General features: G+C 70.1%; 107 protein-coding genes, 3 pseudogenes and 2 other annotated features (2 of these 112 only partly in view). Of the genes and pseudogenes, 68 read left to right on the top strand and 42 right to left on the bottom strand.

The features are described from left to right. On the bottom strand, window positions 1-267 hold the 5' portion of the coding sequence (locus BKA15_RS02480) for a branched-chain amino acid transport AzlD family protein (protein WP_179747940.1). It extends 48 nt beyond the left edge of the window; 267 of the gene's 315 nt are visible here — the first part of the coding sequence; it begins with the start codon at window positions 265-267; its stop codon lies off the left edge, out of view. Continuing rightward, window positions 264-986, bottom strand: coding sequence for an AzlC family ABC transporter permease (locus tag BKA15_RS02475; RefSeq protein WP_179747939.1), 723 nt, complete (start codon window positions 984-986; stop codon window positions 264-266). The genes BKA15_RS02480 and BKA15_RS02475 overlap by 4 nt, the downstream gene beginning before the upstream one ends. 114 nt (window positions 987-1,100) lie before the next feature. On the opposite strand from BKA15_RS02475, the gene hisD reads away from it, so the two are divergent. From hisD to hisH, 4 genes are read left to right on the top strand one after another with little or no spacing between them, the layout of a single operon-like run. Next, window positions 1,101-2,408 (top strand): histidinol dehydrogenase, encoded by a 1,308-nt coding sequence (gene hisD, locus BKA15_RS02470; protein WP_179758186.1) that lies wholly within the window; start codon window positions 1,101-1,103, stop codon window positions 2,406-2,408. After that, window positions 2,405-3,526, top strand: coding sequence for a histidinol-phosphate transaminase (locus tag BKA15_RS02465; protein WP_179747938.1), 1,122 nt, complete (start codon window positions 2,405-2,407; stop codon window positions 3,524-3,526). Before hisD ends, BKA15_RS02465 begins: the two co-directional genes overlap by 4 nt. Further along, a complete protein-coding gene (gene hisB, locus BKA15_RS02460) occupies window positions 3,523-4,155 on the top strand; it encodes an imidazoleglycerol-phosphate dehydratase HisB (protein WP_179747937.1) in 633 nt (210 codons plus the stop codon). Before BKA15_RS02465 ends, hisB begins: the two co-directional genes overlap by 4 nt. Window positions 4,156-4,158: 3 nt before the next feature. Then, entirely contained in the window at window positions 4,159-4,791 is a 633-nt protein-coding gene (hisH, locus tag BKA15_RS02455) for an imidazole glycerol phosphate synthase subunit HisH (protein WP_179747936.1), read from the top strand. A 102-nt stretch (window positions 4,792-4,893) separates the two neighbouring features. Here the strand turns inward: hisH and BKA15_RS02450 are convergent, their stop codons facing one another. Together BKA15_RS02450 and BKA15_RS02445 are read right to left on the bottom strand one after the other, a co-directional pair. Then, window positions 4,894-5,094 (bottom strand): ferredoxin, encoded by a 201-nt coding sequence (locus BKA15_RS02450; protein ID WP_218871027.1) that lies wholly within the window; start codon window positions 5,092-5,094, stop codon window positions 4,894-4,896. Between the two features lie 2 nt (window positions 5,095-5,096). Continuing rightward, on the bottom strand, window positions 5,097-6,302 hold the full coding sequence (locus tag BKA15_RS02445; RefSeq protein WP_179747935.1) for a cytochrome P450: 1,206 nt from the start codon (window positions 6,300-6,302) through the stop codon (window positions 5,097-5,099). A gap of 121 nt (window positions 6,303-6,423) precedes the next feature. Here BKA15_RS02445 and BKA15_RS02440 point away from each other — a divergent pair, with 121 nt between their 5' ends. The 5 genes from BKA15_RS02440 (at window position 6,424) to BKA15_RS02420 (ending at window position 11,332) form a co-directional block, all read left to right on the top strand. After that, window positions 6,424-7,035, top strand: a complete 612-nt coding sequence (locus BKA15_RS02440; protein WP_179747934.1) for an acyl-CoA-like ligand-binding transcription factor — start codon at window positions 6,424-6,426, stop codon at window positions 7,033-7,035. A 52-nt stretch (window positions 7,036-7,087) separates the two neighbouring features. Then, window positions 7,088-8,032, top strand: coding sequence for an HAD-IA family hydrolase (locus BKA15_RS02435; protein ID WP_179747933.1), 945 nt, complete (start codon window positions 7,088-7,090; stop codon window positions 8,030-8,032). Window positions 8,033-8,190: 158 nt separating this feature from the next. After that, entirely contained in the window at window positions 8,191-9,096 is a 906-nt protein-coding gene (locus tag BKA15_RS02430; protein WP_179747932.1) for a methyltransferase domain-containing protein, read from the top strand. A gap of 125 nt (window positions 9,097-9,221) precedes the next feature. Further along, window positions 9,222-10,508 (top strand): DUF6716 putative glycosyltransferase, encoded by a 1,287-nt coding sequence (locus BKA15_RS02425; protein ID WP_218871026.1) that lies wholly within the window; start codon window positions 9,222-9,224, stop codon window positions 10,506-10,508. Beyond that, window positions 10,505-11,332: a class I SAM-dependent methyltransferase gene (locus tag BKA15_RS02420; RefSeq protein ID WP_179747931.1), complete on the top strand. Its 828-nt coding sequence runs from the start codon at window positions 10,505-10,507 to the stop codon at window positions 11,330-11,332. The genes BKA15_RS02425 and BKA15_RS02420 overlap by 4 nt, the downstream gene beginning before the upstream one ends. Before the next feature lie 679 nt (window positions 11,333-12,011). Here BKA15_RS02420 and BKA15_RS02415 read toward each other — a convergent pair. Both BKA15_RS02415 and BKA15_RS02410 read right to left on the bottom strand, forming a co-directional pair. Continuing rightward, complete coding sequence (locus BKA15_RS02415; protein ID WP_179747930.1) at window positions 12,012-13,427, bottom strand: polysialyltransferase family glycosyltransferase; 1,416 nt, start codon at window positions 13,425-13,427, stop codon at window positions 12,012-12,014. Next, on the bottom strand, window positions 13,424-14,404 hold the full coding sequence (locus BKA15_RS02410) for a glycosyltransferase family 2 protein (RefSeq protein ID WP_179747929.1): 981 nt from the start codon (window positions 14,402-14,404) through the stop codon (window positions 13,424-13,426). The genes BKA15_RS02415 and BKA15_RS02410 overlap by 4 nt, the downstream gene beginning before the upstream one ends. A gap of 335 nt (window positions 14,405-14,739) precedes the next feature. Between BKA15_RS02410 and BKA15_RS02405 the strand changes: the two genes are divergently transcribed. From BKA15_RS02405 to BKA15_RS02355, 11 genes are all read left to right on the top strand, one after another. Further along, a complete protein-coding gene (locus tag BKA15_RS02405; protein ID WP_179747928.1) occupies window positions 14,740-15,678 on the top strand; it encodes an N-acetylneuraminate synthase family protein in 939 nt (312 codons plus the stop codon). Between the two features lie 35 nt (window positions 15,679-15,713). Further along, on the top strand, window positions 15,714-16,724 hold the full coding sequence (locus BKA15_RS02400) for a hypothetical protein (RefSeq protein ID WP_179747927.1): 1,011 nt from the start codon (window positions 15,714-15,716) through the stop codon (window positions 16,722-16,724). Window positions 16,725-16,841: 117 nt separating this feature from the next. Next, window positions 16,842-17,219, top strand: a complete 378-nt coding sequence (locus BKA15_RS02395; protein WP_179747926.1) for a hypothetical protein — start codon at window positions 16,842-16,844, stop codon at window positions 17,217-17,219. A 27-nt stretch (window positions 17,220-17,246) separates the two neighbouring features. Further along, window positions 17,247-17,888, top strand: coding sequence for a vWA domain-containing protein (locus tag BKA15_RS02390; RefSeq protein WP_179747925.1), 642 nt, complete (start codon window positions 17,247-17,249; stop codon window positions 17,886-17,888). Window positions 17,889-18,444: 556 nt separating this feature from the next. Beyond that, the gene (gene priA, locus BKA15_RS02385; protein WP_179747924.1) at window positions 18,445-19,230 is read left to right on the top strand and encodes a bifunctional 1-(5-phosphoribosyl)-5-((5-phosphoribosylamino)methylideneamino)imidazole-4-carboxamide isomerase/phosphoribosylanthranilate isomerase PriA; all 786 of its coding nucleotides are present in this window, start codon (window positions 18,445-18,447) and stop codon (window positions 19,228-19,230) included. Further along, a complete protein-coding gene (locus BKA15_RS02380; protein ID WP_179747923.1) occupies window positions 19,227-21,569 on the top strand; it encodes an HAD-IB family hydrolase in 2,343 nt (780 codons plus the stop codon). Before priA ends, BKA15_RS02380 begins: the two co-directional genes overlap by 4 nt. A 58-nt stretch (window positions 21,570-21,627) precedes the next feature. Continuing rightward, on the top strand, window positions 21,628-23,157 hold the full coding sequence (locus BKA15_RS02375; RefSeq protein ID WP_179747922.1) for a lactate racemase domain-containing protein: 1,530 nt from the start codon (window positions 21,628-21,630) through the stop codon (window positions 23,155-23,157). Next, window positions 23,154-23,807, top strand: coding sequence for a hypothetical protein (locus tag BKA15_RS02370; protein WP_179747921.1), 654 nt, complete (start codon window positions 23,154-23,156; stop codon window positions 23,805-23,807). Before BKA15_RS02375 ends, BKA15_RS02370 begins: the two co-directional genes overlap by 4 nt. 78 nt (window positions 23,808-23,885) lie before the next feature. Then, window positions 23,886-24,932 carry a GNAT family N-acetyltransferase gene (locus tag BKA15_RS36720; RefSeq protein ID WP_179747920.1) on the top strand — a complete coding sequence of 349 codons (1,047 nt, stop codon included), beginning with the start codon at window positions 23,886-23,888 and terminating at the stop codon, window positions 24,930-24,932. 10 nt (window positions 24,933-24,942) lie between these two features. Then, window positions 24,943-25,701: a YebC/PmpR family DNA-binding transcriptional regulator gene (locus BKA15_RS02360; RefSeq protein WP_179747919.1), complete on the top strand. Its 759-nt coding sequence runs from the start codon at window positions 24,943-24,945 to the stop codon at window positions 25,699-25,701. A 99-nt stretch (window positions 25,702-25,800) separates the two neighbouring features. Continuing rightward, the gene (locus BKA15_RS02355) at window positions 25,801-26,808 is read left to right on the top strand and encodes a Gfo/Idh/MocA family protein (RefSeq protein ID WP_179747918.1); all 1,008 of its coding nucleotides are present in this window, start codon (window positions 25,801-25,803) and stop codon (window positions 26,806-26,808) included. A gap of 19 nt (window positions 26,809-26,827) precedes the next feature. Here BKA15_RS02355 and BKA15_RS02350 read toward each other — a convergent pair whose 3' ends face one another. The 3 genes from BKA15_RS02350 to BKA15_RS02340 all read right to left on the bottom strand — a co-directional run bounded on the left by BKA15_RS02350 (window position 26,828) and on the right by BKA15_RS02340 (window position 28,999). Further along, on the bottom strand, window positions 26,828-27,619 hold the full coding sequence (locus BKA15_RS02350) for a nucleotidyltransferase domain-containing protein (RefSeq protein ID WP_179747917.1): 792 nt from the start codon (window positions 27,617-27,619) through the stop codon (window positions 26,828-26,830). A gap of 79 nt (window positions 27,620-27,698) precedes the next feature. After that, complete coding sequence (locus tag BKA15_RS02345; protein WP_179747916.1) at window positions 27,699-28,802, bottom strand: epoxide hydrolase family protein; 1,104 nt, start codon at window positions 28,800-28,802, stop codon at window positions 27,699-27,701. Between the two features lie 29 nt (window positions 28,803-28,831). Next, window positions 28,832-28,999: a hypothetical protein gene (locus BKA15_RS02340; protein ID WP_179747915.1), complete on the bottom strand. Its 168-nt coding sequence runs from the start codon at window positions 28,997-28,999 to the stop codon at window positions 28,832-28,834. A 7-nt stretch (window positions 29,000-29,006) separates the two neighbouring features. On the opposite strand from BKA15_RS02340, the gene BKA15_RS02335 reads away from it, so the two are divergent. After that, window positions 29,007-29,429 (top strand): hypothetical protein, encoded by a 423-nt coding sequence (locus tag BKA15_RS02335; RefSeq protein ID WP_179747914.1) that lies wholly within the window; start codon window positions 29,007-29,009, stop codon window positions 29,427-29,429. Between the two features lie 109 nt (window positions 29,430-29,538). On the opposite strand, the gene BKA15_RS02330 is transcribed toward BKA15_RS02335, so the two are convergent. Next, the gene (locus BKA15_RS02330; protein ID WP_179747913.1) at window positions 29,539-30,486 is read right to left on the bottom strand and encodes a glyoxalase superfamily protein; all 948 of its coding nucleotides are present in this window, start codon (window positions 30,484-30,486) and stop codon (window positions 29,539-29,541) included. Window positions 30,487-30,709: 223 nt separating this feature from the next. Here BKA15_RS02330 and BKA15_RS02325 point away from each other — a divergent pair, with 223 nt between their 5' ends. Beyond that, window positions 30,710-31,147 (top strand): VOC family protein, encoded by a 438-nt coding sequence (locus tag BKA15_RS02325; protein WP_179747912.1) that lies wholly within the window; start codon window positions 30,710-30,712, stop codon window positions 31,145-31,147. A gap of 47 nt (window positions 31,148-31,194) precedes the next feature. On the opposite strand, the gene BKA15_RS02320 is transcribed toward BKA15_RS02325, so the two are convergent. After that, window positions 31,195-33,300 (bottom strand): GxGYxYP domain-containing protein, encoded by a 2,106-nt coding sequence (locus BKA15_RS02320; RefSeq protein WP_179747911.1) that lies wholly within the window; start codon window positions 33,298-33,300, stop codon window positions 31,195-31,197. Between the two features lie 217 nt (window positions 33,301-33,517). Between BKA15_RS02320 and ruvC the strand changes: the two genes are divergently transcribed. Both ruvC and ruvA read left to right on the top strand, forming a co-directional pair. Then, complete coding sequence (gene ruvC / locus BKA15_RS02315; protein ID WP_179758183.1) at window positions 33,518-34,096, top strand: crossover junction endodeoxyribonuclease RuvC; 579 nt, start codon at window positions 33,518-33,520, stop codon at window positions 34,094-34,096. Continuing rightward, on the top strand, window positions 34,093-34,701 hold the full coding sequence (ruvA, locus tag BKA15_RS02310; RefSeq protein WP_179747910.1) for a Holliday junction branch migration protein RuvA: 609 nt from the start codon (window positions 34,093-34,095) through the stop codon (window positions 34,699-34,701). The genes ruvC and ruvA overlap by 4 nt, the downstream gene beginning before the upstream one ends. Before the next feature lie 10 nt (window positions 34,702-34,711). Here the strand turns inward: ruvA and BKA15_RS02305 are convergent, their stop codons facing one another. Beyond that, complete coding sequence (locus tag BKA15_RS02305; RefSeq protein ID WP_179747909.1) at window positions 34,712-36,232, bottom strand: family 43 glycosylhydrolase; 1,521 nt, start codon at window positions 36,230-36,232, stop codon at window positions 34,712-34,714. A gap of 167 nt (window positions 36,233-36,399) precedes the next feature. Between BKA15_RS02305 and ruvB the strand changes: the two genes are divergently transcribed. From ruvB to BKA15_RS02265, 8 genes are all read left to right on the top strand, one after another. After that, complete coding sequence (gene ruvB, locus BKA15_RS02300; RefSeq protein WP_179747908.1) at window positions 36,400-37,443, top strand: Holliday junction branch migration DNA helicase RuvB; 1,044 nt, start codon at window positions 36,400-36,402, stop codon at window positions 37,441-37,443. 12 nt (window positions 37,444-37,455) lie between these two features. After that, window positions 37,456-38,232, top strand: coding sequence for an SDR family NAD(P)-dependent oxidoreductase (locus BKA15_RS02295; protein ID WP_179747907.1), 777 nt, complete (start codon window positions 37,456-37,458; stop codon window positions 38,230-38,232). Between the two features lie 155 nt (window positions 38,233-38,387). Beyond that, window positions 38,388-38,927, top strand: coding sequence for a preprotein translocase subunit YajC (gene yajC, locus BKA15_RS02290; protein WP_179747906.1), 540 nt, complete (start codon window positions 38,388-38,390; stop codon window positions 38,925-38,927). Window positions 38,928-38,982: 55 nt separating this feature from the next. Then, entirely contained in the window at window positions 38,983-40,674 is a 1,692-nt protein-coding gene (gene secD, locus BKA15_RS02285; protein ID WP_312878798.1) for a protein translocase subunit SecD, read from the top strand. Between the two features lies 1 nt (window position 40,675). Further along, on the top strand, window positions 40,676-41,929 hold the full coding sequence (gene secF / locus BKA15_RS02280; RefSeq protein WP_218871025.1) for a protein translocase subunit SecF: 1,254 nt from the start codon (window positions 40,676-40,678) through the stop codon (window positions 41,927-41,929). After that, window positions 41,926-42,483: an adenine phosphoribosyltransferase gene (locus BKA15_RS02275; protein ID WP_312878797.1), complete on the top strand. Its 558-nt coding sequence runs from the start codon at window positions 41,926-41,928 to the stop codon at window positions 42,481-42,483. The genes secF and BKA15_RS02275 overlap by 4 nt, the downstream gene beginning before the upstream one ends. Window positions 42,484-42,529: 46 nt before the next feature. Further along, the gene (locus BKA15_RS02270; RefSeq protein ID WP_179747904.1) at window positions 42,530-43,621 is read left to right on the top strand and encodes a potassium channel family protein; all 1,092 of its coding nucleotides are present in this window, start codon (window positions 42,530-42,532) and stop codon (window positions 43,619-43,621) included. 563 nt (window positions 43,622-44,184) lie between these two features. Further along, window positions 44,185-46,410, top strand: coding sequence for a RelA/SpoT family protein (locus BKA15_RS02265; RefSeq protein ID WP_179758180.1), 2,226 nt, complete (start codon window positions 44,185-44,187; stop codon window positions 46,408-46,410). Between the two features lie 151 nt (window positions 46,411-46,561). On the opposite strand, the gene BKA15_RS02260 is transcribed toward BKA15_RS02265, so the two are convergent. Then, window positions 46,562-47,434, bottom strand: a complete 873-nt coding sequence (locus BKA15_RS02260) for a haloalkane dehalogenase (protein WP_218871024.1) — start codon at window positions 47,432-47,434, stop codon at window positions 46,562-46,564. 82 nt (window positions 47,435-47,516) lie between these two features. Between BKA15_RS02260 and BKA15_RS02255 the strand changes: the two genes are divergently transcribed. Together BKA15_RS02255 and BKA15_RS02250 are read left to right on the top strand one after the other, a co-directional pair. Beyond that, on the top strand, window positions 47,517-47,969 hold the full coding sequence (locus BKA15_RS02255; RefSeq protein ID WP_179747903.1) for a MarR family winged helix-turn-helix transcriptional regulator: 453 nt from the start codon (window positions 47,517-47,519) through the stop codon (window positions 47,967-47,969). Between the two features lie 5 nt (window positions 47,970-47,974). Then, complete coding sequence (locus BKA15_RS02250; protein WP_179747902.1) at window positions 47,975-48,463, top strand: GNAT family N-acetyltransferase; 489 nt, start codon at window positions 47,975-47,977, stop codon at window positions 48,461-48,463. 1,237 nt (window positions 48,464-49,700) lie between these two features. Here the strand turns inward: BKA15_RS02250 and BKA15_RS02245 are convergent. Beyond that, window positions 49,701-50,183 (bottom strand): DUF1990 domain-containing protein, encoded by a 483-nt coding sequence (locus BKA15_RS02245; protein ID WP_312878796.1) that lies wholly within the window; start codon window positions 50,181-50,183, stop codon window positions 49,701-49,703. A gap of 13 nt (window positions 50,184-50,196) precedes the next feature. Beyond that, window positions 50,197-51,509: pseudogene (locus tag BKA15_RS02240) on the bottom strand (DUF349 domain-containing protein). On the opposite strand from BKA15_RS02240, the gene BKA15_RS02235 reads away from it, so the two are divergent. From BKA15_RS02235 to BKA15_RS02220, 4 genes are read left to right on the top strand one after another with little or no spacing between them, the layout of a single operon-like run. Then, the gene (locus BKA15_RS02235; RefSeq protein ID WP_179747899.1) at window positions 51,469-52,182 is read left to right on the top strand and encodes an MBL fold metallo-hydrolase; all 714 of its coding nucleotides are present in this window, start codon (window positions 51,469-51,471) and stop codon (window positions 52,180-52,182) included. The pseudogene BKA15_RS02240 and the gene BKA15_RS02235 sit on opposite strands and share 41 nt — an antisense overlap. Then, complete coding sequence (gene hisS / locus BKA15_RS02230; protein WP_179747898.1) at window positions 52,179-53,510, top strand: histidine--tRNA ligase; 1,332 nt, start codon at window positions 52,179-52,181, stop codon at window positions 53,508-53,510. Before BKA15_RS02235 ends, hisS begins: the two co-directional genes overlap by 4 nt. 18 nt (window positions 53,511-53,528) lie before the next feature. Continuing rightward, complete coding sequence (locus BKA15_RS02225) at window positions 53,529-54,485, top strand: SGNH/GDSL hydrolase family protein (RefSeq protein WP_179747897.1); 957 nt, start codon at window positions 53,529-53,531, stop codon at window positions 54,483-54,485. 38 nt (window positions 54,486-54,523) lie between these two features. Continuing rightward, window positions 54,524-55,963: a DUF2252 domain-containing protein gene (locus BKA15_RS02220; RefSeq protein ID WP_179747896.1), complete on the top strand. Its 1,440-nt coding sequence runs from the start codon at window positions 54,524-54,526 to the stop codon at window positions 55,961-55,963. Window positions 55,964-56,270: 307 nt separating this feature from the next. Here the strand turns inward: BKA15_RS02220 and BKA15_RS02215 are convergent, their stop codons facing one another. Both BKA15_RS02215 and BKA15_RS02210 read right to left on the bottom strand, forming a co-directional pair. Next, the gene (locus tag BKA15_RS02215) at window positions 56,271-58,583 is read right to left on the bottom strand and encodes an exo-alpha-sialidase (protein ID WP_179747895.1); all 2,313 of its coding nucleotides are present in this window, start codon (window positions 58,581-58,583) and stop codon (window positions 56,271-56,273) included. Window positions 58,584-58,706: 123 nt separating this feature from the next. Continuing rightward, window positions 58,707-59,345 (bottom strand): hypothetical protein, encoded by a 639-nt coding sequence (locus BKA15_RS02210; protein WP_179747894.1) that lies wholly within the window; start codon window positions 59,343-59,345, stop codon window positions 58,707-58,709. Window positions 59,346-59,437: 92 nt separating this feature from the next. On the opposite strand from BKA15_RS02210, the gene aspS reads away from it, so the two are divergent. Next, complete coding sequence (gene aspS, locus BKA15_RS02205; protein ID WP_179747893.1) at window positions 59,438-61,222, top strand: aspartate--tRNA ligase; 1,785 nt, start codon at window positions 59,438-59,440, stop codon at window positions 61,220-61,222. Window positions 61,223-61,343: 121 nt separating this feature from the next. On the opposite strand, the gene BKA15_RS02200 is transcribed toward aspS, so the two are convergent. Continuing rightward, the gene (locus tag BKA15_RS02200) at window positions 61,344-62,438 is read right to left on the bottom strand and encodes an IS110 family RNA-guided transposase (RefSeq protein WP_179747892.1); all 1,095 of its coding nucleotides are present in this window, start codon (window positions 62,436-62,438) and stop codon (window positions 61,344-61,346) included. A 417-nt stretch (window positions 62,439-62,855) separates the two neighbouring features. On the opposite strand from BKA15_RS02200, the gene BKA15_RS02195 reads away from it, so the two are divergent. From BKA15_RS02195 to BKA15_RS02175, 5 genes are all read left to right on the top strand, one after another. Next, a complete protein-coding gene (locus BKA15_RS02195) occupies window positions 62,856-63,137 on the top strand; it encodes a YlcI/YnfO family protein (RefSeq protein WP_218871023.1) in 282 nt (93 codons plus the stop codon). Next, window positions 63,134-63,523, top strand: a complete 390-nt coding sequence (locus BKA15_RS02190; RefSeq protein WP_179747891.1) for a type II toxin-antitoxin system death-on-curing family toxin — start codon at window positions 63,134-63,136, stop codon at window positions 63,521-63,523. Before BKA15_RS02195 ends, BKA15_RS02190 begins: the two co-directional genes overlap by 4 nt. A 63-nt stretch (window positions 63,524-63,586) precedes the next feature. Then, on the top strand, window positions 63,587-63,835 hold the full coding sequence (locus BKA15_RS02185; protein WP_179747890.1) for a FitA-like ribbon-helix-helix domain-containing protein: 249 nt from the start codon (window positions 63,587-63,589) through the stop codon (window positions 63,833-63,835). Then, entirely contained in the window at window positions 63,832-64,233 is a 402-nt protein-coding gene (locus BKA15_RS02180; RefSeq protein ID WP_179747889.1) for a type II toxin-antitoxin system VapC family toxin, read from the top strand. Before BKA15_RS02185 ends, BKA15_RS02180 begins: the two co-directional genes overlap by 4 nt. A 50-nt stretch (window positions 64,234-64,283) precedes the next feature. Then, window positions 64,284-65,000, top strand: coding sequence for a lysoplasmalogenase family protein (locus BKA15_RS02175; RefSeq protein ID WP_179747888.1), 717 nt, complete (start codon window positions 64,284-64,286; stop codon window positions 64,998-65,000). Here BKA15_RS02175 and BKA15_RS02170 read toward each other — a convergent pair. Further along, window positions 64,972-65,838 carry an alpha/beta fold hydrolase gene (locus BKA15_RS02170; protein ID WP_179747887.1) on the bottom strand — a complete coding sequence of 289 codons (867 nt, stop codon included), beginning with the start codon at window positions 65,836-65,838 and terminating at the stop codon, window positions 64,972-64,974. The genes BKA15_RS02175 and BKA15_RS02170 overlap by 29 nt on opposite strands. Next, window positions 65,835-66,308: a GbsR/MarR family transcriptional regulator gene (locus tag BKA15_RS02165; RefSeq protein WP_179747886.1), complete on the bottom strand. Its 474-nt coding sequence runs from the start codon at window positions 66,306-66,308 to the stop codon at window positions 65,835-65,837. Before BKA15_RS02165 ends, BKA15_RS02170 begins: the two co-directional genes overlap by 4 nt. A 102-nt stretch (window positions 66,309-66,410) precedes the next feature. Between BKA15_RS02165 and BKA15_RS02160 the strand changes: the two genes are divergently transcribed. Both BKA15_RS02160 and BKA15_RS02155 read left to right on the top strand, forming a co-directional pair. Further along, window positions 66,411-67,790 carry a replication-associated recombination protein A gene (locus BKA15_RS02160; RefSeq protein ID WP_312878795.1) on the top strand — a complete coding sequence of 460 codons (1,380 nt, stop codon included), beginning with the start codon at window positions 66,411-66,413 and terminating at the stop codon, window positions 67,788-67,790. 288 nt (window positions 67,791-68,078) lie between these two features. Next, window positions 68,079-69,383, top strand: coding sequence for an ABC transporter substrate-binding protein (locus BKA15_RS02155; protein ID WP_179747885.1), 1,305 nt, complete (start codon window positions 68,079-68,081; stop codon window positions 69,381-69,383). 15 nt (window positions 69,384-69,398) lie between these two features. Here BKA15_RS02155 and BKA15_RS02150 read toward each other — a convergent pair whose 3' ends face one another. Beyond that, on the bottom strand, window positions 69,399-70,154 hold the full coding sequence (locus BKA15_RS02150) for an SDR family oxidoreductase (RefSeq protein ID WP_179747884.1): 756 nt from the start codon (window positions 70,152-70,154) through the stop codon (window positions 69,399-69,401). Between the two features lie 120 nt (window positions 70,155-70,274). On the opposite strand from BKA15_RS02150, the gene BKA15_RS02145 reads away from it, so the two are divergent. Next, window positions 70,275-71,162, top strand: a complete 888-nt coding sequence (locus tag BKA15_RS02145; protein WP_179747883.1) for a helix-turn-helix transcriptional regulator — start codon at window positions 70,275-70,277, stop codon at window positions 71,160-71,162. On the opposite strand, the gene BKA15_RS02140 is transcribed toward BKA15_RS02145, so the two are convergent. Genes BKA15_RS02140 through BKA15_RS02125 form a run of 4 tightly spaced genes read right to left on the bottom strand, consistent with a single transcriptional unit; the run spans window position 71,152 to window position 74,729 of the window. Next, window positions 71,152-71,931: a helix-turn-helix domain-containing protein gene (locus BKA15_RS02140; RefSeq protein ID WP_246322545.1), complete on the bottom strand. Its 780-nt coding sequence runs from the start codon at window positions 71,929-71,931 to the stop codon at window positions 71,152-71,154. The two genes, BKA15_RS02145 and BKA15_RS02140, sit on opposite strands and share 11 nt — an antisense overlap. 2 nt (window positions 71,932-71,933) lie before the next feature. Further along, window positions 71,934-72,455 carry a flavin reductase family protein gene (locus BKA15_RS02135; protein WP_179747881.1) on the bottom strand — a complete coding sequence of 174 codons (522 nt, stop codon included), beginning with the start codon at window positions 72,453-72,455 and terminating at the stop codon, window positions 71,934-71,936. Beyond that, complete coding sequence (locus BKA15_RS02130) at window positions 72,452-73,138, bottom strand: Rid family hydrolase (protein WP_246322242.1); 687 nt, start codon at window positions 73,136-73,138, stop codon at window positions 72,452-72,454. The genes BKA15_RS02135 and BKA15_RS02130 overlap by 4 nt, the downstream gene beginning before the upstream one ends. Before the next feature lie 19 nt (window positions 73,139-73,157). Further along, entirely contained in the window at window positions 73,158-74,729 is a 1,572-nt protein-coding gene (locus BKA15_RS02125) for a flavin monoamine oxidase family protein (RefSeq protein WP_179747880.1), read from the bottom strand. Between the two features lie 184 nt (window positions 74,730-74,913). Between BKA15_RS02125 and BKA15_RS02120 the strand changes: the two genes are divergently transcribed. From BKA15_RS02120 to BKA15_RS02085, 8 genes are all read left to right on the top strand, one after another. After that, the gene (locus BKA15_RS02120) at window positions 74,914-76,443 is read left to right on the top strand and encodes an APC family permease (RefSeq protein WP_179747879.1); all 1,530 of its coding nucleotides are present in this window, start codon (window positions 74,914-74,916) and stop codon (window positions 76,441-76,443) included. A gap of 10 nt (window positions 76,444-76,453) precedes the next feature. After that, window positions 76,454-77,209 (top strand): IclR family transcriptional regulator, encoded by a 756-nt coding sequence (locus BKA15_RS02115; protein ID WP_218871022.1) that lies wholly within the window; start codon window positions 76,454-76,456, stop codon window positions 77,207-77,209. Window positions 77,210-77,341: 132 nt separating this feature from the next. Beyond that, window positions 77,342-77,785 carry a DUF948 domain-containing protein gene (locus BKA15_RS35200; protein WP_179747877.1) on the top strand — a complete coding sequence of 148 codons (444 nt, stop codon included), beginning with the start codon at window positions 77,342-77,344 and terminating at the stop codon, window positions 77,783-77,785. Next, on the top strand, window positions 77,782-78,015 hold the full coding sequence (locus BKA15_RS35195) for a hypothetical protein (RefSeq protein ID WP_179747876.1): 234 nt from the start codon (window positions 77,782-77,784) through the stop codon (window positions 78,013-78,015). Before BKA15_RS35200 ends, BKA15_RS35195 begins: the two co-directional genes overlap by 4 nt. A 33-nt stretch (window positions 78,016-78,048) precedes the next feature. Beyond that, window positions 78,049-80,715, top strand: a complete 2,667-nt coding sequence (gene alaS, locus BKA15_RS02100) for an alanine--tRNA ligase (RefSeq protein WP_179747875.1) — start codon at window positions 78,049-78,051, stop codon at window positions 80,713-80,715. A gap of 14 nt (window positions 80,716-80,729) precedes the next feature. Beyond that, a complete protein-coding gene (ruvX, locus tag BKA15_RS02095; RefSeq protein WP_312878794.1) occupies window positions 80,730-81,203 on the top strand; it encodes a Holliday junction resolvase RuvX in 474 nt (157 codons plus the stop codon). Between the two features lie 33 nt (window positions 81,204-81,236). Next, on the top strand, window positions 81,237-82,346 hold the full coding sequence (gene mltG, locus BKA15_RS02090) for an endolytic transglycosylase MltG (RefSeq protein ID WP_179747874.1): 1,110 nt from the start codon (window positions 81,237-81,239) through the stop codon (window positions 82,344-82,346). Beyond that, entirely contained in the window at window positions 82,343-83,203 is an 861-nt protein-coding gene (locus BKA15_RS02085; protein ID WP_179747873.1) for a shikimate dehydrogenase, read from the top strand. The genes mltG and BKA15_RS02085 overlap by 4 nt, the downstream gene beginning before the upstream one ends. Window positions 83,204-83,214: 11 nt before the next feature. On the opposite strand, the gene BKA15_RS02080 is transcribed toward BKA15_RS02085, so the two are convergent. From BKA15_RS02080 to BKA15_RS02070, 3 genes and pseudogenes are all read right to left on the bottom strand, one after another. Further along, window positions 83,215-84,429 (bottom strand): MFS transporter, encoded by a 1,215-nt coding sequence (locus BKA15_RS02080; RefSeq protein WP_179747872.1) that lies wholly within the window; start codon window positions 84,427-84,429, stop codon window positions 83,215-83,217. A 6-nt stretch (window positions 84,430-84,435) separates the two neighbouring features. Beyond that, on the bottom strand, window positions 84,436-85,008 hold the full coding sequence (locus tag BKA15_RS02075) for a winged helix-turn-helix domain-containing protein (protein WP_179747871.1): 573 nt from the start codon (window positions 85,006-85,008) through the stop codon (window positions 84,436-84,438). Between the two features lie 1,082 nt (window positions 85,009-86,090). After that, window positions 86,091-87,290, bottom strand: a pseudogene (locus BKA15_RS02070) (IS30 family transposase); the annotation flags it as partial. A gap of 5 nt (window positions 87,291-87,295) precedes the next feature. Here BKA15_RS02070 and BKA15_RS02065 point away from each other — a divergent pair. After that, window positions 87,296-88,539 (top strand): IS3 family transposase gene (locus BKA15_RS02065; protein ID WP_179747869.1). Its coding sequence is split into 2 segments (ribosomal slippage): window positions 87,296-87,584 and window positions 87,584-88,539, totalling 1,245 coding nucleotides; the frame shifts between segments, so codons are not numbered across the junction. After that, window positions 87,583-87,711 (top strand) — a sequence feature (AL1L pseudoknot). Its footprint overlaps the gene before it by 129 nt. Before the next feature lie 365 nt (window positions 88,540-88,904). Here BKA15_RS02065 and BKA15_RS02060 read toward each other — a convergent pair. From BKA15_RS02060 to BKA15_RS02035, 6 genes are all read right to left on the bottom strand, one after another. Further along, window positions 88,905-89,516: a DUF1707 SHOCT-like domain-containing protein gene (locus tag BKA15_RS02060; RefSeq protein WP_179747868.1), complete on the bottom strand. Its 612-nt coding sequence runs from the start codon at window positions 89,514-89,516 to the stop codon at window positions 88,905-88,907. A gap of 34 nt (window positions 89,517-89,550) precedes the next feature. After that, window positions 89,551-90,441: a hypothetical protein gene (locus tag BKA15_RS02055; RefSeq protein ID WP_179747867.1), complete on the bottom strand. Its 891-nt coding sequence runs from the start codon at window positions 90,439-90,441 to the stop codon at window positions 89,551-89,553. A gap of 52 nt (window positions 90,442-90,493) precedes the next feature. Then, complete coding sequence (locus tag BKA15_RS02050; protein ID WP_179747866.1) at window positions 90,494-91,183, bottom strand: helix-turn-helix transcriptional regulator; 690 nt, start codon at window positions 91,181-91,183, stop codon at window positions 90,494-90,496. Window positions 91,184-91,372: 189 nt separating this feature from the next. Next, window positions 91,373-92,062 (bottom strand): helix-turn-helix domain-containing protein, encoded by a 690-nt coding sequence (locus BKA15_RS02045; RefSeq protein WP_179747865.1) that lies wholly within the window; start codon window positions 92,060-92,062, stop codon window positions 91,373-91,375. Window positions 92,063-92,077: 15 nt separating this feature from the next. Beyond that, window positions 92,078-92,434, bottom strand: a complete 357-nt coding sequence (locus BKA15_RS02040; protein ID WP_179747864.1) for a YciI family protein — start codon at window positions 92,432-92,434, stop codon at window positions 92,078-92,080. Between the two features lie 2 nt (window positions 92,435-92,436). Beyond that, window positions 92,437-93,054, bottom strand: coding sequence for a DUF998 domain-containing protein (locus tag BKA15_RS02035; RefSeq protein ID WP_179747863.1), 618 nt, complete (start codon window positions 93,052-93,054; stop codon window positions 92,437-92,439). A 219-nt stretch (window positions 93,055-93,273) separates the two neighbouring features. Here BKA15_RS02035 and BKA15_RS02030 point away from each other — a divergent pair, with 219 nt between their 5' ends. Further along, the gene (locus BKA15_RS02030) at window positions 93,274-95,976 is read left to right on the top strand and encodes an alpha/beta fold hydrolase (RefSeq protein WP_179747862.1); all 2,703 of its coding nucleotides are present in this window, start codon (window positions 93,274-93,276) and stop codon (window positions 95,974-95,976) included. Here BKA15_RS02030 and BKA15_RS02025 read toward each other — a convergent pair. Together BKA15_RS02025 and BKA15_RS02020 are read right to left on the bottom strand one after the other, a co-directional pair. Beyond that, window positions 95,937-96,629, bottom strand: coding sequence for a response regulator (locus BKA15_RS02025; RefSeq protein WP_179747861.1), 693 nt, complete (start codon window positions 96,627-96,629; stop codon window positions 95,937-95,939). The genes BKA15_RS02030 and BKA15_RS02025 overlap by 40 nt on opposite strands. After that, entirely contained in the window at window positions 96,626-97,861 is a 1,236-nt protein-coding gene (locus tag BKA15_RS02020; RefSeq protein ID WP_218871021.1) for a sensor histidine kinase, read from the bottom strand. Before BKA15_RS02020 ends, BKA15_RS02025 begins: the two co-directional genes overlap by 4 nt. Window positions 97,862-98,002: 141 nt before the next feature. Between BKA15_RS02020 and BKA15_RS02015 the strand changes: the two genes are divergently transcribed. From BKA15_RS02015 to BKA15_RS01990, 6 genes and pseudogenes are all read left to right on the top strand, one after another. After that, on the top strand, window positions 98,003-98,905 hold the full coding sequence (locus BKA15_RS02015) for an esterase/lipase family protein (protein ID WP_179747860.1): 903 nt from the start codon (window positions 98,003-98,005) through the stop codon (window positions 98,903-98,905). A gap of 86 nt (window positions 98,906-98,991) precedes the next feature. Next, on the top strand, window positions 98,992-100,188 hold the full coding sequence (gene aroC / locus BKA15_RS02010) for a chorismate synthase (protein ID WP_179747859.1): 1,197 nt from the start codon (window positions 98,992-98,994) through the stop codon (window positions 100,186-100,188). Further along, window positions 100,188-100,733, top strand: coding sequence for a shikimate kinase (locus BKA15_RS02005; RefSeq protein ID WP_179747858.1), 546 nt, complete (start codon window positions 100,188-100,190; stop codon window positions 100,731-100,733). The genes aroC and BKA15_RS02005 overlap by 1 nt, the downstream gene beginning before the upstream one ends. A 13-nt stretch (window positions 100,734-100,746) precedes the next feature. Further along, window positions 100,747-101,835, top strand: coding sequence for a 3-dehydroquinate synthase (gene aroB / locus BKA15_RS02000; RefSeq protein WP_179747857.1), 1,089 nt, complete (start codon window positions 100,747-100,749; stop codon window positions 101,833-101,835). Window positions 101,836-101,844: 9 nt separating this feature from the next. Further along, a complete protein-coding gene (locus BKA15_RS01995; RefSeq protein ID WP_281385186.1) occupies window positions 101,845-102,048 on the top strand; it encodes a nuclear transport factor 2 family protein in 204 nt (67 codons plus the stop codon). Window positions 102,049-102,118: 70 nt separating this feature from the next. Then, a pseudogene (locus BKA15_RS01990) lies at window positions 102,119-102,294 on the top strand (IS5-like element ISMt1 family transposase); the annotation flags it as partial. A gap of 40 nt (window positions 102,295-102,334) precedes the next feature. On the opposite strand, the gene BKA15_RS01985 reads toward BKA15_RS01990, so the two are convergent. Then, window positions 102,335-103,578, bottom strand: a protein-coding gene (locus BKA15_RS01985; protein ID WP_179747855.1) for an IS3 family transposase whose coding sequence is annotated in 2 segments (ribosomal slippage) — window positions 102,335-103,290 and window positions 103,290-103,578 — 1,245 coding nt in all. Because the reading frame shifts where the segments join, the coding sequence is not laid out codon by codon here. Further along, window positions 103,163-103,291: a sequence feature (AL1L pseudoknot), on the bottom strand. Its footprint overlaps the gene before it by 129 nt. Before the next feature lie 292 nt (window positions 103,579-103,870). Between BKA15_RS01985 and BKA15_RS01975 the strand changes: the two genes are divergently transcribed. From BKA15_RS01975 to BKA15_RS01965, 3 genes are all read left to right on the top strand, one after another. Continuing rightward, entirely contained in the window at window positions 103,871-105,331 is a 1,461-nt protein-coding gene (locus BKA15_RS01975; RefSeq protein ID WP_179747854.1) for an HNH endonuclease signature motif containing protein, read from the top strand. Window positions 105,332-105,388: 57 nt separating this feature from the next. Continuing rightward, window positions 105,389-106,135, top strand: coding sequence for a class I SAM-dependent methyltransferase (locus tag BKA15_RS01970; protein WP_179747853.1), 747 nt, complete (start codon window positions 105,389-105,391; stop codon window positions 106,133-106,135). Between the two features lie 65 nt (window positions 106,136-106,200). After that, window positions 106,201-106,884 carry an HAD family hydrolase gene (locus tag BKA15_RS01965; RefSeq protein ID WP_179747852.1) on the top strand — a complete coding sequence of 228 codons (684 nt, stop codon included), beginning with the start codon at window positions 106,201-106,203 and terminating at the stop codon, window positions 106,882-106,884. Between the two features lie 199 nt (window positions 106,885-107,083). Here the strand turns inward: BKA15_RS01965 and BKA15_RS01960 are convergent, their stop codons facing one another. From BKA15_RS01960 to BKA15_RS01945, 4 genes are read right to left on the bottom strand one after another with little or no spacing between them, the layout of a single operon-like run. Continuing rightward, window positions 107,084-108,643: an alpha-amylase family protein gene (locus BKA15_RS01960; protein WP_179747851.1), complete on the bottom strand. Its 1,560-nt coding sequence runs from the start codon at window positions 108,641-108,643 to the stop codon at window positions 107,084-107,086. 28 nt (window positions 108,644-108,671) lie between these two features. Next, on the bottom strand, window positions 108,672-109,286 hold the full coding sequence (locus BKA15_RS01955; protein WP_179747850.1) for a GrpB family protein: 615 nt from the start codon (window positions 109,284-109,286) through the stop codon (window positions 108,672-108,674). Between the two features lie 13 nt (window positions 109,287-109,299). After that, window positions 109,300-110,082, bottom strand: coding sequence for a class I SAM-dependent methyltransferase (locus BKA15_RS01950; RefSeq protein WP_179747849.1), 783 nt, complete (start codon window positions 110,080-110,082; stop codon window positions 109,300-109,302). A 14-nt stretch (window positions 110,083-110,096) separates the two neighbouring features. After that, window positions 110,097-110,657 carry a GNAT family N-acetyltransferase gene (locus tag BKA15_RS01945; protein WP_179758173.1) on the bottom strand — a complete coding sequence of 187 codons (561 nt, stop codon included), beginning with the start codon at window positions 110,655-110,657 and terminating at the stop codon, window positions 110,097-110,099. Window positions 110,658-110,769: 112 nt separating this feature from the next. Between BKA15_RS01945 and efp the strand changes: the two genes are divergently transcribed. Together efp and nusB are read left to right on the top strand one after the other, a co-directional pair. Next, window positions 110,770-111,303: an elongation factor P gene (gene efp, locus BKA15_RS01940; RefSeq protein WP_218871729.1), complete on the top strand. Its 534-nt coding sequence runs from the start codon at window positions 110,770-110,772 to the stop codon at window positions 111,301-111,303. A gap of 8 nt (window positions 111,304-111,311) precedes the next feature. Further along, window positions 111,312-111,725 carry a transcription antitermination factor NusB gene (gene nusB, locus BKA15_RS01935; protein ID WP_179747847.1) on the top strand — a complete coding sequence of 138 codons (414 nt, stop codon included), beginning with the start codon at window positions 111,312-111,314 and terminating at the stop codon, window positions 111,723-111,725. A 10-nt stretch (window positions 111,726-111,735) separates the two neighbouring features. Here the strand turns inward: nusB and BKA15_RS01930 are convergent, their stop codons facing one another. Next, a protein-coding gene (locus tag BKA15_RS01930; RefSeq protein WP_246322241.1) for an MDR family MFS transporter crosses the window boundary here: on the bottom strand, window positions 111,736-112,540 show its 3' end. It continues 1,400 nt past the right edge of the window; 805 of the gene's 2,205 nt are visible here — the last part of the coding sequence; its start codon lies beyond the right edge, outside the window; the stop codon is at window positions 111,736-111,738.

Below are 112,540 nucleotides of genomic sequence, written 5' to 3'. Positions count from 1 at the left end.
GAACACCACCAGCAGGCCGCGCTTCAAGATCAACATCAGTACCCCGGCGGCGAACCCGGCCAGCACCGGCCAGTCCACGGTGAACTGCCGGCCGCCGTCGAACAGCTCGGTGATCACCAGCGCCGACAGCATGGCGATCGGCAGGTAGTGGGCGATCCGCTGCACCCGCGGATGGTTGAGGACGGACTCCGGCAACGAAAGCCCGGCGAGCTTGAGCAGGTACGAACCGACGGCGGCGATGATCACGGCGACCCAGAGCGCGGTCATGCCGGCGCTCCCGGTGCCTCGGACCGATTCCGATCATGGCCAGGCGCGAAGCCGGCGACGACGGCGACGGCGGCGGCCGCGATCACCGGCACCCCGGTCGGCGCCAAGGGGATCAGCAGCAGGGCCAGCGCCGCCGCGCCGACAGCGGTCCAGCGGGCCCGCGGCCGGCGCAACGACGGCCAGAGCAGGGCCAGGAACACGGCAGGCGCGGCGGCATCGAGCCCGAACGTGGCCGGGTCGATCACGCTGCCGAGCAGGGCGCCGACCAGGCTGCCGCACTGCCACAGCGCGAAGAGGATCAGGCCGCTGGACCAGAAGGCGTACCGCTGGGTCGGCCGGTCCGGCTGCCCGGCGGCCATCGCGGTCGTCTCGTCGATGACGAAGTGCGCGGTCCAGAGCCGGGCCGGCCAGCGCGGCGCGAGCATCTCGGCGACCGGCACCCCGTAGAACGCGTTGCGGACGCCGAGCAGCAGGGCGGCCGGGATCGCGGCGAACGGGGTGCCGCCGGCCGCGACCACCCCGGCGAACGCGAACTGCGACGCGCCCGAGAACAACACCAGGCTGAGCACCATCGTCTGCGCCACGGAGAGTCCGGATCCCACCGACACCGCCCCGAACGAGGCGCCGAAGGCCCCCGCATAGAGGCCGATCGCGACGCCGGAGCGGATGATTCGCCCGCGCTGTCCGGGATCGGACGGTTCGGCGGCGGGCTCGGTCACCCAGCGGATTCTGGCAGACGGGTCCGTGCGGCCACGATGGGATATTGGCGAGGCGGATGCGGGCGGGCTCCGTAGAATCGGCCCGTGCCACAGACCTCACTGAACCTGCGCCGGATCGACCTCCGCGGCCGGTCCGCCCATGGCGAGGCGATCGACTACGGGTCGGTCGTGCCGCGCGCCGAGTTCGCCATCGAAGCCGCCGTCGAGGCGGTCCGGCCGATCGTCGAGGACGTCGCCGAGCGCGGCCTGCCCGCCCTGGAGAAGTTCTCCGAGGAATTCGATCATGTGGTGCCGCAACATTTCCGGGTGCCGGCGGCCGAATTGGCCCGGACCGCGTACGAGCTCGACAACGACCTGCGCGGCGCGTTCAACGAGTCGATCCGGCGCCGCCGCGAGGTGTGCGTGGTCGAGCGGGGCGAACCCGAGTCGATGATCGAACTGGCGCCCGGAGCCCGGGTCAGCCAGCGGCTGATCCCGGTCGACCGGGTCGGCCTCTACGTGCCCGGCGGTCGGGCCCCGCTGGCTTCCAGCGTGATCATGAACGTGGTCCCGGCTCAGGTTGCCGGGGTCGGCTCGATCGCGGTCGCGTCGCCGCCGCAGGCGGAGTTCGGTGGCCTGCCGCACCCGTCGATCCTGGCGGTCTGCCATCTGCTCGGCGTGACCGAGGTGTACGCGGTCGGCGGCTCCCAGGCGATCGCGATGTTCGGGTACGGGGTCGACGGCCTGTGCGAGCCGGTGAACGTGATCACCGGCCCGGGCAACAGCTACGTGGTCGCCGCGAAGCGGCTGCTCAAGGGCCGGGTCAGCATCGACGCGGAGGCCGGGCCGACCGAGATCGCCGTGCTCGCCGATCACACCGCGAACCCGCGGTTCGTGGCCGCGGACCTGATCTCCCAGGCCGAGCACGACCCGACGGCGGCATCGGTGTTGATCACTCCCGACGAGGCGCTGGCCGACGCCGTGACCGCGGAGCTGCAGCAGCAATTGCCGGCGACCAAGCACACCGACCGGATCCTCACCGCCCTGAACGGCCAGCAGTCCGGCGTCGTCCTGGTCGATGATCTTGATCAAGGAATCGCGGTGGCGAACGGCTACGCGGCCGAGCACCTGGAGATCCAGACCGAGGACGCGGCGGCGATCGCGAGCCGGATCCGCAACGCGGGCGCGATCTTCCTCGGCCCGTGGGCGCCGGTGTCGCTGGGCGACTACTCGGCCGGCAGCACCCACGTGCTGCCCACCGGCGGCTGCGCCTGCCACTCGGCCGGGCTGACCGTGCGCAGCTTCGTCAAGGCGGTGCACGTGATCGACTACACCGAGTCCGCGCTGGCCGAGATCGCCGGCCAGATCGAGAACTTCGCCAACGCGGAGGACCTGCCGTCGCACGGCGCGGCCGTGACGGTCCGGTTCCAGGACGACCGATGAACGCCCCGGCCCAGCCCGCCGCCACCGCGCCGGCCCGTCTCGATGATCTTCCGCTGCGGCCGGAACTGGTCGGCGAGGAGCCGTATGGTGCGCCGCAGCTGGACGTCCCGTATCGGCTGAACGTCAACGAGAACCCGTACTCACCGAGCGCGGCCGTGATCGCCGACATCGCCGCGGCCGCGGCGACCGCGGCGACCGCGGCGAACCGCTACCCGGACCGGGAGGCCCGGGCGCTTCGTGATGATCTTGCTCGCTATCTCGGCCACGGCCTGACCGCCGACGAGGTCTGGGCGGCGAACGGCAGCAACGAGGTGATGCTGCACGTGCTCGGCGCGTTCGGCGGGCCCGGCCGCAGCGTGCTGTCGTTCGCTCCGACGTACTCGATGTATCCGGAGTACGCCCGCGACACCCACACCACGTGGCTGGCCGCGCCGCGGGCCGACGACTTCACCATCGACCCGGACCAGGCGGTCGCGGCGATCGAGCAGCACCGTCCCGACGTCGTGTTCGTGACCAGCCCGAACAACCCGACCGGCACCGCCGTCGCGCTGTCCACGCTGGAGTTGATCATCGAGGCCGCGCCGGGCGTGGTCGTGGTCGACGAGGCCTACTACGAGTTCGCCCGAGCCGGAACGCCGAGCGCGCTCGAGCTGCTGCCCCGGTATCCGCGGCTGGCGGTGACCCGCACCATGTCCAAGGCGTTCGCGTTCGCGGGCGGGCGGCTGGGCTACCTGGCGGCGAGTCCGGCCTTCGTCGACGCGCTGCGGATCGTCCGGCTGCCGTACCACCTGTCGGCGGTCACCCAGGCCGTCGCCCGGGCGGCGCTGGCCCACGCCGACGAACTGCTGGCGCGGGTGGCCGACCTGCGCGACGCCCGGGACGACCTGGCCGCCTGGCTCGCCGGCCGCGGCTTCGAGGTCGCCGAGTCGGACGCGAACTTCATCCTGTTCGGCAAGTTCGCCGACCGGCACGCGGTGTGGCAGGGTCTGTTGGATCACGGTGTGCTGATCCGCGAGACCGGGCCGAAGGAGTGGCTCCGGGTCAGCGCCGGTACGCCGGAGGAGATGGCCGCATTCAAGGACGCCCTGGACCGGGTGACGAAGGAGCAGGGGACATGACCGACCGGACCGCGCAGATCGAACGGGAGACGTCCGAATCGTCGGTGAAGCTCAGCCTCAACCTGGACGGCACCGGCCGCTCCAACATCCTGACCGGGGTCGGCTTCTACGACCACATGCTGACCGCGTTCTCGAAGCACTCGCTGATCGACCTCGATGTGCACACGGTCGGTGACATCCACATCGACGCGCACCACACCGTCGAGGACACCGCGATCGTGCTCGGCCAGGCGATCCGGACCGCGCTCGGCGACAAGGCCGGGATCCGCCGGTTCGGCGACGCGCTGGTGCCGCTGGACGAGGCGCTGGCCCAGGCCGTCGTGGACGTGTCCGGGCGGCCGTACTGCGTGCACACGGGTGAGCCGGACGGCCAGGAGTACGTACGGATCGGCGGCGGGCCGGCGGGTTCGGCGGGCGGCACGGTCGCGTACACCGGATCGCTGACCCGGCACGTGTTGGAGACGCTCGCCTTCCACGCCCACCTCTGCCTGCACGTACGGGTGCTGGCCGGCCGCGACCCGCACCACATCGTCGAGGCCCAGTTCAAGGCGGTGGCGCGGGCGCTGCGGACCGCGATCGAGCCCGATCCACGGGTCACCGGCGTGCCGAGCACGAAGGGTGCGCTGTAGCTCATGAGCGCACCTCGCGTGGTGATCTTGGACTACGGCTCCGGCAACGTCCGGTCCGCCGTCCGGGCCGTCGCCCGGGCCGGCGCCGAGGTCGAGCTGACCGCCGACCGGGACGCGGCCCTGCGTGCGGACGGGCTGGTGGTGCCGGGCGTCGGCGCGTTCGCCGCCTGCATGGACGGGCTGACCGCGATCGGCGGGGGAGACATCATCGCCGAGCGGGTCGCGGCGGGGCGGCCGGTGCTGGCGATCTGCGTCGGGCACCAGGTGCTCTTCACCGACGGCATCGAGCACGGCGAGCAGGCCAAGGGCTGCGGCGTCTGGCCGGGCACGGTCGAACGGCTGCACGCGGTCCGGCTGCCGCACATGGGCTGGAATGTCGTCCAGCCGCCGCCGGGCAGCGCCGCGTTCGCCGGGGTGGAGCGGCAGCGGTTCTACTTCGTCCACTCGTACGGGGTCCGGGCGGACTCCATCCGTCTGCATCCCGAGCTGGCCGACAAGATCACCTGGGCCGACCACGAGGGGGACCGGTTCGTCGCCGCGGTCGAGGACGGCCCGGTCTGGTCCACCCAGTTTCACCCGGAGAAGTCCGGTGACGCCGGCCGGCAGTTGATCGCCAACTGGTTGGGTCGGCTCTGACCGTCCCCGTCCGGCCGGATCGCGCCGCCACCCGCTTTCCGCCGACCGGTCAATTCCGCAGCGACACGCCGCCCAAACGCCTGCTTTTCTGACCGGTCGGCGTTATTCGTGGAGGGAGAGGGCGGCGGAGGGGCAGTAGGCGACGGCCTCGCGGGCGGCCTCTTCCTGGTCCGGGTCCGGCACGTCCTTGATCACCAGGACGGTGCCATCCTCCTCGCTCTGGTCGAACAGCTCCGGTGCGGTGAACGCGCAGTTGCCGGAGCCGACGCAGACGCTGCGGTCGGCGATGATCTTGATCGACATGATCACCACGCTACCGGGAGCCGGTGCACGCCGTAGATCACCATGTCGTGGCGCAGCGGCACCTGGCTCGGATCGACGGCGAGCCGCAGGCCGGGAAACCGAGTCAGCAGCTTGCCGAGGCCGACCACCAGCTCGGTACGGGCCAGTTGCTGGCCGAGGCACTGGTGGATGCCGTGACCGAAGGCGACGTGCCGGACCCGCTCCCGGGTGACGTCGAGCGTGTCCGGGTCGGCGAACTGGTCCGGGTCGCGGTTGGCCTCCGGCAGGTGCATCGCCACCGTCTCGCCGGCCGGGATCACGTGGCCGCCGAGTTCCACGTCCTCCAGCGCCACCCGTACCGCCACGAACTGGACGATGGTGAGGTAGCGCAGCAGTTCCTCGACGGCGCCGGGGATCAGGTCCGGGTCCCGGCGCAGCCGGTCCAGTTGATCTTGGTGCTGCAGCAGCGCGAACGTGCTCAGCCCGATCATGTTGGCCGTCGTCTCGTGGCCGGCGATCAGCAGCAGCTTGCCGATGTTGGCCAGTTCCTCGTCGGTGAAGGCGGTATCGGAGTCGATCAGCCCGCCCAGGATGTCGTCGGCCGGGTGCCGTCGCTTGTGCCGGACCAGGTTGCGCATGAAGTCGTCCAGGCGCTGCCAGAGTTCGCCGGCCTCCTCGACCGGGGTCTCCAGGCTGAGCAGCTTCGCCGTCCACTCCTGGAACCGTCCGCGGTCGGCGTAGTCGACGCCGAGCAGTTCGCAGATCACCAGCGAGGGCACCGGCATGGCGAACTCCGCGACCAGGTCGGCCGGTGCGCCCAGCGCCTCCATCGCGTCAAGGCGTTCGTCGACGTACTCCTCGATCCGGCCGGCCAGCGCCCGCATCCGCCGTACGGTGAACAAGCCGGTGAGCTGCTTGCGGTAGCGGGTGTGGTCCGGCGGGTCCTGCGAGATGAACATGCCGGGCGGGGTCTCCCGGCGGTCCTCCGGGCGGCGGGCCCGGATCGGGGAGTCGGCCTTGGCCCGGTCGGCCGAGAAGCGCGGATCGGCCAGCACCTGGCGCGCCTCCTCGTAGCCGGTGACCAGCCAGCCGCGGCGATCGCCGGCCATCAGGATCGGCCGCACCGGGCCGAGCCAGGCCGGGTCGCGGAGCGCCGGTGGCGGGTCGAAGGGAGTGCTGCGCTGGGTCGGGAGCGGGGTGAGGGTCTCGGTCGCGTACGGCTGCGTCATGGTGCACGTACTCCTTCGGTGGATTCCGCCAGTGCAACCACGATAGGAGCGAATTTTCGCGATCTGCAAAGTTTCTCGGTGTGAATCCGTACACACAGGGCTGCCTTGCTACCGTGAGCTCATGTCCGTTCCCACTGGTCTGCGGGAGCGTAAGAAGCGTGCGACCAGGGTCGCGCTCAGCCGTGCGGCGTTGCGGCTGACCCTCGAACTGGGCTGGGACAGGGTCACCGTCGAGGGGATCGCGGCCGAGGTGGACGTCTCGGCGCGGACGTTCTTCAACTACTTCTCCACCAAGGAGGAGGCGGTGATGGCGGACACCGAGGACCAGCTCGACCGCTTCGTGGCCGCGCTGACCGAGCGCCCGGCCGAAGAGCCGATCCTCGACGCCATCCATCACGCCCTGATGGACACGATGGAATTCGGCGACGACGACGCGCGGGAATGGGTCGCGCAGTTCCGGCTGGCCCGGCGCGAGCCGAGCCTGCTGCCGTACTTCATGGCGCGGGTGCACGAGATGGAACGCCATCTGGTCTCGGCCATCGCCGCCCGGACCGGCACCGACCCGGAACATGATCTCTATCCGGCGCTCGTCGCCACCGCGGCCGGCGGGGCGATCAAGGCGGCGCTGCGGGTCTGGTCCGATCGGCGCAGCCCGCTGCCGCTGGCCGACCTGGTCGCCGACGCCCTGGACCAACTCGGCCGGGGTCTGCCCGAGCCGCATCGGCAGCGCTGAACGAGCGGGGTGGCGGGCGGTTCGTCGGCGGCCGTCGGATAGGTTGGCGCGCATGTCCGAGCGCAGTTTCTCCACGGTGGTGTTCGATCTTGGAGCGGTGGTGCTGGGCTGGGACCCGGTGCCGGCCTTCGCGACCGTACTGCCGGCGGAGGATGTGCCGGCCTTCCTGGACAAGATCGACTTCCGCACCTGGAACCACACCCAGGACGCCGGCCGCCCCTTCGAGGCCGGCGAGGCGCTGCTGGTCGAGCAGCACGGCGCCGAGCACACCGAGGCGATCCAGGCGTACCGGCTCCACTTCCCCAAGACGCTGACCGGGATGATCCCGGGCACCGGCGCCGTGATCGCCGAACTGCAGCGGGCCGGGGTGCGGCTGCTGGCACTGACCAACTGGTCGCACGAGACGTTCCCGCACGCCCGGCGGCGGTTCGGTCTGCTCAACCGATTCGAGGACATCCTGGTCTCCGGTGCCGAGCGGCTGGCCAAGCCGGACCCGGCGATCTTCCGCCTCCTGATCGAGCGGTACGGGCTCGAGGCCGGCCGGACCGTCTTCGTGGACGACGTCGCCGCCAACATCGCCGGCTCGGAAGAGGTCGGGCTGACCGGGATCCAGTTCACCGACGCCGCGGCGCTGCGGGCGCGGCTGGTCGAGCTCGGGCTGCTCGGCCCGTGGCAGCCGGTGCCGGGCCCGGTCTATCACCTGACCGACGCCGAAACCTGGCAGGCGGCCCGGGCGGCGGGGGAGTTCCCGTGGTCCACCCGCGACGTCCCGTACGACAGCGAGGGGTACGTCCACCTCAGTTTCGCGGGCCAGGTCGAGGGCGTACGGAAGCATCTCTACCCCGAGCACGCCGACGCTGACCTGGTGCTGCTCCGGCTCGACCCGGAGCCCGGCGACCCGATCGTCGCTGAGGACCTGGGTGCCGGCGAGCCGTACCCGCATCTCTATGCCCAGCTGCCGCTGGAGCGGGTCCGCCCGGAACCGCTGTCCGGCTGACTTCAGGCTCCTGGTCAACCTGAGGCTGCGCCCGGGCGAACGCCAGGGGGCGACGGGATGAACAGTGGGTGAGGGCTGATCGGGCCGAGCGTCGTTCGCCGGGCGGCCCCTTCGTACCCGTGACATTCTCGGGCGTGCGGAAAACCACCTTGGCTCTGATGGATCACTATCTCGAGCGGCTGGAACTCGGCGGCGACGTGCTGGAGATCGGCGGGCACAACCTGCGGCAGTGCTCGATGAAGCACTTTCCGGAGCCGCGGTACCGGTATCACGACCTCAACCTGGTCGAATCCGACATCCCGAACACGATCATCGCCGACATCACCGACTGCCGCGACCAGATCCCGGACGACTCGTTCGACTTCATCTTCTCCTCCGACGTTTTCGAGCACATCGACCGGCCGTGGCTCGCCGCCGCCGAGATCGCGCGGATCCTCAAGCCGGGCGGCGTCACGGTGCACCACACGTTGTGGTCGTGGCGCAATCACCCGTGCCCGATCGACTACTGGCGCTATTCGCCGGAGTGCCTGGAGTTCCTGTTCCAGGACCTGACCGTGCTGGAGAAGGGGTACGACCTGAGCCAGCGGCGGATCGACCAGCCTGGCCAGTGGCCCAGCGGCAAGGACTCGGTTCCGGTCGATCAGTTCGGCGGCTGGCGGGAGCACTGGTCGGTCTACGTGGTGGCCCGCAAGGGGCCCGGCGAGGACGTTCCGCGCTTCAAGGACGGTGATCATCCGCTGGCCGTGCACCTGCGGAGGGACACACAGGGCGTGGTGACCAGCCCGAAGCTGCTCGGTCAGGAATCGCCGGTGCCGGCGGCGGCCGTGTCGGCGGAGGCGGGCCAGGTGCACCGGCTGGAGGACCTGGTCGAGCGGCTCACCCGCCAGGTCGCCGAACTCGAGGCGCGGGCGCCGGTCGACGTGCCGGCCGAGGCGGCGGTCGGGGCGTCGGTCGAGGCGGCGGTCGCGGGCTCGGCCCGACCCGGCGACGGGCCCGGTTCGCTGTCGCCGCTGCGGGCGCTCGGCCGCAGCGTCGCCGCGCTGGCCGGCAAGGTCCGTCGCTAGGAGGGTGCTGTCGAACGTTCGGGGTGCGTTCGGGCCGGGCCCGCCGGGGCACGGAACTACGCTCCGTTCCGGACACGTTGCCGTCAGTTCACTCGGTGTTCAGCGTCGATCCCTAGTCTCCGCGGGTGCCGAGAAACGCGTTGTTCATCGCCGCCTTCGACTCGCAGCTGAAATGGTGCGGCCGGATCCGCGACGAGTTCGCCGGCCGCGGCTACGAGTGCCGGGTCGTGGTGCCGGACGTACGGTCCGCGCTGTCGGCCCAGCAGATCGCCGATGCGGGCTTCGACCGGGTCGACTCGATGAACTGGTCCAACCTGCTCGACGTCGCGGTGCACAGCGACGTCGTGGTCTGCGGGCTGTCCGGGCCGATCACCAAGGGTTTCAGCGTCGAGTTGGCCGACCGCCGCCGCGCCGCCGGGGTGGTCGGTCCGGTGTTGATCACCGGCTGGGTGGGCGTGATCATCGAGAAGATCACGGCCGGCTACCTGGACCGCTGCGGCTCCGACATCGTCGCGGTCAACTCGGTCGCCGACTTCGATCACTTCAGCACCGTCGGCGACCGGCTCGGACTGCCGGCGGACAACCTGGTACTGACCGGCCTGCCGTTCCTCAGCCCGCGGCCGCAGCCGCAGCGGACCGGGCCGATCCGACGGGTGCTGTTCGCCGACCAGCCGACGGTGCCCGGCCGTGAGGTGGAGCGGCGGTACGTCTACCAGAAGTTGGTCGACTACGCCTACGAACACCCGGACCGCGAGGTGATCTTGAAACCGCGGCACCGGCCGGGTGAGGACACGTTCCACAAGATGCTCTACCACCCGGAAGCCGTGCTGGCCGGGATCGAACAGCCGGCGAACTTCAAGATCGACTACACGCCGATCGGCGAGGTGCTGGACTCGATCGACCTCATGATCACGATGTCGTCGACCGCCTGCCTGGAGGCGCTGGACCGCGGCTGCCGGGTGGCGCTGGTGCTGGACCTCGGCATCCACGAGCGGTACGGCAACCAGGTGTTCCTGGACAGCGGGCTGCTGCGGACGTTCGACGCGATCGGCGCCGACCAGCTGGGCACGCCGGAGCCATCCTTCCTGGACAGCTACTTCTTCGACCGCGACCGTACCTCCACGGCGATCATCGCCGACCGGGCCGACGAGCTGGTCGCCGCCGGCACCCGGCCCTCGCACACCGCCTGGGAGACCGACTACCTGCGCAGCGCGGCGGCGTTCCACCGGGAGACCTCGGCCGGACCGGGCGGCGGCCGGCCGAACGGCCAGCACAGCCTGGTCGCGCTGCGCCGCCGGATGGTCCGGCACGGCCCCGTCAAGGGCGTGCTCGCCCAGGCCTCGGTGTCCCTGCTGCCGCCGATCCTCAACCGCTCACTCCGGAATCTGATCAGGAACGGAAGGACCCTATGAGCAAGCCCATTCGCGGATACTCCGACATCCCAGGCTGGTTCTGGTGGATCGATCGCCAGCTCTTCGCCACCATCCTGGACGCCCAGGCGGACTCGGCGCCGGGCGTGCTCGTCGAGCTGGGCACCTACAAGGGCAAGAGTGCGGTGATCATCGGCAACCACGTCCGGCCGGGCGAGCGGTTCGTCGTGCTGGACCTGTTCGGCCGCACCGAGCTGCTGACCGACACGGCCGCCGACCGGGCCAATCGGACCGAGGCCGAGCGTTCGTACGCGACGCTGGACCGGCTCACCTTCGAGCAGAACTACCTCGCTCTCCATGATCAACTTCCGGAGATCATCGAGGCGCCCAGCACCGCGATCGTGGAGTCGGTGCAGCCGGACACGGTGCGGTTCCTGCACGTCGACGCCTCGCACCTGTATCCGTACGTCCGCGAGGATGCCCGGAACGCGAAGTCGATGCTGCGGTCCGACGGCGTGGTGGTCTTCGACGACTGGCGCGGGGAGCACACGCCGGGCGTCACCGCCGCGGTCTTCGAGTCGGTGTTCGCCGACGGCCTGATCCCGTTCGCGCTGACGCCGACCAAGTTCTACGGCGTCTTCGGCGACCCGGAACCGTACCTCACGGTGGTCCGGGACTTGATCAAGAACGACGACCGGGTCTGGGGTGAGGAGCAGGAGATCCTCGGCCGCCAGGTCCCGCGGCTGAATCTGATCAAGCAGAAGGAAGCCCCGAAGGGCACCATGTCCGACGCCGACATCGACCGGATCAGCGAGCGGTTGATCACGAAGCTCGGCCCGGCCCTGAACGGCCTCCGCGCCACCTGACCCCTTTCGCCGGGCGCTCAACGCGGAAACCTGCGCCGGGTCTGGTCGACCGAAAGTCCCACCTTCCGGGTGCGCCCGGGTCAGGTCCGGTCCGGGGATCACGGCGCCGGTGCCGGTTGCAGGGTCGCGGCCGGTGTGACCCGGTCCGTGGACGTCGGGCGCGGAGGCTGCCGCCCGAACGCGACCGACCCACCGCGGCGTCGCGTTCGTGATGTCACGCACCCTCGGCTGGTCGCCACCTCGAGAAGCCGCGCGCAGCCCGCGCCGGCGATCCGCACGTCAGGTCATGGTCACCGACGCGCGCCAGGAACCTGCGTTCGCCGGCCCCGATCGGTGTTTCCGTCGCTCGCCACCGCGACGACCCTCCACTCCGATGTCGCGATTTCTCTGCACATCGGAGGGTTCAACGTTGGAATCGGCCGGAGCGCTCCGTCAGCAGTGAAATCGCGACAGCTACCGCAGGCGCAAGAACCGCGACCGGCACCTCCGGCGCCACAGCATTGCGCCGAACCGTGACGGTTCCGACCCCGATCCTCGCTGTCGCGGTCGGAACCGTCACACTCGACGTTCTCGGCTCCGGGCTCGGGCTCCGCAGTCCTGCGCCGACCGGTCACTTCTGCAGCGACACGCCGTCAAAGGCGCTGCTTTGGTGACTGGTCGGCGGAGTTTTGGGGTGGGGTCAGGGGGTTGGGACGGGGCGGGGTGCGGGGCGGAGGGTCCGCAGGATCTTCCGCTTGCCGCGGCCGACCATCCGGCTCAGCTTCGGGCCGAGGATCCGGCGGACCGTGCGCCGCAGGGGCGACTGCTTCTTGCGCTGCCGCTTCTTGACGGGCGCAGACGGAAGGCGGCCGGGCAGGTCGAGGATGGTGAGGCGGCGACGCTTGACGTACCCCCGCACCTCCTCCCAGTGCTCGGCCAGCACCCGTTCGGCCGTCGGCCGGAGGTCGGGGTTGCGGACCGACTGCATGCAGTAGCCCACCGTACGGACCAGGTCGTCGGTGGACACCGCCCCGACGGCGGCCGGGGCGAGGGCCGGGCCGGCGGCGAGCTGGTGCAGATCGGGCAGCGTCGCGTGGACCAGGGTGACCGGGATCCGGTTGCTGTTCTCGTACGGCCGGACCCGCTCCAGCGCCAGCTCGGTCCCGATCCGGGCGGTCGGCAGGCCGTAGCAGCTGGCCGCCGTCAGCAGTGCGGTGGAGAAGCAGCCGGCGACCAGGCCGATGCCCGGCTGATCGAACCAGGCCTCGGCCAGGTCGGGCTCGTCGTGCACGGTGAGGTCGACGCCGAGCCGGTCCGCCTCCTCGACCAGCGCCGTGGTGAGCAGGTCGGGCGCACTGGGGTGCGGCTTGAAGACGAGCGTGCTGAAACCGGCGGCGACCGCGCCGGTGACCAGCTCCCGCAGCAGGTCTTGTTCCTCTTCCACGCTGAGGATGCCGATCGCCGACAGATACTGCCCGAGCAGCACCGCCACCGAGCCGGGCTCGGCCGCGGTGATCACCTTCGGCACCTCGATGCCCAGGCTGCCGACGACGGTACGGAACGACGCGGAGTCGATCAGCGCCGGCTTCGCGCCCCACTCGCGGAGCAGCAGCGGCGTCACGCCGGGCACCAGGTCGAGATGGTGCACCCGGTCCACCCGGGAACCGATCTGGGTGTACAGCCCGACCCGGGTCGGGCTGTACGACATCAGGCCGTCGGCGTAGACGTCGATCTGGGCGTCCGGGAACAGCCGGGCGATGGTCAGCGCCGGCGCCGCCTGGATGCTCTCGACAATCAGCCGAAGATCATGATCGACCGCACCCCACTCGTGCGCGACCAGGCGCTGCAACAGCGGCAGCTCGGTGTCCGGCGGACGCCACTCGGACGGATGCAGGGGCGAGATCAGTTCGTTGTAGTCGTACGTCCGGTCGAACAGGCCGGTCAGCTGCTCCATGCCCGCCGAGCCGAGCAGGCCGGGACTGGCCTCCGGGGCGATGCTGTTGTTGGTCGTGACCAGGATCCGCTGGTCGGCGGCGGGCCAGGCCCCGTCGGCCAGGGCGGCGGCGAGCGTGGTCAGCCCGAACGGGGTCGAGGCGACGAAGATCTGGGTGGTCATGCCGCCATCACCTCGGAGATCACCTTCTGGCGACGGGGATCCAGCCCGGCGACCACCTCGGTGAGCTGACGCCGGGGGAGCCGGGCCAGGGCCGCGGCACAGAGCGCGTACAACTCCTCACCGAGCGGCTCCTCGTACGTGTTCAGCCGGCCCAGGTGATGGCAGATCATGCTGCAGTAGCTGCGGATCGCCTTCGGCAGCAGCAACTCCGCATCCTGGTCGGCGGTGACGTCGGCGATGATCTGGTCGAACGCCGTCATGAAGTCGAACTGCCGCCGGTCCGAGATCTTGGTCAGCGAGGTCGACACGTCGCGCCGGTAGAAGACGCCGAGCAGCCCGACCACGGCGAACGACTCGCCCTTCAGGTGCAGCCGCCAGTTCCAGGGCCGGTCCTCGCAGGTCTTCAGCTTCTCGTTGAACCGCAGCAGTCCGCTGTCGGCGAGCCGGCGGTGGAAGATCCCGGCCCAGGCGTTCGGCGCATCGACCGACGTGGTCCGGTCCACCGGCAGGATCGCCTGCCGCGGGTTGGCGACCGCGTTGCGGTGCGGGTGGTTGATCCGGTGCACGGTCCGCTTCCGCCCGACGACGCGTACGTGATCGGTCCGGAGGAAGTCGCAGCCGAGCCGCTCGATCGCGGCGAGCAGCTCGGGGTAGTAGCCGGGACGGACGAAGTCGTCACCGTCCAGGAACGTCAGGTACGTCGCGTCACCGGCATGATCAATTCCCACGTTGCGGGCCGCCGCCAGGCCTACGTTGTCCGGACACTTGATCAACTCCGCGCCGGCGACACGATCAAGTTGTCGCTCGATGATCGACGCGGTCGCGTCGGTCGAGGCGTCGTCAATCAGCAGGAATCTGATCCCTGGGCCGGAATTCCGACGTAAGCTCTGCAGCATCGGCCCGACGTAGGCCTCGATGTTGTGACACGGAATGATCACGCAGAGTCGCGTCGGCTGGCCGCCGTCGGCGCGATGCATCGTCCTCCTCGTTGTCGCAGACTGGTCGGCTGCTGCGGCCGGGGCCACGGCATCGGTCCGTCATCATTCGGGAGCCAGGTGAACACTCGACGGACCACGGGTGAACGGCGGTTGCTGTCATCCGACCGTAACCCCACGCCCCGGCTCCCAGTGAAGCATCGGGCGGCGCACAAGCTCGCGTCGCGCCCACCGGGCCGGCGTCAGTGAGTGTTCGAAGGCGGTTCACCGCCCGTTCACGGTGGTCCCATCGAGTGACACCAGATGTCGTGGTTTGTTCGTTGGACGTTCAATTCGGCGGTGCGATCTCGCCACGTACGGTTCCTAGCTTCACTGTCATGACAGCCAACGTTTCGTTCACCTCGCCGACCCGTTCGATCGGTGATCACGAGGTCGGAATCGATCACCCGGTCTACGTCACCGGGGAGATCGGCATCAACCACAACGGTGATCTCGACAACGCCAAGGCCTTGATCGACATCGCGGCCGACGCCGGCTGCGACGCGGTCAAGTTCCAGAAGCGGACGCCCGAGGTCTGCACCCCGCGGGATCAGTGGGACATCGAGCGGGACACCCCCTGGGGCCGGATGAAGTACATCGACTACCGGCACCGGGTCGAGTTCGGTGTCGAGGAGTACCAGGAGATCGACGCCCACGCCAAGGCGCGCGGGATCCACTGGTTCGCCTCGCCGTGGGACGTCGAGTCGGTCGATTTCCTTGATCAGTTCGACGTGCCAGCACACAAGGTCGCCTCGGCCTCGCTGACCGACGACGAGCTGCTGCGGCGGCTGCGGGCCAGCGGCAAGACGATCATCCTCTCCACCGGCATGTCCACCCCGAAGCAGATCCGGCACGCCGTCGAGGTGCTGGGCAGTGAGAACATCGTGCTGCTGCACGCGACGAGCACGTACCCGGCGAAGGCCGAGGAACTCAACCTGCGGATGATCCACACCCTGCAGTCCGAATTCCCGAACGTCCCGATCGGCTACTCCGGCCACGAGACCGGCCTGCAGACCACGCTGGCCGCCGTCGCGCTGGGCGCCGTCTTCGTGGAGCGGCACATCACGCTCGATCGTGCGATGTGGGGCTCCGACCAGGCCGCGTCCGTCGAGCCGCAGGGCCTGCAGCGGCTGGTCCGCGACATCCGGATCATCTCCGAGTCGCTCGGCGACGGGGTGAAGAAGGTGTACGAGGGCGAACTCGCCGCGATGAAGAAGCTGCGCCGGGTCCCCGGCGTGCTGGCCGAGCAGGAGTCGCCGCAGCTGGTCGGTGCCTGACCGACCGGTCGTTGCTGCGGGGTGAGGAAGGCGGGATGAAGACGCTCGCTCTGGTGGAGAGCCCGGCCCAGTTGCTCAACGTCCTGGAATGGGCCCACCGGCACGACGTACAGCGAGACGACCTGACCACGGTCGTGCTGGCGCCGCGCCCGGAACAGTCGCGGCTGCAACTGCGGCGGATGACGGAGATCGCCCGTAACCTGCGGCACGTCGTCCGGTGGCACGAGCCGCGGCTGGGCGCGGCGTCGACCGCGCGGACCGTGCGGGCGATGGCCGGTGAGCTGATCGGGATCGACCGGCTGGTGATCGGCGACCCGTTCTCGGGCGTGATCCAGGTGGTGCTCGGGGTGACCCGGGTGCCCGAGGTGGTGATCGTCGACGACGGTACGGCCACGATGGAGTTCGCCCGGCTCTGGGCGGCGGGCGAGGAGCTGGTCCGCTGGCACACGACCAAGACCGCGCCGCACCGAAGGCAGATCGCCTCGCTGGCCCGGCGCCGGATGACCGCCGCGACCGGCAGCAAGATCAGCTTGTTCAGCTGCCTGCCGCTGGAGGTCGAGCTGCCGGTGATCAAGAACGACTTCGGCTGGACCCGCAGTCAATACGGGCAGCCGACGGTCAAGATCACCGGCGACCTGGTCGGCACCTCCCTCGTCGAGACCGGGGTGGTGGACGAGGAGGCCTATCTGGCCGGTGTCGCCAGCCTGGCGAAGCGCTACAAGGTGGACCGCTATTTCGCGCACCGCAAGGAAGAGCCGGCGAAGCTGGACCGGATCACTGCGCTCGGCATCCAGGTGGTCCGGCCGGAGCTGCCGATCGAGCTGACCGCGCGGATGGGCCCGATCGGCCGGCACGTGATCAGCTTCCCGTCGACGGTCGTGCACACGCTGCCGGTGGTGCTGGCCGACACCGCGGCGGACCTGGTCGTCTGCGACATCAACCAGGACTGGTACACGACGAAGACCAGTGCGGCCTCGAGCACGTTCCTCAACCACGTGGCGTCGAGCGCACGCCTGACCCACGGGCTGACCGCCGCGGCCTGCTGAAGCCTGGACCCTACGAAGCGCCCCGCGAGCGACCGGCTCGCGGGGCGCTTCGCCGTACCGCAGAAATCTCTGATCCGAACTTCTTGCGTGTCCGCAGATTGTGCGTATGCTCGGAGCATGTCCGAAGACACCACCGTCGACGACGTACGACGAGCCCTCGACGCGGCGGACGGCGCGCCCCCGGAGGAGGCGCTGCCGCACCTGCGCGAGGCCGCCGACCGGCTCACCGAGCTGATCGACGACACACTCGCCGCCGCCGTGCTGAGCGGTCGGTCGAGCCTCCGCGCGGCCGGGGCTAAGGCCGGCCTGTCCGAGAACGCGGTCGGCCCCCGGCTGGCCCGGACCCGGCAGTTGGGGGCGTACGCCGACGAGCGGGGGCGGGTGACCGCCGCCGGGGTGGAACGGGCGAGGTACGACGAGGAGTCGGGCACACCACGCACGACCCCGGAGCGGGCCGCGCCGCTGCGGTTCAAGCCGCGCCGGCCGACCGGCTGAGGAAACGAGGAGAGGGGAATTCAGGAGATGACCGACCACACGCTCACCCAGATCTACGTACTGCTGGACCGCAGCGGCTCGATGCAGTCGATCAAGAACGACGTCGAGGGCGGGTTCGCCGCGTTCATCGAGGAGCAGCGCGCCGGCGAGGGGACCTGTCGGGTCAGCCTGGCCCAGTTCGACGACCGTTACGAAGAGGTCTACACCGACCGCCCCGTCGCCGACGTGCCGCCGCTGGACCTGCAGCCGCGCGGCTCGACCGCCCTGCTGGACGCGATGGGCCGGCTGATCACCGAGGCCGGCGCCCGGCTGGCCGCGCTGCCCGAGGACCAGCGCCCCGGCACCGTCGTCGTCGCGATCATGACCGACGGGATGGAGAACGCCAGCCGCGAGTGGACCCACCCGGCGATCAAGTCACTGGTGGAGCAGCAGACCAAGAGCTACCACTGGCAGTTCCTCTACATGGGGGCCGACCAGGACGCCATCGAGGTCGGCGCCTCGATCGGGATCCAGCGCGACTATGCCGTGACCTACGGCCGCGGCCGGAGCGCGGCGGCGATGGCGACCAACAGCGCCAAGATCGCCGCCATGCGCTCCGCCCGGCTGACCGACCCCGGCGCCGCGATGCCCGCCTTCACCGACGAGGAACGGGCCAACCTGGCCGACTGACGTGTCGCAGCTGGGAGGGGCGGTCGTCGCCATCGTCGTGGCCGTCGCCGGGGCAGTCGTGACGGTGTTCCGGCGACGGGCGGCGCAGTAGGAGTGCTCCCGGGCCTCTGTGGTGTCGAGGTTGGCACCGGGAGTCGTACGACGGGTGAGTTCGGGTCGGTCGCTGTCGCTATTCCTCCACGGACGGAGCACTCCGGGCGATTGCCACGCGGCAGTGCTCGACCTGAGGAGGAATCGCGACACGATCGGTAGTGGTGGTGGGCCGAGGTCACCCCCGGCACCGGCGTGCGCCCCGGCCGCGAGCTCCGCACGATCCGCAGTGGTGGGCAGGCCGAAGTCGCACCCCCGGTACCGGCGTGCGCCCCGGCTACGACTTCCCCGGCGCTCCGCGCACGTGGGATTGCGTCCCTTGCGTCCGCCCCGAGCGCATCGACCGGTCACTTGTGCAGCGACACGCCGCCAGAACGGCTTCTTTTGTGACCGGTCGGCGGATACTGGGTCGGTTCAGGGTGGACGGATTGCTGATCAGGGTGAGCGGGAAGATAGGGTCTGGCGCGTGGATTCTTTGGTGCTGCTACCGGCGGTCGACGTGGCCGGAGGACAGGCCGTGCAACTCGTGCAGGGCAAGGCGGGCACGGAGAAGCGGTTCGGGGAGCCGAAGGCGGCGGCGCGGCGGTGGGCCGAGGCGGGGGCCGAGTGGATCCACCTGGTCGATCTTGACGCGGCGTTCGGCCGCGGCGACAACGCGGCGCTGATCGCCGACGTGATCGCCGGCCTCGCCGATGATCATCCGAACCTGAAGGTCGAGCTGTCCGGCGGGATCCGGGACGACGCGAGCCTGACCCGTGCCCTCTCCACCGGCTGCGCCCGGGTCAACATCGGCACCGCGGCGCTGGAGCGGCCGGACTGGTGCACCGAGATCATCGCCGACCACGGCGAGCAGATCGCGATCGGCCTGGACGTCCGCGGCACCCGGCTGGCCGCGCGCGGCTGGACCGAGGAGGGCGGCGAGCTGTACGAGACGCTGGACCGGCTGAACGCCGCCGGCTGCGCCCGTTACGTGGTCACCGACGTCGCCTCCGACGGCATGCTGGCCGGGCCCAACCTCGACCTGTTGCGGGACGTCTGCTCCCGTACCGAAGCGGCGGTGATCGCCAGCGGCGGCATCTCCAGCCTGGACGACATCACCGCGCTGACCGGACTGGTGTCCGAGGGTGTCGAGGGCGCGATCATCGGCACCGCCCTGTACGTGGGCAACTTCACGCTGCCCGAGGCCCTTCGACAGGCTCAGGGCGCGGAGGGTGCGGCTCAGGGCGCGAGGGCGAGCGGACCGGTTTCATGACCCAGCTCACCGAGACCGCCGCGGGCCCGTCCCCGCTCGGCGGGCTACGGCTGCGGGAGCGGCTGGCCGGCATGACGGTGCTGGTCACCGGCGTCACCGGCTTCATCGGCGAGCACCTGCTCTGGAAGATCCTCACCGAGCTGCCGGACACGAAGGCGGCCGTGCTGGTCCGGCGGAAGCGGTCGGCCAGCGGCCGGGACCGGATCCTGACGCTGCTCAAGAAGAAGATCTTCAGCGACCTGCGCGATGCGGCCGGCGGTGCCGAGGAGTTGCTGGACGCCCGGGTGATCGTCGTCGAGGGCGACCTGCCGAACGTGCCGGAACTGCCGGCCGGCATCGATGTGGTGATCCACTCCGCCGGCGACGTGTCGTTCGACCCTCCGATCGACCAGGCCTTCACGACCAACGTGCTCGGCACGACGGCGCTGATCGACCGGCTGATCGAGGCCAACACCGGTCCCGACGGCACGCTGACCAAACTGCCGCACTACGTGCACATCTCCACCGCCTACACGGCCGGCCGGCGGCGTGGCGTGATCCCGGAGGCGCAGCACGCGCACGACATCGACTACCGGGCCGAGACCGAGGCCGGGCTGGCGATGCGGGATCTGATCGAGGCCGAGTCGCGGACCTCGGACCGGCTGGCCAAGCTGCGCAAGGAGGCCGAGCGGGAGCACCGCGCGGCGGGCTTCCTGACCACCGCGGAGGACACCGAGCGGCGCCGCAAGGAATGGGTCACCGCCGAACTGGTCAAGGCCGGTACGGAGCGGGCCCGTTCGCTGGGCTGGACCGACGTCTACACGTTCACCAAGGCGCTGGGGGAGCGGGCCGTCGCCGATCACGCGGCCGGCATCCGGGTCTCCGTGGTCCGCCCGTCGATCGTCGAGTCGAGTTGGCTGCACCCGTACCCGGGCTGGATCGAGGGCTTCAAGATGGCGGAGCCGCTGATCCTCGCGTACGGCCGCGGCGAGCTGCCCGAGTTCCCGGCCTCACCGGACTCCGTCGTCGACATCGTGCCCTGCGATCACGTGGTCAACGCGATCATCGCGGTCGCCGCGACCGAGCCCGAGGTCGGCGAGCCGGAGTTCTACCACGTCTCGTCCGGCGCCCGGAACGCGCTCACCTTCAAGGACCTGTACGGCCACGTCCGGGCCTACTTCACCGCGCACCCGTTCGTCGGCGGCGCCCGCGGCGCGGCCCACCTGCCGCAGTGGAAGTTCCCGGGCGCGGCGTCGGTGGAGCGGCTGCTGTCCACCTCCGAACGCGCGCACAAGGTCGCCGACCGGGTGCTGTCGCTCGCCCCGCGGTCGAACCGGACCCGGACCATGGCCAAGGGCCTGGACCGGACCCGCGGCCGGCTCGACTTCCTGCGCAAGTACCTGTCGCTCTACAACGAGTACGCCCAGTCCGAGTTGCACTTCGTCGACGACAACACGCTCTCCCTGCACGGTGCGCTGCACGCCGACGACCTGGACTCGTTCGCCTTCGACACGTCGGTGTTCGACTGGACCACGTACCTGGAAGAGGTGCACTGCCCGTCGATCACGGCCCCGGTGCGCCGGATGGACGCGCTGCGCCGCAAGCGCGGCAACCGGGCGACGACGATGCGCGACCTGTCCAAGGACACCGCGGGCTCGTCGGCGCTGGCCGTGTTCGACCTGGACGGCACGATCATGTCGACGAACGTGATCGAGCAGTATCTGTGGACCCGGTTGCCGGAGTTGTCTCGGTCGGCCCAGCTGGCCGAGGTCGGTCGGGTGCTGCGCCGGCTGCCGGCCTACCTGCGTACCGAGCGCCGGGACCGCGGCAGCTTCCTCCGCGCCGTGTACCGCCGCTACGCCGGCGCCGACCTGGCCGCGCTCGAGGAGCACATCGACCACGACCTGGCCCCGCACATCCTGAGCCGGCTCTCGCCCGAGGCGGTACGGCGGGTCCGGGCACACCGGGCCGCCGGGCACACGACGATCCTGATCACCGGCGTGGTGGCGCCGCTGACCCGGCCGCTGCGGCCGCTGTTCGACGAGATCGTCGCCGCCGAGCTGGCCACCGACGCCGACGGCCGCTGCACCGGCTTCCTGACCGGCCCGCCGCTGGTCGGCGAGTCCCGGCCGGCCTGGCTGCGGCACTACGCCGACACGCACGGGATCGACCTGGCCAAGAGCTACGCCTACGCCGACTCCCACTCCGACCTGCCGATGCTGACCGCGGTCGGCAACGCGGTCGCGGTGACACCCGACATCGCGTTGATGCGCGCTGCTGCCGCGAACCAGTGGTCGGTGGTGGAATGGAGGATCAGGCCCGAGAACTCGCGCTGGACGCTGCCCGGGCCACAGCAGTGACGGCTCGCGTACCGCAACCGATCATGGAACAGACGAACTACAGGGGAGAACGTTAGAGATGGCCCGTCCCGGCTTCGTGCTCGAGGTCGACGAACGCACGCCGCCGCTCGTCGTCCACTCCGGCGACACTGTGGTGCGTCAGTTGTTCCCCCTCGGCGCCAAGGTGGTCTACCCACCCGATCCGCTGCCCACCCTGGCCGACGTCCGGGGCGAGGTCGGCCGGACGCTGGACCAGCCGCTCGGCGGTGATCCGCTGGCGGCCCGGCTCCGGCCGGACAGCAGGCTCACCGTCGTCGTCGAGGACCTCAGCGTCCCGGTGCCGTCGATGCCGGATCCCGATGTCCGCGGCGTGATCGTCGAGGAGGTGCTCAGCCGGGCGGCCGACGCCGGCGTCGACGACGTCGAGGTGATCGTCGGCACCGGCCTGCGGCGCCGGCTGACCGGCGCCGAACTGCGCCGCCTGGTCGGCGAGCGGGTGTACCGCTCCTTCGTCGGCGACGGGCTGTTGCGCAACCACGACGCCGAGGACGAGAACCGGCTGACCGCCATCGGATCGGTGTCCGACACGCTGACGGTACGGATCGACCGGCGGGTCGTCGAGTCCGACCTGGTGGTCGTGGTCCGGGTCGCCGGGCAGCCGGCGCCGGCGTTCGACATCCCGGAGGGCAGCCTCGGTCACTGGCTGGCCGCCAGCCTCGGCTCGACCGCGACGATCACCGGCCTGACCGGCCCGGACGGCGAGTCGGTCGCCCGGCTGGTCGGCGGCGCGGTGACCGCGTTCGCCGTCGACGCGGTCCTGGACAACCGCACGTTCGGCGCACCGGTGGAATTTCTCGGCAAGCGCGAGTGGGAATGGAGCCTGCGCGAACAGGCCCGCGCGTACGGGCTCCGGCAGGGACTCTCCCTGGTCCCGGCCAAGCTCCGCCGCAGCCTGGCCGGCAACCTGCCCGGCGGGTACGGCGTGGTGAGCGTGGCCGCCGGCGACCCGGCCCTGGTGGCGGACGCGGCGGCCGAGACCGTACGGGCACAGCAGTTGGTCGAGGTCGGCGGCCAGGCGGACGTCGCCGTGGTCGGCGTGCCCCAGGCCGGACCGGGCAGCCTCGGCTCGGTGACCAACCCGATCCTGGCCGCCTGGTCCGGGCTGGTCGGCACGCTCGGCGCGGCGACCGGCAAGCCGGTGGTCCGCGACGGCGGCGCGGTGATCCTCTACCACCCGGCGCGGAGCGAGTTCTCGCCGCTGCACCACCCGTCCTACGTCGACTTCTTCGACGAGGTGCTGCCGACCGGCGTGACCCCGGAGGCGTTCGGCCGGTTCGCCACCGACGAGTGGTACCGGCACCTGTACCGGACCAGCCACGCGTTCCACGGCGTCCATCCGTTCCTGACCTGGGCCGAGGTGACCGCGGCGACCGCCCGGCTGTCCGACGTGGTCTGGGTCGGCGGCGACCGGAGCACGGTGGCCCGGATGGGCTTCCGGGCCGCATCCAGCCTGGCCGACGCGCTGGAGATGACCGCCGCGTCGGTCGGTTCGGACCCGACGATCAGCTACCTGCACAGTCCGCCGCGGCTTCTCGCGGAGGTCACGTGAACAGCGTCGCCGGGGCCGTCGAGGTCGCCTACCAGACGCTGCTCCGGCCGGCCTTGCGGGCCGGCCTCGCCCTCGAGACGTACGGGTCCGCCGAACTGCGCGACCGGACCGGCCCGCTGGTGTTCCTGGTCGGCGACGGATCCCGGGCGGATCGCCAGCTCGCGGTGGCCGGGCTGCCGCGGTCGCTGCGCCGCCGCACCGTGCCGGTGGCCGACGCCGGCCAGGCGCCCGGGCTGCTGGACCGCGACTGGAACGTCGTCGCGACCGCCGACCAGGCGATCGCCGCGATCGCGGCACGGTTCCGGGTGCCGATCATCCCGGTCGGCGTGCGGGGCAGTGTCGCGGCGATCGAGCCGGGCCGGATCCGTCCGGTCCCGGGCCGGCCCCGCGTCGTCCTCCGGTACGGGACGCCGCTGGAACCGCGGGTCGGCGAGGCGCCCTTGGCGCTGGCCGCTCGGACGGTGGAGGCGATCGACGCCCTGGTCGCCGAGGACGCCGCCACCTGGTGGACCGTACGGCGACGGCAAGCCGACGGGCTTCCCGCCGCCGCCGAGGCACCGGCCGTCCGCGGCTGGCGCCGGACCTGGCAGCAGACCGAGCCGCCGCTGCTCGGCGGTCCGCGCCCGGGCGGGCGGATCTGGCAACGCTGAGCAGAGACCCGGCACGGCCACTCGCCGAAGAGTGCAGCTTCCCGCGTGCCGCCCATCCCCGAGCAGGTAAGGAGCACAGTGGTAGACCAGCCGGCCATCGACGGCCTGACCTGGCAACCCATCACCCCGGCCGACCTGGATGATCTGGGCGCGCTGCTGACCGCGATCGAGCATCTCGACGAGCCGAGCGAGCGGCACAGCATGGACGCCCTCGCGGACGCGTTCGTCGGCGCCGAGACCAGCCCGAGCGCCGACACCCTGCTCGGCCGGGACGGCGGCGACATGGCGGTCGCGTACGCCTGGAATCATCCGGTGGCCACCGACGTCGACCCGCGCCGGGTCTACCTGACCGGCGGCGTGCATCCCGGCTGGCGGAGCCAGACGATCGGCCGGCAGGTGCTCGCCTGGCAACTGGACCGGGCCCGCGAGTGGTACGACGAGACCTACGCGCCGCCGATGGGACCACTGCAGCTGACCGCGTACGTCGACGAGAAGCTGGAGGTGCACCAGCGCCTCTACCGGGCGGCCGGGCTGGAACCGGTGCGCTGGTTCGCCGACATGGGCCTGACGTTCGAGAAGGGACCCGACGGTCGGCCGGTGCCGCCGCCGGCCGGCCCCGCTCCGGACGGGATCCGGCTGGTCCCGTACAGCAAGAAGCTTTCCGAGGCGGTCCGGCTCGCCCACAACGACGCGTTCGCCGACCACTGGGGTTCGCAGCCGGTGGCGCGCGGGCCGTGGGAGGACCAGCTGAGCCGGTCGGTGGCCCGGCCGAGCTGGTCCTGGGTGGCGCTGGACGCGGCGACCAGCGAGGTGGCCGGCTACGCCATCAACTCCGCCTACGAGCAGGACTGGGAGGAGCAGGGCTTCTCGGAGGGCTGGACCGAACGGCTCGGGGTACGGCACGCGTTCCGCGGCCGTGGCATCGCCCGGGCCCTGCTGACCGCCTCGATGACGTCGTTCGCGGAGGCCGGCCTGGACGGCGCCGGGATCGGCGTCGACTCCGACAGCCCGACCGGCAGCATCAACCTGTACCCGGAGCTCGGCTACACGGCGTCCAGCACGATCGTCATGTACGCGAAGCTGGAGCAGCGCGGCCCCGAGCAGCCGACCGCGGATTCGGATTAGGATCGGCTGCATGTCGGGTCATTCCAAGTGGGCAACCACCAAGCACAAGAAGGCCGTGATCGATGCACGGCGGGGCAAGCTGTTCGCCAAGCTGATCAAGAACATCGAGGTGGCGGCCCGGGTCGGCGGCGGTGACCCGGCCGGCAACCCGACGTTGTACGACGCGATCCAGAAGGCCAAGAAGTCGTCGGTGCCGAACGACAACATCGACCGCGCCGTCAAGCGCGGCTCGGGCGCCGAGGGTGGCGGCACGGACTACGAGACGCTGATGTACGAGGCGTACGGTCCGGCCGGCGTGGCGCTGCTGATCGAGTGCCTGACCGACAACCGGAACCGGTCCGCCTCCGACGTCCGGGTCGCGGTCACCCGCAACGGCGGCACCATGGCCGACGTCGGCTCGACCGCCCGGATGTTCAACCGCAAGGGCGTGGTCATCGTCGGCAAGGAGCAGGAGGGCAAGACGCTCTCCGAGGACGACCTGCTGGAGGCGACCCTCGAGGCCGGGCCGGAGGAGGTCAACGACCTCGGCGAGAACTTCGAGATCATCACCGACCCGAACGACCTGGTCCAGGTCCGGACCGCGGTCCAGGAGGCCGGGCTCGACTACGAGTCGGCCGAGGTGTCGTTCGTGCCGTCGTTCACCCAGGAGATCGACGTGCCGACGGCGGAGAAGGTGTTCAAGATCATCGAGGCGCTGGAGGATTCCGACGACGTGCAGAACGTCTACGCGAACTTCGACGCCCCCGACGAAGCCCTCGTCGACGCCTGAACCCCCACCACCTACCGCTGACCGGTCACAAAAGCAGGCGTTCTGACGGCGTGTCGCTGCAGAAGTGACTACTCGGCAGCATCGGAAGGACTTCCCGCGGTGCCGGTGAATTCGAAGCGGATCGGCGTGATCGGCTGCGGCGCGGTCGCCCAGTACGGCCACTTGCCGGCCATTCTGAGGACGCACGACCTCGAGCTCGCGGCCGTCTGCGAGGTCGACCGCGACCGGCTGGCCGAGGTCTCGGACGCGACCGGCGCCCGCCCGTGCACGTCGCTCGGCGAGCTGGTGGATGCCGACCTGGACGCGCTCGTGATCACCTCGCCGGCGCCACTGCACGAGGAACACCTCGCCTGGGCCGCGGAACACCGGCTGCCGGTGCTCTGCGAGAAGCCCCTCACGCTGGACGAGGCGGGCTCGGTGCGGACGATCGAGCTGATGGAACAGGCCGGGCAACCGCTCTACGTCGGCTTCACGTACCGGTTCGCACCGGCGGCGCTGGAGATCCGCCGGCTGCTCGGCGAGGGCGCCGTGGGCAAGCCGCGGGCGCTGCGGCTGATCTACCTCTGGGATCTGCACGGCGCCTTCGCCGACCGGGAGCACTTCACCGGCATCAACGAGCGCCGCGAGGGCCGGATCGCCGAGGGCGGCCCGATGATCGACTGCGGCGTGCACCAGATCGACCTCGCCCGCTGGTGGCTCGGCGGCGAGCCGGTGCCGACGTCGGTGATCGGCATCCGGGTCGAGGGCCGGGAGACGCCGGACCACCTGGTCGCCCACCTCGACGTCGACGGCTGCCAGGTCATGATCGAGATCAGCATCGCGTACGGGCACACGGCGCCGGCCACCCGGCCGACCTTCAGCTACGAGGTGATCGGCAGCGAGGGCGTGCTGCGCTACCGCCGCGAGGAACGCGAGTTCGTCGCGATCGGCCGGGACGGGATCCGCGACCTGCACTGGTCACCCGAGAAGTCCTTCGACGGCATGTACGCCGCGTTCGCCGACGCCCTGGCCACGGGAGCGAGCGACCTGCTGCCGACCGGCTGGGACGGGCTGGCCGCGACCAGGATCGCCACCGACCTCAGCCTCCGGGCCGCCGCCTCCGGATGATCGGACCCCCGGGAGTTCTTCAGGAGCTGCCGAGGTCGTCGGCCCAGAACCCGATCCGGTCGGCGAATACCGTCTCGACCGCGGCGACGACGCCGTCCGGCGCCAGGGCGTCGCGCAGGCCGGCCGGATCGGGGACGACGGTCGACTCGCCCCACGCGAACAGGGTGCGCAGCGGCCCGGCCCAGCCCGGCTCGAGTTCGGCCCAGCGGTGCGCGGCCGCCTCCCGGTCGGTGGTCCAGGTCCGGTCGTGGATACTGACCAACCCGGCGACCGCGAGCAGAGTCTTCCGGCCCACCCGCCGGGCCAGCGCGGCCGGGTCAGCCATCGGGTCGTTGCGCCAGCCGGCGGCGTGCCGGCCGAGGTCGCCGTTGAAGGCCCGGGCGGCGCGCCGGTCCGCGGGATAGGGCGGCTCGACCTCGCGGTCGGTGCGAGTCAGCGGTACGCAGTAGTGCCGCCGGAACACCCGATTCCCGTACGGGATGTCGCCGTCGCCGTCGTACTCGTCCCAGCGGACCGCACCGACGTCGACCGAGCGGCAGAGCCCGGCGAACCGGGCCGAGAGGTCGCGCTCCAGGGCGTCGGCGGTGTCGGCCGGCAGCCCGATCGCCAACAGGTCCACGTCGGAACGCCCGATCACGGCCCGCCCGGTGGCCACCGAGCCGTACAGGTGCAGTTCCGCGTCCGGGGCGGCGTCGGCCACGCCGATCAGGGCGGCTTCGAGGACCGGTTCGTACGCCAGCGGCACCCGGGCTCTGGCCGCGCCCGTGACGATGCACCCCCGATCGTCGACGTCTTCCCACGGATCTCGCACGTGCCCTCCTTCGCCCGGCCCGACCGTATCCGACGGCAAACCCGCACCAGCACGGCGGGCGGCGAGGTCGCGCCGCTACTCAGCGCAGCCCGGCGAAGAACTGGCGCACGTCGTCGATCAACAGGTCCGGCGCATCGTAGGCGCCGTAGTGGCTGCCCCGGTCCGCCTCGGTCCAGGACACCAGATTGTGCTGCCGCTCGACGAAGGCCCGGACCGACGGCAGGTCATGCGGGAACTGGATCACGCCGAGCGGCACGTCGGCCGCGACCGGCAGCTGCTCCCGGTCGGCCTCGGCGTAGATCCGGATCGCCGAGCCGGCCGTGTTGGTCAGCCAGTGCACCGAGGCGTGGGTCAGGATCGCCTCGACCTCCTGATCGTCCATGCACTGGACGTTCCAGCCGACCAACCCGGCCGGTGAATCGGTGATCGCGTGGGCCAGGCTCTGCGGCTGCTCGCTGTGCACCATGGCGTACGCGGCCGTGGTGGAGAACTGCTGCCAGGCCTCCATCGCGCCCCGGTCCCGCTCCGATAGGCCGGCGATCAACTCCGGGTCGTCCGGTGCGTCGAACCACGCCTCGGTGACGTGCGCGCCGATCACCGCGTCGGGCGCCAGTCGTCCCAGCTCGGGGGCGATCCCGCAACCCCAGTCGTTGCCGACCGTCCCGTACCGGGAGTAGCCGAGCCGCCGCATCAGCTCGACGAACGCCGCCGCGATCCTGCCGACGCCCCAACCCGTGTCCGGGGTCGGTCCGGAGAAGCCGAAGCCGGGCAGCGACGGCAGCACGAGGTCGAACGCCACGTTCGGATCCAGGCCGTGGGCGGCCGGGTCGCTGAGCGGGCCGATCACGTTGACGTACTCGAAGACCGAGCCCGGCCAGCCGTGGCACAGGATCAGCGGGATCGCGTCCGGCTCGGGCGACTTGATCCAGCCGAAGTGCACCCGGGTGCCGTCGATCTCGGTCTCGTAGTGCGGGTATGCGTTGAGCCTGGCCTCCCAGGCGCGCCAGTCGTAGCGGTCCTTCCAGTACGTGACGAGCTCCCGGACCCGGGCGTTCGAGGTGCCGTAGTCGACGTCGCCGCCGGCCGGCTCGGGCGCCCAGCAGGTCCTGGCCAGCCGGTCCTTGAGGTCGTCGAGCTCGGCGTCGGGTACGTGGATCGGTGCCGGCTGGATCTGATCGTTCATGGCGGTGCTCCTTGTCTCGGTTCGGTCCTTCACCCCCGAGGTCGGAGCCGATCAGCCGCCGTCGACATCGGGTTACGCTCGAACTGCCAATCGAGGATGTCGATGATGACGACCGCCAGCGATTCCGACACCACCAGCCAGGCCGCCGGGCCGATGAGCTGGGTGCTCGCGTCCCTGCTCGCCTTCATCGCGATCATGCCTCTCATGACGCTGGGTTTGGCGGTGCCTCCGCAGCTGATCGTCCCGGTGGCCGTGCTGGCCGGCGCCCTGCTCGCCGCACTCGCCGCGACCTGGGTCCGCAACATCTTCACGGCCGGCACGAGCAGCCGCGTCCTGGTCGTCGTCGGGACGACAGCGGCGCTGTCGGTCCTGGTCGCCGCCATCGTGTTTCTCGGCATCATGCTCGTGCCGGTGCCGATCCTCGTCCACCTCCCGATCGCGGCCCTGTTCCTCGGCGGCATCGCGACCTGGGCCGCGTGGCGCTTCCGCAGCGCCGGCCGCCACCTGGTCCGCGACCTCCTGCTCTCGCTCGGACTGCTGGCGGCCGGAGCCGCGGTGATCATGAGTGCGCTCTACGGCGGGTGCATGATCATCACCTGCAGCGCCTATTCGGGGCCGATCGAATGAGGGTCTGCTCCTCGATGTCGTTATTTCTCCACGGGCGAGCGCCCAAAACGCGATGGCCACGTGGAAATGCCTCGTCCGTGGAGGAATTCCGACACGCCGGATCCGGGGCTCAGGTCAGGTCGGTGTAGCCCGCGAGGATGACCGGCCATTCGGCGAAATGGCCGCGGCGGCCGGCGTTGGTCGCGTTCCAGCCGCCGTGCTCGAACCGGACCAGGGTGCCGTCGCCGTCCGCGGTGAAGGTGACGGTCAGGCTGGACGGGAAGTCCGGATCCTGCGCCAGCGTGAAGGTCTGGGCGTAGCGACGGCCGGGTTGCCAGTCGGTGATCGTGCCGATCGAGAACGCGCCGTCGGGGTTCTTGAAGATCACCTCGCCGTTCTCGATCACCACGCGGCCACCCTCCTTGATCCCGTAGTTGCGCCACCAGGAGAACGACGTGAACCGGTCGAAGGCGGCACCCGGGTCAAGATCAACTCGGAGTTCGTGAACGATCGGCGAGAGCTCGTCCGGCACTCGGTCGGCGCCCGCTGTCCGCACCTCCAGGTAGGTGATCCGGTTGCCGCAGGGGTCGTGCAACGTCACGGTGCGCCCGTGTTCCGAGTCCTCCAGAGTCGGCTGCGCGTATCCGAAATTCCGGCCGAGCAGTTCGGCGTGCAGGGCGGCGACCTCCGAGATCTCGATCAAGATCGCGGTGCCGGGCGTGCCGTCGCCGGGGTGTTCGGAAAGATCGATCCGGACGCCGTCGGGGCCACGCAGTCGCAGGTAGCGCGGGGCGTGGCCCTCGAACTGCTGATGGCTGATGACAGTCCAGCCGAGGAACTCACGATAGAACGCCTGCGTCGCGTCCCAGTCGAAGATCCGCAGGATGGGGACCACGGCTCCGGCCGGTGCTTCGGCGGGTGCCAGTCCGGACAAGGTGTTCCAATCCCGGACGCCGTGCGTCGCGGCGATCAACTCCAGGGCTCGGGCATGACTCAACTCGACGCCCTGGGCGGCCAGCGCGCGGCGCAGTCGTTTGGCCTGTGCCTTGGCCTCGGGCGGGGTGGGCAGGATGATCATGAGATGTCCTCTCCGCGGAGTGAACACATGGGGTGCCTGCGTTGCCCAGTCGATCCGCGGTGGTGTCATCGTCGATGATCAACTCTGCGGACGTACGGCATTCGCCATCCCGTCACCGGGGCAGGCAGCCGGCTGCCGTGGCCGTACCGTTGCATCATGCCACGGTCGCCGAGCCGGACGGAACGGCCGACCGAGAATTCCCCATCCTGACAGGAGGCGTGAAATGGCCAAGGAATTTCAGGTGACGTACGACTGCGCCGATCCGGGCGCCCTGGCCGGCTTCTGGGCCGAGGCGCTCGGGTACGAGTTCGACGCACCGCCGCCAGGCTTCGACACCTGGGATGCGGCGCTCGACGCGTGGGGGGTGCCGGCGGACCAGCGCAACGGCGCGTCGGCGATCCACGACCCCGAAGGAACCATGCCGCGGCTCTACTTCCAGCGGGTGCCGGAGGGCAAGACGATCAAGAACCGGGTCCACCTCGATGTTCGGACCGCTCCGGGCCTGGAGGGGGAGGAGCGGATGGCCGCGCTGGGCGCGGAGTCCGAGCGGCTGCAGGCGCTCGGGGCCAGGCAACTCAAGCGGAACGATCCGGAACCGCCGATGAGCCAGGGCTTCATCATCATGGCCGACCCGGAGGGCAACGAGTTCTGCCTCGACTGACCGCCCGAGCCCCGGCCCGTCAGGACCGGGAGCTCGGACGCGTCAGGTCAGCGCGGCGTGATCCGCGGCTCCGGCGTCGCCGTTCCGGCCCGCCGCCGGGCGGTCGCAGTCCGCGGGGGCGGCGGCGGTCCCGGGTTCGGCGTCCGGCGGAGCAGGTCGAAGAACGTGTCGCCGAGCAGCACCTGGTAGCGGTCGTCGGCCGCCAGCAGCTCGTTCAGCTGTGCGATGTCGGTCGGGTTCCAGCCCCAGGCGAAGATCCCGGCCGAGATGAAGAACGGCGAGTTCCCATCCCAGTCGGCGATGTAGGCGTCCAGGCCGGCCTTGAACTCGACCGCCTGCCCGGGGACGCCGAAGTGACCGATCACCGGCAGCTTGCCGTCGGCGATGATCCCGCCGCCGTCCCAGGACTGCATGATCCCGCGCAGCGGCGTGTTCTTCCGGTACGAGTCGATCACCCAGTCCGGCATCGGGATCCAGCCGTTCTCGTCCCGGTTGTTGTAGGCGTACACAAGATCAAGACCGGTCAGCCGCAGATAGCGTCCGGTCACCTCGGTGTAGGCGTCGAAGTCCGCCCGCGGCCAGGACCCGCCGTAGGTGTAGCCGGCGCCGGACGGCCCGCAGACCAGCAGGTCGTTCTCGGTCGCCGTCTCCTGGTAGTAGCGGTAGAGCGCGGGAGCCGTGTCGGCCAGCACCGGGCTGATGGTCCAGTTGGTCGGCGCCTTGCCGCGGTCCGGGTTGTCCCAGAGGTGGCGCATGTGCCGCTGGCAGTACTGGATGTTGTCGCCCTCGCCGACGGTCATTGTCACGTACGCCTTGTTCTCGATCCCGGTCCGGCGGATCCTGCGGACCCGGGACGAGATGTCGGCCGGCACACCGCCGTGCACGGTGCCGTTGGTGAAGAAGTCGGCCGCGAACACCTCGACGCTCTGCGTCGCGGCAAGATCAACTCCGCCCCACTCGCCGGCGACGTCGTTGGAGAACCAGCCCAGGTACGGCGTCGTCGTCTCGGTCGCGCCGAAGATCGTCCGGAGCAGCTCGCCGGGCTCCCCGTTCGGGTCCAGCCAGACCACCATCGCCCTGGTCGCGACCACGTAGTCGCGGAAGTGTGGGAACGGCTCGATCCGGGTCGGCGCGGTGTCGGTCGCGGAGACCAGGTACTGGTTCCACAGATCGACGGTGACCTCGAGCTTGGTGGTGCCCGCGGGCGGCGCGAACCGGTAGACGAAGAAGTTGCCGCCGTCGGCGAACCGGTTGGCGTCGCCGCCGATCGAGGAGTTGCCGCCCTCGACCAGGAACTCGGCCTCCTCGGGAGTGTCGGGCAGGAAGTTCGCGATCTCGGTGCCGTCGGCGAGGACCTTCACCGAGGCCACCGACGCGCCCCAGCCGTCGGAGCCGAACGCGTCGCCGAACTTCACATAGACGGCCTCGCCGCCGAGCTCGGCCGACACGTCGAATGTGTAGAAGTCGCGGTTGGACGAGTCCCGGATCTGTTCGGTCTCGCGGGCCACCTCGCGCCAGGTGACGCCGTCGACGTCGACCACCCGGGTCGGCGGCAGCCCGGTCAGCAGCCGCTGCTCGCACTGCGGCCACAGGTGGTCCAGCTGCCACTGGTAGATCTCGGTCTTGGACTGCCCGTCGAACCGGCCGCGGAGGTCCTCGATGATCTTGAGCTGGTACGTCTCCGCCTGCTCGGCCGTGGCCACCACGGCACCCTTCAGACCGGCCAGCGTGGTGGCGATGTTGACCGTGTCCCGCACCGCGGGGTCGTACACGATCGCGCCCTTGACCCGGCCCGCATACTTCGCGACCAGGTCCAGTGGTTGATCATGAACGGTCTTCGGTACGTCGATGCCGGCCAGCCACTTGTCGTCGACACCCGAGTCGTCGTAGGCGAAGTAGAGCTCCGGCCGATTCCGGTTGACCGCGCCCTGCAACGTGGTCAGCAGAAGTTGATCTTCGCCGTGCAGGGTGTGGATGTCGGCGACGTCGAGATGCTTGGGCCGGGCGAACGACGGCAGCAGCCTGCCGTCGGTCCAGGTCACGCCCGTTCCGGCCGCGGCCGCACCGGTGGCCGTCGAGCCGAGCCACCCGGCGGTCAGCCCTGCCGTCGCGAGTGCGGTGTTGATCTTGAGAAAACTGCGTCGGGAAACCATGGCGCCACTCCTTTGTGTGGTGATCCCGGGGGTACGAGTCCCCGCCAGTTGCGGTGACCGTACCAACGAGAACCGGCCCCGGTCAGCGCCTTCGAGGCAGCGTTCCACTCTTTGGTCAAACAATTTGTGAAAATGCGGTCGGGCGCGGGCCCGGCGCGCCGCAGGAGGCGGCGGAGGTACCGGGGATAGGGTTCCGAACGTGTGTTCGGATGGGTCGGTGCGCGTGCTCGGGGTCGACCCCGGGCTGACCAGGTGCGGGCTCGGCGTGGTCGACGGGCGGCCCGGCCGGCCGCCGACGATGGTCGCCGTCGGTGTCGTCCGGACCCCGGCCGACCTCGACCCGGCCCGCCGGCTGCTGCAGATCGAGCAGGGCATCGAGGAATGGGTCGCCGAGCACCGGCCGGCCGCGGTCGCGGTGGAGCGGGTGTTCGCCCAGCACAACGTGCAGACCGTGATGGGCACGGCGCAGGCCGCCGGGATCGCGATGCTGGTCGCGGCCCGGCACGGCCTGCCGGTCGCGCTGCACACCCCGAGCGAGGTCAAGGCGGCGATCACCGGCTCCGGTCGGGCCGGCAAGGAACAGATAGGACAGATGGTGACCCGAATCCTCAAACTGGACGCGATGCCGAAGCCGGCCGATGCGGCCGATGCGCTGGCGCTGGCGATCTGTCACGTCTGGCGCGGCGGCGGCACGTCGCGGCTGGCCGAGGCGACCGGCGCGGCGGCGGCCCAGCAGGCCCGGCAGCGGGCGGCCTACGCGGCAGCGACCGGACGGGTCAGGGGAGGACGGGCGTGATCGCCAGGCTGACCGGCGAGGTGGTCCAGCTCGGCGCGACCTCGGCGGTGCTCGACGTCGGCGGGGTCGGCATGCTGGTCCACTGCGGGCCGAACACGACCGCGAACCTGCGGCTCGGCCAGCCGGCGACACTGGCCACCTCGCTGGTGGTCCGGGACGACTCGCTCACCCTGTACGGCTTCGCGACGACCGAGGAACGGGAGCTGTTCGAGCTGCTGCTCACCGCGTCCGGGGTCGGCCCGAAACTCGCCCAGGCCTCCCTCGCCGTACTCAGCCCGGACGACCTGCGGTCCGCGATCGCCACCGAGAACCTGGTCGCGCTCACCGCCGTCCCGGGCATCGGCCGCAAGGGTGCCCAGCGGATCGTCATCGAACTCAAGGACAAGATCAACTCCGTCGGCCTGGCCGACCGCCCGGCCGCACCGGCACCGAGCCGGCCGCCGGCCTGGCGGGATCAGGTCAGCCAGGGCCTGCAGGGCCTCGGCTGGTCGGCCCGGGACGCCGACGCGGCCTGCGACAACGTGGAACCCCTGGTCGCCGAGAACCCCGACCTCGGCGTCGCCGAGATCATGCGTGCGGCGCTGAAGTCGCTGGCCAAGAAATGATGATCAAGAGCTAGACCGGGTTCAGCTTCCACTTCTGGCAATCGCCCTGCCAGTAGTTCCAGACCCGGACGTCGGCTCGCGGCGTGTTCGAACAGCCGGCCACGTCGAGCGAGCGGCCGCCGATCTTGGAGGTGATCCGGACGTGGTCGCCCGGCAGCCGGTCCACGTACCAGCGCTGGCAGTCGGCGCCGGTGTAGCCGGACTGCACCACGTTGACGTTCAGGTCGGGCGAGCACCCCTCGACGTGCAGCGCCTTCCCGGTGTCGGCGTTGATGATCTTGTACGTCCCGGTGCCGTCGTTCAGGTAGCTGAGCTGCCACCGCTGGCAGGCGCTGCCGACGTCGTTCCAGACCGATACGTCGGCGCCGTCCGCGGTCGAGCAGTCGAGCACGTCGAGGGCGCCGGCCGGGATGTTCTTCGGCGCGATCCGGTACGTCCCGTCCGGCACCGGCGCAACGCCCGGATCCCCGGACGGCAGGGCGACGTTCTGCCAGCTGGCCGACGGTACGCCGAGCTTCGGGGTGCCGTCCTCGGTGAAGCTGACCTTGTCGATCCGCAGGCTCCGGTCGCCGCCGCAGCTGCCGTACGGCGCGCCGCTGGAGCTGGTCACCGCGTGGTAGGCGTTCCAGACCTCCTTGCCGTCCGGCGAGGTGAAGAAGCTGTTGTGTCCCGGGCCGAACACCCAGTTCGCGTCGTTGCGCTGGAACACCGGGCTGGTCGACTTCTGCCAGGACCGCCGGTCCAGCACGTTGCCGCCGGTGAACTCGAGCGTGCCGACCGCATAGTCGGGGGTCGCGCACTGGCTGGCGGAGAAGAAGAGGAAGGTACGGCCGCCGCGCCGCAGTGCCACCGCGCCCTCGTTGACCAACCCGTGCTTCTCCCAGTCGTAGGTCGGCTCGGACAGCAGGGTCGTCGGCCCGACCAAGGTCCACGGATTCTTCATCTGCGAGATGAACAGGCTCTGCGGGCTGCCGTTCAGGTGCCCGGACCAGACCTGGTACAGCCTCCCGTTCGGCATCGTCAGCACGGTGCCGTCGATCGAGAAGTCGTTCTGGGTCGCCAGCTTCGCCTTGAAGGTGTACGAGCCCATCGGGTCGGAGCCCCGGCTCTCCAGGACGTACATCCGGTGCTTGGAGAGGTCCGAGCTGCTGTCCTGCGCCGTGTAATACACGTAGAACCGGCCGTTGAGGAAGTGGAGCTCGGGCGCCCAGATGTGGCAGCAGCGTTCCGGCGACGAGTCCTGCCAGATCGTGGTCGCCGGCGCCGTCGCCAGCTCCGCCACCGACTTCGCCTTGACCAGCACGATCCGGTCCACCGTCGTGTACGTGAGGTAGTAGCTGCCGTGATGGGTGAACAGCCACGGATCCGCGACGCCCTCCCGGAGCGGGTTGCGCACCGTCTGCGCCGGCGCGGCGGCCGGTTCGGCGTCGGCCTGGACCGGCGCCGCCCACAGCCCGAGCGCCACCAGCACCGGGAACAGCAGGGCCAGCAGCAGGATAGGGTTCCGTCCGGACCAGGATGTCGCGCGCATCTCGCCTCCCGAGGTCGAGCTCACCTCAGGCGGCTCGTAGACATCGTTGTATACGCATGCATCGTTCCGACTGGGCGGGCCCGCGTCAACGACTCGCGCTGGACCAGTTCCGGCGCCGGCGGCCCGTCGGCCGCTCCGAGCCGGCGGCCCTTGACACAATGGCGACGATGAGCGAGATCGATCTGACCAACCCGGACGCCGAGCCGGACGAGCGGGCGCTGGAGTCGGCGACCCGTCCCGGCACGCTGGCCGAGTTCACGGGTCAGCCGCGGGTCTCGGACCAGCTCGGCCTGGTGCTGGACGCGGCCCGGCATCGCGAGGCCGTACCTGATCATGTGCTGTTGTCCGGCCCGCCCGGGCTGGGCAAGACGACGCTGGCCATGATCATCGCCGCCGAGCTGAGCGCGCCGCTGCGGATCTCGTCCGGCCCGGCGATCCAGCACGCCGGCGACCTGGCCGCGATCCTGTCCGGACTGGTCGAGGGCGAGGTGTTCTTCCTCGACGAGATCCACCGGATGTCCCGACCGGCCGAGGAGATGCTGTATCTCGCGATGGAGGACTTCCGGGTCGACGTCGTGGTCGGCAAGGGCCCGGGCGCGACGGCGATCCCGATCGACATCCCGCGGTTCACCCTGGTCGGCGCGACCACCCGGGCCGGGTTGCTGCCGGGCCCGCTGCGGGACCGGTTCGGCTTCACCGCCCAGCTCGACTACTACGCCGACGAGGACCTGGAACGGATCGTCAACCGGTCGGCCGTCCTGCTCACGGTCGAGGTCCGCCCGGACGCCGCGAAGGAGATCGCGTCCCGGTCCCGCGGCACGCCGCGGATCGCGAACCGGCTGCTCCGCCGGGTCCGCGACTACGCCCAGGTCCGCGCCGACGGGCTGGTCACCCGGGACGTCGCCCGGGCCGCCCTGGAGTTGTACGAGGTCGACGAGCTCGGCCTGGACCGGCTGGACCGCGCCGTGCTGGACGCGATCTGCCGGCGGTTCGGCGGCGGCCCGGTCGGCCTGTCCACGTTGGCCATCTCGGTCGGCGAGGAGGCCGAGACGGTCGAGGAGGTGGCCGAGCCGTTCCTGGTCCGGGAGGGCTTCCTGATGCGTACGCCGCGTGGGCGGGTCGCCACCGCCGCGGCCTGGCGGCACCTGGGTCTGACCGCACCCGCCGGTGCCCGGGGTGCGGTGGCCGAACCGCCCGACCTGTTCAGCTGAAGGGCGGCGACGATGACGGGTCTGACTCGGTTCGCGGGCTGTACGGCGCTGATCACCGGCGCCGGGTACGGGATCGGCCGCGCCTGTGCCGTACGGCTGGCAACGGAGGGCGCCCGGGTCGTGGTGACCGACCTGGACGAGGCGGCGGCCCGGGCCGTGGCCGACGACCTGCCCCGGGTGGCCGCCGGTGATCACGTCGCGTACCGGCTGGACGTCACCGACCCCGACTCCGTGGCCCGGGCCGTCGATCTCGCGGCGGCAGCGCAGGGCGGGCTCGACATCCTGGTCAACGTCGCCGGCGGCGACACGCTGCACGGCGCCTTCGAGGAGACCGACGACGCGGTCTGGTCGCGGATGCTGGACCTGAACCTGCTGGGCGTGGTGCGCTGCTGCCGGGCCGCGGTGCCGCACCTGCGCCGGAGCACCCGGGGCCCTTCGATCGTCACGATCACGTCGATCAACGGCCTGACCGCGCTGGGCAGCGAGCCGTACTCGGCGGCGAAGGCCGGTCTCACCTCGCTCACCGGGAATCTGGCCGCCTCCCTGGCCCGGGACGGGATCAGGGTCAACGCAGTCGCGCCGGCCACGATCCGGACCCGGGTCTGGGACGAGCAGCCCGGCGGCGCCGACCGGCTCCGCGGGCTGTATCCGCTCGGCCGGGTCGGCGAACCCGAGGACATCGCCGGGGCGGTGGCGTTCCTCGCCTCGCCCGACGCGGCCTGGATCACCGGCCACGTGCTCCCGGTCGACGGCGGCCTGCTGACCAGCCCCGGCCTGCCGCCGGATTGAGGTTCGGCCGGACTCGCGGCCGCTGCCGTCTGTCTGTTCCCAGGGAGACTGGGTAGAGTACGGCGGTCGGCGCTTGCCGGCGCACATCCGGCGTGGGCATCGCACCCCGCGCCCCGAAGCTGATTTGTGGAGACATGGACCCCAATTCGCCAGTCATGACGATCGTCCTGATCGGTCTCATGGTCGTCGCGTTCTATTTCCTGATGATCCGGCCGCAACGGAAGCGGCAGCAGAAGCAGCAGGAGACGCTGAACGCGCTGCAGCCGGGGACCAGGGTGCTGCTGGGCAGCGGCGTGTTCGGCACCATCCTTCGGATCGGCGACAAGCAGGCCGTGCTCGAGCTGTCGCCGGGCACCGAGCTGACCGTGCTCAAGCAGGCCATCGTGCGGGTGGCCGGCCCGGAGGACGAGGACAACCCGGAGACGGTCAACAGCACCGTGCCGGAGCCCGAGGAACCGGCCTCGACGCTCGACCTGAAGGACGACGCCGACGCCGCCAAGCCCGAGGCCGACGAGCCGGGGGAGCAGACCTGGCGCGAGTACTCGATCAAGCAGGACGACGACACCGATGAGACCGCGGCGGACAAGCCGGCGGCCGATCAGCCCGCCTCGGAGCAGACGTCCGACCGTGGCACCGGACCGGGCACCGGCAGCGGGCCGGGGACCGGCGGCGGCCCGGGCGCACCCAAGGATTGATCCCGGCGCCCCAGGAATGACTTCGCACCAGTACTCGATAAGGAACTAGCAGCACGTGGCATCGAACAGCGGCCACCCGGGCCGTATCCTGATCGTCTTCGCCGTCCTGGTCGCCGCCCTCTTCGGGATCATGGCGATCAACCAGACCTGGACGCCGAAGCTCGGTCTCGACCTGCGGGGTGGAACCACGATCACGCTGACGGCGAGCAATCTCACCGGCGGCGGAGCGGTCAGCGAAGAAAGCCTGAACCTGGCCCAGACGATCATCCAGAACCGGGTGGACAGCCTCGGCGTCGGCGAGACCGAGGTGACGACGGCCAACGGCAACCAGATCACGGTGTCGGTGCCGAATGTCCAGCAGGACGAGCTGGTCCGGCTGGTCGGGCAGACCGCGGTGCTGCGCTTCCGCGCGGTGTACGCGGCGGAGCAGGTGACGCCACCGGCCCCGGATCCAACCCCGACCCCGACCCCGTCGTCGAGCGAGACCCCGGCGCCGAGCGGCTCGCCGTCGCCGAGCGCATCGACCAGCCCGACCGCGTCCCCGACGGGCAACGGCCGGCCGGCGCCGCAGCTGCCGACCGCGCCGCCGCCGCCGAAGACGCCGCGGCCGTCGGAGCCCGGGAAGGGTACGCCGGAGGATCAGGGCCTGACCTGGCAGCCGAGCCAGAACGACCAGGCCGAGTTCGCCGGCTACCAGTGCGGCGACGAGTTCCCCGACGTGGCCGACCAGCCGCTGATGACGTGCAACCGGGAGAAGACCGAGAAGTACCTGCTCGGCCCGACCCTGATCACCGGCGACAAGCTGACCACGGCGTCGGCGGGCATCCCGCAGAACGACGTCCGCTGGGTGGTGAACCTGCAGTTCAACGACGAGGGCACCAGGCAGTTCGCCGCGGTGACCAAGTCCCTGTCGACCCAGTCCGAGCCGAACAACCGGTTCGCGATCGTGCTGGACGGCCAGGTCATCTCGGCGCCGACGACGGTGTCGATCCCCGACGGCCGGGCGCAGATCGAGGGCAGCTTCACCCAGGCCACGGCGACCGAGCTGGCCAACATCCTGAAGTACGGTGCGCTGCCGCTGGCCTTCGAGGTGTCGTCGGTGGACAACGTGTCCGCGACGCTGGGCGGTGAGCAGCTGCAGGCGGGCATCATCGCCGGCATCATCGGCCTGATCCTCGTCATGGCGTTCGCGCTGATCTACTACCGCGGCCTGGCGATCGTGGTCCTGGCCTCGCTGGTCGTCGCGGCGGCGATCACGTACGCGTTCATGGTGCTGCTCGGCTCGTCGGTCGGGTTCGCGCTGAACCTGCCCGGCATCGCCGGCGCGATCGTCGCGATCGGCGTCACCGCGGACTCGTTCGTCATCTACTTCGAACGGATACGTGACGAGGTACGGGACGGGCGCAGCCTGCGCACGTCGGTGGAGACCGGCTGGCTGCGGGCCCGGCAGACCGTGCTGATCGCGGACGCCGTGTCCATGCTGTCGGCGATCATCCTGTTCATCCTGGCCATCGGCGCGGTGAAGGGCTTCGCGTTCACGCTCGGCCTGACCACGCTGATCGACGTCGCCGTGGTGTTCCTGTTCACCAAGCCGCTGATGAGCGTGCTGGCCCGGACCAAGTTCTTCGGCGGCGGGCACAAGCTGTCCGGCCTCGATCCGGCCCACCTCGGCGTTGCGGCCCTGCCCGGCAGCCGCGGCCGCCGGCGCACCGTCAAGGTCGGCGACCCGGCCCCGAAGGAGGCCTGACATGTCCAGGCTGTCCCAGTTCGGCCACAAGCTGTACACCGGCGAGGTCTCGTACGACTTCGTCGGCAAGCGGCGGATCTTCTACCTGATCTCCGCCGTCCTGCTGCTCGTCTCGCTCGCCGCGATCCCGATCCGCGGGCTGACCCTCGGCATCGAGTTCGTCGGCGGCGCCGACTTCCAGGTCGGGATGCAGGTCAACGCGCAGACGGTCGACCAGGTACGCGAGGCCGTCCAGGACTCCGGCGTTCCCGACCTGGACGACATCGAGGTCACCACGCTCGGCGACAATACGGTCCGGGTGCAGACCCGGACGCTCGATGCCGAGACCGAGGTGCCGGAGGTCCGCCGGGCGATCGGCGAGGTGGCCGGCGTGCCGGGCGACGACGTGACGTACAGCCTGATCGGTGCGTCCTGGGGCCAGCAGATCACCCAACAGGCGGTGATCGCGCTGTTCGTGTTCCTCGGCCTCGTGTCACTGATGATCGGCGTCTACTTCCGCAACTGGAAGATGTCGCTGACCGCCCTCGCCGCGCTGATCCACGACCTGATCCTGACCGTCGGCATCTACGCCCTGGTCGGGTTCACGGTGACCCCGGCGACCCTGATCGGCATGCTGACCATCCTCGGCTATTCGCTGTACGACACCGTGGTGGTCTTCGACAAGGTCAGGGAGAACGTCCGCGACCTCAAGACGAGCAACACCCGCACCTACTCCGAGGCCGCGAACCTGGCCGTGAACCAGGTGCTGGTCCGGTCGATCAATACGACGATCATCGGCGTCCTGCCGGTTGCCGCGCTGCTGTTCGCCGGAGCGTTCATCCTCGGCGTCGGGCCGCTGAAGGACCTGTCGCTGGCCCTGTTCGTCGGCATGGTCTCCGGTGCGTACTCCTCGATCTTCATCGCCACCCCGCTGCTGACCCAGCTCAAGGAGCGGGAGCCCGAGATGAAGAAGCTGGCCGCCCGGGTGCTGGCCCGGCGGTCCAAGCAGGAGAAGGCGTCGGCTCCGGTCGCGGCCGCGGCGACGACCGCCGAGCCGGCCTCGAAGAAGCCGGCCGAGCCGGCGAGCCCGGACTCCGTCGGCGACCCGAAGGACGACGCCGAGTTCGAGAACTACCCGAAGGCGAAGTCCTCGATGCCCATCTCGGTCGGGTCGGCCGCGAGCCCGCCGCCGCGGGTGAGCCGGCCGCTGTCCGAAGCCGCGGCGAAGCGGCCGCAACCGCAGAACAAGCCAAGGAGCCAGCGGAGGAAATCGTGACCACCCTCGTCACCGACCAGATCAAGGAACAGCTGGCGGGGCTGATCCGCGACGTGCCGGACTTTCCGGCACCCGGCGTCCTGTTCAAGGACATCACGCCCCTGATCGCCTCGCCGGGCGGCCTCGCCAAGGCGGTGGAGGCCATGGTGCGGCTGTCCCCGTCCGAGGTCGACACGGTGCTCGGCGTGGAGGCGCGCGGCTTCGTGTTCGCCAGCCCGGTCGCGCTGTCGCTGGGGGCCGGGTTCGTGCCGGCCCGCAAGCCGGGCAAGCTGCCGGCCGAGATCATCGAGACGGAGTACGAGCTGGAGTACGGCACGGAACGCCTCGCCATCCACGCCGACGCGCTGAAGGAGGGCGACCGGGTGCTCGTGGTCGACGACGTGCTGGCCACCGGCGGCACGATCGGCGCGGCGGTCGACCTGGTCCGCAAGGCCGGGGCCGAGCTGGTCGGCATCACCGTTCTCGTCGAGCTGGACCACCTGGGTGGCCGGAAGCGCCTCGCACACCTGGGCGTCGCCGACATCGCGGCCGTGCTGAACTTCCCGGAAGCATGAGGCCTTCCGCCCGGGCCGCGTCGCCCGGCTCGCGCGGAGGACGCTGATGCCGGAGTTCGGCCGGAAGTGGGTCCGGTCCAATCGTGGCCACTGGCGCAATCAGGCCATGGTCAGCCTGCCCGACAACCGGCCGTCGCCGGCCCGTCAGCTGGTTCAGCGGATCATCCTGGCCGCCGTCCTGCTGGCGATCTCGGTCTCGCTGGTCTGGTTCGACCGGGACGCTTACACGGACAACCTGGACGGCCAGGTCTCGCTGATCGACGCGATCTACTATTCGACCGTCACCGTGACCACGACCGGCTACGGCGACATCACCCCGATCGCACCACACTCGCGCCTGCTCAACGCGATCCTGATCACGCCGCTCCGGGTCATGTTCCTGGTGTTGTTGGTCGGTACGACACTGCAGGTGCTGGCCACCGAGGGCCGGCGGATCTACCTGGACGGACGGTGGAGGAAACGGATGCGCAACCATGTCGTCGTCGTGGGCTTCGGCACTAAGGGCCGCAGCGCCGTCGAGACCCTGGAGAACAGCGGCTGCGACCCGTCGAAGATCGTGATCATCGACGGCCGGGCCAGCGCGATCAACGATGCGAACCTGCGCGGTTACGCGGCCATCGAGGGTGACGCCACCCGGCGGGACATCCTGCGCCGGGCCGAGATCGTCAAGGCCCGCGAGGTGATCATCACGCTGGACCGGGACGACTCGGCGATCCTGGTGACGCTCACCGTACGGCAGCTGAACCCGTCCGCCCACGTCGTCGTCGCGGTCCGCGAGGAGGACAACGCCTCCCTGGTCCGGCAGTCCGGCGGCGACGCCGTGGTCACCTCCTCGGAGGCGGTCGGCCGGCTGCTCGGGCTCTCGGCGGTCAGCCCCAACCTGGGCACCGTGATCGAGGACATGCTGTCCTCGCGGGAAGGCCTCGAGGTCGCCGAACGCCAGGTCACCGCCGACGAGGTGGGCCGGCAACCCTTCGACATCCGGACCGAACACGTGGTCGCGGTGGTCCGGAACAAGACCCTGCGCCGGTTCTACGACCCGACCGTGGCCAGCCTGCAGACCGGCGACCAGGTGGTCGTGGTGCGCCGGGCCGAGTCCGAGCTGACCGGCGACCGGGATCCCGCGCCAGAGGTCTGAACCGCGTCGACGCGCACTGAGCAAGGCGGAAGTGCCGAGCCAGATCTGGCCTTGCCCCTTCGACAGGCTCAGGGAACGTTGTGGCCGACAGCACGAAAGCGGGCTCGAGGGCAAGAGAGCCCCGGCGTTCCTGGCCGAGTACTTGTCAGGAGGGAATGCCAAGGGGCAGTCTGAGCGTTTCAACTGCGTGAACAGTCTCGGGCGTGGCGGGCGTGGGAGCCGAAGCGGTTGAACTCCCGGTCCGGTACGACCCCTAGACTTGGGCAGGAACTGGTGAGGGGGTGTTCGCCGTGAGCGACCCGCGGATTGCCGTTGACCCGGCCGTCGATTCGGGCCCGGAGACGAGCCCGTCGCCTCGGCGCGCCCGGCCGGCACCGGCCCCCACCAGCAACACCCCGCGTCCGCCGTCGCCGTTGACCCCCCGGGTCCGGCCGCCGCTGGACGAACTGGACCAGAACGGGAACGGCAACAACGGCACCTCGAACGGGGCCAACGGCCACGCCCCGGGCAGCCCGGCGGTGCCGGTCCGGCTGACCACCGGACCGGAGCAGCCGCGGGTCCGGATGCGGCAGCGGCTGGCCCGCTTCGGCAGCGGCGGCCGCAGCGCCACCCCGGTGCTGGACCCGTTGTTCGCCGTGATCAAGGCCAACCATCCGAAGGCCGATCTGGGTCTGGTCGCGCGGGCGTACCGGACGGCCGAACGCTGGCACACCGGTCAGCTGCGGAAGAGCGGCGACCCGTACATCACCCATCCGCTGGCGGTCACCACGATCCTGGCCGAGCTCGGCATGACCGAGTCGACGCTGTGCGCGGCACTGCTGCACGACACGGTCGAGGACACCCCGTACACGCTGGCCCAGCTGAGCCGCGAGTTCGGCGAGGAGATCGCGCTCCTGGTCGACGGCGTGACGAAGCTGGACAAGGTCAAGTACGGCGAGTCGGCGAAGTCGGAGACCATCCGCAAGATGGTGATCGCGATGAGCCGCGACATCCGGGTGCTGGTGATCAAGCTCGCCGACCGGCTGCACAACATGCGCACCCTGCACTACGTCCGGCCGGACAAGCAGACCAAGACGGCGACCGAGACGCTCGAGATCTACGCGCCGCTGGCCCACCGGCTCGGCATGAACACGATCAAGTGGGAACTCGAGGACCTCTGCTTCGCCACGCTGCACCCGAAGGTGTACGACGAGGTGGTGCGGCTGGTCGCGAAGGCCGCGCCGAGCCGCGACGAGTTCCTGTCCGAGGTGATCGCCCAGGTCGAGGCCGACCTGAAGGGCGCCAAGATCAAGGCCACGGTCACCGGCCGGCCGAAGCACTACTACTCGATCTACCAGAAGATGGTGGTCCGCGGCCGCGAGTTCAACGACATCTACGACCTGGTCGGCCTGCGCATCCTGGTCGACACCGTGCGCGACTGCTATGCCGCGCTGGGTCAGATGCACGTCCGCTGGAACCCCCTGCCCGGGCGGTTCAAGGACTACATCGCGATGCCGAAGTTCAACATGTACCAGTCGCTGCACACCACCGTGCTCGGCCCGCAGGGCAAGCCGGTGGAGCTGCAGATCCGGACCGACGAGATGCACCGCCGGGCCGAGTACGGCGTCGCCGCGCACTGGAAGTACAAGGAGGGCAAGGGCGGCCCGAGCCACCAGATCAAGGGCGACGGCACCGACCTGATGTGGGTCCGCCAGTTGCTCGACTGGCAGCGCGAGACGGCCGACCCGAGCGAGTTCCTCGACTCGCTGCGGTTCGAGATCAACAGCACCGAGGTGTACGCGTTCACGCCGAAGGGTGACGTGATCTCGCTGCCGCAGGGTGCCACCCCGGTCGACTTCGCGTACGCGATCCACACCGAGATCGGGCACAAGACGATCGGCGCCCGGGTCAACGGCCGGCTGGTGCCGCTGGAGTCGGTGCTCGCCAACGGCGACGTGGTGGAGATCTTCACCTCCAAGGCGGCCGGCGCCGGGCCGAGCCGGGACTGGCTGACCTTCGTCAAGAGCCCGCGGGCGAAGAACAAGATCCGGCACCACTTCACCCTGGAGCGCCGCGAGGAGTCGATCGAGATCGGCAAGGAGGCGCTGGCCAAGCAGCTCCGCAAGGGCGGCCTGCCACTGCAGCGACTGCTGACCTTCGAGCACCTGACCGCGGTCGCCGGCTTCTTCAAGATGCCCGACGTGTCGTCGCTCTATGCGGCGGTGGGCGAGGGCACCGTGGGTGCCCAGGCCGTGCTGAACCGCCTGATCAGCGTCGAGGGCGGCGCCGACGCGGCCGCGGACGAGGCGGGTGAGGACCAGGTCGTCACCGGCCGCCGGCGGCGCCCGTCGACCTCGGCGAACGACTGCGGCATCCACGTCGACGGATCCAGCGACCTGCTGGTGAAGCTCGCCAAGTGCTGCACCCCGCTACCCGGCGACGACATCATCGGCTTCGTCACCAAGGGCCAGGGCGTCTCGGTGCACCGGACCGACTGCGTGAACACGTCGAGCCTGCGCACCGAGCCGGAACGGCTGGTCCAGGTCAGCTGGGCGCCGACCGCGAAGAGCTCGTTCCTGGTCGCGATCCAGGTCGAGGCACTGGACCGGAACCGGCTGCTCTCCGACATCACCCGCGCACTGTCCGACCAGCACGTCAACATCATGTCGGCCACCCTGTCCACGACGAAGGATCGGATCTGCAAGGCCCGCTTCACATTCGAGACCGCGGATCCGACGCACCTGGACCACGTCCTCCGCGGCGTCCGCGGCGTCCCGTCGGTCTACGACGTCTACCGCATCAACCAATAACAGCCCGCCGACCGGGCACAAAAGCAGGTGTTTTGGCGGCGTGTCGCTGCGTTGGTGACCGGTCGATCAAGAGGTTGGTCTCGGACCTGGGGCAGGGCTCGACACCCGTGGGTCGGCTCGCCTCTCGCGATGGGAAGCGAGCCGAGCCGTTTCAGCGGCGAGTCGCAGCGGAGCTGACGAGCCAGCCGGAGATGGCTGACGCGATCGCGGCCGGCTGGTCCTCGGGTGCGTGGTGGCCGGCGGCCCCGATGCTCTGTACGTCGAGCGACGCGACGTTGGCGCGTGCCCAGTCGACGATCGCGGGGGAGACCAAGGTGCCCGGTTCAGCCGTCAGCAGCAGCTTCGGCACCTCGGGGCTGTCGGCCAGCCAGCGGTCGTACGCCAGCACCCGCGCGTACACATCGGCCGGCTCGCCGTCCACCGGATGCGACCGGCCCCACTGCAGCAGCGGCAGCCGGCTCGCCGGGTCCGCGTACGGCGCGCGGTAGACCGCGAGATCCTCGTCGGAGATGCCGGGATTCGTTGCGTGCAAGGCGGATTCGATGAACCAGTTGTCGTCGATCGCCATCCGTTCGCCGACGCCCGGGGTGCGCAGCGCCTGGAACAGCTCGACGGCCGGCGGGGGATAGTCCGACCAGCTGAGCGGGCGCAGGAACGTCTCCAGCAGGACGATCCCGCGGACCTGCTCGGGCCGCCGCGCCGCTCGGTCGAGCGCCAGGGCGCCGCCCCAGTCGTGGCCGACCAGCACCACCTGGTCGAGCCCGAGCGCGTCGAACCAGGCGTCCAGGTAATGGGCGTGATCATCGAACGTGTACTGCAGCGCCGGCTTGCCCGACTGGCCCATGCCGATCAGGTCCGGCGCCAGCACCCGGGCGTGCTCGGCGATCAACGGCAGGACGTTGCGCCAGATGTGGGAGGAGGTCGGGTTGCCGTGCAGCAGGACCACGGTCGGGCCGCCGCTGCCGGCCTCCCGGTAGGCGAGGAAGGAGTCGAGTACGTCGATCGTCTTCATGGAGTTCCGCATCTGTTGGAGCGACCAATGTTGGTTCTACCAACGATAGTCGAGATTCGTGGGGATCACCAATGAATCGATTAGACTTCCCGCCATGAGTCCTGCCGAGAAGCCCGCGTTCGCGCAGCTCGCCGAGATGCCGGGCTGGCTGGTCGGTCAGGCGTCCCTGTTCAGCCACCGGCTGCTGATCGACCGGCTGGCCGAGGAGGGTGCCCGGCCGTACCACTACCGGCTGCTGGCGGCCCTCGACGAGGCGGGCCCGCTGAGTCAGGCCGATCTCGGCCGCCGGACCGGCATCGACCGGAGCGACGTAGTGGCCGCGCTGGACGAACTCGTGGCGGCCGGCTTCATGGAGCGCGCTCCGGACGAGGCGGACCGGCGGCGCAACGTCGTGACCGTTACCGGCGCCGGCAAGCGTCGGCTGCGGAAGCTGCACCGGCTCGTGAACGAGGTGCAGGACGAGTTCGTCGCGCCGCTCACCGCGGCCGAGCGGAAGACCTTGGTCCGGTTGCTCGGCCGGATCCTCGACCATCACCGGGAGGCGTGATTCGCGTGGAACTCCGTACCGCCACGGCCGAGGACTGGCCCCGGATCTGGCCGTTCTTCGCTTCGATCGTGCAGGCCCGGGAGACCTACGCCTACCCGCTCGACCTGACCTCCGACCAGGCCCGCGAGCTGTGGCTGCAGCCGCCGCCGGACCACGCGGTGGTCGCGGTCGAGGACGGCGCGGTGCTGGGCAGCGCCAAGATGGGCCCGAACCGCCCCGGCCCGGGCAGCCACATCGGCACCGCGAGCTTCATGGTCGATCCGGAACGCAGCGGCCGCGGTGTCGGCCGTGCCCTCGCCACGTACATGATCGACTGGCACCGCCGCAACGGCTTCCACGGCATCCAGTTCAACGCCGTCGTCGAGACCAACACCGCCGCCGTCCACCTCTGGCAGGACCTCGGCTTCAAGATCATCGGCACCGTCCCGGAGGCCTTCGACCACCGCGAGCACGGCCTGGTCGGCCTCCACGTGATGTACCTCCCCCTCACCTGATACCCCTTTTTCGCTGACTGGGCACCGGGGATCCGGCCCCGAAGCATGATCGTCATCCACCTGCCGATCATGCGAGCGGGGTCCGATTCGAGTGGAGAGATATCGACGCGATTCTGCTGTGATCACGTCGATAACTCGCCACTCGATGGTGCGCCCCCGCCGTGCCGAGATCGTCGCTTCTCGCCCTCCTTCGCTTCCCGGTGACTGGGCTGCAGCGCCGCGAAACGCCGGCAGAACGCCTGGCTTTGCGCCCGGTCGGCGGGAGTGGGGCGGACGGAGCTTCGGGTTCCGGTTGCGATGCGACGAGATGCAGTTCTGCGCCATTCGCCGGTTATGCGGCGGGTCCGATTCGAGTGGCGAGCTATCGACGCGAATTCCGCTGGGCCACGTCCATAACTCGCCACTCGATGGTGCGGCCGGCCTTGCCGACGCCGTCGCCACTCGTTGCGCCCGGCCCCCCACTGTCCCGGTCCTTCGGCACCCCCTGCTTCCTCCGCCTCGCCGCCGGCTGCGCAGTCAGCAGAGGAAGAAGAGGCGGATACGGAGAGCGGGGATGTGCCGGGCGGGCGGACGCGGTGGGCCGGGAGGTGCGGGCCGGGCGGAGGCGCTGGGCCGGGAGGTGCGGGTCGGGCGGAGGCGCTGGGCCGGGAGGTGCGGGGTGGTCGGAGGCAGTGGGCCGGCAGGTGCGGGGTCGGCGGATACGAAGTGTTGGGAGGTGCGGTCCGGGCGGAGGCGCTGGGCCGGGAGGTGCGGGCCGGGCGGACGCGCTGGGCCGGGAGGTGCGGGGTGGGCGGAGGCAGTGGGCCGGCAGGTGCGGGGTCGGCGGATACGAAGTGTTGGGAGGTGCGGTCCGGGCGGAGGCGCAGAGCTGGGAGGTGCGGGTCGGGCGGACGCGCTGGCCGGGAAGCGCGGGGTGGTCGGAGGCAGTGGGCCGGCAGGTGCGAGGTCGGCGGAGGCGAAGTGTTGGGAGGTGCGGGCCGGGCGGAGGCGCTGGGCCGGGAGGTGCGGGCCGCGCGGACGCGTAGGGCTGGGAGCTGGGGGCCGGGCGGATGCGGTAAGCCGGGTGGGCGGACACGGTGGGCGGGAAGTGCGGGCCGGGTAGGCGGAAGGGGCGGGGTTTCGATCTCAGCGGGCCAACCGCCGCACCCGATCGGGGTGCGCGCCGCGGACTGGATGTCGCGGATCTGACGATAGTTTCCCTTCCACCGTTGGAAAGTGGAGGGTTCGCGAACTGTCGTCAACTCTGCGACAGGACGCGGAGGTAGCGGTCCGTGATCACTCGCTGGACCAGCCGGGTGATGGGACCGCCGAGCCGGGCCAGGAGAGTCGCCGGCCGGGAGAACGCGGTGACGGTGAGCTGGACCGTGTCGTCGACGAGGTGCTCGACGACGAAGGACTCCTCGCCGCATTCCGGGTGGCCGGGCAGCGTTCCGTAAGCGAAGCCGGCCCGGCGCGGCTCCTCGATCACGTAGACGACGCGCGCCGGCGCCCTCAGCGGGCCGATGGTCAGGATCACGTCCGCACCTTCGGAGACGGGACCGGTCGCGCTGACGGCGAGACCGGACCGGCGCTGCACCTCCCAGTTCAGAACCCGCTCGGCCGCGCGACGGAAGTCTGTCGCGCCGCGGCCGATCGCGGCCGACCGCGTGATGTGGTGGTAGCCGGGTGGCAGGACACCTCGGGTCGCGCCGACCTCGGGGTAACTGAGACCGGCGGTCACGTCGCGACCATGATCAACCGCTGTAGTCGCTCGCGGCTCGGCGGGCCTGCTCCAACCACTGCCGGTACGTCTCAGCCGAGTTGGCCGCATCCCGTGCCGCCCGGGCGTCGCCCCGTGCTTCCGCCTTGGCGGCCTTGGCCTCGAGCTCGTTGATCTGCGCCTCGAGCTTGGCCGCGGTGTCCTCCGCGCGGGCCCGGGTCTCGGGGTTGGTTCGCCGCCACTTGTCGTCCTCGGCCTGCCGGATCGCGGACTCGACCGCTCGCAGGCGGCCGTCCAGGGACCGCATCGCCTCCCGCGGCACCTTGCCGATCTCCGCCCACCGGTCGAGGATGTCGCGGTAGGCCGCCCGGGCGGCGGCCAGGTCGGTGATCGGGAGCAGCCGCTCGGCCTCGACCAGCAGCTCCTCCTTCTTCACCTGGTTCTCCCGGTATTCGCTGTCCTGCGCCGCGAAGGCCGCCTGCTTGGCCTCGAAGAAGTGGTCCTGGGCGGCGCGGAACTGCTTCCACAAGGCGTCGTCGATCTCGCGCGGCGCCGGACCGGCCGCCTTCCACTCGGTCATCAGCCCGCGCAGCTCGCGGGTGGTGTCGCCCCATTCGGTCGAGTCCGCGAGCGCCTCGGCGGCCTTGACCAGCCGTTCCTTGATCACCCGGGCCGACTCGCGCTGCTCGGCCTGCTCGGCAAAGTGAGCCTTCCGCCGCCGCGTGTACGTGGTCCGGGCCGAGGAGAACCGGTGCCACAACTCGCCGTCGGTGGTCCGGTCCAGCCGGGGCAGCTTCTTCCACTCGTCCAGCAGGGACCGGAACCGGTTCACGCCGCCGCGCCAGTCGTTGCTGGCGGCCAGCCGCTCGGCCTCCGCGACGCACTTCTCCTTGGCGGCGCGGGCCTCTTCCTGCTGCTTGGCCTTCTCCGCCCGACGTTCCGCACGACGCTCGTCCAGCACCGGTTCCAGCGCCTTCAGCCGGTTCAGCAGGCTGTCCAGGTCGCCGACGGCATTGGCGTCGGTCACCGCGGTCCGTACGGTCTTGATCGATCCCGCGGCGTCGTCGGGGGACAGTGCACCGGAGGCGATCCGCCGTTCCAGCAGGGACACTTCGAGTTCGAGCGCGGTGAAACGGCGGACGAAGAACTGCAGCGCCTCGGCGGGGGCGACGTCGGGCACCTGGCCGACGCTGCGCTCGCCGGTCGCGGTGCGGACATACACGGTGCCGTCGGCGTCGACTCGTCCGAAAGAAGCAGGGTCAGCGTCGGGGCTCATGGATCCATCCTGCCCGATAGTGTCGCGGATGTGTTGATCGCATCCTTCCCGGCCGGCCCCTGGCAGGCCAACTGCTATCTGGTCGCCGCGGCGGCCGGCGCGGAGTGCGTCATCATCGATCCCGGGGTCGACGCCGCGGAGGGCGTACGGTCCGTCGTCGCCGAGCACGAGCTGCGGCCGGTCGCGGTCCTGGCCAGCCACGGCCACCTCGATCACACGTACGCCATCGCCGACCTGGCCGACTCCTACCAGGTGCCGTGCTGGATCAACGGCGCCGACCGGGACCTGCTGGCCGACCCGTTCGCCGCGATGCCGCCGGGCGTGGACCGGATGCTCGCCGACTCCGGCTACCGGACCGAGTTCGCCGAACCGGAGCGGGTCGAGACCCTCGCCGACGGGGACCGGCTGACGCTGGCCGGGCTCGAGTTCACCCACGTCGCGGCGCCGGGTCACACGCCCGGCTCGTCCCTGCTCCGGCTCCCGTACGACGACGAGGGATTCAGCGAGGTGATCTTCAGCGGCGACGTCCTGTTCGCCGGCTCGATCGGAAGAACTGATTTGCCCCGCGGGAACCCAACCAGGATGCTGGAAACCCTGCGGACCACGGTGATCGGACTGCCGGATTCCGCGGCGGTGCTGCCCGGCCACGGGTCCCAGACGACGATGGCGCGGGAACGCGCCACGAACCCGTACCTGCAGCCGGACCACCTGCGGCAGGAGAAGGAGCAAGGAGAACACACGTGAGCCGCCCCAAACCGCTGTCCGGGTATCCCGAGTTCACCCCGGACCAGCGGATCGTTGAGCAAAGCGTCCTGGATCGGCTGCGGGAGACGTTCGAGCTGCACGGGTTCGGCTCCGTCGAGACCCGGTCGGTGGAGCCGATCGACCGGCTGGCCAAGGGCGGCGAGATCGACAAGGAGGTGTACGCGGTCCGCCGGCTGTCCGCGCCGCCGGAGGCCAAGGCCGACCTCGGGCTGCACTTCGACCTGACCGTTCCGTTCGCCCGGTACGTCCTCGAGTACGCGCACACCCTGCAGTTCCCGTTCCGCCGCTACCAGATCCAGAAGGTGTGGCGGGGCGAGCGTCCGCAGGAGGGCCGCTACCGCGAGTTCACCCAGGCCGACATCGACATCGTCGACACCGGCGAGCTCGCCGCGCACCACGACGTCGAGGTGGCCCTGGTGACGTTGGCCGCCCTGGAGCGGCTGCACGATGATCTTGGTCTGCCGCCGGTGCTGATGCGGGTCAGCGATCGCCGGTTGGCCCAGGGCTTCTATCGGGGACTGGACATCGAGGACCCGACGGACGTACTCCGGATCGTCGACAAGCTGGACAAGATCGGCCCCGACGCCGTCCGCGACCTGCTCACCGGCGAGGCCGGGCTGTCCGCGGCCCAGGCCGACTCCTGCCTCCGGCTGGCGCAGATCAACACCGCCGACGAGTCGTTCGCCGACCGGGTCGCCGAGCTCGGCGTGAAGCATGATCAACTCGAGCTGGGCGTGGAACGGCTGGCCGAGGTGGTGCGCACCGCGAGCCGCTACGTGCCGGGCCGGCTGGTCGCCGATCTCAAGATCGCCCGGGGCCTCGACTACTACACCGGCACCGTCTACGAGACCGAGCTGGTCGGCTATCCGAACCTGGGCTCGATCTCCTCCGGCGGCCGGTATGAGTCGCTGGCCAGTGACGGCCGGACCAGCTATCCGGGCGTCGGGCTGTCGATCGGCGTGACCCGGCTGCTGGTCCCGCTGCTCGCCGAGGGCAAGATCACGGCGTCCCGTTCGGTGCCGACGGTGATCTTGGTCGCGGTCGACAACGAGGAGAGCCGGGACACCGCGATCGCCGTTGCGGAACGGCTGCGGCGGCGCGGCATCTCCACCGAGGTGGCGCCGAAGGCGGACAAGTTCGGTAAGCAGATCCGGCACGCGGACCGGCGTGGCATTCCGTACGTCTGGTTCGGCGGGCTGGAGGGCGGCGAGGTGAAGGACGTCCGCACCGGTGATCAAGGTCCGGCCGACCCGGACAGCTGGCGACCCGCCGAGGAGGAGTTGCGGCCCACCGTCAGTCGATCATGACCCGATAGGGTTTTGATCATGGCTTCCGATGTGTTGATCATCCTCGGGGACTCGTACTCCTCGGGGGTCGGTGCGGGCGATTACATCGAGGACGGCACCGACTGTCTGCGGTCCCGCAACTGTTACGGCGCGGTGATCGGCCGGGAGCGCGCGGCCGATGTGCTGATCGCGGCCTGCGAGGGTGCGCTGACCTCCGACATCGAGGGTCAGCTGGCCAACGCCCAGGCCGGACTGCCGGCCGGCGCCGAGCCGGCCGCGGTCGCGTTGACGATCGGCGGCAACGACGCCGGCTTCGCCCGGGTGCTCACCGAGGCGGCCCGGCCATGGTGGTGGGGTGACAGCGCGGAGGTCATCGAGGAGGCGCTGCGATTCATCACCGACGAGTTGCCGGTCCGGCTGGCCGCGGCGCTGACCTTGATCGAGAGCCGGCTCGGCCGCTCGATCGACCGGGTGCTGGCCGGCTACCCGCACCTGTTCGCCGGGACCGACTGCCACCTGGCGACGTTCTTCACCTCCGACGAGATGTACGCGCTCAACGACGCGGCCGACAACCTGGCCGAGCGGCAGGCCGAGGTGGCCGCGGCCGTGGGCTGGACGTTCGTCGACGTCCGGCTGCCGTTCGTCGGCCATGCCACCTGCACCGAGGATCCGTGGATCCACAACGTCGTCCTGTTCGACCAGACCGAGTCGTTCCATCCCACGGCGTCCGGCCAGCTCGCCTACGCCGGGGCGGTGGCGCCGTCGCTGCCGAACCTGGGCCCGTCGCCGGCCGCGTCCAGGGTCACCTGCGTGCCCGGCGTGGCCTCGGATCCGTACCGCGGCCGGGTCCGGGTGCCCGACCTGGACTCCGACGACGCCCGGACCGCGGCCCGCCGCCACGACATCCCCGATGCGGTACGGCAGCGGCTGCTCGCCGGTCAGCGGGCGGGCGCCCGGAACCGGCACCTGGTCGGCCTGGACTCCCGCCGGGCTTAGGTCCCAACCGCCATACTGAGCCTGGAGACAGGAGGGTGATGGCGCTGCCCAGGGAGCCGGTCGTACGCCACAGCCACACGGTGCTGGCCACGGCAGAGAGTGACGCGTACTTCTCGTTGCGCCGCCGGCCGACCTCGCGCGAGGAGCGGTACCGGATGGGCAAGGCGCTGCGGGACCGGGTGCCCCGCAAATCGCTCGGCGAGTGGCGCGCACCGTACGGCCGGCCGGACCCGGTGACCCTGATCCTCGACTCGCACGAGGGCCGGCTGCCGGACCTGATCCCGATCCGAGTGGCCCGGATGACCGCGTCGCCGTACGGCTATCTGCGGGGCAGCGCGATCGTGATGGCCGAGGACGTGGCGCACCTGCCGGCGACCGGGATCATGCCGGTGATCTGCGGCGACGCGCACCTGGGCAACTTCGGCTTCTACGCCTCGCCCGAGGGCGAGCTGGTGATCGACCTGAACGACTTCGACGAGGCGCATCCGGGCAGCTGGGAGTGGGACCTGCGCCGCCTGGTCGCGAGCATCTGGGTGGCCGGCCGGCAGAACGGCTCGTCGGAGGACCAGTGCCGAGACGCCGTCGCGGCGTGTGTCGCGGCCTATCGGGCCGAGGTACGGTTCCTTGCCGACCAGCCGCTGCTGATGCGGTCGTACAACCGGCTCGACGTGGAGCGGCTGCACGAGACCGCCTCGGAGAAGACGCTGCGGGACGAGATCGAGCGTTCCGCCAAGCGGGCCCGCAATCGGACCAGTGACCGTGCCCTGCCGCGGTTCGTGGTGGAGCAGGAGGGCCGGCGCCGGATCGTCGAGGAACCGCCGCTGATCACCCGGGTGCCGAAGGACGAGGCGGACGCCCTGGGAGAGGCCCTGGATCAGTATCTGGGCACGCTGGCGCTGCACTGGCAACGGGCGCTCGGCGGCTACACGCTGGTCGACATCGCGCACAAGGTGGTCGGTGTCGGCAGCGTCGGACTGCGCGCCTACGTCGCCCTGCTGGAGGGCAGCAGTCCGGACGACGTGGTGTTCCTGCAGCTGAAGCAGGCACGCCGGTCGGTGCTGGCGAAGTTCGTCCACGGCGACTCGGCCTGGCATGATCATCAGGGCCAGCGGGTCGTCGAATACCAGCAGAGCCTGCAGACCGTGAGCGATCCCTTGCTGGGTTGGACTTCCGTCGGCAACCTGCAGTTCTACGTCCGCCAGTTCCGGAACATGAAGGGCACCATCCCGCTGGACGCGATCGACGCGGCCGCGCTGACCGACTATGCGGGGATCGTCGGCCATCTGCTGGCCAAGGGTCACGCCCGGACCAGCGGAGCGTCCATGATCGCCGGCTACGTCGGCTCGTCCGACAAGCTCGACCAGGCCCTTTGCCGGTTCGCCGCCGGCTACGCGGATCAGGTGGAGGCCGACCACGAGGAGTTGATCAGCGCCGTCCGCCGCGGCGTCCTGCCGACCACCGACAACGACGCCCCTTGAGCCTGTCGAAGCCTGCCAGTGGTCCGGCTGGTGCCGATCCGGCACTCGGGACCGGCCAAGCGGTTCCTCGACGCCAAGGGATCGCTCGCCGGCCAGATCCGGGTCGGCGCCGACTTCGAGTTCACCGAGGCGGAACTCGACGAGATGCTCGACGATCCATCGGACCTCCAATCGCCAGGACCGATCCAGCCGACACCTCGGGCTGTCGGAATTCCTCCACGAGCCAGCCGATCACCGCGGTTGCCACGCGGAAATACTCGATCTGTGGAGGAATAGCGACAGCCCGAAACGCAGCCGACGAGGCGGGTCAGCGGAGTGGCGTGATCATGATGTCGTCGTACGAGTGCTCCATATTGCCCACGTCCTCGGGGTTGAGGCCGGTCTGGACCCGCAGACCGGTGAGGGTGTCGACGTCGGCCAGTCGCTGGGTGGCGGTGCCGAGCACGGTGCCGTTGATCGCGATCTTGGTGCCCGCGGCGGTGCTGTCCAGGGTCACCGACATCCATTGCTTGTTGGGGATCACCGGACTTCCGGTGCGGCCGACCTCGACCCAGGCCGAGCCGTTCCAGGCCTTCACGGTGATCACGTTGGCGGTCCAGTCGGGCGACAGGATCAGCCGGTACGCGACCTTCTCCTCGCCGTCGCCGGACCGGCCGAGGACCTCCCAGATCGCACCGGAGCCGTAGCCGTAACCCTCGAAACCGAAGCCGAACCGCAGCCCGGCGGCCGGCTCCTGTGCCGGGATCGTCGCGGTGGCCCGTGCCGCCTGGTCGGCGTCGATCAGCACCATCCGGGCGTTGGAATGGTCGTAGCCCGGGACCATGCCCTTGTCGGCGACCAGGGCGTAGCGGGCGTCCTTGATCGTCCGCGGGATCGTGGTGATCCCGTCGTTCTCGAACGTGAGCAGGTGGCTCGCGTACAGCTCGAGCTCGGTGATCGCCGACAACGGGGCCCGGCCGTCCCTGGTGATCTTGACGAACTTCGCCTGGACCGGGTCGAGGTCCTGGTAACGCATCGCCCAGTCGGTCCGGTCGCCGGTGCGCAGGATCGGCGCGCTCCAGGTGTCGCCGTCGGTGGACACCTGGACCTTGGCGCTGTTCAGCTCGCCCTTGGCCAGCATCAGCCCGATCCGGTTCAGCGTGTACGTCCGGTCCAGCTCGATGATCAACTCCTGGCGCCGGTCGAACCGGGCCGCGGAGCGGTACTCGGAGCTGCCGTCAACGACCGCGGCGAGCCGCTGTTCCGGGTAACGATCATCGGCGGGCGCGACGTTGCCGGTCAGCTTGACGATCTTGTCCCGGACCTTGGTGGCAAGATCAAGTTTGCCGACGCCGGGGCCGAGGGCGTCCACCTTGCGGGTCCAGATCTTGTTGTCGTGGCCGTATTCACGGCAGTACCAGATGTTGTGGCAGGTGTCACCGAACGCCAGCGACGATCCGTTGTTCAGCGCGACCAGATCCATGTTGCCGCTGCTGCCGGACCAGCGCCGCAACGGTTCCTCGCCGGGGTGCCGGGAGTAGAGCGTCTCGCCGGTGTCCCAGGTCCGCCCGGTGCCGTCCAAGGAGACGACGACGTTGTTGTCCGGGCGCCCGTACGTCATCAGCAGCTGGCCGTTGGGCTGCAGCAGGAACTTCGGCATGATCCCGTTGTTCGGCATCCCCTCCGGCGGCTGGTACGGCTTCACGTCGGTCCAGGTCAGCCCGTCGTCGTCGGAGAACGCCTGGGTGAGCGGCATCGACGGCGGCCGCGGGTTCGGTTCGACGCCGCGCATCATCGCGACCAGCCTGCCGTCGGCGGTCCGGCCGAAGCCGAGCTCGTTCGTTGCGTACGAGGTGCCGGCGTTCACCGCCGAGCGCTGTCGGAACGACTTGCCGCCGTCGGTGGACTCGAAGATCACGCTGTACTGCTTGTTGACGCCGTCGATCACGCCGCTGCCGTAACCGCCGAGGAGCAGCGTGCCGTCGGCCAGCTCGAGCAGGTCACGGTGCACCCGGTACCAGCCGAGCTTCCACTTGTTCTCGATCAGCGGTGCGGTCCAGGTGGTCCAGCTCTTCGCCATGTCGGTCGACTTCGCCATCGGGATGCCGAGCCGGTTCGGTGCCGGCGACGGGACCGGCACGAAGCTCGCTGAGAGGATCGCGCCGTCTCGCAGCCGGGTGGTCGCGACCATGGTGAAGGACGACGGCAACGCCTCGTACGGCTTGAAGATCTGGCCGTTGTCCTCGCCGACCGCCCGGGTGTTCATCAGCGGCGCGGTGGGGGAGTCCTCGTTGCGACCCCAGGACGCGATCACCTTCTTCGCGGTGCGGTCGTCGATCAGGTGGTCCACCGAGAACGCCATCGGGACCGCGCCGAGTTCGCCCGGTCCAGGTGCCCACGGGTACCACAGCGCGCCGCCGGACAACGACGGACGATCACCGGGCAGCCCGTCGCCCTCGGCCGGCGGGTCGTCCGGATCGCCGACCGCTCTGACCTCTCCGGGCAGCCGCGCCGTGGCCGGCTCCGGCGCGGAACCGCCGGTCTGCACCACGGTGCCGATGCCGACCCCGATCCCGATCATGCTCGCTGCGAATCCCAGCTGGCGCAGCCAGGTGGGCGCTCCCGTGCTCCGGTTCGTCATGGCGACCCTGCCTCCCGATGGAACAGTACGTGGAACAATGTGCCATGTAACTCGCGGGCGCGGAAGAGCTTTCCATGATCGGCTCAGTCCATGATCAGAACCGGATCGCGACGAAGAACGGTGTCAGCGAGGGGTGCGGCCGGGTCGCCAGAGCCAGAACAGGGCGGCACCGCCGACCAGGGCGATCCCGATGATCACCAGAGCGACCGTGCCGAAGATCCGGCCGATCGTCGCGTCGGTGCGTTCCGCCGCGCCGACATCGGCCGACGACCCGGTCAGCGGTGCCAGCGGAGTGCCCAGGTCCCGCGGCGGACTGTTCGCCGGCATGCTGCCGTCGCACTGGGTGGTGACCAGTTCGTACGCGTGCTCGACGGACGGCTCCTGCCGCTCGGTGGCGAAGATCAGCATCGTCGAGCCGATCGTCGGCACGAAGCCGCAGGCCGCGGCGTCGGGGGTCTGGACGATCTGCTCGGAGTACGCGGTGCCCTTGTAGACGTACCGGACGGCGACGGTGAACTCGTGGCCGGACGCCGGGTCGGAGACCGGCCGGACCGAGCGCACGGTCCCGTACATGATCACGTCGGCCCGCTGGACCGCCTGCGGCCGGGTCGGTGGTTCGCACTCGCAGGCATGGGCCGGGGGCGCGCCGATGACGACGAAGGCGCAGCCGGCGATCAGGACCAGGATGGCGGTGAGCAGGCCGGCGAATCCACGGGGTCGCCGGTTGACACGATGTTGACCGCTCAGCTGCGTCCTACCCATGCCCTCTAGTGTCACCCATTCTTAGGAGCCCGGCGAATGGACCACTAGGATCGGGCGGGGCCTGGGCCAGATCCGATGAAGGGACAGATGAGTTGATTCGCACGCACGACGCCGGGACGCTGCGCGCCGAACACGCCGGAACCACGGTCACGCTGGCCGGGTGGGTCGGCCGGCGCCGGGACCACGGCGGGGTCGCCTTCCTCGACCTGCGGGACGCGAGCGGGATCGTCCAGGTCGTGGTCCGGGACGAGATCCTGGCGGCCTCCGGCGCCCACGACCTGCGCAACGAGTACTGCATCAAGATCATCGGCGAGGTCGCGCTGCGGCCCGAGGGGAACGCCAACCCGGACCTGCCGACCGGCGAGATCGAGGTCGTCACGGCCGAGTTCGAGGTGCTCAATCCGGCCGCGCCGCTGCCGTTCCAGATCGACGAGCGGGTCAACGTCGGCGAGGAGACCCGGCTCAAGTACCGCTACCTCGACCTGCGCCGGCCCGCCCCCGCCGCCGCGATCCGGCTGCGCAGCGAGGTCAACCGAGTGGCCCGCACCGTGCTGGCCGGCGAGGGCTTCGTCGAGGTCGAGACGCCGACGCTGACCCGGTCCACGCCCGAGGGTGCCCGCGACTTCCTGGTCCCGGCCCGGCTCCGGCCCGGCTCCTGGTACGCGCTGCCGCAGAGCCCGCAGTTGTTCAAGCAGTTGCTCATGGTCGGCGGCCTGGAGCGCTACTACCAGATCGCCCGCTGCTACCGGGACGAGGACTTCCGGGCCGACCGGCAGCCCGAGTTCACCCAGCTCGACATCGAGCTGAGCTTCGTCGACCAGGACGACGTGATCGCGCTGAGCGAGCGGCTGCTGACCGAGATCTGGAGCCTGATCGGCCACCAGGTGGCCACGCCGATCCCGCGGATCACCTACCGGGACTCGATGAACCGGTACGGCACCGACAAGCCTGACCTGCGGTTCGACCTCGAGATCACCGAGTTGACCGACTACTTCGCCGAGACGCCGTTCCGGGTCTTCCAGGCCGACTACGTGGGCGCGGTCGTGATGAAGGGCGGCGCGGATCAGCCGCGGCGAACGCTGGACGCCTGGCAGGAGTTCGCCAAGCAGCGCGGGGCTCGCGGGCTGGCGTACGTGCTGTTCGGGGCGGACGGCGAGCTCGGCGGCCCGGTCGCCAAGAACCTGTCCGAGACCGAGCGGGAGGGACTGGCCAAGGCCACCGGAGCCGAGCCGGGGGACTGTGTCTTCTTCGCCGCCGGCGGCCGGTCGGCGTCGCAGGCCTTGCTCGGTGCGGTCCGGCTGGAGATCGGTAAGCGGATCGGTGCCATTGACGAGTCCGCCTGGTCGTTCGTCTGGATCGTCGACGCGCCCCTGTTCGAACCCGCCGGAGACGCCGTCGCTGCCGGTGACGTCGCGGTCGGCTCGGGCGCCTGGACCGCGGTGCACCACGCGTTCACGTCGCCGAAGCCGGAGTCGCTGGACACCTTCGACACCGATCCGGGCTCGGCGCTGGCGTACGCGTACGACATCGTCTGCAACGGCAACGAGATCGGCGGCGGCTCGATCCGTATCCACCGCCGGGACGTGCAGGAGCGCGTCTTCAAGGTGATGGGGATCGAGCCCGAGGAGGCGCAGCAGAAGTTCGGCTTCCTGCTCGACGCCTTCTCGTTCGGCGCCCCGCCGCACGGCGGCATCGCCTTCGGCTGGGACCGGATCGTCGCCCTGCTCGCAGGGTCCGACTCGATCCGCGAGGTGATCGCGTTCCCGAAGTCCGGCGGCGGGGTCGACCCGCTCACCGACGCCCCGGCCCCGATCACAGCGGCTCAGCGCAAGGAGGCCGGCGTCGACGCCAAGCCCGAGGCGGCCAAGCAGTCCTGACCGCCCTTCGATCCCGGAGACCCGGCGGGAACAGTGTGGAGAGAGCCCCCACCTGCCGCGACTGACCGGCGGAAGATCTTGTTGGCGCGGTGACTTCGTCGAGCGGATGCCCCTATGTTTGTCAAGGGGTCGCGGGTGCGGGTTCTGCGGGTCGGAGGGCTCCGGTGATGATCTTGTGGATGTCGCGGGCGATGTAGCGTTTCAGGCAGCGGATGATGTCGCGTTTGGACTTTCCGTCGGCGGTGCGGCGGGCGGTGTAGGCGCGGGTGGCTGGGCAGTGGCGTAGCCGGCAGACCACGATCAGGTAGAGCGCGGAGTTGGCGTGGCGGTCACCGCCGCGGTTGAGCCGGTGCCGGGTCGTGTTGCCGGAGGAGGCCTGGATCGGGCTGACGCCGCAGAGCGCGGCGAACGCTGCTTCGGAGCGGAGCCGGTCGGGGTTGTCGCCGGCGGTGATCAGGAGTTGCGCGGCGTGGTCGGGCCCGATCCCTTGCTGTTGCAGCAACGCGGGGGCCAGGGCGGTGACGGTGGCTTTGAGTTGGCGGGCGAGGTCGGTGATCTCGGCGGTGAGTTGCTGCACGCGCCGGGCCAGCAGGCGCAGCGTGTAGCGGGCCGCGGCGGTGATGTCGGTGACGGGCTGGTCGGGCAGGCCGGCGCAGTGCCGGACGAGTTTCGGGGTGGTCAGGCCGGTCAGCTGGTCGCGGAGTTCGGGATCGGCGGTGATGATCATGGTCTTGAGCTGGTTGAGCGTCTGGGTGCGCGCTTTGACCGCGGATTCCCTGGCCAGCTTGAACATCCGCAGCATCTCGACCTGCCCGTTACCGGTCTTCGCGGTCGCGGTGGCCCGGCCCGACAAGACGGCCCGGGCCGCGGCTTCGGCATCGATGGCGTCGGTCTTGCCGCGCCGGCGCCGCTCGGCCCGGTCGGGCTGATTCACCTCAACCACCGCCACCCCGGCGGCGAGCAGCTGACGGGTCAACGCCTTGCCGTAACTGCCGGTGCCCTCGACCCCGGCCCGGCGCACCACCCCCAAACTCTGCGCCCAGGCCAGCAGGGCCCGATAGCCCGCCGCCGTGGTCCGGAAGGATCGTGTGCCCAGCACCTGGCCGAGCAGGGACAGCACAACCGCGACGTGGAAATCCTTGTGGGTGTCGACCCCCAGCACCACCTCCCCGGCGGGGTCGGGACCGGGCTGGGAATGAACTGGCGATTGCGGCATGCTGGACAAGGTCGATCTCCTCCTGTGCTTGGGAACGGATTGGCCGTCACCGGGTGGCACAAGGGAGCGGTCAGGACTGTGATGGCGCTCTTGTGACGGCAAGGCCCCTATCGGGACACGCCCCCAGCCGCCCGGTGGCAGCAAGCACCGCTCGCAGCGACAGGCCGACAGATCCGCTCAAAGGCACCAAGCCCAGACGATTTGCGAGTCAGACCCACCGCCGCGAACGGCACTTGACGATCCTCACAGACGATCTGACCGGCATCTGCCCCACGACATGGAGGTCAAGGCGTCCGCTCAGTTAGTGACCTTGATCGGCCGGTGGGGTTGTGGCACAGAATTGCACGTTGCTGTCGCTCAACGGCCGGGAAACCGGTCGGCGGCGACCTCCCGACCCGACCGCTGTGGATTTCCGCCGTGACTGACCGGCTGAAATTCACTCCTGTGGGGATCGAAGCCGATCCAAGACGAACCCTCGTCGGTACCGCTGGCGGTACCGTCGTCGGTATGGCGATGAACTTGAGGTTGACCGACGAGGACACCGAGGCTCTGCGCGCCTACGCCGCCGAGCACGGCACGTCGATGCAGCAGGCTGCGCTCGACGCGATCCGGCAGATGCTGCACGGTGAGCGACGGTCGCGGTTCATCCGGCACATCCTCGACGAGGATCGCGAGCTGTTGCACCGCCTCTCGCAATGACCTACTTCCTCACGCTGGAGGATGTCACCGACCTCGGTATCGCGATGATGGCCGAGGAAGGTGAAGACTTTCTGATCGCCGACCCCGGACTGCTCGAATCGGCGCTGGCCCGGCCGCGGGCCAGCGCCTTCGGCGAGCCTGCCTACCCCAACCTGCCGGCGCAGGCTGCGGCGCTGATGCACTCGCTGGCCCGCAACGACCCCCTGGTTGACGGCAACAAACGCCTGGCCTGGGCGGCAACCAAGCTCTTCCTGCTGTTCAACGGGATCACCCTTCGGGCAACCTCGCTCCAGGAGGGCGAGCGGTTCGTCCTCGGCGTGGCCACTGGCTCGCTCGACCTGCTCGACATCGGCCAACGGATCGCGAACTGGTCCACGCCCAGCTGACGTCCGGCCGGTTGTCCCGAGGTTCGCCGTGCGGCTCATGCATCTAGCATGCATAATGAATGCATGGTGGCACTTCAGATTCGTGACGTTCCCGAGGAGGTGCGGGACGCGCTCGCCGAGCGAGCCGCCCAGAACGGACAGTCGCTGCAGGGATTCCTGCTGGGCGTCGTCCTCCGCGAAGCGTCGTTCGCTCAGAACCGCAACCTTCTCCGCGAGGTTGCCGAATGGACTGTCGGGACCGGGGTTACGGGCGATGACGTTCTCGCGATCATCGACGAGGGGCGGGCTGGGCGGCCCGGCGGTGCCGGGTGATCGTTCCGGACGCTTCGGCATTAGCGCTGATCTTCGCTGACGAGGACGCCGAGCCCCGCACCATACGGGCCCGCGAACTTCTCGACGCCGACCCGGCGTGGGTCGTTCCGGAGCATTGGCGCACTGAGGTCTTCAACGTCATCCGAGGTCTCTGGCTGGGCAGGAAGTTCGACGATGCGCAAGCCGTCCGTGCGGCCGGAACCCTTGCTCGCATGGTCGTCGCGATTGCTCCGACCGCTCCGCTCCTGGACCGTATGTGGCAATTGCGTTCCAACCTGTCGGGCTATGACGCAGCCTATGTCGCTGCTGCGGAAGATCACGACGCCACTCTCGTCACGGCGGACCTGCGGCTCGCCAAGACGGGGCTGGCTCGTTGCCCGATCCAAGTCATCAACTGACGCGCTGATCGATACGCCGGCGATAGCTGCCGGCTCGTAGGGTCCCCGGCATGGACGCACGCCCGGGGCCGCTCACCGCCGTCGACCTGATCAGGAGTCCCTGGCTGATCGGGTTCGGACTGGTCGCGCTGGCGCAGTTGATCTTCGTCGTCGTACCGGTCCCGACCCCGGTCGACCTGATCGCCGTGACGATCTTGGCGCCGCTGCTCGCGGTCTGGGTGTGGCGCCGGAACGGTCCGAGGCTGCTGGTCCTGGCCCTGCTGCTGTGTGCTGTCGGCGACCTGCTCGGGAACCCGCGGCGGATCGGCCTGGACCGGGACGCGCTGCTGTTCAGCGTGGCCGCGTTCGCCGCCGCGCAGGCCTGTCTCCTCGTGGTGTACGTGCGTAGCGGCGCGGTCGAGGCGTTGCGGGCCTCGGTCCGCGGCCGGCAGCGCTGGCGGTCGGTTGTCGCGCTGCTGTATCTGATCGTGGCCGCCGTGGTGTTCGGCCTGATGTGGGGCGGACTCGCGCCGACGTTCCGGGTTGCCGCGGGCAGCTACCTGGCATTGCTGGTCGGCACCGCCATCACCTCGCTCGCCGTGGACACCTGGGCCGGGATCGGCGCAGCGGTGTTCGCCGGTTCCGTGCTGCTCGTCGGGGCGGGCACGGTCGGCTGGGTCGAGGGTGCGGACAGTTGGCATCGGCTGCAGGTCCGGTTGGCCTATCCGCTCGGGCTCCTGTTGATCACCGTTGCCACGGTCACCCGCGTGCGGCGAGGAATTCCTTGATCATCGGGTTGACCAGCTCGGGGGACTGGCGGCTGATCCAGTGGCCGGTGTTGTCGAGCATGATCAACTTCGCGCCGGGCACCAGCCGGGCGGCCGCGGCGGTGAAGTGCTGCCGGATGCCGACATCCGAGTCGCCCTGGAGGAACAGGGTCGGGCAGCGGATCTCGGACAGGCGTGGGCGCAGGTCGACCGTCATGCCGAACGGGCCGATCGAGGTGTTCTGCCAGTCACTGGAACTGGAGCCGGCCCGGGACTCGATCATGATCTCGTCCACGATCTCGTCGAAGTCCGCCGGCAGGTCGGTGAACAGGGCGCGGCGGGCGAACGCTGCGGTGCTGCGCCGGTCTCGAGCCATCAGGCTGGGCAGGGTCCGGTTCAGGAACGGGATCTTCGCGGTCAGCCAGAGCAGTTGGTGGACGACCGGCGGGAAGTCGATGATGCCACCCGGTGCCAGCGCGACGAGCCTTCTCACCCGGCCCGGATGATCGATCGCGTACGAGAGCGCGACAGCGCCGCCCTGCGAGAGCCCGACCAGCGCCACCCGGTCCAGCCCGAAATGATCAAGCACCTCGGTCACGCAGCGGACCAGTCGATCATGGTCGGCGACACCGTTCCAGGGCCGGCTGCGACCCTGCTTCGGCCAGTCCGGTGCGAAGACCCGGAACGAGTCTGCCAGGTCGGGGATCAGGTGGCGCCAGCTGAGCGTCGCGCTGTCGGTACCGCCCCCGCTGAGCAGCACGACCGGCGGGCCGGTGTCGCCGGCGGTGATCACCCGAAGCCGTCCCTCCGGACAGACGACCTCGTGGCTGTCGTGGTCGACGGCAAGATCGTCGGTCATCGTTCGCTCCTGTTCAGGTTCTCCCACCGCTGCAGCAGGGCCGGCAGCTCGTCGGCCAGGAAGCCGTAGAGGGAATGGACGTTCTGCAGACGCTCCCGACGGTCGGCCGGCGCGTCGTCCAGCACGGTCAGGCCGCGGCTGAGGAGATCGCGGAACTCTGTCGCGTAGCCGTACCGGCGCATCAGCATCCGGCTCCAGCCGTCCGCGGCGATCCGGAAGTACTCCTGCCGGTCGCCCCGCTTGCGGATCCCCTCGACGAGGCCGCTCGGGGTGAGCATCCGGGTTGCGCTGCTGATCGAGCTGCGGCTGGCCTGGAGCACCTCGGCCAGTTGGGCCGCCGCCTGTTCCGGCGGGTCACTGATCAACAGCCAGCCGATCACCCGGCCGGGAATCAGGGGCATGCCCTCCCTGGCGAAGAACGCGGCGACGGCGTCGGTGAAGTCGAGTTCCGCCTCGGTCGGGGAGTTCATGCCGCTAACGTACCAGTCATTGCAGTCATCACTGCAGCGACCGTAAGTCAGTTGGGTCGAGGGTGGCGGGCGAACGTCGGTCCCGTGTGATGAGGTGTGTCCGTGAGTGAGGACCTGTTCGGCGACCCGGTGCCGGAGCCGCGGTCGGGCCGGAGCGGCCAGGCGACCACCGGCGGCAGTCTCGGCGCCGTGGACCATGCCGGCACACCGTTGGCGGTACGGATGCGCCCGCGCACCCTGGAGGAGATCGTGGGCCAGGGCCACCTGCTGGCGCCCGGATCGCCGCTGCGCCGGCTGGCCTCCGGCGAGCCGATGTCGGTGTTCCTGTGGGGCCCGCCGGGGGTGGGCAAGACGACGATCGCGAGTGTGGTGTCGCGGCAGACGGACCGCCGGTTCGTCGAGATCTCCGCCGTCACGGCCGGGGTCAAGGACGTCCGGGCCGTGCTCGACCAGGCCCGCAGCGAGCTGCGGCAGGGGCGCCAGACCGTGCTCTTCGTCGACGAGGTGCACCGGTTCTCCAAGGCCCAGCAGGACGTGCTGCTGCCGGCCGTGGAAAACCGGCTGGTCACTCTCATTGCCGCCACCACGGAGAACCCGAGCTTCTCGGTGATCTCGCCGCTGCTGTCCCGGTCACTGCTGCTGACCCTGCGGCCGCTGACCGACGACGACCTGTCCGGGCTGCTGACCCGGGCTCTCACCGACGAGCGCGGGCTGCGGACCCCCGACGGCAAGACGTACGAACTCGACGACGAGGCCCGGGCCACCCTGCTCCGTCTGGCCGGCGGCGACGCCCGGCGGGCGCTGACGTACCTGGAGGAATCGGCGGCCGGCGCGACCGCGGTGGACAGCGCGTCGATCACCACCGAGACGGTGGAACGGGCCGTGGACAAGGCGGCGGTGCGGTACGACCGGGACGGTGATCAGCACTACGACGTGATCAGCGCCTTCATCAAGTCGATGCGCGGGTCCGACGTCAACGCCTCACTGCACTACCTGGCCCGGATGATCGAGGCCGGCGAGGACCCGCGGTTCATCGCCCGCAGGATCATGATCCTGGCCTCCGAGGACATCGGGATGGCCGACCCGACCGCGCTGCCGCTGGCCACCGCGGCCGCCCAGACCGTCCAGCTGATCGGGTTTCCGGAGGCCGCGATCACCCTGGCCCACGCCGTCATCCACTGCGCGCTGGCACCGAAGTCCAACGCCGTCGTGCTGGCGATCGGGGCCGCCCAGGCGGACGTTCGGGAGGGCCGGATCGGGCTGGTCCCACCTCATCTGCGGGACGCCCACTATGCGGGAGCCAAGCAACACGGCCACGGCGTGGGCTACCAGTACGCGCACGACGCGCCGCACGGGATCGCCGCCCAGCAGTATCTGCCGGACGAACTGGCCGACGCGGACTACTACCAGCCGACCAACCACGGGTACGAGGCGCAGGTCGCCGACCGGCTGGCCAGGATCACCGAACTGTTGAAGGGCTGACGCCGAGCCCACCCCGGCGGGCCCGCGCGGCGCCCGGGTGACGGCCGCCGGTGCAGGCTGGCAATCGGTTCCGGGCCCACGCCACTCGACGAGGCTGCGGTCGGCGGACTGCGGCCGGACGCGCGACCGCTGGTGCGCTGCAATTACCACGGGGGCCGCGATTCTTGACACTGCTGAGCCGCTGGTGTGAGACTCCGGGCTAGGTCAGAAAGCGGTTTCCGAGTCCCTGGTGCGGGCCCGGGCGTGACGTCGCGACGAGGCGAAGGGTTCGTTATGGATGTGACTGGAATGAGTGTCGGTCGCCGGGCCGTTCTCGGGCTGGGCCTGGGAACGGCGGCGGCAGCGCTGACGGGATGCAACCGGTTCGGCGTGGGCGGTGGCAGTGCCGACGCCGGATCGACGATCAACATGATCTGGTGGGGCGATGCGAATCGGGCGAAGCTGACCGAGGCGATGCTCGATCTCTACCGGGAGGCGCACCCGGGCGTCACGATCAAGACGGAGTATCAGGACAGCGGTCCCTACCAGGACAAGATGGCGACGCGATTCGCCGCCGGGGACGTTCCCGATCTCTGCAATCAACGCGGCGACGGGATCAGCGAGTACGTGGATCGCGGCGCCCTGCTGGACCTGAACCAGCATCTCGACGTGATCAAGCTCGACGACGTACCGCCGGAGCTTCCGCTGGCCAGGTTCGGTGATCGCCTGTTCGGCATTCCGGCCGGCTTGAACGCCTCCGGCTTCGTGATCAACACCGCGCTGACGGAGCGGTACGAGGTCGAGATCCCGGACGGGAACACGTGGTCCTGGGACGACCTGTGGTCGTTCAGTCAGTCGATCACGAAGGCCGCGAAGGACCGCGACGACAAGGAGCTGTACGGCATCAACCTCCCGTTCAGCGAGACCGATGCACTGGCCATCTTCCTGCGTCAGCGCGGCGAGGACCTGTACACCACCGACGGCGGCTTCGGCGGCAGCGAGGAGAGCCTGGTCGAGTGGTGGGCGATGTCGGTCGAGCAGCGCGAGAAGGGCGGCCTGCCGCCGGCCGGGTTCATCGAGTCCGCCGGTGGCGGTTCCGCGCAGTCGCCGCTCGCCGCCGGACTGGTCGCCGCACAGATGATCCCGACCAACAATCTCAAGGCCTACAACGATTCCGTGGACGGGGACCTGCAGCTGAATCGGTTCCCCGGTGAGACTCAGGCCGTCCGGCGTGGGATGCAGATCGGCGTCGCGATGTACTGGTCGATCGGGGCCAAGGCCCCGAACCAGGCCGGTGCGCTGGACCTGCTGAACTTCATGATCAACGACGTCGAGGCCAACCTGGCGGTGGGCCCGACCCGCGGGGTGCCGATCAGTACCGCCGTGGTGGACGGGATCTTCGACGCGCTCGGGCCGGATGATCAACGTTCGGTGGAGTACATTCGCGACCTCACCAAGGAGGATCTGGTGGAGACGCGGCCGGCCCCGGCCGGCACGACGGCCGTCACCGACGCGGTCGAGTCGATCGACGCCGAGGTCATGTTCGGCCGGGTGGCGCCCCGGGAAGCCGCGAAGCAGTTGGTTCGGGCCGCCACCGACGCGCTCAAGAAGTGATCGCGACGCCTGATCTCAGGCCTGGACGGTCGGCATGACCATGAGCTGCCGGAGGTTGACCTGCTTCGGCCGGCTGGCGGCGAAGCCGACGACGTCGGCTATGTCGGCCGGGCTGAGCGGCGGCACCTCCGCGCGCCAGGCGGCGAGATGGGCCTCCACTTCGGGGTTGTCCATGTGATCACCGAGCTCGGTCGAGACCAGGCCCGGTTCGAGGTTGGTGACCCGGATGCCCAGTGCGGCGAACTCGGTCCGCAGGTTGGCCGACAGATGGGTGACGGCGGCCTTGGTCGCGGTATAGACGGCGTAGTTGGGGAAGGTCAGGTGGGCGCCGACCGAGGAGACGTTGATCAGGTCGGCGGTGCCGTCCCGACCGGCGGCGACCAGGTCGGCGCTGAACGCCCGGGTGACGTTGAGCAGGCCGGTCAGGTTCGTGTCGATCATCCGCCGCCACTCGTCCATCCGGCCTTCGCTGAACGGGTTGGCCAGCATCACGCCCGCGTTGTTGATCAACAGGTCCACCCGGCCGAGTCCGGCGTGGACGGTCTCGACGACCTCGGTGAGGTCGGCGGTCACGTCGGCCGCCACGGCGAGCGCCCGGCCGCCGTCGGCCGCGATCTTTCCGGCCAGGTCCTGCACCCGGTCGGCCCGGCGGGACAGCAGCGCGACTCCTGCGCCGGAGCGAGCCAGGGTGCGGGCGATCTCGGTGCCGATGCCGCTGGCGGCGCCGGTGACGACCGCGGTCCGCCCGTTCAGTTCATAAGTGGTGGTCATGCAGACCACTGTGGTCGCGATCCGGACCGGGACCCGAGGCTCCGGTCGACCATCGGTCCGCCGATCCTGGGTCTGGCAGTACCCAGGCTCGGACGGCGGCGCGCGGCCATACTGGGAACCGTGTCCCATGATCTCGGCGAGTTCCTGCGCAGCCGGCGGGCCCGGGTCCGGCCGGAGGACGTCGGGCTGCCGGCCGGCGGCCGGCGTCGGGTCGCGGGCCTGCGCCGGGAGGAGTTGGCGCTGCTGGCCGGCGTGAGCGTCGACTACTACGTCCGGCTGGAACAGGGCCGCACCCCGGCCGTCTCGGACGCGGTGCTGGACGCCGTCGCGCGGGTGCTGCGCCTGGACGAGACCGAACGGAGCCATCTGCGCAACCTGGTCCGCCCGGCCCGCAGGCGCCGGCCGGCCTCCCAGCGGGTCCGGCCCGGCCTGAGCCGGCTGCTCGAGATGGCCGGCGACCTGCCCGCGTTCGTGATGGGCCGGCGCTCCGACATTCTCGCCTGGAATCCGCTCGCCGACGCCGTGTACGACTTCTCCTCGATGCAGCCGGCGGAGCGGAACTCGGCCCGGCACACGTTCCTGCGGCCGGAGGCCCGGCTGTTCTACCGGGACTGGCCGGCGGTGGCCGCCGACATGGTCGCCTTCCTGCGGCTGGACGCCGGCCGGTACCCCGACGATGCCGAGCTGGCCGCGCTGATCGGCGAGTTGTCGATGAAGGACGACACGTTCCGTACCCTCTGGGCCGAACACACCGTGCTGGAGAAGACGTACGGGGCGAAGTTGATCAACCACCCGGTGGTCGGCGAGCTCGACCTGGCCTACGAGTCACTGCGACCGTCGGGTGACCCGGACCTCACCCTCGCCATGTACACGGCGGCGGCCGGCTCGCCGACCGAGGAGCGGCTGCGGCTGCTGGCCAGCTGGGCCGCGTCCCCGGACCATGATCAACACGACCATGATCAACAACCGGACCATGATCAACCGGCGAATCCTGGGTTCAGAGCGTGACGACGAGGTCGCCGCGGGCGAGCTCGCCGGGGGTGTGCCCGATCAGCCGCCGCACCACGCGGGTCAGTTGCGGTTGGTCGTAGAACCCGGTGCGGGCGACGACCTCGCGGATCGGGGAGCCGGCCCGGAGCAGGTCGGCGGCCTGTCGGGTGCGGTCGATCAGGTCGAAGGCGCGGCGGGACAGACCGGCGGCGCGGCGGAAGCGGGCCTGGGCCACGCGGGTGGAGACGGGCACCGTGCAGCCGTACCGGAGATCCTCGACGAGCGGGTCGAAGATCAGCAGGCCGGCCCGGTGCAGCCGGTCGACGAAGACGTCGAGGTTGTCCGGTGTCGGGGTCTCCCAGGTCTGCCCGCCGAGCAGGATCCGGCCGTCGGGCAGGGTCGGCAGGGCGATGTCGTTCCAGTCGGCCAGGCCGGCGGGTGGGGCCACGGTCAGGTAGGCGCCGGTCCGGAAGTCGGCGCCGAAGAACTCGGTTCCGGGCGGGCAGACCAGGGGAGTGGCCCGGGTCACCGGACCGCGCAGGTAGACGGTGGTGACGCCGCCGGCCCGGACGCAGCAGATGCTGGTGTGGTACGAGGCCACGGCGCTGACCGGCGTGTCGTCGTCGCAGTCCGCCATCCAGATCCGGTCCACCAGGACGCCCGGCTCCGGGACCACCTGCAGCCGCAACCCCACCATGCAGACCCCCTCGTTCACGTCATCGGCGCCGGTCCGCCGATCATGCCATGCCGGCCGGTCCCGGACCGCTCGCGGACCGGCGCCGACCATGATCAACCGGCCAGCCGGACGTCGGCCGGTGATCCGCCGAGCCTGCGGTAGTCGCCGCCGTAGTAGAGCAGCGGGCCGGCGGCCGGGTCACCGAGCCGGAGCCGGTCGACGGACGCGATCACGATCAGGTGATCACCGGCCGGGACCAGGGCCGAGACGGTGCAGTCGAGCCAGAGCAGGCACCCCGGCAGCTGCGGGTGACCGGCCGCTCCCGGTGTCCAGGGCAGGCCGAGCCAGCGGTCCGGCCGGGGTCGCCCGAACCGGTCCGACAGTCCCTGTTGATCACCGGCCAGTACGTTCACGCAGAACGAGCCGGCGGCCTCGATCGCGGCCAGCGTCGCCGTACCGGTGCCGAGGCAGACCGAGACCAGCGGCGGGTCGAGCGAGACGCTGCCGAACGACTGGCAGGTCATCCCGGCGAGCCGATCGCCGGTCCGGCAGGTGATCACGGTCAGCCCGGAGGCGTACCGACCGAGGGCCGACCGGTACGCCCGCTGATCCATCGGATCCGGACTCATGATCATCGGGGGTAGACGGCGTCGACCTCGACCTCGACCAACCAGCCCTCGACCGGCAGCGAGGCGATCTCGAGCGCGAACCGGCTCGGCCGGGCCGGGTTGATCACCAGCGGCTCGGCCGGTTCGGCCGTGCCCAGCGGCACCTTGATCGGCTTCCCGGTCCGCAGATCGGTGTTGGCGAAGAACTGCCGGTAGGCCCGGTTCCAGCCCGCGTAGTCGGCCCGGTCGGTGCCCGGGGCATTGTCCAGGAATACGCGCATCGTGGTGACGTCGCTGAGCCGCAGCCCGCGCGCCTTCAGGTTGGCCTCGATCTGCCGGAGCACGTTCATGCCCTGCGCTTCGGTGATCGTCACGCCGCCGGTCAGCACCCCGCCCGGGAACTGCCCGGCGTCGACGTACGCGGCCGGCGTGCCGGGCGCGCCGCTCGGGTTGAGCGCCGCCGGGCCGAGCCCGCTGGACTTGTAGTTCCGGGCCCGCGACTCCAGCGTGACACCGGTCGCGATCATGGGGTTCGCGTTGCCCGGCTCGACATGCCGGGTGTACGGGACGCGATGATCACGGCCGGGCTGGGCGACCGCGGTCGAACTGCCGGCGAGCGCCGCGACGGCCGCGCAGACGGAGACGACGATCACGCTCTGCCACGGGCTGCGGCGGTTCTTGATCATGTCGCGGTTGTTGTTCTTGATCATGGGGCTTCCTCTCGATGGATCAGCGGTGGGCGCGCTCGTTGAGCTGGCCGACGACGGCGCGGGCGGACACGAAGGCGCCGTGCTGCCAGGCGATCGCGTTGGACAGATGATCACCGGCGAAGTAGATCCGGCCGGCCGGCTCCAGCAGGGCGCGGTAGGCGGCCGACTGCTCGGCGCCGCCCGGCCAGCTGACCCAGGCGCCCTCGGAGTAGCGGGTCTGCTTCCAGGCCCCGGAGAAGGTGGCGGCGATGCCCTTGCGGTACTTGTCGCCGTGGATCTGGGCGCCCTCGTCGAGGGCCTTGGCGACCCGGCCGGCATGGTTCAGGACATCGAAGCGTTCGTGCCGGGGGCCGGTGGAGTAGTAGCCGACGACGACGCCGCGCTTGGCGTGCAGGTTGTCGCTCGGGTACATGATCTGGGCGATGTCGAGATCGGTGTTCGAAGCGCCGCCGTAGATCCGGTCGTCCAGTTCCCACCAGCGCCGCCGGTACTCGATGCCGAGCTTGCCGGACGACAGCGGCACCGGCGTCCTCAGCGCCGCGACGACCTCCGCGGAGAGGTTGTGCTGCAGTCGCGGCACCAGGTGCGGCGGGATGGTGCAGATCACATAGTCGGCCTCGATCCGGCGGACCCGCTTGTCGATCTTGTACTCGACGGTGACGCCCTGCGGGGTGTTCTTGCAGGAGATCACCTCGGCGCCGTACTTGATCACGTCCCGGCCCAGTTCCCGGGCGAAGGCGCGGTGCAGCTGGTCCATGCCGCCGGCCACGGTGAGCATCTGCATCGCCTGGTCGTAGCCGAAGTCGAACGCGAAGTTCCGCCCGATCCCGCTGCGTACGGTCTCCGACAGCGACGCCGGGTCGCCGACCTCGCCGAACTCCGTCCCGGCGCCGGGCTCGGTGACGTAGCCGCGCCGGTCGCTGCCGAGGTAGCGGCCGTCGGACGACAGGTCGCCGTAGCTGCTCAGGAACTCGGCGAGACGTTCCTTGTCCTCGGTGCTCAGCGTGTCGTCCAGGCTGCCGCGCTGGGTCGCCTTGGCGAGCAGCTCGCTGACGTACCCGAGCAGGTCGGCCTTGGCCTGCCGGTACCGGATCGGCTTGTTGTTCAGCGACGTCGGGCCGGCGTAGCGGACGTAAGTGTTCGCGTTCTGGTTGCCGAACGGGACGATCGGCACGCCCAGCTCGCGGGCGTAGTCGAGGGTCAGATGGTCCTGCGGGATCCGGGTCGCGCCGACGTTGAGATGGTGCCCGTCGCTGAACCGGCACTCCTGCCTCTCGCCGCGCAGGTCGGTCTCGACCGTGCCGCCGCGGGCCGACCAGACCCGGCCGCCGGGCCGCTGCCGGGCCTCCAGCAGCGTCACCCGGTAGCCCGCCTTGCGGAGTTCGTACGCCGAGCAGAGGCCGGCCGGCCCGCCGCCGAGGACGACCACCGACCGGTGACCGGGGCCGGGCCGGTCCCGTGGTGTCAGCGGCTGGAACGAGTCCGCCGCCGCGGCCGGGGCCAGCTCGAGGCTGGCCAGGGCGCTGTACGCCAGCCCGGCGCCGCCGGCGACGCCCAGGCGCTGGATGAAGGATCGACGAGTCGTGGCCATCGGGGCTCCTGTCGAAGTGGGGATGCCGCCGAGTCTGGTGACCGGATGCGTCGGATCCGGGTCGCCCGCGTTGCGGTCCGGCAGCGCCGACCAGGACCATCCCCGGGTGCACGTCCCACTCGGCGGAGGCGGTTCGATCCGTGATCGTGACGCGGGCGAAACACGCCGGAGTTAGCGTCGGAACGTGTCGGCCCTGCGAGCGGCGATCGAGCGGTCCTTCCACGCCGCCGAACATGATCAACCGGTACTGTCGCCGCACCGTCCGCTGGGTCGGCGGCAGCTGACCGGCTGGTCGGTGCTGGCCCAGGCGGTGTCCACCACGGCCCCGGCGGCGTCGATGGTGATCTTCGCGGCCCTGATCGCGCGAGCCGGCGCTCCGGTCTCGGCGCTGGTGATCGCCGTCGTGGTGATCATCGGGTTGTGCCTGATCGGCGCCTGCCTGGCCCAGGTGGCGGCTCGGATGGCCGCGGCGGGCGGCCTGTATTCGTACACGGCACGAGGGCTCGGCCGACGCGCCGCCGGCGCCGTCGCGGCCGGGTTGTTGATCAAGTATCTGGGCAGCGCCGCGAGTTGTCTGGTCCAGCTGAGCCTCGCGCTGTCGGCGGTGGCGGCGGTGATCGGCACCCCGCCGTGGGGTACCGTCCCGTTGCTGCTGGCCGGGCTGGCCGCCGTGGCCGGGGTCGGCTGGCTGGTCTGGCGCGGCGTCCGGGTGGCCACCTACGGCCTGATCATCATCGAGGCGGCCGCCCTGGTCTTCATGATCATTCTGCTGGTCGCGCCGCCGATGGTCCGGCTGCCCGAGGTGCTGCCGCCGCTGGAGGCGGAGCAGACGCACCGGGTGATCATGTTCACGGCGTTCGCGCTGGCCGGCTTCGAGAGTGCGGCGTTCCTGGGCCCGGAGACCCGGCGGGGGACCACGGTGGTGGCCCGGACGTTGCGCTGGACGCCGGCCCTGTGCGGGCTGGTGGTGCTGGCCGCCGGGGTGGCCACGCTGACCGGTCGCGGCGACGTGCTGGTCAGCGCCTATCTGTTCGGCACCGGCCAGGGAGTTCCGGCGGCGATCGTCATCGCCCTACACCTCGGCCTCGCCTCGTCCTGGCTCGGCTCCGCGCTGGGCTCGGTCAACGCCGTCTCCCGGCTGGTCTACACGCTGGGCCTGGAACGGGTCTGGCCGTCGCTGCTCGGCCGGGTCCAGGACCGGTTCAAGACGCCGGGCTGGGCGATCCTGTTCGGCTGCTCGGCGATCGCCGCCGGGGTGGTCGTGCTGCAGCTGGCCGGGCGCGGGTCGCCGCCGTACGACTGGCTGGCGATCTCGCTCCGGTTCGGGCTGCTGGCCGCCTACCTGCTGGCCGTGGCGGCGGTGGTCCGGCTGCTCGGCCGGCTCGGCGAGCTGACCCGGCGGGTGGTCGTGCTGGCCGCGCTGGCCGCCCTGGAGCTGGTCGTGATCATGGCCGTGCTGGTGTCCGGCAGCGTGCAGCGGGGCGAGGGCATGATGGTGATCGCGGTCGGCGGGGTGCTGGTGCTCGGCGCCGCCTGGGCCGGGCTGGTCCGCCGGCTGCGGCCCGGCCGGCGGCTGCGGATCGGCACCTTCGACCGCCATGAGTCGATCGACGCGCTGCCGGGCGGCGCGGCGGTGCACCGTACCGAATCGGGGGAACTGGCGCTGGCGGGCCGCGGCCTGCTCGGACCGGACCCCGGACGGCCCTCGGCGTAGGCCGGCGGCCGTGCGAGACGCCGGAGCCCCGGCGATCGGGGGTCACGAACCGCGAGCCGTGCAGAAGGCCCTGCAGCTGCTCGAGGCGGTGGCCCGACTCGGTCCGGGCAGCACGGCCCGCGAGATCGCGGACTGGTGCCGGGTGCCGCGGTCGACCGCGTACCGGCTGCTCAATCTGCTGGTCGGTGACGGCTACCTGGTCCGGGTGGACGACCTGGCCGGCTTCGCCCTCGGCCGGCGCGCCCGCGAACTCGCCGCGCCCACCCCGGACCAGGGACGCCCCGGACCCGGCGCGGTCAAGGAGGTGGCCGAAGATCTGCGCCGCCGGATCCGGCACGGCGTCCACCTGGTCAGCCTGGCCGGGGTCGAACCGGCCTGGGCGGACCCGGATCCGGACCACGAAGTGACCGCCGACGACCCGATGCTGCGGGCCTGGCACGCCTCCGCGGCCGGCAAGATCTTGCTCGCCGACCGGCCGGAACTGCTGACCGGGCAGCGGCTGGCCCGGTTCACCCCGTACACGATCACCGACTGGCCCCGGCTGCTCGCCGAACTCGGCGACGTCCGCAGCTCCGGCCTGGCCGTCGACCGGGAGGAGACGGTGGTCGGCCGGGTCGGCCTGGCCGCCGCCGTCCGTTCCACAACCGGCCGGGTCACCGGCTGCCTGCTGGTCGCCGGTCGCTCCGGCCGGCTCAGCCCGGACGCGCCGGACCTGATCGAGCCCGTGCTGGCCGGCGCCCGCCGCCTGTCCGGCTGGCCGGGTTGACGCTGGACCGTCGGTGTGTCGGATCGCTGACCCTGGCGCGTGCGCGTATCGGGGCTCGTGGGTACGCGATAAGGTCGTGCTGGCCCGACGGGGCCGTACCCCGCTGACTGCACATTCCGATTGAGGAGCTTCATGACCCTGGGGGATATCGCCGGTCTCATCGCGGCCATCGCCTTCGCCATCCTGGTGATCCTCTTCGCCGTGCCGCTGCTGAAGCTGGGCCGGGTGCTGGAGGAGTTGCGGCTCGCCGTCCGCGACATCGGTCACGAGTCGGTGCCGATTCTGACCGAACTGCAGGGCACCGTGCGGGCGACCAATAATGAATTGGAGAAGCTGAGCTTCGTCACGGAGGATGTGGCCAAGGTGAGCAAGCACGCTACCGTGGTCAGCGAGAACGCGGCCCAGATGGCCACTCTGTTCTCGGCGACGCTCGGCGGACCGCTGGTCAAGACGGCGGCGTTCACGTACGGGGTGCGCAAGGCGTTCCGTGGTGAGTCGCCGACGCCGGCCAGAGCAAAAGGGCACAGCGCCAAGGGTGGTAGCGGCGGCGGGTTCTCCTTTCGACGGAGGAAATGATGATCAAGCGAGTGTTCTGGTTCCTGGTCGGGGCCGGCGTCGCTGCGTTCGTCGCGATCAAGATCAGGGACTACCTGCAGCAGGCGACGCCGGAGGCGATCGGGAACCGGGTGGCGGATTCGGCCGCCGGGATCACCGAGCGCGCCCAGGACTTCGCCGACCGGGTCCGAGCTGCCATGGTCGAGCGCGAAGCGGAGATCAACGACGCGCTCGGCCGCAACCCGGAATGACCCTGTCGCCCTCTCGACCCTAGGACTCACCAGATGAAAACCGCCGAAATCCGGCGTCGCTTCCTCGACTACTTCGGCCATCGCCGGCATGAGGTCGTCCCGTCGGCGCCCCTGCTCTACAACGATCCGACGCTGCTCTTCGTGAACGCCGGCATGGTCCCGTTCAAGCCGTACTTCACGGGCCAGGAGCCGGCGCCGTACCAGCGCGCCACCAGCGTCCAGAAGTGTGTCCGGACCCTCGACATCGAGGAGGTCGGCAAGACCACCCGGCACGGCACGTTCTTCCAGATGAACGGCAACTTCTCGTTCGGCGACTACTTCAAGGCCGAGGCGATCAGCTTCGCCTGGGACCTGATCACCGCGCCCCAGTCCGAGTACGGGCTCGGCTTCGACCCGGACAAGGTCTGGGTCACCGTGCTGCACTCCGACGACGAGGCGGCGCGGCTGTGGCAGAACATCGCCGAACTGCCGCCGGAGCGGATCCAGCGCCGCGGCCTGAAGGACAACTACTGGCACATGGGCATCCCCGGCCCGGGCGGCCCGTGCAGCGAGATCTACATCGACCGCGGCCCCGAGTACGGTCCTGACGGCGGCCCGGTCGTCGACGAGGACCGGTTCCTGGAGATCTGGAACCTGGTCTTCATGCAGGAGGAGCTGTCCGCGGTCCGGGCCAAGGACGACTTCGACGTGGCCCGCGAACTGCCGCGGAAGAACATCGACACCGGCATGGGCCTGGAGCGGGTGGCGTACCTGCTGCAGGGCGTCGACAACCTGTACGAGATCGACGAGGTCTTCCCCGTGATCGACGTCGCGGCCGAACTCGCCGGCAAGAAGTACGGCAACGATCATGTCGACGACGTCCGGCTCCGGGTTGTCGCCGACCACGTCCGGTCCGGCCTGATGTTGATCTCCGACGGCGTCACGCCGGGGAGCGAGGCGCGTGGTTACGTGTTGCGGCGACTGCTCCGCCGGGTGGTCCGTTCGATGCGACTGCTCGGGGTCGACCGGCCCAGCTTCGGCGACCTGTTCCCGGTCAGCCGGGACGCGATGAAGGGTTCCTACCCGGAAGTCGCGGACGACTTCGACCGGATCTCCGACGTGGCGTACGCGGAGGAGGAGGCGTTCGCGCGCACCCTCACCGCGGGCACCCAGATCTTCGACACGGCGGTGTCGACGGCGAAGAGCCACCACGCCGGTGTGCTGTCCGGCGACCGGGCGTTCCAGCTGCACGACACGTACGGCTTCCCGATCGAGCTGACCCTCGAGATGGCCGGCGAACAAGGGCTTGCGGTCGACGAGGCCGGCTTCCGGCGGCTGATGGACGAGCAGCGCGACCGGGCCAAGGCGGACGCGAAGTCGAAGAAGGGGAGCGGGGTCTCGACCGAGATCTACGCCCAGCTGCGGTCGCGTGGCGAGACGCCGTTCACCGGCCTGGAGACCCTGACCGGCGAGAGCGAGGTGCGCGGCATCGTCGTCGGCGGCGAACTTCGTGATCATGCTTCGGCCGGCGACGAGGTCGAGGTGATCTTGTCGGAGACCCCGTTCTATCCGGAGTCCGGCGGCCAGTCCGGTGATCACGGCCGGATCGTCGGCGACGATCTTGATCTTGAGGTGCTCGACGTCCAGCGCCCGGTCAAGGGCCTGGTGGTGCACAAGGTCAAGATCAACTCCGGCGAGCTGCGGCCCGGTGCCGTGGTCCGGTCGCAGGTCGACGCCGACTACCGGCTCGGCGCCTGCCAGGCCCACTCGGCGACCCATGTGATCCACGAGGCGCTGCACCAGATCCTCGGCCCGACCGCGCTGCAGGCGGGTTCGTACAATCGGCCCGGTTACCTGCGGCTGGACTTCTCCTGGGGCCACGCGGTCGACGAGGAGCAGCGGCACCGGATCGAGCAGCTGTCCAACGAGGCGATCCGGGCCGACCTCGGCGTCTCGGCGTCCCTGATGCCGTTGGCGGAGGCGAAGGCGTCCGGCGCGATGGCGCTGTTCGGCGAGGTGTACGGCGACGTCGTGCGCGTGGTCGACATGGGCGACGGCTGGTCCCGCGAACTGTGTGCAGGCACCCACGTGCTGCAGTCCTCCCAGATCGGCCTGATGGCGCTGAACGCGGAGTCCTCGGTCGGCTCCGGCCTGCGCCGGGTCGAGGCGTTCGTCGGGCTGGAGGCATTCCAGCACCTGGCGAAGGAACGGTCGCTGGTGCTTGGCCTGGCCGACACGCTCAAGGTGCAGCCGGACCAGCTCGGTGACCGGGTCCGCAAGATGGTCGCGCAACTGAAGGACGCCGAGCGCGAGATCGCGGCGCTGAAGTCGGCGAACCTGATGACCACGGTCGACCCGATCATCGCCAAGTCGCACGACATGTGGGGCGTCGGCTACATCGCGCACCACGCCGACGGCGTCTCCGGCGGCGACCTGCGTCTGCTGGCCCAGGAGGTCCGGAACCGGGTGTCCAACACCGCGGCCGTGATCTGCCTGATCGGCGGCACGGCGGAGAAGCCGACGGTGATCGTCGCGACCACCGCCGGTGCGCGGGAACGCGGGCTGAAGGCGGGCGAGCTGGTCACCATCGCCAGCCAGACCCTCGGCGGCCGCGGCGGCGGCAAGGACGACCTGGCCCAGGGCGGCGGCAGCGACGGCACGAAGATCGTCGACGCGCTCCGCGACGTGGAGTACGCCATCGGCGCCCAGGTCACGCGCTGACCGCCGGAACGATCGTGCGGACCGGGGTACGGGTGGCGCTGGACTGGGGCGCGGCCCGGATCGGGGTCGCGGCCTGTGACGCGGCCGGTACGCTCGCGTACCCGATCGGGACGGTGCCGGCCACCGCGGACCGGGCCGCGACCCTGCGCGCGGTGGTCGAGACGATCGCCGAGCGGGAGCCGGTCGAGGTTGTGGTGGGGCTGCCCCGGTCGCTGTCCGGCGGCGAGGGCCCGGCGGCGCTCGCGATCCGGGAACGTGCCGAGGACCTGGCGGTCGCGATCGCCCCGATCCCGGTCCGGCTGGTGGACGAGCGGCTCAGCACGGTGAGCGCGTCCCGCCGGCTCGGCGAGTCGGGCCGGTCCACCCGGAAGCAGCGCCCGCTGATCGACGCCGCGGCGGCCGCTACGATCCTGGAGGACGCGCTGGCGGCCGAACGAAGCACTGGCCGGGCGCCGGGGGAAGTAGTATCGCCCGGTACCGACGACTAGCAACCACCGAAGGATCTCCCCGACGTGTCATCGATGCTCGACCCCGAACACAAGCCGAGCGCTGGGCGGGAGATCGCCCACCGGATCAAGGGGTATCTCGCCGTCCTGCTCGCGGCGGCGGTGCTCATCTTCGGCGTCTCGTTCGTCTGGAACAAGACGACCGAGTTCGTCACCACGTTCGGCGAGGTGCCGGACTACCCGGGGCCGGGCGGTGACGAGGTGACGGTGGTCGTGCCGGAGGGCTCGTCGCTGGACCAGATCGGCGGCACGTTGATGGAAGCCGACGTGATCAAGTCGACCCAGGCCTGGGAGAAGGTCGTCGACCGCGAGCCGCGGGCCAGCACGATCCAGGCCGGCCGGTATCGGATGCGGCTGCAGATGAAGGCGATCGACGCCCTGACGCTGCTGGTCAACCCCGGCGACTCGCGGGTCCGGGCCCAGTTCCAGGTCAAGGAGGGGCTGCGGCTCTCCGAGCAGATCGAGGCGCTGGTCAAGAGCACGAAGATCAGCAAGAAGGAGTTCGAGGCGGCGCTGAAGAAGCCGAAGGAACTCGGCCTGCCCAGCTACGCCAAGAACAATCCGGAGGGCGTGTTGTTCCCGGAGACGTACGAGCTCGTCGAGAGCGCCACAGCGACGTCGGTGCTGAAGCAGATGACGGCGCAGTACGCGAAGGTGGCCAAGGACCTCAACCTCAACGAGCGGGCCAAGAGGATCGGCAAGAGCCCGTACGAGGTGCTCATCGTGGCCAGCATCCTGGACAAGGAGGTCCGGCGCGCGGAGGACCGGCCGAAGGCGGCCCGGGTGATCTACAACCGGCTGGACAAGAAGTGGAACCTCGGCCTGGACTCGACCGTGCTGTACGCGGTCAACTCCAAGAGCGCGGTGACCACGCCGGAGCAGCGGGAATCGAAGTCGCCGTACAATACGTACAAGGTTAAGGGCCTGCCGCCCGGACCGATCTCGGCCCCGGGCAAGGCGGCGATCGAGGCGGCGCTGGCCCCGGCCGACGGGCCGTGGATGTATTTCGTCACGGTCAACCTGGACACGGGCGAGACCAAGTTCGTCACCACCAAGGCGGAGTTCGAGCAGATCGTCGACGAGTTCCAGGCCTGGTGCCAGGCGAACACGGGGAAGTGTCGGTGACCCAGCCGCTACCGGAGCGAGGCGGCGCGGTGACCCGCTGCGCCGTGCTCGGCTCGCCGATCGCCCATTCGCTGTCGCCGGTGATGCACCAGGCGGCGTACGCCCGGTTGGGGCTGGTCGACTGGGACTACCAGGCCTATCAGGTCGATGATCAGGAGTTGGCCGGCTTCGTCGCCGGCTGCGACGCGACCTGGCGCGGGCTGAGCCTGACCATGCCGCTGAAGTTCGCGGCGATGTCGCTCGGCGAGGTCGACGAGGTCGCCGCGCTGGCCGGCGCCGCGAACACGCTGATCTTCGAGAGCCGCGGCCGCCGGGTCTACAACACCGACGTGGGTGGCCTGATCTGGGCGCTGAAGTCCGCCGGTGAACGGCCGGGGCTGGAGAAGATCGAGACGGCGACCGTGCTCGGCGCCGGCGCCACCTCCCGCTCGGCCCTGGTCTCCCTCGGCGAACTCGGTGCCCGGCGGATCACCATCGTCGCCCGTACACCGGCGAAGGCGGAACGCCTGCGCGGCCTGGCCGAGGCCCTGAAGATCGACCTGACCGTCCAGGCCTGGGGGACCGAGCTGCCGAAGGCGGACGTGCTGCTGTCGACCGTCACCGCCGGCGGCGCCGACGCCGTCGCCGACGAGGCCGCCGCCAGCGCGGACGTGATCTTCGACGCGATCTACGAAGGCTGGCCGACCGCCCTCGCCACCGCCGCCGACCGCGCCGGCAAGCGCGTCGTCAACGGCCTCGACCTGCTGGCCGGCCAGGGTGCCGTCCAGGTCCACCTGATGACCGGCCAGCAGATCGACCCCCGCCTCCTCCTCGACGCCGCCCACCTAGCCCTCGCCCCGAGCCCCGACGCTTCCTGACCCGTCTCGCCTCAGCGGGACTGATCGCGAAGGACGCGGCTCGCGGCGGCCAGGACTGCGAGCAGCAGCATGCTCGCGCACAGTGCCAGGATCGAGGCAGTGCGGTCGAAGTGTTGCAGCGCAAGGCCGATCAGAGCGGCGCCGGCCGGTGCGGCGAGGCCGGCGATCAGACTGCGTGCGCTGCTGGCTCGGCCCTGCATCTGTTCGGTCGTGTTGGCCATCTGTGCTGTGACGAGTGCCGTGGTGCCGGTGGGCCCGATGAAGAACAGGGCCGCGAAGATGAGGCCGAGCCCGACGGGATGGCTGGTGATCAGGAACAGCGGGATCAAGGCGGCCCAGACCAGTCTGTTGATCACGAGGATGGTCCGAACCGGCAGCCGCTGGACGAGGCTCGGTGCGACGAGCGCGCCGAGGAGGCTGCCGATGCCGCCCATGGTCATGAGCAGGCCGGCTGACGCGTGATCCCCGTTGCTGTCGATGATCACGATCGTGATGACCCAGAGCGCGTTCGAGACGAGATTGAGCCCCGACATTTGGATGAGGGTCGCACGCAGGAAGGGTTGCTGCCCGACGAAGCGAAGGCCGGCGGTGATCGTAGCGATGATCGAGCTTTCGCTGATGGCGGCGGCCGGTGGCATCGGGGACCGGATCAGGGCGATGCAGGCGAAGGAGAACAGGAACGCGGCGGAACTGACCGCGAAGGGCAATGCCGGATCCACCACGAACAGCACACCACCCAAGGGAGCACCGCAGAGACCGGCCGCGGCGGTGCGCGCTTGATTGCGGGCGAGAGCCCGCGGCAGTTGGGCGGTTTCGACGATCTGGCGAACCGCCGGGTCCTCGGCGGTGCCGAAGAGCGAGCCGAGCGATGCCGTTGCACTCAAGACGATGGTGATCACCAGAAGCTGGGTCTGATCAGTCAGGAGTGTTGCCGCGAGGACGCCTTGCAGGGAGAACCGGCCAAGATCACACACCAGCATGAGACGGCGCTTGTCAGCCCGGTCCACCCAGGCGCCGGCCGGCAGTGTTGTGACGAGACCGGCCACCATGACGATGGAGGTGAGGAGGCCGAGGTCTGCCGGAGTCCCCGTGGACAAGATCAACAGGGGCATCGCGATCATGGTCGCCGTCGAGCCGGCCGCTGAGACCGCGCCACCGATCCAGAGCAGGGTGAAGTCACGGTTGACGCCGAGGACTCGTCGATCCGGCGATTCCTCCGCGGCCACGTCAGGTCACCGAGTCAGGTCGGTCAGCTCGACTGGCACGGCATAGAGAGCGACTTGCACCGGATGAGCGTCGGGATCGGGATTCTCGCTGAGCTTGCGATACCGGTCCAGCGTCGAGATCAGGTCGGAACCCAGGGCCCGTAGTTGGGTCGGGCTCAGCCGGAGTGGATTGCTCGACATGGTCGCGACATTGCGCCACTTCCGGGGCAACGCGGCGCGGTGGTCGACGAAGGATTCAACGATCCGGGCGTCGCGGCCGACCATCGTCCGGACGTACTGATCCGCCGCCGTGGACAGGTCCTCCGTCTCGTCGGACCCGTGCACGTAGTCAAGACTGCTGACCACGAGTCGCCAGGGCCGGGCCCGCCCCTTGCCGTCACCGGTTTCCTCGATCAATCCGTACTTTCCGAGCTGGGTCAGGTGGTACGAACAGACCTTGGGAGTGAGCCCGAGCGCTTCGGCGCAGCGGCTGGCCGTGAGCGGTCCTTCGCGATCGAGAAGGCTGAGCAGATCGAGCCGAACGGGGTGGGCGACTGCTCGCATCGCCAAGGCGTCGGAACGGTTCTTCTCGGAAGACATATTCCGATCATAGAGAGTCAGACCCCGATGAACAACGGGCTGGTCGCTCTTGACCCGGAGCGTCCGCGGCCGGCAGAACCGAATCTCCTGGCATCCTGTCCTGATGCCGGGGCTGAATGGAATTGCCGCACGGATGCCGGTGTCGATCCCTGCTCCGGTGCGGGCGGGTCAACCGTCGGTGCACCTTCCGCGGGGCTGGACGATCATGGCGTGCGCCACTGGCGACGCATGCGGCGACGCGTCCATAAATCTGTTGACCCTCCGGCACTCGCCTGTCAGCCTGGCGGTGATCATTTCCGAGCGAGGGGAGACTGCCATGCGTGTTGCTGCTGTCACCTTCGCGTCAGCCTGCCGCTGACCCTCCTGCTTGATCCCAGTGGTCCGTCGAGACCCCTGTGGCGCGCTGTGCGCGCCTGATCTGCAGTCCCGCTCGCCCAGAAGGTCATTGATCATGAGAAGCATCGCGGTCCGCCTCGCCCTCCGGTACGGCGTCGGACCGATGGGCTGTCGCCCTTCCGCATAGCCAATCCCGTCCCGAACGCCTTCCGGTGCCGGAGGAGTTTCCCAACCCCTTCTGACACGTCAGGGAGACGTCAACCGTGCGTGATCACGTACGGCGCTGCAGCCTGCCCGCGCACCGCGGGCGGGACTGAGATGCGCCCAGCCAAAGCGAAACTCAAGAAGTTCCGGTTGAACCCGAAGTACACCCATCACCGCTCCGAGGGGCTGACTCGGCGGCAGAATGCCGGGACCAAGTTGTTGATCATCGGAAAGAAGACCGGGTCCGGCGGCCGGCAGCCAACTGACGGCCGCCGTGGTCCGGGTTAGATTCACAGCAGATTTGCCACGTGACAGTGGGAGTGCAAGGGAGCATACGTTCCGTCACGCTGCTGGAGTTCCGTCCCGAGTGAGCGGACCCGGAGAATCTCCTGGCCGAGGAGGGCGTTGCGGATTCGGCGTCGTCGGGCGAACCCGTGGAAGATCTTGTTGGTGTGGTGACTCCGCTCAGTTAGCGATCTTGATCGGTGGGCGGCGTTGTGGCACGGAATTGCAGTTTGCTGTCGCTCAACGGCCGGGCGGATTCAAGCTGCTTTCGCAACAGTGATTAGTTGAGCAAGCTTCTCAGCGGGGGTCTGGTAGTTCAAGATCTTGCGGGGGCGGGTGTTGAGGAGGTGTTCGGCTTCGGCGACTTGCTGGTCGGTGATCTTGGTGAAGTCGGTGCCTTTGGGGAAGAACTCTCGGAGCAGGCCGTTGCCGTTCTCGTTGGTCGGGCGTTGCCAGGGCGAGTGGGGATCGCAGAAGAACACGGGGCAACCGGTCGCGATGGTGAACCGGGCGTGGTCGGCCATCTCCACGCCTTGGTCCCAGGTCAGGGACCGCCACAACGCTGCCGGGAGCCGGGCGGCCATCTCGGTGAGCCGGTCGGTCACGGTCGCGGCGTCATGGACGGTGATCCGGCTGATCAGGCAGAACCGGGTGGTGCGTTCGAACAGGGTGATCAGCGCCGAGCGTTGGTTACCGCCGCCGATGATCAGGTCGCCTTCCCAGTGACCGGACACGGCCCGATCCTCGGCCTCGGCCGGGCGGGCGGTGATGGTGGCGGTGCCGATCCAGGACCGGTTCGACCGTGGTCCGAGTTTGGACCGTGGCCGGCGGGTGGTCCGGCCCGACCGCAGCGCTTTCTCCACGGCCAGTTCGTGGCGTAGCGCCCCGGCGCCCTGCACGTAGAGGGCCTGGTAGATCGTTTCGTGGCTCACCTGCATAGCGTCACGCCCGGCGAAGTCCAGGGCCAGCCTGCCGGCGATCTGCTCGGGTGACTGCTTGGCATTCAGCCGGGCGATCAACTCGTCCCACAACTCGGTCCCGGGCCTGATCTTGACCCGGTCCGACTTCGGCCGACGACGCCGCTCGTCGGCCAGCCGCTGGGCGATCTTGGGCCGGTAACGACCGTCCACGCTGCCGGCCTCGATCTCACGCTTCACCGTGGACCGGTGCACCCCCAACGCCCGGGCGATCGCGGCAGGCCGCCACTGGTCCCGGAGCCGGACCGCGATCACCACCCGCCCGGCCAGCGTCAACCGGCCGTTCTCAGCCAGATAGTCCCCCTCCGGCAGCACCCGCGGAGGCCGCGCCCGCGGTGACCGCCGAAACGCACTGACCCCAGCGATCCCGCCGATCCGGCCCGGCTGCAACTCCATACCGGCCAGATTGGCCCACCGCACCACGCTCCGATAGGAATGAACCGCCCCGGGGTGTCCGGAGGCTTCATTAGTTGGAGGATGAAGTCATGGCACGTCCGTCGAAGTATCCCCGCGAGGTGCGGGAGCGTGCGGTCCGGCTGGTCGCTGAGGCGCTGGAGCGCGGCGCTTACCCGTCCGAGTTCGAAGCGATCCGCACGATCGCGGACCAGCTCGGGATCGGGTCGGCCGAGACCGTCAGGAAGTGGGTCCGTCGGGCCGAAGTTGATCATGGTCAGCGGCCGGGGAAGACCAGCGAGGAGATCGCTGAGATCAAGGCGTTGAAGAAGGAGAACGCCGAGTTGCGCCGAGCGAACGAGATCCTCAAGAGCGCGTCGGCTTTCTTCGCGGCGGAGCTCGACCGCCCACCCAGGTACTGATCGTGTTCATCGACGAACACCGGGACCGGTTCGGGGTCGAGCCGATCTGTCGCGTGCTGACCGAGCACGGGATCAAGATCGCCCCGTCCACCTACTACGAGGCCCGTAACCGGCCGCCATCTCGGCGGGCGTTACGAGACACCGAGATCGTCGAGTTGATCAAGACCGCCCGGCAGCAGCGGTTCGTCGACGGGTTCGGTGCTCGGAAGCTGTGGCTGTATCTGCGCCGGCAGGGCCACGACGTGGCCCGGTGCACGGTCGAGCGGTTGATGGCACAAAACGGCTGGCACGGCGCACTCAGGGGCAAGCAGGTGCGAACCACGATCGCCGACCCCAAGCAGGCCCGAGCGGCTGATCTGGTCGACCGGGACTTCACCGCGCCGGCGCCGAACCGGCTCTGGGTGGCCGACTTCACCTACGTGCCGACCTGGGCCGGGATCGTCTACGTCGCGTTCATCATCGACGTGTTCTCCCGGCTGATCGTCGGCTGGCGAGCCGCCACCACGATGACCACCGAACTCGTCCTGGACACCCTCGAACACGCGCTCTGGACCCGCCATCAAGCCGGGATCACCGACCTGACCGGGCTGGTCCACCACACCGACGCCGGCAGTCAGTACACCTCGTTCGCCTTCACCAGCAGGCTGATCGAGGCCGGCGTCGACCCCTCGGTCGGCTCGGTGGGCGATGCCTACGACAACGCCCTGGCCGAGTCCCAGATCGGTCTCTACAAGAGCGAAATGATCCGACGCTGCGGGCCTTGGCGCAATGTTGATCATGTCGAGATCGAGACCCTGCACTGGGTCCACTGGTTCAACCACGAACGCACCCACGAAGCCATCGACGACCTCACACCCATCGAGGTCGAAACCGCGTACTACGCTGCAAGAAACCGTCTCAGCCCGACCGGGTAGAGACACAACCCGAAGCGTCCGGAAAACCCGGGGCGGTTCAGAAATCCCGACCCGGCGCGCCGCACCACGACACGACTCACCCGCCGCCACCAACGCCAACACCCGCGCCCGCACTCCAGCATCGACCGCCACAACAACCTCCCAAGACCGTTGTTGCGACGACCGTCTGAGCCCGCCGCCGGGAAAGCGGTGCCGCAGCTCCGCAAAGTGCAAAATCGTGCCACTCGCCGGTCGCGGGGCCGGAGGCCGCGCTAGCCGCGACGGAACCGCTGCTCGAGGATCGCCGGCTATCACCTGCTCGGCGCCGTCCGGGGCGAGTTGCTCGGCCGGATGGCAGCGGCCTCGACCGGCCCGTCCCGACGTGATCATGACGTCAGGGCGTCGGGGTGTGGCCGGGCGAACAGCCAGTCGAGGAAGCGGCGCCGCGGGTGCCGCGCCTTGATCACGCCCGAGGTGACGCCGCCGGTGACCCGGATCGTGTGACCGTACGGGCTGCCGTCGCCGAGCACCTTGTTCACGATGCTGCCACTGGAACTGCTCACGTCCTCCATCACGACCGACCAGCCGCGGTGCGGCACGATGAGGATCACCGAGCCGGACTTCGCGCTCGCGTGCACGTGGACCTCACGGTCCTGGACCCTGGCCTGCGTGAAATCGAGCTTGATCGTTCCGGACGTGCACTCCGCGATGATCTCGGCCGGTGCCGTCCAGACCCCGGCGCGCTTGATCGTTCCGCTCTTGGTCCGCAGGGCCAGCGGCCGCGCGTCGTTCTTGACCGGCTCCAGGTCGAAGGTCACGGCGACCAGATCGGCCCGGGTCTTGGCCTGGTAGGCAGCGGTCAGCCGCTCGTCCAGTTCATCGAGGTCGAGCCGGCCGTCCGACACCGCGTCGCGCAACTGCTCGGCGGCTCGCTCGCGTTCGGCGTCGCTGACGCGGGCTGCCGGCAGCGGCAGCGAGGAATCCGGGGAGTCTGACATCGCCGCCATCGTATCCGAAGGGATGCCTGCCCGATCAGACTGCGTCGGCGACGATCGAGACGAGGGCATTCCCTGCTACGCACCGCCCCTTCGGATCCAGGAACTGCACCGCGACGGGCTCGCGGCCGTCGACGGAGATCAGGTGGCCGTGCTCGAACTCGCCGGCCGGCTCGGTGCAGAGCTCGCCGGCAGTGATCATCCTGATCGCGTCGAACTGCGGCTGGTCGATCGTCCCGGAGGTCTCGTACGGGCCGTGCCTGACGACGGTCCGGTCGGGCCGGACCGTGATCTTGCTCCCGGACGACCGGCCGTCGAAGATCTCCTCGAGATCGATGGAGGAGAAGTGGGGGCCGTCGGCACCGAGTGGTTTGGTGATGCCGTCCTTCCGTACCTCGTCGAGGAGCTGCTTGATCTGATCCAGCACCGGGGTGTCGACGGGAATCGTGCACGGCAGCTTCTCGACGATGTGCAGGTCGCCCATCGTCAATTCGTGGATGCCGAGCGAGTCGTCGCAGACGCCGTTGACGAACGTCTCGAGCACGGCTGCCTCCTCGATCAGTTCGGGTGATTCCAGCAACGGCCGCAGCTCCTCGAGGGTGGCAGCCGGCACCCGGCCACCGATCCGGTTGATGCTCTCCAGGTTGAGGGCCGCGCCGTCCCGCATGATCCGCAATTCCTGCGCGGCGAGTCCGTCCGGCAACCGTTCCGTCGCGACGATGTCGTCGAAGTCGGCGCCCGTCTGCTCCGCGGTCGGCTGCCCGGTGGTGGGCGGTACGGCGGTCGGGGACGCGGGACTCGGCCGGTCCGGACTGTTCGGCGGCGTCGGTACGAGGGCGCAGCCGGCGGTCATGATCATGACGGCGGCGGCCAGCAGGGCCCGAGCGCTGCGCAGTCTGGGCAACGAGGGGCGGGGGCGATGTCGCACGCCGATCAGCATGTAGGAACAAGGATCGCTGGTCTTGTACGGAGCCGCGGGGTTACAGCGAGACGACGATGTCACCGCGGGCGACCTCGCCGGGCGTGTGCCCGATCAGCCGCCGCACGACGCGGGTCAATTGCGGCTGGTCGTAGAACCCGGTGCGGGTCACGACGTCGCCGATCGGGATGCCGGCCCGGAGCAGGTCGGCGGCCTGCCGGGTGCGTTCGATCAGGTGCAGCGCGCGCCGCGACAGTCCCACCGCGCGGCGGAAGCGGCCCTGGGCGACCCGGGTCGAGACGGGCACCGTGCAGCCGTACCGGAAGTCCTCGACGAGCGGGTCGAAGATCAACAGGCCGGCCCGGTGCAGCCGGTCGACGAAGACGTCGAGGTTGCCCGGCGTCGGCGCTTCCCAGGCCTGCCCGCCGAGCAGGATCCGGCCGTCCGGCAGCGTCGGCAGCACGACGTCGTTCAGGTCGATCAGGCGGGCCGGCGGGGCCACGGTCAGGTAGGCGCCGGTCCGGAAGTCCGCGCCGAAGAACTCCATCTCGGACGGGCAGACCAGGGGGATCGCGCGAGTCAGCGGACCCCGCAGGTACACAGTGGTGACACCGCCGGCGCGGATGCAGCAGATGCCGGAGTAGTACGACGCGAGCCCCGTGACCGGCAGGACGGTGTCACAGTCCACGGCCCAGATCCGGTCCAGCAACTCGCCCGGCTTCGGTTCCGCGTGCAGCCGCAACTCCGGCATTCAGACCCCCTCGCTCGGACACGGTGTCGGCCCGCTGATCATGCCACGGGCCGCCGACCGGAGGAGGGAGTCAGGTCTGCTTCGGGTGTACGTGAGCACGACGGCGCCGTTGCCGACCTCGGTGACCTGGACCAGGTCGAGACTCCGGGTCGCACCGGTCAGAAGTTGATCAAGGTACCGAACCGCACGTCACAGGTCGAGGAACATGCCGCCCCGGGCGACCTCGACCGGCGTGTGCCCGATCAGCCGGCGCAGCGCCCGGGTCAGCTGCGGCTGATCGTAGAAGCCGGTGCCGGCGACCACCTCGCCGATCGGGACGCCCGATCGGAGCCGGCGGGCGGCGGTCCGGGTGCGTTCGATCAGCCTGAACGTGCGGCGGGACAGGCCGACCGCGCGGAGGAAACGGTGCTGCGCCGTGCGGTCCGGGATCGGCGCCCGGCCGCCGTACCGCAACTCCTCGACCAGCGGATCGAAGATCAACAAGCCGGCCCGCTCCAGCCGGTCGACGAACACGTCGATGTTGTCCGCCGTCGGCACCTCCCAGGCCTGCCCGCCGAGCAGCACCCGGCCGTCGGGCAGGGCCGGCAGCACCGTGTCGCTCATGTTGATCAAGCGGGCCGGCCGGACGACGGTGAGGTAGCAGCCGGTCCGGAAGTCCGCGCCGAAGAACTCCGAGCCGGCCGAGCAGGTCAGCGGGGTGGCCTGGGTCGCCGGTCCACGCAGGTGCACGGTGGTGACGCCGCCGACTCGGACGCAACCGATGCCCGAGGTGTACGAGGCGAGCGAGTTGAACGGCGTCGGGCGGTCGCAGGCGGCCGACCAGATCCGGCCCAGCCGGCGGTCGGGCTCGTCGGTGGTGTCGACGCGCAGCCCGATCATGCCCGGCTCCTTCGCTCAGCCCTCGCGGCCGAAGACCTGGCGGATCTCCGACTCACCGGACCAGCCCGGCCAGGTGCGGCGGTGCAGGTCCATGAAGCGCCGGGTCCACTCGATGACTTCGGCGCGGTCGGCGACATCGTAGACCGCGTACGCGCCGACCGGGACCGGTTCGTCGAACGGACCGTCGCTGGTGATCAACTCGCCGTCGGCGACGATGATCTTGGTCGCGGTGGTGACCGGCAGCAGCCCGGCGGTGTCGACCAGGACGCCCGCCGCGGCCGCCTCCGCGCCGAGCTCGGCCATGCCCTCGTGCAGGGCGGGCGGTGGAAACCCGTGCGCCTCGGAGGTCCGCAGGATCGCGATGAAGCGCATGATCAACTCCCCGTTCCGGCGGTACGGTTCCGCAGCATCAGCAGCGAGATCCAGGTCCAACCGAGCACCACCGCGACGCTGAAGGCGATGTTCAGCGCCGGTTGCCCGCCGCTGGCACCGATCCCGACGAAGGCCGCGAGGTAGAAGACGCCGGTGATCAAGGAGAAGGCCGCCCAGCCGGGCCGGCCGTCCCGACGCAGCCGCCAGGCCAGCGCCAGCGCCGCGACGATCAGCCCGAGGAATCCGATCGCGCCGGCCAGGAAGTGACCGAGCCCGTGCCAGCTGATCGTCTCCGGCGGCGTGGTCGGTGTGCCGGGCGGGAAGCCGGCGACCGGGTCGGCCGTCATCATCCCGGCCGCCGTCACGCCGAGCCCGTAGATCGCCAGCCCGATCGCCGTGACCCGGGGCACCGAGCCGCGCAGGCCGACGACGCCGAGCACGGTGAGCAGTCCGGTGGTGATCATCATCGCTGAGTGGACCCAGCCGCCCGGCCCGTTGGCGAGCACGCTGAGCGGATGGATCCGGATGTCGAAGCCGTCCCGGACGAGAGCCTCGACCGTGCCGATACCGACATAGAGCGGGCCGGCGATCGCGCCGGCGAGGAGCAGTGTGTTCTTCATGCCGCAGACTCTCCACCGCGGCACTTCAGAAACCCTTCAGACCGCGACGTGCTCGGCCTGAAGCTGCTCTCCGAACCGATCAGGACCCGATGGCGTTCGACGCCGCGAGCACGCTGACGTCCTTCCCGTACCCGCTCCGAATGGTCGGTCGACCGGTCACAAAAGCCGCGACACGCCGCAGAAACGCCTGCGTTGGTGACTGGTCGGCGATTATGGGGCATGCGTTTCGGGGTATTGGGGCCGGTGGCGGCCTGGACCGACGACGGCGCGGCGGTGCGCATTCCGGACCGGAAGGTCCGCGCGCTGCTCGCCGATCTGCTGCTGCACGCGGGCCGGCCGGTGGCGGCGGCGACCCTGATCGACGACCTCTGGGGCGATGCGCTGCCGGTCAACCCGACGTCGACGCTGCAGACCCGGGTCTCCCAGCTGCGGCGGGCCCTGGAGAACGCCGAGCCGGGCGCTCGCGAACTGATCCGGACCGCGCCGCCGGGCTATCTGATCTCGGTGCCGGCCGAGGCCGTCGACGCCGGCCGGTTCCGGGCGTTGGCGACCCGGGCCCGGCAGACCGGCAGCGTACGGATGCGGGCGGCGACCCTGGCCGACGCGCTGACGCTGTGGCGCGGACCCGCCTACGCCGACTATGCGCAGGAGGCGTTCACCCGGGCCGCGATCGACCGGCTGGACGAGGAACGGCTGGCCGTCCAGGAGGCCTACGCCGAAGCCCGGCTGGAACTCGGCGAGCATGATCACCTGGTCGCGGAGCTCGCCGAACTGGTCGCCGCCCATCCGCTCCGGCAACGGCTGCGGGCCGTGCAATTGCGGGCGCTGGCCAGGGCCGGCCGGCAGGCCGAGGCGCTGCAGAGTTATGCCGACCTCCGGCACCGCCTGGCCGACGAACTCGGCCTCGACCCGAGCCCCGACCTGGCCGAGCTGCAGCAGCGGATCCTCAGCGACGACCCGTCCCTCGGCCCGCAGCCGGACCTCGCGCCGGCCGGCAACCTGCCCGCCCCGGTGACCGACCTGATCGGCCGGGACACCGACCTGGACCAGCTGACCGACCGGCTCGCCGGGACCAGACTGATCACGCTCACCGGACCCGGCGGCGTCGGCAAGACCAGTCTCGCGCTGGCCGTCGCGCGACGCCACGGTGGCGACGCCTGGCTGGTCGAGCTGGCCGATCTGGAGCCCGGCGCCGACCCGGACCGGCTGGCCGAGGCGGTCGCGGCCGCGGCGGCGGAACGCGGGCCGGACGCGCTGCTCGTACTCGACAACTGCGAACACGTGATCGACGCCGCCGCCGAACTGGCGACCCGGCTGCTCGCCGACGAGGCCGGCCTGCGGATCCTGGCCACCAGCCGCGAGGCTCTCGGCGTCGCGGGGGAGCAGCGCTGGCCGGTCCAGCCGCTGCCGCTGCCCGACCCGGGCACCGAGGCGGCCGACAGCGCGGCGGTCCGGCTGTTCACCGCGCGGGCGGCGGCGGCCGATCCGGGCTTCCGGCTCGGCCCCGACAACCTGACCGCGGTGGTCGACCTGTGCCGCCGGCTGGACGGGCTGCCGCTGGCGCTCGAGTTGGCGGCGAGCCGGGTCGCCGCGCTCGACGTCCGCGATCTTGCGGTGCGGCTCGACGACCGTCGCCGGCAGCGCGGCCGGCCGGACCGGCAGCAGACCCTGACCGCGATCGTCGAGTGGAGCTGGGAACTGCTCAGTACGCCGGAACGAGCGGTGCTGCGCCGGCTCGCCCCGCACCCGGGCGGCTGCACCCTGGCCGCGGCCGAGGCGGTCTGTGCCGGTGACGTGGTGCCGGTCGCCGACGTCGCCGAACTGCTCGGCCGGCTGGTCGACCGCTCCCTGGTGGTACGGATCGACGGCAGTTCCGGGTCCCGCTACCGGCTGCTGGAACTGGTCCGCACCTTCGCCACCGAACGGCTCGTCGCGGCCGGCGAGGCGGACGATGTCCGGCGCCGCTACGACCGCTACTTCGCCGGGCTGGCCCGGCGCACCGAGCCCAGGCTGTACGGGCACAGCGAGTTGTTCGCCTACCTCGGCGGCCTCTATACCGACCGGCCCGGCCGTCGCCACGAACCCGGCCGCCGCCACGAGACCGTCAGGTCCGCCGACGGCACCGGCATCGCCGCTGAGGTGTACGGCAGCGGCCCGGCGATCGTCCTGGTCGGCGGTGCGCTGAACGACCGGCGCACGTTCCGCCCGCTGGCCGAGCACCTGGCCGGCCGGTTCACCATGATCACCTACGACCGGCGCGGCCGCGGCGACAGCGGCGATCCCGGCACCGACGGCCCGGCGGTGGTGGGCCGGGAGATCGAGGACCTGGCCGCGGTGGTCGAACTGGCCGGCGGCTCGGCGTACGCGCTCGGGGTCTCGTCCGGCGCCGTGCTGGCCGCCGAGGCCGCCGCCCGCGGCGTGCCGATCGAGGGACTGCTGCTGATCGAGCCGCCGTTCATCCTCGACCCGAGCCGGCCGCCGATGCCGCCGGACTTCGCCGACCGGCTGCGCGACCTGGTCGCCCGCGGTCGGCCGGGCGACGCGGTGGAGGCATTCCTGGTCACCGCGGTCGAGATGCCGGCCGAGGTGGTCGCGCCGATGCGCAACGCTCCGCTCTGGCCGGAGTTGGAGGCGGTCGCGCCGACGCTGCCGTACGACCTCGAGGTGATGGGCGACTTCGGCCTGCCGGCGCACTGGGCCGGCGCGATCACCGTACCGACGCTGGTCATCGACGGTGAGCAGAGCCGCTCCTGGCGCCGCACGACCGCCCAGGTCGTGGCCGACCTGCTGCCGCGGGGGCGCCGGCTGACCATGGCCGGCCAGCCGCACGACGTCGAACCGGCCGTGCTCGGCCCGATCATCGAGGAGTTCCTCGACGGGGCTCAGGCACCGGAATCGAGTCGCCACCAGTCGGTCACCTGAGCCGCGCCGGGCCAGAACTCCAGCAGGTCACCGGGCGCGAGACCGAGCGCGTGTTCGAGTTCGCTCGGGGTGAGGGCGCGCAGCGAGTCCGACAACGACCGGGACAGGTCGAGCCAGTAGCCGCGCAGCGTCGACTCGCTGACGTACAGATCCTTCGCCAGTTGGGCGTACGTCAGCCCGCGCGCCCGGCCGTGCAACAGCTGCCGTTGCCGCTCGCTGAGCAGCGTGATGCAGTTGCGCCGGACCAGCACCTCGAGGATCCCGATCACCGGCTGCGGGACGACGGTGCCGCCGGCCGCGACCTCCAGGATGAGCTGCTCGGCCCGGGCGGTCGGCAACGCCTTGGATACGACCCCGGCGGCCCCGGCCGCGATACAGGCGGCGAGCACGAACCGGCGCTCCTCCTGGCTGTAGACGCAGACCCGGTAGCGGCCGGTCAGCGCCCGGATCGCGGCGACGCCCTGCCGGACGTCGGGCTGCTGCTCGAGGTTGGCCAGATGCAGATCGAGCAGAACCAGGTCGGCCTCCGGGGCGAGCCGCAGCAGCTCCTCGACGTTGGCCAGGGCGGCGACCACCTCCAGACCGGGCATCAGCAGGCCGACCGACTCCCGGATCAGCGAGGCGTCGTCGACGACGGCCAGCCGCGGCCTCATCCGGGCGCTCCCGCGGGATCGTGCTGCTGGGCGTTGCCGGTCGGGCTGGTTCCGGACGAGATCGTCACCGTCGTCCCGGCGCCGCTGGCCGAGTCGATCGAGACGTCGAGCCCGCGCCGCCGCAGCTCGCCCAGGACGACGTCGCGGAGGCCGATGCCCTCGGCGGCCGAGGCCGGGTCGAAGCCGACGCCGTCGTCCCGCACGGTCAGCCGCCAGCTTCCGTCGGTGCCCTGGTCGAGGTGGACGACGACGCCGTCGGCGCGGGCATGCTGCCGTACGTTGAGCAACAGGCTGTCCAGCGCGCGTTCGAGGGCCTCGGCCTGCTCCGCTGGGAGCTCCAGGCCGGTGCCGAGGTCGAGCAGGGCGTCGACGTTGAGATCGGCGTACCGGTCACACACCTTGGTGATCATGGCAGCAAGCCGGACCGTCGAGCCGGCGCCCTCGACCCGGTCCGGCTCGGCCGGACCGCGGCCGCGCAGGTAGGCCCGCATCCGCCGCAGCTCCACCTCCGCCTGGTCGATCAGCCGGCGCCGGGAGTCGTCGGTGCCGGGCTCGGTGAGCAGCCGCATCAGGGCGACGCCGTTGTGCATCGTCAGCCGGGCCCGGCGCTCCTCCTCGCGCCGGGCCAGCTCGGCGGCACGGGCCCGGGACGCGTCGGCGTCGGAGGCGATCCGCCGGGTGAAGCCGAAGAACATGCGCGCGATCAGGGCGTACACGACGAAGGTCAGCACGTTGCCGACGGCGTTGAAGGTCTGGTCGCCGCCGAGCTCGCTGCCGAGATAGACGACGTAGCAGACGATCACGCCGACCAGCCCGCCCACCCAGACGCTGCGCTGGCGGACGCCGCTTTCGGTGTAGATGACCGACAGCGCGTTGGCCGACTGGTAGGTCACCCAGGTGCCCAGCCGGTCACCGGGCGCCAGCACCAGGGGCCCGAGCAGCAACTGACCACAGGCCAGCGCGAAGTCGATCACGGCACCGACGGTGCCGAGCGGACGGCGCCGGACCAGGGTCAGCACGCTCACCGTGACGGCGGCTCCGGCGGCGGCCAGCCAGCAGAGCAGATAGGCGGTGCCGTTCGGGGAGGTCGCGACGCCGAGGTGGACCGAGGGGACCATCTGAGCCACCGTGCCGAGCCGGATCCCGGCGATGAAGTACGAGAACGCCCGCTCGATGCCTGCTCGGGTGGTGGGCAGTTCCGCGACCCGCCACAGCCCGCTCCGACCGCTCATCGTTCCTCTCGGCGTCGCCAACGACGGGCCGCTCAGTTTCGCGGATTCGTTGGGTCACAGGGCGTCCACAGAACGCGAGGATCAGGGTACTTCGACCGATCGGGTCGGAGCCACCACTCAGGGATCCGAGAGGAGACGTCGATGCGACGAGTGCTGACCCTGCTCGCCACGCTGGCGATGATCGCCGGGCTGGGCCTGGCCACGGCGGCGCCGGCCGAGGCGGCGGCCAGGAAGCCGCCCCGCGGCAACACGAAGAACAATCCGGTGATCTTCGTGCACGGCTACGCGCCGTCCGGCAAGACCGACTGCGAGAGCACGTGGCGCAACGCCAAACAGCATTTCCGGAACAAGGGCTGGACCGGATCGCTGCTGACGTTCGGTTACTACCGCGGGGACGAACACTGCACGTTCCATTACAAGGGCAGCCGCGACACCTCGATCCACACGGTCGGTCGCAAACTGGCCTGGTACATCTACGACCACTACACCAGCAAGAACAAGAAGGTTGATCTGGTCGGACACTCGATGGGCGGTCTGGTGATCCGGTCCGCGCTGCTGAACGTGCAGCGGAACGCCAAGGGCTGGCCGTCACGCCTCTACGTCGAGGACGTGATCACTCTCGCCACTCCGCACAAGGGCACCCATGTCGCCAAGGCCTGCATCGCCTACCGGCAGTGCCAGCAGCTGAATCCGGGCAGCAGCTTCTTCCGACAGGTCGAGGTGCTCGGCAAGGGGACCGGTGGCCGCCCGAAGCTGCCCGGCGCGGAGATGGGCGCGCGTTGGACGGTGATGTCCTCGTTCGAGGACGACACGGTCTCGGAGGGCGGAGGCGTCGAGGTGGATGCACACCACCGGATCCAGTACAACGCCGCCCGCTGCGCTGGCGACAAGAAGCGCCTCGAGCACTCGCACTTCCCGCGCAAGGTCGCTGGCGCCTTCTGTCTGCGGATCTATACCCGAGGCGCCGGCTGGACCAGTTGGTTCAAGAAGACGTCCGCGGTGGATCGGGCCTACCAAGCTGCCTACCTGCACGCCAGCAGGTAGCCGCCGACGTGGTGTCCGGGTACGGTGACGCCGCCGTGCCCGGACAGCGCGGAGCGGCCTCGTACGTTCGTGAAAGACTGACGTTCATGCTCCGTTGGCTCACCGCCGGTGAATCTCACGGCCCCGCTCTGGTGGCCACCCTGGAAGGACTTCCGGCCCATGTCCGGGTCACCTCTGACGACATCGCGCAGGCCCTGGCCCGGCGCCGGCTCGGCTATGGCCGCGGCGCCCGGATGAAGTTCGAGGCGGACGCGGTGACGATCCTCGGCGGTGTCCGGCACGGCGAGTCGCAGGGCGGGCCGGTCGCGATCCAGGTCGGCAACACCGAGTGGCCGAAGTGGGAGGACGTGATGTCGGCCGATCCGGTCGACCCGGCCGTGCTGGAGGGGCGGGCCCGCAACGCGCCGCTGACCCGGCCGCGGCCCGGGCACGCCGACCTGGCCGGCATGCAGAAGTACGACTTCGACGAGGCCCGGCCGATCCTGGAGCGGGCCAGCGCCCGCGAGACCGCGGCCCGGGTCGCGATCGGCCGGGTCGCGCAGAACTTCCTCGAGCAGGCGTACGGGATCACGATCCTCAGCCACGTCGTCGAGCTCGGCACCGTCAAGGCGCCGTACGGGCTGCTGCCCAAGATCGGCGACCTGGCCGCGATCGACGAGAACCCGGTCCGCTGCTTCGACGCCGACACCACCGAGGCGATGGTCGCCGAGGTCGACGCCGCCCAGTCCGACGGCGACACGCTCGGCGGTGTGGTCGAGGTGCTGGCCTGGGGCCTGCCGCCCGGCCTCGGCTCCCACGTCCACGGCGACCGCCGGCTGGACGCCCAGCTGGCCGGCGCGCTGATGGGGATCCAGGCGATCAAGGGTGTCGAGGTCGGCGACGGCTTCGAGCTGGCCCGGACCCGGGGCAGCGCGGCGCACGACGAGATCGTGCCCGGCCCGCACGGCCCGACCCGGGCCAGCCACCGGGCCGGCGGCACCGAGGGCGGGATGAGCACCGGCGAGGTGCTCCGGGTCAAGGCCGCGATGAAGCCGATCTCCACGGTGCCTCGGGCGTTGCGGACGATTGACGTCCGGACCGGCGAGGAGGCCGTCGCGCACCACCAGCGGTCCGACGTCTGCGCGGTGCCGGCGGCCGGCGTGGTGGCCGAGGCCATGGTCGCCCTGGTCGTCGCGAACGCCGCGCTGGAGAAGTTCGGCGGCGACTCGGTGGGGGAGACGCACCGCAACTACGAGGCGTACCTGAAGGCGATCGCCGACCGCGGGCTCGGGGTGAGCGGCTGATGCCGCCCGAGACCGTGACCGCCGAGGGCGGGGCCGCCGCTGCGCCGACGACGCCGGCGATCGTCGTGATCGGCGCGCCCGGTTCCGGCAAGTCGACCGTCGGGGCGCTGCTGGCGGACCGGCTCAGCCTGCCGTTCCTGGACGTGGACACCGTGATCGAGGAACGGGCCGGCAAGCCGATCGCCGAGATCTTCGCCGACGACGGCGAGCCGGTGTTCCGGGAGCTGGAGGCCGCGGTCACGCTGGAGCTGCTGGACCGGCAGGGCGTGCTGTCGCTCGGCGGCGGTGCCGTCACGTCGGTACGGATTCGGGAGGCGCTGGCCGGGCACCGGGTGATCTGGCTCCGGGTCACCGCCGGCACCGCGGCCCGGCGGGTCGGCCTCAACACCGCCCGGCCGCTGCTGCTCGGCAACGTGCACGGCACCCTGGTCAAACTGCTGGCCGAACGCCAGCCGCTCTATGCCGCGGTGGCCACCGAGGCCCTGGACACCGACGAGCTCGATCCGGCCGCCGTTGTCGATCAGTTGATCAAGGAACCGTCATGATCAAGGAACGGGCATGATCACCGAGATCGGGGTGGCCGCCGAGCAGCCGTACCAGGTGCTGGTCGGGCACGGCCTGCTGGACCGGGTGCCGCCGCTGCTGACCGGGGCGACCCGGGTGGCCGTCCTGCATCCGCCGGCCCTGATCGGCGCCGCCGAACGGCTGGGAAAGGTGATCACCGACGCGGGCTGCGAGGTGACCCGGATCGACGTCGGGACCGGCGAATCCTCGAAGACCGTCGAGATCGCGGCGATGTGCTGGTCCGTGCTCGGCAACGCCGGCTTCACCCGGTCCGACGTGATCATCGGACTCGGCGGCGGTGCGACCACGGACCTGGCCGGCTTCGTCGCCGCGACCTGGCTGCGCGGGGTCGGCCTGATCACCGTACCGACGACGGTGCTGGGCATGGTCGACGCCGCGGTCGGCGGCAAGACCGGCATCAACACGGCCGAAGGAAAGAACCTGGTCGGCGCGTTCTGGGAGCCGCGCGGCGTGGTCTGTGATCTTGACCTGCTGGCCGGCCTGCCCCGGGCCGAGGTGATCAGCGGCCTCGCCGAGGTGATCAAGTGCGGCTTCATCGCCGACCCGGTGATCTTGGAACGGATCGAGGTCGACCCGGCCGCCGCCCGCGAGCTCGGCTCGCCGGTGCTGCGGGAGGTGATCGAGCGGTCCATCGAGGTGAAGGCGAAGGTGGTCTCGGCCGATCTGCGCGAGTCCACCTCGGTCGGGGACAAGGTGGGTCGCGAACTGGTCAACTACGGGCACACGCTCGGCCACGCCATCGAGCGCCGGGAGCACTACCGGTGGCGGCACGGCGAGGCGATCAGCATCGGCATGGTGTTCGTCGCCGAACTGTCCTGCCGGGCCGGCTACCTGGACGCCAAGACCGCGGCCCGGCACCGCGCCGTGCTCGGTGCCGTCGGCCTGCCGACCAGCTACGCCGCCGACGCGTACGACGACCTGCTGGCCACCATGGCCGTGGACAAGAAGACCCGCGGCGGCACGCTCCGCTTCGTGATCTTGGAATCCCTGGCCAAGGCCCGGATCCTGGCCGGCCCGGACCCGGAGCTGCTGCGAGAGGCGTACCGAGCGATCGCCAGCTGACCGCGAGCTTTGATCTTTCCGGACCGTACGATCACGTCGCGCACGATGATCATCGACGGCGACGCCGCCGCGCTCGTCTACACCTACCGGGGGACGAGCGCTGGCATCCTTCCCGACCTGCTGCCCGCCAGGGGCGAGGAGTTCCTGCTCGAGGTGTGCGGCGTTCTGCGGTTCCGCGACGGGAAGCTGGCCAGCCAGGTCGACTACTGCTAGGGAGTGTCTCCAAAATCGCGCCTACCGCGCCCAGCTGGGGCGCCACGGCCAGGGCGGTGTCCGGCTGTAGCTGCTTGCCGACAAGGCCTACACCCACCCCTCGACCCGCCGGGCGTTACGGACACGTCGGATCTCACACACCCCGAACGCATCGATCAGACCCAGACCCGAGCAGCCAAAGGCCGTGCCGGTGGCCGGCCGCCGCAGTTCTCACCGCACCGCTACAAGCAGCGCAACGCCGTCGAGTGAATCGCCCCGGGTTTTCCGGACGCTTCGGGTTGTGTCTCTACCCGGTCGGGCTGAGACGGTTTCTTGCAGCGTAGTACGCGGTTTCGACCTCGATGGGTGTGAGGTCGTCGATGGCTTCGTGGGTGCGTTCGTGGTTGAACCAGTGGACCCAGTGCAAGGTCTCGATCTCGACATGATCAACATCGCGCCAAGGCCCGCAGCGTCGGATCATTTCGGTCTTGTAGAGACCGATCTGGGACTCGGCCAGGGCGTTGTCGTAGGCATCGCCCACCGAGCCGACGGAGGGGTCGACGCCGGCCTCGATCAGCCTGCTGGTGAAGGCGAACGAGGTGTATTGGGAGCCGGCGTCGGTGTGGTGGACCAGGCCGGTCAGGTCGGTGATCCCGGTCTGGCGGCGGGTCCACAGCGCGTGTTCGAGGGTGTCCAGGACGAGTTTCGTGGTCATCGTGGTGGCGGCCCGCCAGCCGACGATCAGCCGGGAGAACACGTCGATGATGAACGCGACGTAGACGGTGCCGGCCCAGGTCGCGACGTAGGTGAAATCGGCGACCCAGAGCCGGTTCGGCGCCGGCGCGGTGAAGTCCCGGTCGACCAGATCGGCCGATCGCGCGTGCTGCGAATCCGGCGTGGTGGTGCGGACTTGTTTGCCCCTCAGCGCGCCCTGCCAGCCATTGCGTGCCATCACGCGCTCGACCGTGCACCGGGCCACGTCGTGACCCTGCCGGCGCAGATACAGCCACAGCTTCCGAGCACCGAACCCGTCGACGAACCGCTGCTGCCGGGCGGTCTTGATCAACTCGACGATCTCGGTGTCTCGTAACGCCCGCCGAGATGGCGGCCGGTTACGGGCCTCGTAGTAGGTGGACGGGGCGATCTTGATCCCGTGCTCGGTCAGCACGCGACAGATCGGCTCGACCCCGAACCGATCCCGGTGTTCGTCGATGAACACGGTCAGTACCTGGGTGGGCGGTCGAGCTCCGCCGCGAAGAAAGCCGACGCGCTCTTGAGGATCTCGTTCGCTCGGCGCAACTCGGCGTTCTCCTTCTTCAACGCCTTGATCTCAGCGATTTCCTCGCTGGTCTTCCCCGGCCGCTGACCATGATCAACTTCGGCCCGACGGACCCACTTCCTGACGGTCTCGGCCGACCCGATCCCGAGCTGGTCCGCGATCGTGCGGATCGCTTCGAACTCGGACGGGTAAGCGCCGCGCTCCAGCGCCTCAGCGACCAGCCGGACCGCACGCTCCCGCACCTCGCGGGGATACTTCGACGGACGTGCCATGACTTCATCCTCCAACTAATGAAGCCTCCGGACACCCCGGGGCGGTTCAGAGCGCGGTTTCAACCGGCTCAAGCAATGGCGAGGCAGCCCGACCCGCGTCGACAAATACGCGATCACGTTCCTGGGCAGGGTAACCCTGGCAGCATCCTCACCTACCGACGATGATCTTGGCGACACGCCCTAGGGAGTCGGCCAAGCCGAGTCGTCGTTGCCCCCCGTCCGGAACCTTGTATTCCCTTGGATACAAGGGAAATCTCTTGCATTCGAACACCAGTTCGGATAGAATCTGATCATGACGACGACCACCCTGGACACCGCGACGCCCGTCGGTGCCGCAGTCCAGGGTGCCCGCATGGCCGTGGCTGCATTGGTGGCGGCGGTGCGGCAGGGTGGGCTTGATCATCACGACCCGGCTGGGCTGATCGAGCTGATCGAGCTGCTCGCTGAGCTCGAATTGGTGCGGAACCAGCTGCTCGCCGTCGATGCGGACTTGATCGCGGCGTGCCGAGATGCCGGGGTGCCCGAGCGGGAATGTCAACGCTCCATGATCAAGGTGCTGGAACGACGTTTCCTGCTCGGACCACAAGAAGCCGCCCGGCGAGTGCGGGCGGCCGAAGCGGCCGGGCCGCGTAGGTCGATGACCGGCCTGCCACTCCCGCGGTGGCGGCCCGCGGTGGGTGCGGCGATGGCGGTCGGGGCGATCACCGGCGAGCAGACCGTGATCGTCACCAAGACGTTGGACCACCTCGAGGCGGCGAAGGTCGCCCCCACGAAGGTCGCCGAGGTCGAGACCGAACTGGTCGGGCACTGCTCCCGGTTCGGGCCACAGGAATTGCGGCGGCTGAGCCAGCGCTACCTCGATGCACTCGACCCCGACGGCACCGAACCCGACGAACAACTCCACCAGGACCGCCGCTTCTTCCGGCTGCGTTCCACCCCCTCGGGGGCGATGACCGGCGAGTTCCGGCTCACCCCAGAAACGGCCGTCAAGGTCCGGGCCGTCCTGGAACCCCTCGCGCACCCGCGGCTGGACGCGGCCGCCGGTGGGGGTGCGGTCGACCTGCGCAGCCACGAACAGCGCCTGCACGATGCGGTCGATGAGGTGTTCACGCGAATGCTGCGCACTGAGGACCTTCCCGGGTCCGGCGGGACGCCGGCCGCGTTGATGATCACGATCGACGCCGACACCCTTCTCGCCGCGCTCCGCCCCGGCACTCGCGGCACCTGGCAACCCCGCCCAACGCGTACAGCCTCCTCCGACGAGCAGGGCCCCGAACCTCCGACCTATCGGCGGGCCCGGTCCGGGCAGGGCACCGCCAACGACGGCACCGTCCTCTCCGTCGCCGAAATCATGCGGCTCGCCGGAGAGGCCGAGCTCTACCCGATCGCCCTCACCAGCCACGGGATCCCGCTCGAACTGGGCCGGACCCGCCGGATCGCGACCAAGCACCAGACCGTCGCGCTGATCGCCCGCGACGGTGGCTGCTCGTTCCCGGGCTGCGACCGGGCACCGGCGTGGTGTGAACGCCACCACGTCAGGCCCTGGGCCCACGGCGGTGAAACCGTGCTCGGCAACCTCACCCTGTTGTGCCTCTACCACCACCGCAACTTCCTCGACCGCGGCTGGCAGGTCAGGATCAACACCGACGGCCTTCCCGAGTGGATCCCACCCCAATACCTTGATCGTGATCAGAAACCCTTGATCAACAACCGGATCCTCGCCAGGATTCGACAACGCCCCCTGCTCACCTAGGGCGATTCAGGCAGCCCACCAGGGTTTACGGATCCCAAGTCGGTAGCCTCGAATCTCGTGACGAGCAACGACGCCTGGAAGCGACTGCTGGACGATTACGAGGCTGGGCGAGCGAAGCCAGACTCATTGGACCGACTTCTGGAGTGGGATGCTCAATGCCAGCTGATCGGCGACCTGCGCGGCAGGTCTGTCCTTGATGTGGGCTGTGGCAACGGTTCGAAAGCTGTTGAGATGGCCGTCAGCGGCGCCAGCAGTGTGATCGGCATCGATGTCGCCGGCCAGTTCGTCACACCGCCCGACGGTCTCGACGTGCATCTGCACCAAGGAGACCTCTCCGAGTTGGACTCCCATCCTGCGTTGATCGGGCGGCGGTTCGACGTCATCACGGTGTTGATGGCCCTCGGCTACGCCCGAGATGTCAATGCCACGCTGAAGGCGATTCGCGGCCTGCTCCAGCCCGGCGGTTGTCTCGTGATTGCACGAGCTCATCCGATCCGGTTCGCGGTCGAACGAGCAGAGCAGCAGGGCATCCCGTTGGGTGAGGCCTACCACCAGTCCACGCCTGTCACCTACCGCGCGGGCTGGAACGACGAAGTCACTCTGACCCACCGAGCTGAAACCTTCGCCACCATGATCAACGATCTTGTTGGCGCTGGGTTCTACGTCGACGAAATCCTCGAACCCCAACTCAGCCAGGAAGCGCGAGAACGTTACCCACACAAGCAAGCCTGGCTGTCTCGATACGTTGGGGTCATCCTGCTGCGCGCACGCCTGCTGGACGAATGCCGTGCCCCGGCTAGGTGAGCCGGCTCGAGAGCTGTGATCTCGCCCAGGCGAGGGGAGTCGGATCGGTGACACATCGTGGTGCGGTGGTCTTCGACTTGTTCGAGACGCTCGTGACCGAGTTCGATCCGGAGTGGAAGCCCGGTCCTTCGCCGGCTTCTCGTCTCGGTGTTTCGGACGAGGTCTTCGATCATGTTTGGCAATCGCGCCACAGTGAGCGCATGACCCGGGTGGTGGACTTCCGTGACGTGTTGCGAGAGATCTGTGCGACCGCAGCACGGGAGGCCGACGCGGCAGTGATCCAGGCGCTCTACTCGGAACGGTTAGCGGCCAAAGCAAAGCCGTTCCTCTCCGTCGACGGTCGAGTTCTGGAAGCCCTCAACGGACTCCGTGCGAGAGGGTTGAAGTTGGGTTTGGTCAGTAACTGCTCCGTCGAGGAGGTTGCCGCCTGGGCGACCAGTCCGCTGGCACCACTGTTTGACTGCGTGGTCTTCTCCTATCAGGCTGGCGTAGCGAAGCCGGCCGCGGCGATCTTTCAGATCGCCCTGGATGAACTGGAGTTGCCGCCGGGTCGAGTTGCCTTCGTTGGTGATGGCGGAAGCGACGAACTTGCTGGTGCAGCCCGGGTCGGCATGTCGCCACACTGCGCGATGTGGTTCCTCAATCAATGGCCCGTCGGGTTGCGGGAACGCCGAGCGGAGCGCCGGCTGGGCTTTCCGGCCCTATCGAGTCCGGCGGATCTACCAACGGTCGTCGGCGACGGGAGTTGACGACCCGGGCGGCGGCACCACGTGACCGTCGGCTTCGGTCCGCTCGTCGTACGGCACCGGGATGGCACGGCGCCAGAAGCCGTCGCCAGAACTCACCCAACGAGTTGACCGCCGCCCTCTCGGCCACCTGCTCGCGGGCCGTGCCGCGACCCTGACGATCCTGCTCGATGGACCTGCGCAGCCCTGGAGTGATTGACGCCTACCAGCGATAGATCAGGCCCGCATCGCCGTCTCGCCATTGTTCGGGATGACCGGTCGCCAGCCAGTCCAGCGGTTCGATGCCGCCGGGGGAGCCGCCATCGAGGGCGAGCCGGATCGCGGCGCTGAGGTCGCGATCGACCTCCTCGGTACGGGACCGAGGATCGACCGAGACGAAGAGGGCCGTGCCGGACCGGGCGACCAGATCGAGGAACTGCCGGTTCTTCTCCCACGGGGTCTGCGGTGTTGCCGGCACGCAATCGGCGTCCAGGGTGAAGAATCGCCCGTGCTGGGCCAGCCGGAAGGCGAGCGTGTTGACGCCCATCTGCCGGGTCCGGTCCCACTCCCGGCCGGAGGTGTCGTCGCCGGTCCGCTGAGCGTCGACCAGCCCGGCCGCGAGGTGGCCGACGACGTTGCAGCCGAGCACGGTCGCGGAGCCGGCCGCCTCCCGGATCGCGGTGTAGAAGCGGACCAGCAGCTCGGCATTGGTCAGCGACCGGTCGGCGAAGGACCAGCCGCCGTCGGTCAGCTCCAACCCCAGCTCGGGTCCCCAACGGGCGAACACGTCGAAGGTCGAGAAGTCGTGCTTGAGGAACGTGAAGCCCCAGTCGACCAGCCGGGCCACGTCGGCGCGGACCAGGTCGATCACCTCGGGCCGGCTCAGATCGAGCGGCTGCTCGGGCACCGGCCGCGGTCCCGGGCGGAGCAGTACGGGATCGGACACCGTCGTCAGGGCCGCCGGACGGAACCAGATGCCCGGCTCGGCGCCCTCCGCGCGGATCGCCGCGGCGAGCCCGGGCAGGTCGTCGAACAGCCCGGGGATGCCGTGCGTCCACGGGCCGCCCGGTGCGCCCCCGCCCTCGGTCCAACCGGCATCGACGACCCCGTACGGCCGCACCGGATGACCGTCGGCCAACTCGACGACCGTACGGGCGTCGGCGATCACGTTCTCGGGCCCGAAGTCCTTGCCGTACGCGTAGTACCAGTTGTTGGCGCCGACCAGCGGCCCGCGGGCCGGGATCGGGTCGTCGCACAGCGCGGCACAGAGCCGCTGGTGCACCAGCCAGGGCGACTCGCCCGGCTCGCCGGTGACCTGGACGATCTTGGCGGCCTCGAGCTCGCGATCACCGAGCAGCACGGGCGCGCCGCCGTTGCGGACGTTCAGGTGCAGAGTCAGGTCCCCGTCGCTGACCTGCCAGGAGCAGAACGCGCCCGGACGGACCCGGACGCCGACACCGATCGTCGCGTCGCCGGTCCGGGCCAGGAAATACCAGGGCAGGATGCCGGTCGGGACCGGCCGCCAGGCCTGGTCGCCGTACGTCCGTTCCCAGGCGTCGCCCAGCACCAGCGTGTCCGGCGGCAGCGGGAACGGCCAGCGCAACACCAGTCGGCTGACCTCGCCGGCCGACCGCAGCCGGACCGTGAGCGCGCCCTTTTCATGATCAAGTTCGACCCGTTCGGATCCCGAGCCGAAGCCGGCTCCGGCCGGGGTCAGCGGACTCGGCTCCCACCGGTCCGTCGCGATCAGGACGTCAACGGGCTGCTCCAACGCCGGCACCATCGCAGCACCCTATCCGGGCTCGCCCGAGCTAGGGCCGAGGCCGCGGATCGTGCCCGTGAGCCGAATCCGTGATGAAGGCTCGCTCGTAGATGTCGTAGACCACGGCAGACTTCAGGTCGTTGTACCGCGAAGCACCCACCCCCTCTGCGGCGGCGCGCTTCGCCGCGGCGTAGCGATCCCGATCGGCCGGGTGTGCGCGTAGCCAGGCGGCGAACAGGGCATGGCGCTGAGGCTCCACCGCGCCGGGACTCCACACATGAAGATTGGCGTTGGGCGCGCCGAAGGTCAGCTGCCGATGAGCATCGCCGCCGATGTCGTCGCGAAAGATCAACCGGAACCCGACCGCTTCCAGGCGCGCCAGGTAGGCGAGTTCGTCGACGGCGTCGGGAACGGTCAGATCGATGTCGATCACCGGCTTGGCCAGCAGTCCGGCCACCGCGGTCGAGCCGACATGGCTGATTTCCAAGACCTGGTCCGGGATCGCGTCCTTGATCAGCAGCCGCAGGGCGGCGTACTCCGTCGCCCAACGATCTTGGTGCTCCTGCAACGGACCGGGCTGGACCTGCCGCTGGGCGATCCGCTCGGCTTGCCGAACGGCATTGGCCGCCGAGGAGTACGGTCGCCAGAGCGGATGGGTCGCCATATCGAACCGTCGGCTATCGCACCCGGTCGGCCGAGGCGATGAGAGCGAGTGACGGCAGTTTCAGGACGCCGCTCCGGTCTGTGGCCGTGATCTCTGCGTAGGCGGCCCGCATCCGTTCCCGGCCCGCGGCGTCCTGACTGCAGAAGGTCTGGCCGATACCGGCGATTCCTGCCTCTACCGCGGACCAGAGAGCGTCGGGCCGGATCTCGAATGTCCATCGCAGTTCCCGGCAATCGACGTGCTCGAAGCCGGCCTCGGCCAGGAGGCCACCGAAGCCTTCCGCCGTGCGTTCGAAGTCGAGTTCGGGTGGGAGCCGAGACCCCGATCGAGGGGAGATCGCCGCTTGCGCCATGACCTGGTCCCAGAGCCGATTCAGCGGTCCGGGCTGTGAGGTCCAGATCGTGGCGACAAAGCGCCCACCGGAACGGACAGCTCGAAACAGTTCCCTCGTGGCGCTGCGCGGGTCCGGTACGTGATTGATCACGAAGTTGGCCGTGATCACATCGAAGGTCTGGTCCCGGCACGGCAGGCTCTGGATCGCGGCGCGGCCGAAGCCGATCCCAGGGTGACGGCGCAAGGCCAGGGCGATCATCGAACGATCGCTGTCCAATCCCAATACCGTGTAGCCGCGGTCTCGGGCGGCTGCCGCCACCGTGCCAGGACCCGTTCCGATGTCCAGCAGCCGTCGACCCGGGTCACCCGGCCCGCTGCGACGGAGAATGTCGCCCACCGTGCCGGCGCAGAGACGCGCGAAGGATCTCTCGTAGGCGGCTGCGCTGTTCTCCCAGGCACGCATCCCGCGCCTGGCCGTCAGGCGGGCCGTGGATCGGTGGCCAGGACTGACATGATCAACTCGTCGTGCCACTCGCCGTCCCAGTAGAGGGCGTCGCGGTGCCGGCCCTCCAGGACGAAGCCGAGCTTGGCGTAGGAGGCCTGGGCGCGCGGATTGAACGCGTACACGCCGAGGCTGATCCGGTGCAGCCCGAGCACCCCCAGGCCGAAGTTGATCACCGCGCGGCCGGCCTCGGTGCCGTAGCCCTGGCCGTAGAAAGTGCTGCCGTACAAGGAGATCCGGTAGTTCATCGACTGGTTGTCGACGTCCAGGTCGTTCAGCACGACCTCACCGATCACCTTCTCGTCGTCGGTCCGGACGATCGCCCAGTCGGCCCGGTCCGGGGCGCCGGGCAGCTTGGCCAGCCAGTCCCGGATCTGATCTTCGGTGAACCTGGCGTGCGTCCCGGTGAGCTTGCGGCCCTCGTCGTCGTCATCGAGCCCGACGTTCGCCGCCTCGAAGTGGTCCGGCCCGAGCTGGGTCAACCGCAGTCGCTCGGTCCGCAGCTCTGGTTGCCGAGCCAAGAGTTGGGTACGCATCACGCGGCAAGGCTAGACTGACCCACTGCCCGGTCGCACCCGGGTTTGCCCCCTTTACTCGTGAGAACAAGAAGGAACGCGCGTGGTCTCAACCAACGACCTGAAGAACGGCATGGTGCTCGACCTGGACGGCCAGCTCTGGACCGTGCTGTGGTTCCAGCATCACAAACCCGGCAAGGGCAACACCGTGGTGCGCAGCAAGCTGAAGAACGTCCTCTCCGGCAAGATCGTCGACAAGACGTTCAACTCCGACACCAAGGTGGACACGGCGACGGTCGACCGGCGGGACATGCAGTACCTGTACCACGACGGTGCGGGCTTCGTGTTCATGGACCTCAGCACGTACGAGCAGCTGTCGATCCCCGACGCCGTCGTCGGCGATGCGAAGAACTACCTGCTCGAGGAGCAGACCGCCACGGTCGCGATCCACGAGGGCAACCCGCTCTACATCGACCTGCCCGCCTCGGTCGAGCTGGAGATCACCTACACCGAGCCGGGCCTGCAGGGCGACCGCAGCACCGGCGGCACCAAGCCGGCCACGCTGGAGACCGGCCTGCAGGTGCAGGTGCCGCTGTTCGTCACCAACGGCGAGAAGGTCAAGGTGGACACCCGTACGGGCGAGTACCTCGGCCGGGTCGGCAGCTGATCGCCTCCATGTCCGCACGCAGCAAGGCCCGGAAACGCGCGCTCGACATCCTGTTCGAGTCGGAGTTGCGTGCCCGGGATCCGCTGGAGACCCTGGCCGAGCGGACCGCGGACGCGGATCCGCCGGTCCGCGACTACACCCGGGAACTGATCGAGGGCGTGGTCGCGCACGCGAGCAAGATCGACGAGCGGATCGCCGGCGCGCTGGCCGGCGGCTGGAGCCTGCAGCGGATGCCGCGGGTCGACCGCAACACGGTCCGGCTGGCGGTGCTGGAGATCGACTACCTGGACGTGCCCGACTCGGTCGCCGTGTCCGAGGCGCTGACCCTGGTGGGCGATCTGTCCACCGACGATTCGCCCGCCTACGTCAACGGCCTGCTCGGCAAGATCGTCGCCACCAAGCCGGCCCCGACGCCGGACTGATGTGAGCGGATCAGCCCAACGGAGCGTCGCGTAGCCGGTCGCCGACGCCGTCGCGGAGTTTCTCCTCGACCTTGCGCAGCTGCTCGATCCGCCCTTCCAGGTCGGCCAGCTCCGTCTTCGCCTCGGTGAGCATCCGCTCGGCGTCCTGCTGGGCCTGCGTCGTGACCCGGTCCGCGGTCCGCTGGCTGTTCACCAGCAGCCCGTACTCGTACGACCGGAGCTCGTTGCCGCCGACGCCGTCGCGGCCGAGCGAGGCCGCCGGGTTCGGCTCGGCCAGGCTGTCCCGGACCGTGGCCAGCGCCTGGTGGAAGTCGCCGATCGCGGTGTCGATCCGGCCCTCCAGTTCGTCCAGTGCGTTCCGTACCTTCTCGACGGCCTCGTCGGAGGCCTTCGCCTGGTCCCGCGAACTCGCCTGAGCCGCGGCCAGCACGTCGAGGGCGGCGACCGAGATCCGTTCGGTCGGGTCGTCCAGCGCCTCGGGCAGGAACGGCGTTGCCGCCCCCGGTGCAGGCTTGGTCCGGGGTTCGTCGCCCGTCGCAGGTACGGCAGCGACGGGGACCGGCGCGACGCCGTTGGCCGCGGCGACCTGCTGGGCCGGCGCGACCTCAGCGACCTCGGCGGCGGCACCCTCGATCCGCGGGGCGGGACCGTCGGACTCCGCGGCGGCCGGCTGCTTGACCAGCTCGACCGTGGTCCGCAGCGGGACCTCGCGGACCAGGATGACCGCGATCAGCGCGACCACGGCGACGATCGCAGCGATCTGGAAGATGTGCCCGGTCGCGTCACCGTACGCGGCCCGGACGATCTCCAGCGCC

It is taken from the genome of Microlunatus parietis (assembly GCF_013407955.1).
Classification (GTDB): Bacteria; Actinomycetota; Actinomycetes; order Propionibacteriales; family Propionibacteriaceae; genus Microlunatus; species Microlunatus parietis.
Note: the sequence above shows the minus strand (reverse complement) of the source record. Positions and strands in the feature narration are given on the sequence as shown.

What these genes read in the sequence shown, in the direction of transcription:
- BKA15_RS02150 (WP_179747884.1), bottom strand. Translation starts at nt 70,154, where the DNA reads ATGACCACCACTTATGAACTGAACGGGCGGACCGCGGTCGTCACCGGC.
- BKA15_RS02340 (WP_179747915.1), bottom strand. Translation starts at nt 28,999, where the DNA reads ATGATCGCGATGAAGGCGAGCAGGGACGCGAGCACCCAGCTCATCGGC.
- BKA15_RS02330 (WP_179747913.1), bottom strand. Translation starts at nt 30,486, where the DNA reads ATGATCATCCTGCCCACCCCGCCCGAGGCCAAGGCACAGGCCAAACGA.
- aroC (WP_179747859.1), top strand. Translation starts at nt 98,992, where the DNA reads ATGCTCCGTTGGCTCACCGCCGGTGAATCTCACGGCCCCGCTCTGGTG.
- BKA15_RS02015 (WP_179747860.1), top strand. Translation starts at nt 98,003, where the DNA reads ATGCGACGAGTGCTGACCCTGCTCGCCACGCTGGCGATGATCGCCGGG.
- efp (WP_218871729.1), top strand. Translation starts at nt 110,770, where the DNA reads ATGGTGCTCGACCTGGACGGCCAGCTCTGGACCGTGCTGTGGTTCCAG.
- BKA15_RS02395 (WP_179747926.1), top strand. Translation starts at nt 16,842, where the DNA reads ATGTCCGAAGACACCACCGTCGACGACGTACGACGAGCCCTCGACGCG.
- nusB (WP_179747847.1), top strand. Translation starts at nt 111,312, where the DNA reads ATGTCCGCACGCAGCAAGGCCCGGAAACGCGCGCTCGACATCCTGTTC.
- BKA15_RS02210 (WP_179747894.1), bottom strand. Translation starts at nt 59,345, where the DNA reads ATGGGTAGGACGCAGCTGAGCGGTCAACATCGTGTCAACCGGCGACCC.
- ruvB (WP_179747908.1), top strand. Translation starts at nt 36,400, where the DNA reads ATGAGCGAGATCGATCTGACCAACCCGGACGCCGAGCCGGACGAGCGG.
- BKA15_RS02165 (WP_179747886.1), bottom strand. Translation starts at nt 66,308, where the DNA reads ATGAACTCCCCGACCGAGGCGGAACTCGACTTCACCGACGCCGTCGCC.
- BKA15_RS02220 (WP_179747896.1), top strand. Translation starts at nt 54,524, where the DNA reads ATGGCGCTGCCCAGGGAGCCGGTCGTACGCCACAGCCACACGGTGCTG.
- BKA15_RS02035 (WP_179747863.1), bottom strand. Translation starts at nt 93,054, where the DNA reads ATGAAGAACACACTGCTCCTCGCCGGCGCGATCGCCGGCCCGCTCTAT.
- BKA15_RS02060 (WP_179747868.1), bottom strand. Translation starts at nt 89,516, where the DNA reads ATGTCAGACTCCCCGGATTCCTCGCTGCCGCTGCCGGCAGCCCGCGTC.
- BKA15_RS02020 (WP_218871021.1), bottom strand. Translation starts at nt 97,861, where the DNA reads ATGAGCGGTCGGAGCGGGCTGTGGCGGGTCGCGGAACTGCCCACCACC.
- BKA15_RS02140 (WP_246322545.1), bottom strand. Translation starts at nt 71,931, where the DNA reads ATGGTCGGCGCCGGTCCGCGAGCGGTCCGGGACCGGCCGGCATGGCAT.
- BKA15_RS02255 (WP_179747903.1), top strand. Translation starts at nt 47,517, where the DNA reads ATGAGTCCTGCCGAGAAGCCCGCGTTCGCGCAGCTCGCCGAGATGCCG.
- BKA15_RS02225 (WP_179747897.1), top strand. Translation starts at nt 53,529, where the DNA reads ATGGCTTCCGATGTGTTGATCATCCTCGGGGACTCGTACTCCTCGGGG.
- BKA15_RS02450 (WP_218871027.1), bottom strand. Translation starts at nt 5,094, where the DNA reads ATGTCGATCAAGATCATCGCCGACCGCAGCGTCTGCGTCGGCTCCGGC.
- BKA15_RS02025 (WP_179747861.1), bottom strand. Translation starts at nt 96,629, where the DNA reads ATGAGGCCGCGGCTGGCCGTCGTCGACGACGCCTCGCTGATCCGGGAG.
- BKA15_RS02420 (WP_179747931.1), top strand. Translation starts at nt 10,505, where the DNA reads ATGAGCAAGCCCATTCGCGGATACTCCGACATCCCAGGCTGGTTCTGG.
- BKA15_RS02170 (WP_179747887.1), bottom strand. Translation starts at nt 65,838, where the DNA reads ATGACCGACGATCTTGCCGTCGACCACGACAGCCACGAGGTCGTCTGT.
- BKA15_RS02405 (WP_179747928.1), top strand. Translation starts at nt 14,740, where the DNA reads ATGACAGCCAACGTTTCGTTCACCTCGCCGACCCGTTCGATCGGTGAT.
- BKA15_RS02445 (WP_179747935.1), bottom strand. Translation starts at nt 6,302, where the DNA reads ATGACGCAGCCGTACGCGACCGAGACCCTCACCCCGCTCCCGACCCAG.
- BKA15_RS02125 (WP_179747880.1), bottom strand. Translation starts at nt 74,729, where the DNA reads ATGGCCACGACTCGTCGATCCTTCATCCAGCGCCTGGGCGTCGCCGGC.
- BKA15_RS02325 (WP_179747912.1), top strand. Translation starts at nt 30,710, where the DNA reads ATGGCCAAGGAATTTCAGGTGACGTACGACTGCGCCGATCCGGGCGCC.
- BKA15_RS02430 (WP_179747932.1), top strand. Translation starts at nt 8,191, where the DNA reads ATGGATCACTATCTCGAGCGGCTGGAACTCGGCGGCGACGTGCTGGAG.
- BKA15_RS02260 (WP_218871024.1), bottom strand. Translation starts at nt 47,434, where the DNA reads ATGCGGAACTCCATGAAGACGATCGACGTACTCGACTCCTTCCTCGCC.
- BKA15_RS02045 (WP_179747865.1), bottom strand. Translation starts at nt 92,062, where the DNA reads ATGATCGGGCTGCGCGTCGACACCACCGACGAGCCCGACCGCCGGCTG.
- BKA15_RS02135 (WP_179747881.1), bottom strand. Translation starts at nt 72,455, where the DNA reads ATGATCATGAGTCCGGATCCGATGGATCAGCGGGCGTACCGGTCGGCC.
- aroB (WP_179747857.1), top strand. Translation starts at nt 100,747, where the DNA reads ATGATCACCGAGATCGGGGTGGCCGCCGAGCAGCCGTACCAGGTGCTG.
- BKA15_RS02270 (WP_179747904.1), top strand. Translation starts at nt 42,530, where the DNA reads ATGCCGGAGTTCGGCCGGAAGTGGGTCCGGTCCAATCGTGGCCACTGG.
- mltG (WP_179747874.1), top strand. Translation starts at nt 81,237, where the DNA reads ATGCTCGACCCCGAACACAAGCCGAGCGCTGGGCGGGAGATCGCCCAC.
- BKA15_RS02305 (WP_179747909.1), bottom strand. Translation starts at nt 36,232, where the DNA reads ATGCGCGCGACATCCTGGTCCGGACGGAACCCTATCCTGCTGCTGGCC.
- BKA15_RS02410 (WP_179747929.1), bottom strand. Translation starts at nt 14,404, where the DNA reads ATGCATCGCGCCGACGGCGGCCAGCCGACGCGACTCTGCGTGATCATT.
- BKA15_RS02185 (WP_179747890.1), top strand. Translation starts at nt 63,587, where the DNA reads ATGGTGGCACTTCAGATTCGTGACGTTCCCGAGGAGGTGCGGGACGCG.
- BKA15_RS02360 (WP_179747919.1), top strand. Translation starts at nt 24,943, where the DNA reads ATGTCGGGTCATTCCAAGTGGGCAACCACCAAGCACAAGAAGGCCGTG.
- BKA15_RS01945 (WP_179758173.1), bottom strand. Translation starts at nt 110,657, where the DNA reads ATGCGTACCCAACTCTTGGCTCGGCAACCAGAGCTGCGGACCGAGCGA.
- BKA15_RS02380 (WP_179747923.1), top strand. Translation starts at nt 19,227, where the DNA reads ATGACCCAGCTCACCGAGACCGCCGCGGGCCCGTCCCCGCTCGGCGGG.
- BKA15_RS02415 (WP_179747930.1), bottom strand. Translation starts at nt 13,427, where the DNA reads ATGACCACCCAGATCTTCGTCGCCTCGACCCCGTTCGGGCTGACCACG.
- BKA15_RS02345 (WP_179747916.1), bottom strand. Translation starts at nt 28,802, where the DNA reads ATGAACGATCAGATCCAGCCGGCACCGATCCACGTACCCGACGCCGAG.
- hisH (WP_179747936.1), top strand. Translation starts at nt 4,159, where the DNA reads ATGAGCGCACCTCGCGTGGTGATCTTGGACTACGGCTCCGGCAACGTC.
- BKA15_RS02190 (WP_179747891.1), top strand. Translation starts at nt 63,134, where the DNA reads ATGACCTACTTCCTCACGCTGGAGGATGTCACCGACCTCGGTATCGCG.
- BKA15_RS01975 (WP_179747854.1), top strand. Translation starts at nt 103,871, where the DNA reads ATGACGACGACCACCCTGGACACCGCGACGCCCGTCGGTGCCGCAGTC.
- BKA15_RS02295 (WP_179747907.1), top strand. Translation starts at nt 37,456, where the DNA reads ATGACGGGTCTGACTCGGTTCGCGGGCTGTACGGCGCTGATCACCGGC.
- BKA15_RS02320 (WP_179747911.1), bottom strand. Translation starts at nt 33,300, where the DNA reads ATGGTTTCCCGACGCAGTTTTCTCAAGATCAACACCGCACTCGCGACG.
- BKA15_RS02030 (WP_179747862.1), top strand. Translation starts at nt 93,274, where the DNA reads ATGCGTTTCGGGGTATTGGGGCCGGTGGCGGCCTGGACCGACGACGGC.
- BKA15_RS02215 (WP_179747895.1), bottom strand. Translation starts at nt 58,583, where the DNA reads ATGACGAACCGGAGCACGGGAGCGCCCACCTGGCTGCGCCAGCTGGGA.
- BKA15_RS02075 (WP_179747871.1), bottom strand. Translation starts at nt 85,008, where the DNA reads ATGTCTTCCGAGAAGAACCGTTCCGACGCCTTGGCGATGCGAGCAGTC.
- BKA15_RS02005 (WP_179747858.1), top strand. Translation starts at nt 100,188, where the DNA reads ATGCCGCCCGAGACCGTGACCGCCGAGGGCGGGGCCGCCGCTGCGCCG.
- yajC (WP_179747906.1), top strand. Translation starts at nt 38,388, where the DNA reads ATGACGATCGTCCTGATCGGTCTCATGGTCGTCGCGTTCTATTTCCTG.
- BKA15_RS02175 (WP_179747888.1), top strand. Translation starts at nt 64,284, where the DNA reads ATGGACGCACGCCCGGGGCCGCTCACCGCCGTCGACCTGATCAGGAGT.
- BKA15_RS35195 (WP_179747876.1), top strand. Translation starts at nt 77,782, where the DNA reads ATGATGATCAAGCGAGTGTTCTGGTTCCTGGTCGGGGCCGGCGTCGCT.
- BKA15_RS02465 (WP_179747938.1), top strand. Translation starts at nt 2,405, where the DNA reads ATGAACGCCCCGGCCCAGCCCGCCGCCACCGCGCCGGCCCGTCTCGAT.
- BKA15_RS01960 (WP_179747851.1), bottom strand. Translation starts at nt 108,643, where the DNA reads ATGGTGCCGGCGTTGGAGCAGCCCGTTGACGTCCTGATCGCGACGGAC.
- hisB (WP_179747937.1), top strand. Translation starts at nt 3,523, where the DNA reads ATGACCGACCGGACCGCGCAGATCGAACGGGAGACGTCCGAATCGTCG.
- BKA15_RS02040 (WP_179747864.1), bottom strand. Translation starts at nt 92,434, where the DNA reads ATGCGCTTCATCGCGATCCTGCGGACCTCCGAGGCGCACGGGTTTCCA.
- BKA15_RS02050 (WP_179747866.1), bottom strand. Translation starts at nt 91,183, where the DNA reads ATGCCGGAGTTGCGGCTGCACGCGGAACCGAAGCCGGGCGAGTTGCTG.
- BKA15_RS02400 (WP_179747927.1), top strand. Translation starts at nt 15,714, where the DNA reads ATGAAGACGCTCGCTCTGGTGGAGAGCCCGGCCCAGTTGCTCAACGTC.
- BKA15_RS02200 (WP_179747892.1), bottom strand. Translation starts at nt 62,438, where the DNA reads ATGCCGCAATCGCCAGTTCATTCCCAGCCCGGTCCCGACCCCGCCGGG.
- BKA15_RS02265 (WP_179758180.1), top strand. Translation starts at nt 44,185, where the DNA reads ATGCGGCAGCGGCTGGCCCGCTTCGGCAGCGGCGGCCGCAGCGCCACC.
- BKA15_RS02130 (WP_246322242.1), bottom strand. Translation starts at nt 73,138, where the DNA reads ATGATCAAGAACAACAACCGCGACATGATCAAGAACCGCCGCAGCCCG.
- alaS (WP_179747875.1), top strand. Translation starts at nt 78,049, where the DNA reads ATGAAAACCGCCGAAATCCGGCGTCGCTTCCTCGACTACTTCGGCCAT.
- BKA15_RS02335 (WP_179747914.1), top strand. Translation starts at nt 29,007, where the DNA reads ATGACGCTGGGTTTGGCGGTGCCTCCGCAGCTGATCGTCCCGGTGGCC.
- BKA15_RS01955 (WP_179747850.1), bottom strand. Translation starts at nt 109,286, where the DNA reads ATGGCGACCCATCCGCTCTGGCGACCGTACTCCTCGGCGGCCAATGCC.
- BKA15_RS02435 (WP_179747933.1), top strand. Translation starts at nt 7,088, where the DNA reads ATGTCCGAGCGCAGTTTCTCCACGGTGGTGTTCGATCTTGGAGCGGTG.
- BKA15_RS02440 (WP_179747934.1), top strand. Translation starts at nt 6,424, where the DNA reads ATGTCCGTTCCCACTGGTCTGCGGGAGCGTAAGAAGCGTGCGACCAGG.
- BKA15_RS02375 (WP_179747922.1), top strand. Translation starts at nt 21,628, where the DNA reads ATGGCCCGTCCCGGCTTCGTGCTCGAGGTCGACGAACGCACGCCGCCG.
- BKA15_RS02155 (WP_179747885.1), top strand. Translation starts at nt 68,079, where the DNA reads ATGAGTGTCGGTCGCCGGGCCGTTCTCGGGCTGGGCCTGGGAACGGCG.
- BKA15_RS01950 (WP_179747849.1), bottom strand. Translation starts at nt 110,082, where the DNA reads ATGCGTGCCTGGGAGAACAGCGCAGCCGCCTACGAGAGATCCTTCGCG.
- BKA15_RS02390 (WP_179747925.1), top strand. Translation starts at nt 17,247, where the DNA reads ATGACCGACCACACGCTCACCCAGATCTACGTACTGCTGGACCGCAGC.
- BKA15_RS35200 (WP_179747877.1), top strand. Translation starts at nt 77,342, where the DNA reads ATGACCCTGGGGGATATCGCCGGTCTCATCGCGGCCATCGCCTTCGCC.
- secF (WP_218871025.1), top strand. Translation starts at nt 40,676, where the DNA reads ATGTCCAGGCTGTCCCAGTTCGGCCACAAGCTGTACACCGGCGAGGTC.